89 protein-coding genes, 1 tRNA gene, 4 pseudogenes and 1 riboswitch (1 of these 95 running past the window's edge) are annotated in these 91,324 nt (G+C 70.3%); of the genes and pseudogenes, 51 read left to right on the forward strand and 43 right to left on the reverse strand.

Features of this window, described 5'->3' with window-relative positions:
• On the forward strand, nucleotides 1-305 hold the 3' portion of the coding sequence (locus B1L11_RS05250) for a GNAT family N-acetyltransferase (RefSeq protein ID WP_079313425.1). The gene continues 205 nt to the left of window position 1, outside the view; the window shows 305 of its 510 coding nt (coding positions 206-510); its start codon lies off the left edge, out of view; the stop codon is at nucleotides 303-305.
• Between the two features lie 93 nt (nucleotides 306-398).
• Here B1L11_RS05250 and B1L11_RS05255 read toward each other — a convergent pair whose 3' ends face one another.
• Both B1L11_RS05255 and B1L11_RS05260 read right to left on the reverse strand, forming a co-directional pair.
• Nucleotides 399-851, reverse strand: coding sequence for an ATP-binding protein (locus B1L11_RS05255; RefSeq protein WP_256862243.1), 453 nt, complete (start codon nucleotides 849-851; stop codon nucleotides 399-401).
• A 150-nt stretch (nucleotides 852-1,001) separates the two neighbouring features.
• On the reverse strand, nucleotides 1,002-2,813 hold the full coding sequence (locus B1L11_RS05260; RefSeq protein WP_239108810.1) for a PAS domain S-box protein: 1,812 nt from the start codon (nucleotides 2,811-2,813) through the stop codon (nucleotides 1,002-1,004).
• 281 nt (nucleotides 2,814-3,094) lie between these two features.
• On the opposite strand from B1L11_RS05260, the gene B1L11_RS05265 reads away from it, so the two are divergent.
• Nucleotides 3,095-3,655, forward strand: coding sequence for a methylated-DNA--[protein]-cysteine S-methyltransferase (locus B1L11_RS05265; protein ID WP_079313427.1), 561 nt, complete (start codon nucleotides 3,095-3,097; stop codon nucleotides 3,653-3,655).
• A gap of 34 nt (nucleotides 3,656-3,689) precedes the next feature.
• On the opposite strand, the gene B1L11_RS05270 is transcribed toward B1L11_RS05265, so the two are convergent.
• The 4 genes from B1L11_RS05270 to B1L11_RS05285 form a co-directional block, all read right to left on the reverse strand.
• Nucleotides 3,690-5,030 carry a cytosine permease gene (locus tag B1L11_RS05270; protein ID WP_079313428.1) on the reverse strand — a complete coding sequence of 447 codons (1,341 nt, stop codon included), beginning with the start codon at nucleotides 5,028-5,030 and terminating at the stop codon, nucleotides 3,690-3,692.
• A riboswitch (TPP riboswitch) is annotated at nucleotides 5,021-5,137 on the reverse strand. It overlaps the preceding gene by 10 nt.
• 54 nt (nucleotides 5,138-5,191) lie before the next feature.
• On the reverse strand, nucleotides 5,192-5,515 hold the full coding sequence (locus B1L11_RS05275) for a rhodanese-like domain-containing protein (protein ID WP_079313429.1): 324 nt from the start codon (nucleotides 5,513-5,515) through the stop codon (nucleotides 5,192-5,194).
• Nucleotides 5,516-5,650: 135 nt separating this feature from the next.
• Nucleotides 5,651-6,529: an Fpg/Nei family DNA glycosylase gene (locus tag B1L11_RS05280; protein WP_079313430.1), complete on the reverse strand. Its 879-nt coding sequence runs from the start codon at nucleotides 6,527-6,529 to the stop codon at nucleotides 5,651-5,653.
• Nucleotides 6,530-6,551: 22 nt separating this feature from the next.
• Nucleotides 6,552-7,157 carry a TenA family protein gene (locus B1L11_RS05285; protein WP_079313431.1) on the reverse strand — a complete coding sequence of 202 codons (606 nt, stop codon included), beginning with the start codon at nucleotides 7,155-7,157 and terminating at the stop codon, nucleotides 6,552-6,554.
• A gap of 43 nt (nucleotides 7,158-7,200) precedes the next feature.
• Here B1L11_RS05285 and B1L11_RS05290 point away from each other — a divergent pair, with 43 nt between their 5' ends.
• Nucleotides 7,201-7,854: a GPP34 family phosphoprotein gene (locus B1L11_RS05290; protein WP_079313432.1), complete on the forward strand. Its 654-nt coding sequence runs from the start codon at nucleotides 7,201-7,203 to the stop codon at nucleotides 7,852-7,854.
• 122 nt (nucleotides 7,855-7,976) lie between these two features.
• Here the strand turns inward: B1L11_RS05290 and B1L11_RS05295 are convergent, their stop codons facing one another.
• Nucleotides 7,977-8,756: an LCP family protein gene (locus B1L11_RS05295; RefSeq protein ID WP_256862244.1), complete on the reverse strand. Its 780-nt coding sequence runs from the start codon at nucleotides 8,754-8,756 to the stop codon at nucleotides 7,977-7,979.
• The gene (locus B1L11_RS49805; RefSeq protein WP_256862245.1) at nucleotides 8,729-8,890 is read right to left on the reverse strand and encodes a hypothetical protein; all 162 of its coding nucleotides are present in this window, start codon (nucleotides 8,888-8,890) and stop codon (nucleotides 8,729-8,731) included. Before B1L11_RS49805 ends, B1L11_RS05295 begins: the two co-directional genes overlap by 28 nt.
• A gap of 577 nt (nucleotides 8,891-9,467) precedes the next feature.
• Here B1L11_RS49805 and B1L11_RS05300 point away from each other — a divergent pair.
• Both B1L11_RS05300 and B1L11_RS05305 read left to right on the forward strand, forming a co-directional pair.
• Nucleotides 9,468-10,946, forward strand: coding sequence for a hemolysin family protein (locus B1L11_RS05300; protein WP_079313433.1), 1,479 nt, complete (start codon nucleotides 9,468-9,470; stop codon nucleotides 10,944-10,946).
• On the forward strand, nucleotides 10,943-11,959 hold the full coding sequence (locus B1L11_RS05305) for a hemolysin family protein (protein ID WP_079313434.1): 1,017 nt from the start codon (nucleotides 10,943-10,945) through the stop codon (nucleotides 11,957-11,959). The genes B1L11_RS05300 and B1L11_RS05305 overlap by 4 nt, the downstream gene beginning before the upstream one ends.
• 435 nt (nucleotides 11,960-12,394) lie before the next feature.
• Here B1L11_RS05305 and B1L11_RS05310 read toward each other — a convergent pair.
• Nucleotides 12,395-12,480, reverse strand: a tRNA-Leu gene (locus tag B1L11_RS05310).
• A 157-nt stretch (nucleotides 12,481-12,637) separates the two neighbouring features.
• On the opposite strand from B1L11_RS05310, the gene B1L11_RS05315 reads away from it, so the two are divergent.
• From B1L11_RS05315 to pknB, 8 genes are all read left to right on the forward strand, one after another.
• Nucleotides 12,638-13,378 carry a DUF3662 and FHA domain-containing protein gene (locus B1L11_RS05315; RefSeq protein ID WP_079313435.1) on the forward strand — a complete coding sequence of 247 codons (741 nt, stop codon included), beginning with the start codon at nucleotides 12,638-12,640 and terminating at the stop codon, nucleotides 13,376-13,378.
• 17 nt (nucleotides 13,379-13,395) lie between these two features.
• Nucleotides 13,396-13,860, forward strand: coding sequence for an FHA domain-containing protein (locus B1L11_RS05320; RefSeq protein WP_079313436.1), 465 nt, complete (start codon nucleotides 13,396-13,398; stop codon nucleotides 13,858-13,860).
• The gene (locus B1L11_RS05325) at nucleotides 13,857-14,879 is read left to right on the forward strand and encodes a Stp1/IreP family PP2C-type Ser/Thr phosphatase (RefSeq protein ID WP_143736976.1); all 1,023 of its coding nucleotides are present in this window, start codon (nucleotides 13,857-13,859) and stop codon (nucleotides 14,877-14,879) included. The genes B1L11_RS05320 and B1L11_RS05325 overlap by 4 nt, the downstream gene beginning before the upstream one ends.
• Nucleotides 14,804-15,133: a hypothetical protein gene (locus B1L11_RS44835; protein WP_143736977.1), complete on the forward strand. Its 330-nt coding sequence runs from the start codon at nucleotides 14,804-14,806 to the stop codon at nucleotides 15,131-15,133. Before B1L11_RS05325 ends, B1L11_RS44835 begins: the two co-directional genes overlap by 76 nt.
• Before the next feature lie 26 nt (nucleotides 15,134-15,159).
• A complete protein-coding gene (locus B1L11_RS05330; RefSeq protein WP_079313437.1) occupies nucleotides 15,160-16,509 on the forward strand; it encodes an FtsW/RodA/SpoVE family cell cycle protein in 1,350 nt (449 codons plus the stop codon).
• The gene (locus B1L11_RS05335; RefSeq protein WP_079313438.1) at nucleotides 16,506-17,963 is read left to right on the forward strand and encodes a penicillin-binding protein 2; all 1,458 of its coding nucleotides are present in this window, start codon (nucleotides 16,506-16,508) and stop codon (nucleotides 17,961-17,963) included. The genes B1L11_RS05330 and B1L11_RS05335 overlap by 4 nt, the downstream gene beginning before the upstream one ends.
• The gene (locus tag B1L11_RS05340) at nucleotides 17,960-19,441 is read left to right on the forward strand and encodes a serine/threonine-protein kinase (RefSeq protein ID WP_256862246.1); all 1,482 of its coding nucleotides are present in this window, start codon (nucleotides 17,960-17,962) and stop codon (nucleotides 19,439-19,441) included. Before B1L11_RS05335 ends, B1L11_RS05340 begins: the two co-directional genes overlap by 4 nt.
• Before the next feature lie 67 nt (nucleotides 19,442-19,508).
• A complete protein-coding gene (pknB, locus tag B1L11_RS05345; protein ID WP_079313439.1) occupies nucleotides 19,509-21,404 on the forward strand; it encodes a Stk1 family PASTA domain-containing Ser/Thr kinase in 1,896 nt (631 codons plus the stop codon).
• 214 nt (nucleotides 21,405-21,618) lie between these two features.
• Here the strand turns inward: pknB and B1L11_RS05350 are convergent, their stop codons facing one another.
• A complete protein-coding gene (locus tag B1L11_RS05350) occupies nucleotides 21,619-22,197 on the reverse strand; it encodes an aminodeoxychorismate/anthranilate synthase component II (RefSeq protein WP_079313440.1) in 579 nt (192 codons plus the stop codon).
• A gap of 194 nt (nucleotides 22,198-22,391) precedes the next feature.
• On the opposite strand from B1L11_RS05350, the gene B1L11_RS05355 reads away from it, so the two are divergent.
• Nucleotides 22,392-22,637 (forward strand): cell division protein CrgA, encoded by a 246-nt coding sequence (locus B1L11_RS05355; RefSeq protein WP_079313441.1) that lies wholly within the window; start codon nucleotides 22,392-22,394, stop codon nucleotides 22,635-22,637.
• Between the two features lie 123 nt (nucleotides 22,638-22,760).
• On the opposite strand, the gene B1L11_RS05360 is transcribed toward B1L11_RS05355, so the two are convergent.
• Both B1L11_RS05360 and B1L11_RS05365 read right to left on the reverse strand, forming a co-directional pair.
• Nucleotides 22,761-22,967, reverse strand: a complete 207-nt coding sequence (locus tag B1L11_RS05360) for a 4-oxalocrotonate tautomerase family protein (RefSeq protein WP_079313442.1) — start codon at nucleotides 22,965-22,967, stop codon at nucleotides 22,761-22,763.
• 53 nt (nucleotides 22,968-23,020) lie between these two features.
• Nucleotides 23,021-23,755, reverse strand: coding sequence for an SDR family oxidoreductase (locus B1L11_RS05365; RefSeq protein ID WP_079313443.1), 735 nt, complete (start codon nucleotides 23,753-23,755; stop codon nucleotides 23,021-23,023).
• A gap of 109 nt (nucleotides 23,756-23,864) precedes the next feature.
• Between B1L11_RS05365 and B1L11_RS05370 the strand changes: the two genes are divergently transcribed.
• Nucleotides 23,865-24,578, forward strand: a complete 714-nt coding sequence (locus B1L11_RS05370) for a TetR/AcrR family transcriptional regulator (protein WP_218670915.1) — start codon at nucleotides 23,865-23,867, stop codon at nucleotides 24,576-24,578.
• On the opposite strand, the gene B1L11_RS05375 is transcribed toward B1L11_RS05370, so the two are convergent.
• Together B1L11_RS05375 and B1L11_RS05380 are read right to left on the reverse strand one after the other, a co-directional pair.
• Complete coding sequence (locus B1L11_RS05375; RefSeq protein ID WP_079313445.1) at nucleotides 24,571-25,434, reverse strand: rhomboid family intramembrane serine protease; 864 nt, start codon at nucleotides 25,432-25,434, stop codon at nucleotides 24,571-24,573. The genes B1L11_RS05370 and B1L11_RS05375 overlap by 8 nt on opposite strands.
• A gap of 121 nt (nucleotides 25,435-25,555) precedes the next feature.
• Complete coding sequence (locus B1L11_RS05380; RefSeq protein ID WP_079313446.1) at nucleotides 25,556-26,089, reverse strand: peptidylprolyl isomerase; 534 nt, start codon at nucleotides 26,087-26,089, stop codon at nucleotides 25,556-25,558.
• Between the two features lie 221 nt (nucleotides 26,090-26,310).
• Here B1L11_RS05380 and B1L11_RS05385 point away from each other — a divergent pair, with 221 nt between their 5' ends.
• Nucleotides 26,311-26,730, forward strand: coding sequence for a hypothetical protein (locus B1L11_RS05385; RefSeq protein ID WP_079313447.1), 420 nt, complete (start codon nucleotides 26,311-26,313; stop codon nucleotides 26,728-26,730).
• A 349-nt stretch (nucleotides 26,731-27,079) separates the two neighbouring features.
• Here B1L11_RS05385 and B1L11_RS05390 read toward each other — a convergent pair whose 3' ends face one another.
• The 6 genes and pseudogenes from B1L11_RS05390 to B1L11_RS05410 all read right to left on the reverse strand — a co-directional run bounded on the left by B1L11_RS05390 (nucleotide 27,080) and on the right by B1L11_RS05410 (nucleotide 33,475).
• On the reverse strand, nucleotides 27,080-29,350 hold the full coding sequence (locus B1L11_RS05390) for an ATP-binding domain-containing protein (protein ID WP_079313448.1): 2,271 nt from the start codon (nucleotides 29,348-29,350) through the stop codon (nucleotides 27,080-27,082).
• 466 nt (nucleotides 29,351-29,816) lie between these two features.
• Nucleotides 29,817-30,599 carry a zinc-binding dehydrogenase gene (locus tag B1L11_RS05395; RefSeq protein WP_372974648.1) on the reverse strand — a complete coding sequence of 261 codons (783 nt, stop codon included), beginning with the start codon at nucleotides 30,597-30,599 and terminating at the stop codon, nucleotides 29,817-29,819.
• Between the two features lie 12 nt (nucleotides 30,600-30,611).
• Nucleotides 30,612-30,991: pseudogene (locus tag B1L11_RS49810) on the reverse strand (alcohol dehydrogenase catalytic domain-containing protein); the annotation flags it as partial.
• Nucleotides 30,988-31,464, reverse strand: a complete 477-nt coding sequence (locus B1L11_RS05400; protein ID WP_143736979.1) for a hypothetical protein — start codon at nucleotides 31,462-31,464, stop codon at nucleotides 30,988-30,990. The gene B1L11_RS05400 and the pseudogene B1L11_RS49810, both read right to left, overlap by 4 nt.
• A 128-nt stretch (nucleotides 31,465-31,592) precedes the next feature.
• Nucleotides 31,593-31,976 carry an STAS domain-containing protein gene (locus tag B1L11_RS05405; protein ID WP_079313450.1) on the reverse strand — a complete coding sequence of 128 codons (384 nt, stop codon included), beginning with the start codon at nucleotides 31,974-31,976 and terminating at the stop codon, nucleotides 31,593-31,595.
• Nucleotides 31,976-33,475 (reverse strand): PP2C family protein-serine/threonine phosphatase, encoded by a 1,500-nt coding sequence (locus B1L11_RS05410; RefSeq protein WP_179154984.1) that lies wholly within the window; start codon nucleotides 33,473-33,475, stop codon nucleotides 31,976-31,978. The genes B1L11_RS05405 and B1L11_RS05410 overlap by 1 nt, the downstream gene beginning before the upstream one ends.
• A gap of 307 nt (nucleotides 33,476-33,782) precedes the next feature.
• Between B1L11_RS05410 and B1L11_RS05415 the strand changes: the two genes are divergently transcribed.
• The 7 genes from B1L11_RS05415 to B1L11_RS05440 all read left to right on the forward strand — a co-directional run bounded on the left by B1L11_RS05415 (nucleotide 33,783) and on the right by B1L11_RS05440 (nucleotide 40,525).
• Nucleotides 33,783-35,546, forward strand: coding sequence for an ABC transporter ATP-binding protein (locus B1L11_RS05415; protein WP_079313452.1), 1,764 nt, complete (start codon nucleotides 33,783-33,785; stop codon nucleotides 35,544-35,546).
• Between the two features lie 132 nt (nucleotides 35,547-35,678).
• Nucleotides 35,679-36,536 carry a glycerophosphodiester phosphodiesterase family protein gene (locus B1L11_RS05420; protein WP_079313453.1) on the forward strand — a complete coding sequence of 286 codons (858 nt, stop codon included), beginning with the start codon at nucleotides 35,679-35,681 and terminating at the stop codon, nucleotides 36,534-36,536.
• Nucleotides 36,537-36,676: 140 nt separating this feature from the next.
• Complete coding sequence (locus tag B1L11_RS05425; protein WP_079313454.1) at nucleotides 36,677-37,933, forward strand: MFS transporter; 1,257 nt, start codon at nucleotides 36,677-36,679, stop codon at nucleotides 37,931-37,933.
• Between the two features lie 90 nt (nucleotides 37,934-38,023).
• Nucleotides 38,024-38,536 carry an SRPBCC family protein gene (locus tag B1L11_RS05430; protein ID WP_079313455.1) on the forward strand — a complete coding sequence of 171 codons (513 nt, stop codon included), beginning with the start codon at nucleotides 38,024-38,026 and terminating at the stop codon, nucleotides 38,534-38,536.
• 89 nt (nucleotides 38,537-38,625) lie between these two features.
• Complete coding sequence (locus B1L11_RS49815) at nucleotides 38,626-38,757, forward strand: hypothetical protein (RefSeq protein ID WP_256862249.1); 132 nt, start codon at nucleotides 38,626-38,628, stop codon at nucleotides 38,755-38,757.
• 128 nt (nucleotides 38,758-38,885) lie between these two features.
• The gene (locus tag B1L11_RS05435) at nucleotides 38,886-39,464 is read left to right on the forward strand and encodes an RNA polymerase sigma factor (RefSeq protein ID WP_256862250.1); all 579 of its coding nucleotides are present in this window, start codon (nucleotides 38,886-38,888) and stop codon (nucleotides 39,462-39,464) included.
• A gap of 2 nt (nucleotides 39,465-39,466) precedes the next feature.
• Nucleotides 39,467-40,525: an LCP family protein gene (locus B1L11_RS05440; RefSeq protein ID WP_079313457.1), complete on the forward strand. Its 1,059-nt coding sequence runs from the start codon at nucleotides 39,467-39,469 to the stop codon at nucleotides 40,523-40,525.
• 1 nt (nucleotide 40,526) lies between these two features.
• Here B1L11_RS05440 and B1L11_RS49820 read toward each other — a convergent pair whose 3' ends face one another.
• Entirely contained in the window at nucleotides 40,527-40,766 is a 240-nt protein-coding gene (locus B1L11_RS49820) for a His/Gly/Thr/Pro-type tRNA ligase C-terminal domain-containing protein (RefSeq protein ID WP_306291603.1), read from the reverse strand.
• Nucleotides 40,676-41,752 carry an aminoacyl--tRNA ligase-related protein gene (locus B1L11_RS05445; RefSeq protein ID WP_256862251.1) on the reverse strand — a complete coding sequence of 359 codons (1,077 nt, stop codon included), beginning with the start codon at nucleotides 41,750-41,752 and terminating at the stop codon, nucleotides 40,676-40,678. The genes B1L11_RS49820 and B1L11_RS05445 overlap by 91 nt, the downstream gene beginning before the upstream one ends.
• Before the next feature lie 284 nt (nucleotides 41,753-42,036).
• On the opposite strand from B1L11_RS05445, the gene B1L11_RS05450 reads away from it, so the two are divergent.
• The 4 genes from B1L11_RS05450 to B1L11_RS05465 are packed head-to-tail and all read left to right on the forward strand — an operon-like array spanning nucleotide 42,037 to nucleotide 45,034.
• Nucleotides 42,037-42,771: a CPBP family intramembrane glutamic endopeptidase gene (locus tag B1L11_RS05450; RefSeq protein WP_079313458.1), complete on the forward strand. Its 735-nt coding sequence runs from the start codon at nucleotides 42,037-42,039 to the stop codon at nucleotides 42,769-42,771.
• 31 nt (nucleotides 42,772-42,802) lie between these two features.
• Nucleotides 42,803-43,141, forward strand: coding sequence for a PadR family transcriptional regulator (locus B1L11_RS05455; RefSeq protein ID WP_079313459.1), 339 nt, complete (start codon nucleotides 42,803-42,805; stop codon nucleotides 43,139-43,141).
• The gene (locus B1L11_RS05460; RefSeq protein WP_079313460.1) at nucleotides 43,138-43,842 is read left to right on the forward strand and encodes a hypothetical protein; all 705 of its coding nucleotides are present in this window, start codon (nucleotides 43,138-43,140) and stop codon (nucleotides 43,840-43,842) included. Before B1L11_RS05455 ends, B1L11_RS05460 begins: the two co-directional genes overlap by 4 nt.
• Nucleotides 43,843-43,867: 25 nt before the next feature.
• Nucleotides 43,868-45,034 carry a methyltransferase gene (locus tag B1L11_RS05465; protein WP_079313461.1) on the forward strand — a complete coding sequence of 389 codons (1,167 nt, stop codon included), beginning with the start codon at nucleotides 43,868-43,870 and terminating at the stop codon, nucleotides 45,032-45,034.
• 1 nt (nucleotide 45,035) lies between these two features.
• Here B1L11_RS05465 and B1L11_RS05470 read toward each other — a convergent pair.
• The 7 genes and pseudogenes from B1L11_RS05470 to B1L11_RS05495 form a co-directional block, all read right to left on the reverse strand.
• Nucleotides 45,036-45,886: pseudogene (locus B1L11_RS05470) on the reverse strand (DUF72 domain-containing protein).
• Nucleotides 45,887-45,922: 36 nt separating this feature from the next.
• Complete coding sequence (locus B1L11_RS05475) at nucleotides 45,923-46,876, reverse strand: DUF4380 domain-containing protein (RefSeq protein ID WP_079313462.1); 954 nt, start codon at nucleotides 46,874-46,876, stop codon at nucleotides 45,923-45,925.
• Nucleotides 46,869-47,366, reverse strand: a complete 498-nt coding sequence (locus tag B1L11_RS49825) for a zinc-binding dehydrogenase (RefSeq protein ID WP_256862252.1) — start codon at nucleotides 47,364-47,366, stop codon at nucleotides 46,869-46,871. The genes B1L11_RS05475 and B1L11_RS49825 overlap by 8 nt, the downstream gene beginning before the upstream one ends.
• Nucleotides 47,363-47,938, reverse strand: a complete 576-nt coding sequence (locus B1L11_RS49830; RefSeq protein WP_256862253.1) for an alcohol dehydrogenase catalytic domain-containing protein — start codon at nucleotides 47,936-47,938, stop codon at nucleotides 47,363-47,365. The genes B1L11_RS49825 and B1L11_RS49830 overlap by 4 nt, the downstream gene beginning before the upstream one ends.
• Complete coding sequence (locus tag B1L11_RS05485; RefSeq protein WP_079313463.1) at nucleotides 47,935-48,948, reverse strand: ABC transporter permease; 1,014 nt, start codon at nucleotides 48,946-48,948, stop codon at nucleotides 47,935-47,937. Before B1L11_RS05485 ends, B1L11_RS49830 begins: the two co-directional genes overlap by 4 nt.
• Nucleotides 48,949-48,956: 8 nt before the next feature.
• Nucleotides 48,957-50,450 (reverse strand): sugar ABC transporter ATP-binding protein, encoded by a 1,494-nt coding sequence (locus B1L11_RS05490; protein ID WP_079313464.1) that lies wholly within the window; start codon nucleotides 50,448-50,450, stop codon nucleotides 48,957-48,959.
• 47 nt (nucleotides 50,451-50,497) lie between these two features.
• Nucleotides 50,498-51,511, reverse strand: coding sequence for a substrate-binding domain-containing protein (locus B1L11_RS05495; RefSeq protein ID WP_218670916.1), 1,014 nt, complete (start codon nucleotides 51,509-51,511; stop codon nucleotides 50,498-50,500).
• Nucleotides 51,512-51,694: 183 nt separating this feature from the next.
• Between B1L11_RS05495 and B1L11_RS49835 the strand changes: the two are divergent.
• The 7 genes and pseudogenes from B1L11_RS49835 to B1L11_RS05525 all read left to right on the forward strand — a co-directional run.
• Nucleotides 51,695-52,048, forward strand: a pseudogene (locus tag B1L11_RS49835) (SDR family NAD(P)-dependent oxidoreductase); the annotation flags it as partial.
• A gap of 97 nt (nucleotides 52,049-52,145) precedes the next feature.
• Nucleotides 52,146-52,415, forward strand: a complete 270-nt coding sequence (locus B1L11_RS49840) for an SDR family oxidoreductase (protein ID WP_256862254.1) — start codon at nucleotides 52,146-52,148, stop codon at nucleotides 52,413-52,415.
• Nucleotides 52,416-52,433: 18 nt separating this feature from the next.
• Entirely contained in the window at nucleotides 52,434-53,138 is a 705-nt protein-coding gene (locus tag B1L11_RS05505) for a FadR/GntR family transcriptional regulator (RefSeq protein WP_079313466.1), read from the forward strand.
• Nucleotides 53,135-54,280, forward strand: a complete 1,146-nt coding sequence (dgoD, locus tag B1L11_RS05510) for a galactonate dehydratase (protein ID WP_079313467.1) — start codon at nucleotides 53,135-53,137, stop codon at nucleotides 54,278-54,280. Before B1L11_RS05505 ends, dgoD begins: the two co-directional genes overlap by 4 nt.
• A 5-nt stretch (nucleotides 54,281-54,285) precedes the next feature.
• Complete coding sequence (locus B1L11_RS05515; protein ID WP_218670917.1) at nucleotides 54,286-54,918, forward strand: bifunctional 4-hydroxy-2-oxoglutarate aldolase/2-dehydro-3-deoxy-phosphogluconate aldolase; 633 nt, start codon at nucleotides 54,286-54,288, stop codon at nucleotides 54,916-54,918.
• Nucleotides 54,915-55,859 carry a sugar kinase gene (locus B1L11_RS05520; protein WP_079313469.1) on the forward strand — a complete coding sequence of 315 codons (945 nt, stop codon included), beginning with the start codon at nucleotides 54,915-54,917 and terminating at the stop codon, nucleotides 55,857-55,859. The genes B1L11_RS05515 and B1L11_RS05520 overlap by 4 nt, the downstream gene beginning before the upstream one ends.
• Nucleotides 55,856-56,686 (forward strand): SMP-30/gluconolactonase/LRE family protein, encoded by an 831-nt coding sequence (locus B1L11_RS05525; protein WP_256862255.1) that lies wholly within the window; start codon nucleotides 55,856-55,858, stop codon nucleotides 56,684-56,686. The genes B1L11_RS05520 and B1L11_RS05525 overlap by 4 nt, the downstream gene beginning before the upstream one ends.
• Nucleotides 56,687-56,720: 34 nt before the next feature.
• On the opposite strand, the gene B1L11_RS05530 is transcribed toward B1L11_RS05525, so the two are convergent.
• The 3 genes from B1L11_RS05530 to B1L11_RS05540 form a co-directional block, all read right to left on the reverse strand.
• Entirely contained in the window at nucleotides 56,721-59,111 is a 2,391-nt protein-coding gene (locus B1L11_RS05530; protein WP_079313504.1) for a discoidin domain-containing protein, read from the reverse strand.
• Nucleotides 59,112-59,742: 631 nt separating this feature from the next.
• Nucleotides 59,743-60,408, reverse strand: coding sequence for a hypothetical protein (locus tag B1L11_RS05535; RefSeq protein ID WP_079313470.1), 666 nt, complete (start codon nucleotides 60,406-60,408; stop codon nucleotides 59,743-59,745).
• 52 nt (nucleotides 60,409-60,460) lie between these two features.
• Nucleotides 60,461-64,738: a BTAD domain-containing putative transcriptional regulator gene (locus B1L11_RS05540; protein WP_179154985.1), complete on the reverse strand. Its 4,278-nt coding sequence runs from the start codon at nucleotides 64,736-64,738 to the stop codon at nucleotides 60,461-60,463.
• A 219-nt stretch (nucleotides 64,739-64,957) separates the two neighbouring features.
• On the opposite strand from B1L11_RS05540, the gene B1L11_RS05545 reads away from it, so the two are divergent.
• On the forward strand, nucleotides 64,958-65,467 hold the full coding sequence (locus B1L11_RS05545; RefSeq protein WP_256862256.1) for an NUDIX hydrolase: 510 nt from the start codon (nucleotides 64,958-64,960) through the stop codon (nucleotides 65,465-65,467).
• A 110-nt stretch (nucleotides 65,468-65,577) separates the two neighbouring features.
• A complete protein-coding gene (locus tag B1L11_RS05550; protein WP_079313472.1) occupies nucleotides 65,578-66,126 on the forward strand; it encodes a dihydrofolate reductase family protein in 549 nt (182 codons plus the stop codon).
• 9 nt (nucleotides 66,127-66,135) lie between these two features.
• Here B1L11_RS05550 and B1L11_RS05555 read toward each other — a convergent pair whose 3' ends face one another.
• Entirely contained in the window at nucleotides 66,136-66,561 is a 426-nt protein-coding gene (locus tag B1L11_RS05555) for a nucleoside deaminase (protein WP_079313473.1), read from the reverse strand.
• Nucleotides 66,558-67,406, reverse strand: coding sequence for a TIGR03619 family F420-dependent LLM class oxidoreductase (locus B1L11_RS05560; RefSeq protein WP_079313474.1), 849 nt, complete (start codon nucleotides 67,404-67,406; stop codon nucleotides 66,558-66,560). Before B1L11_RS05560 ends, B1L11_RS05555 begins: the two co-directional genes overlap by 4 nt.
• 93 nt (nucleotides 67,407-67,499) lie before the next feature.
• Between B1L11_RS05560 and B1L11_RS05565 the strand changes: the two genes are divergently transcribed.
• Nucleotides 67,500-67,946, forward strand: coding sequence for an Lrp/AsnC family transcriptional regulator (locus B1L11_RS05565; RefSeq protein ID WP_079313475.1), 447 nt, complete (start codon nucleotides 67,500-67,502; stop codon nucleotides 67,944-67,946).
• Between the two features lie 115 nt (nucleotides 67,947-68,061).
• On the opposite strand, the pseudogene B1L11_RS05570 reads toward B1L11_RS05565, so the two are convergent.
• Together B1L11_RS05570 and B1L11_RS05575 are read right to left on the reverse strand one after the other, a co-directional pair.
• Nucleotides 68,062-68,655: pseudogene (locus B1L11_RS05570) on the reverse strand (NAD(P)-dependent oxidoreductase); the annotation flags it as partial.
• Between the two features lie 60 nt (nucleotides 68,656-68,715).
• Nucleotides 68,716-69,174 (reverse strand): SgcJ/EcaC family oxidoreductase, encoded by a 459-nt coding sequence (locus B1L11_RS05575; RefSeq protein ID WP_079313477.1) that lies wholly within the window; start codon nucleotides 69,172-69,174, stop codon nucleotides 68,716-68,718.
• A gap of 92 nt (nucleotides 69,175-69,266) precedes the next feature.
• Between B1L11_RS05575 and B1L11_RS05580 the strand changes: the two genes are divergently transcribed.
• The gene (locus B1L11_RS05580) at nucleotides 69,267-69,719 is read left to right on the forward strand and encodes a MarR family winged helix-turn-helix transcriptional regulator (protein ID WP_239108806.1); all 453 of its coding nucleotides are present in this window, start codon (nucleotides 69,267-69,269) and stop codon (nucleotides 69,717-69,719) included.
• A 34-nt stretch (nucleotides 69,720-69,753) separates the two neighbouring features.
• Here the strand turns inward: B1L11_RS05580 and B1L11_RS05585 are convergent, their stop codons facing one another.
• Nucleotides 69,754-70,278, reverse strand: a complete 525-nt coding sequence (locus tag B1L11_RS05585; RefSeq protein WP_179154986.1) for a MarR family winged helix-turn-helix transcriptional regulator — start codon at nucleotides 70,276-70,278, stop codon at nucleotides 69,754-69,756.
• A gap of 92 nt (nucleotides 70,279-70,370) precedes the next feature.
• On the opposite strand from B1L11_RS05585, the gene B1L11_RS05590 reads away from it, so the two are divergent.
• Nucleotides 70,371-72,641 carry an LLM class flavin-dependent oxidoreductase gene (locus B1L11_RS05590; protein WP_079313479.1) on the forward strand — a complete coding sequence of 757 codons (2,271 nt, stop codon included), beginning with the start codon at nucleotides 70,371-70,373 and terminating at the stop codon, nucleotides 72,639-72,641.
• 3 nt (nucleotides 72,642-72,644) lie between these two features.
• Here the strand turns inward: B1L11_RS05590 and B1L11_RS05595 are convergent, their stop codons facing one another.
• Complete coding sequence (locus tag B1L11_RS05595) at nucleotides 72,645-73,598, reverse strand: YafY family protein (protein ID WP_079313480.1); 954 nt, start codon at nucleotides 73,596-73,598, stop codon at nucleotides 72,645-72,647.
• A 96-nt stretch (nucleotides 73,599-73,694) separates the two neighbouring features.
• On the opposite strand from B1L11_RS05595, the gene B1L11_RS05600 reads away from it, so the two are divergent.
• Both B1L11_RS05600 and B1L11_RS49845 read left to right on the forward strand, forming a co-directional pair.
• Nucleotides 73,695-74,246, forward strand: coding sequence for a DinB family protein (locus B1L11_RS05600; protein WP_256862258.1), 552 nt, complete (start codon nucleotides 73,695-73,697; stop codon nucleotides 74,244-74,246).
• A 231-nt stretch (nucleotides 74,247-74,477) separates the two neighbouring features.
• A complete protein-coding gene (locus B1L11_RS49845) occupies nucleotides 74,478-75,065 on the forward strand; it encodes a response regulator transcription factor (protein ID WP_079313482.1) in 588 nt (195 codons plus the stop codon).
• A 69-nt stretch (nucleotides 75,066-75,134) separates the two neighbouring features.
• Here B1L11_RS49845 and B1L11_RS05610 read toward each other — a convergent pair whose 3' ends face one another.
• Nucleotides 75,135-75,938, reverse strand: a complete 804-nt coding sequence (locus B1L11_RS05610; RefSeq protein WP_079313483.1) for an aminotransferase class IV family protein — start codon at nucleotides 75,936-75,938, stop codon at nucleotides 75,135-75,137.
• 117 nt (nucleotides 75,939-76,055) lie between these two features.
• Here B1L11_RS05610 and B1L11_RS05615 point away from each other — a divergent pair, with 117 nt between their 5' ends.
• Complete coding sequence (locus B1L11_RS05615) at nucleotides 76,056-77,369, forward strand: phosphotransferase (protein WP_143736981.1); 1,314 nt, start codon at nucleotides 76,056-76,058, stop codon at nucleotides 77,367-77,369.
• Nucleotides 77,370-77,547: 178 nt separating this feature from the next.
• Here B1L11_RS05615 and B1L11_RS05620 read toward each other — a convergent pair whose 3' ends face one another.
• Nucleotides 77,548-77,955 (reverse strand): DUF6461 domain-containing protein, encoded by a 408-nt coding sequence (locus tag B1L11_RS05620; protein ID WP_256862259.1) that lies wholly within the window; start codon nucleotides 77,953-77,955, stop codon nucleotides 77,548-77,550.
• Between the two features lie 761 nt (nucleotides 77,956-78,716).
• Entirely contained in the window at nucleotides 78,717-79,619 is a 903-nt protein-coding gene (locus B1L11_RS05635; protein ID WP_079313487.1) for a DUF3626 domain-containing protein, read from the reverse strand.
• A 366-nt stretch (nucleotides 79,620-79,985) separates the two neighbouring features.
• Between B1L11_RS05635 and B1L11_RS05640 the strand changes: the two genes are divergently transcribed.
• From B1L11_RS05640 to B1L11_RS05650, 4 genes are all read left to right on the forward strand, one after another.
• Nucleotides 79,986-80,306 (forward strand): type II toxin-antitoxin system Phd/YefM family antitoxin, encoded by a 321-nt coding sequence (locus B1L11_RS05640; RefSeq protein ID WP_256862260.1) that lies wholly within the window; start codon nucleotides 79,986-79,988, stop codon nucleotides 80,304-80,306.
• Entirely contained in the window at nucleotides 80,303-80,464 is a 162-nt protein-coding gene (locus tag B1L11_RS49850; protein ID WP_256862261.1) for a hypothetical protein, read from the forward strand. Before B1L11_RS05640 ends, B1L11_RS49850 begins: the two co-directional genes overlap by 4 nt.
• Entirely contained in the window at nucleotides 80,465-80,815 is a 351-nt protein-coding gene (locus B1L11_RS49855) for a hypothetical protein (RefSeq protein WP_256862262.1), read from the forward strand.
• Between the two features lie 319 nt (nucleotides 80,816-81,134).
• Nucleotides 81,135-81,569 carry a hypothetical protein gene (locus B1L11_RS05650; protein ID WP_079313489.1) on the forward strand — a complete coding sequence of 145 codons (435 nt, stop codon included), beginning with the start codon at nucleotides 81,135-81,137 and terminating at the stop codon, nucleotides 81,567-81,569.
• 493 nt (nucleotides 81,570-82,062) lie between these two features.
• On the opposite strand, the gene B1L11_RS05655 is transcribed toward B1L11_RS05650, so the two are convergent.
• Nucleotides 82,063-83,319 carry an MFS transporter gene (locus B1L11_RS05655; protein ID WP_179154987.1) on the reverse strand — a complete coding sequence of 419 codons (1,257 nt, stop codon included), beginning with the start codon at nucleotides 83,317-83,319 and terminating at the stop codon, nucleotides 82,063-82,065.
• An 84-nt stretch (nucleotides 83,320-83,403) separates the two neighbouring features.
• Between B1L11_RS05655 and B1L11_RS05660 the strand changes: the two genes are divergently transcribed.
• The 3 genes from B1L11_RS05660 (at nucleotide 83,404) to B1L11_RS44855 (ending at nucleotide 86,871) form a co-directional block, all read left to right on the forward strand.
• Nucleotides 83,404-84,042, forward strand: coding sequence for a FadR/GntR family transcriptional regulator (locus tag B1L11_RS05660; RefSeq protein ID WP_218670918.1), 639 nt, complete (start codon nucleotides 83,404-83,406; stop codon nucleotides 84,040-84,042).
• Between the two features lie 206 nt (nucleotides 84,043-84,248).
• Entirely contained in the window at nucleotides 84,249-84,809 is a 561-nt protein-coding gene (locus B1L11_RS44850) for a hypothetical protein (protein WP_143736983.1), read from the forward strand.
• Between the two features lie 1,378 nt (nucleotides 84,810-86,187).
• Nucleotides 86,188-86,871: a hypothetical protein gene (locus B1L11_RS44855; RefSeq protein ID WP_143736985.1), complete on the forward strand. Its 684-nt coding sequence runs from the start codon at nucleotides 86,188-86,190 to the stop codon at nucleotides 86,869-86,871.
• A gap of 98 nt (nucleotides 86,872-86,969) precedes the next feature.
• Here the strand turns inward: B1L11_RS44855 and B1L11_RS05670 are convergent, their stop codons facing one another.
• A complete protein-coding gene (locus B1L11_RS05670) occupies nucleotides 86,970-88,301 on the reverse strand; it encodes a restriction endonuclease (RefSeq protein ID WP_218670919.1) in 1,332 nt (443 codons plus the stop codon).
• Between the two features lie 1,565 nt (nucleotides 88,302-89,866).
• Between B1L11_RS05670 and B1L11_RS05675 the strand changes: the two genes are divergently transcribed.
• Both B1L11_RS05675 and B1L11_RS05680 read left to right on the forward strand, forming a co-directional pair.
• Nucleotides 89,867-90,709, forward strand: coding sequence for a helix-turn-helix transcriptional regulator (locus B1L11_RS05675; RefSeq protein WP_079313494.1), 843 nt, complete (start codon nucleotides 89,867-89,869; stop codon nucleotides 90,707-90,709).
• Nucleotides 90,710-90,804: 95 nt separating this feature from the next.
• Nucleotides 90,805-91,224, forward strand: a complete 420-nt coding sequence (locus B1L11_RS05680) for an ATP-binding protein (RefSeq protein WP_079313495.1) — start codon at nucleotides 90,805-90,807, stop codon at nucleotides 91,222-91,224.
• Nucleotides 91,225-91,324: the final 100 nt, after the last annotated feature.

A 91,324-nucleotide genomic window follows, 5' to 3' on the forward strand; every position in this document is an offset into this window, starting at 1 on the left:
GTCGCGGGGACATCGCGATCGGCTGCGTGGTGCTCGCGGCGCCCGTCGAGGGGCGGGCGGAGATCAAACGGCTGTGGGTCGACCCGGGCGAGCGGGGCAGGGGCGTGGCCGGCGCGCTCGTCCGCGCCGCGCTCACCCGGGCGCACGGGACCGGCCTGCGGTCGGTACGGCTGTCGGTGTGGCGCTGGCGGACGACGGCGATCGCCCTCTACGAGCGGCTCGGCTTCACCGTCACCGAGTCGTGGGACTCCCGCGACGACCTGGTCTGCATGGAGCACGCCTTCGGCGGCGGGGGCGCGGCGTAGCGACGAGGGGCGGAGCGTAGCGGCGGGGGCAGAGCGTAGCGGCGGGCACGCGGGCGGGTAGCGGCAGAGGCGCGGGGTAGCGGCCGGGGGCGCTCAGCCGACCTCGCGCAGCACCGGGGTTTCGGACAGCTCGTGATGCCCGTTTCGGGCGGGCCATGAGGCGGGGACGACGGCCCAGACGGTGGTCGCCTCCTCCTCGTGCCTGACCCCCCAGCGCTCGGCCAGGTATTCGACGATGCCGAGTCCACGGCCGCCGAGGGACGACAGCGTCGGGCGGCCCGCACGCGGTTCCGTACAGGCGCCGCCGTCGCTCACCGCCACCTCGACCTGGGTGTCCGAGCAGAGCCACGCCACTTTGAGCTGGCCGGACGGGAGAGGGTGGGCGTGGCGCAGCGCGTTGCTCAGCAGTTCGCTCATGATCAGCACGACGTCGTCGACGGCGGAGGCGATCAGCCCCGCGTTCGAAAGTTCGGCGCTGAGGCGCTGACGTGCGACGGCGACGCTCGACGGTGCGTACGGCAGCATCACGACGCTCGACGCACTCACCTCCCCGTTCCCCCCGTTTCTGCTGCACGAGCCAGTACGACCGAAATGCCCCGCTTACTCGGCCGGGAAACCGTGCCCCGGATCACAGCTTGTGCACATTGGACAATAGTTCAGTCCTTAAGTGGTGACGCCACGCTCCGATCTGTCTTATCAGGATGAAGATCCTGCCGAGGTCAGCACCAGCCGCATGCGGGTTCCCCCGCCGGATCGGGGCAGCGCGGCGACGTCCCCGCCCTGGGCGCGGGCGAGGTTGCGCACGATGTACAGCCCGAGCCCGACCCCGCCGAACCTGCGCCGGTTGCCGCTGTCGGCCTGGACGAACCGCTCGAAGATCCGCTCCCGGTCGCCCGCCGCGATGCCCACTCCCTCGTCGTCCACCACCAGCACGACCCGGTCGTCCTCCGGCCATGCCTCGACCCGGATCAGACCGCCGTCCGGGGAGTACTTGAACGCGTTCTCCAGCAGCTGGGCCAGCAGGATGTCGGTGGCCAGCGCGTCCCCGTACACGAAGGGGAGATCGGGCGGGATGTCCACCTCCAGCCGGTGCCGGTCGGACAGGACGGGCAGCCCGAGCGTCGCCGCGTGCACCCGGGCGGCCAGGTCGAAGGGCTCGACCTTGACCTTCAACTCCTCCGCGCCCGCCCGCGCGCCGAGCAGCAGGTGGTCCATGAGCTGCCCGAGCGACCGGGCGCGCTCGGCGATCGTGTGGACCGCCGACCGCCGCTCCTCGTCGGACAGGTGGTCCCAGCGGGAGTCGAGCGTGCTGGCGAAGCCGTGCACGATCGTGATCGGCGTACGCAGCTCGTGGCTGGTGGTGGCGAGGAACAGGTCCTTGGCCTCCTCCAGTTCCTTGGCCCTGGTGACGTCGCGGAAGTCGACGACGGTCTCCCCCGTCTCCCGGATCTCCGCGCACAGCACGTCGAGCCATCGGCCGGACGGAAGCTGGAAGGTGAGCTTCTCCCCCGGCGCCGGCAGCGGGAAGGGCGGCGGCCCTCCGATCACCCGGTCCGCCGGGTGGCCGGTCAGCTCGGCCGCCGCCGGGTTCCACCGCACAACCGCGCCCGCGCCGTCCAGCACCGCGATGCCGTCGGCGCTGGCGTCGAAGACGGCCCGCTCGTGCGCGCGCTGCCGCACCGCGTCCTGGTACGCCATGGCGTTGGCGACCGCGATGCCGGCGTGCCCGGCGAGCAGTTCGAGCAGTTCGAGCTCCAGATGGCTCGCCTTGCGCCGGGCGAACAACGCGTAGAGCGCTCCATAGGGGCGCCCGCCCACGGCGGCGATGCCGACGGCGATCGTGTGCAGGCCGGGCAGGCGCGCCCAGATCAGGTCCTGGAAGCCCTCCGGGCCGGTCTCGAGCAGCACGGTCTTGCCGGTGCGCAGCAGCTTGGCGACCAGGCTGGTGTGCAGCCCGGCGGTGGCCCCGCGCAGCGTCTCGGGCAACTGGTGGACGCCGACCAGGCGCAGCCGCTCCCCCTCGATCGACACGAAACCGCCGGCGTCGGCGCCGGTCAGCTCGGTCAGGCTCGCGGCGATGCGGTCGAGCACGACGGGCAGGTCGAGCTCGGCGTTGATGTCGCCGACCACGTCGGTCAGCCGCCGCACCAGGCGGGCGCGGCGCACCATCCTGCCGTGCGCGGCGTCGTCGTCCTCGGCGGCGTGGTAGACGCTCACGTATCCGAGCAGGACGCCGCCCGGCGAGCACAACGCGCTCGTGTCCACCCGCAGGTCGAGCAGCCGCCCGTCGCGGTGGAGGCGCTTGGTGGTCAGCGACACCCGGCCGCCCGCGCGTACGCGTTCGAGCACGGCGTTGTGCTCGGCCATCAGCTCGTCGGGCACGATCGGGGCCCGCCTGCCCAGCAGGTCGGACGCGGGCCAGCCGAACAGCCGCTCGGCCGCCGCGTTCCAGCTCAGCACGGCCAGGTCACGGTCGAGCGCGACGATCGCGTCGGGGGAGCCGGCCAGGACCGCACGCGCGAGGCCCTCCTCGACGTCCCCGAAGGCCGCGTCGCCGAAGACCGCGACGTCCGGACCCCCGGCGTCGGCAACCACGGCGTCCGCAACCACCGTGTCCGGGATCGCGGCGTCCGGAACCGCGGGGGCGAGGTCCGCCGCCCGGCCGTCCACGCTGCTGTCACCCACGTCCCCATCGTGCCTTCTTTCACCTTTTGATCTTGGGGTTTTCCGTCACCTCGCGACCGCTCCGATACGCTGCCTGCACGCAGAGAAGAGAAAGTGGGGCGCCCATGTCCACCGAGGACCTCGAAGCCCTGCTCCGCGTGACCTCGCCGGGTTACGTCGGCGAGACCCCGCCCGAGGTCGCCTTCGGCACCACCGACGCGCCGGTGGGCCGCCTGGTCCTCGCGGTGACCGCACGCGGCGTGCTGGCCTGCACCTACGAGGACGAGCACGGGGTCTTCGCCCGGGTCTCCCGCGCCGTCGGCTCGTTCATCGGGCCCGACCCACGCCGCCTCGATCCCCTGCGCAGGGAACTGGACGCGTACTTCACGGGCAGGCTGCGCACCTTCTCCCTTCCGGTGGACCTGCGCCTGGTCACCGGCTTCAGCCGTACGGTGATCCAGCTCATGACGGCCGTGCCGTATGGCAGCGTCACCACCTACCAGGAGATCGCCGAGCGGATCGGGCGGCCGCAGGCGCCCCGCGCGGTGGCCAACGCCCTGGCCGGCAACCCGGTCTGCCTGCTCCTGCCGTGCCACCGGGCGGTGGAGGGCCCCGGCTCTCTCGGCGGATACGCCGGCGGCCCGGCGGCCAAGGAGCACCTGCTCCGCCTGGAAGGCGCCCTCTGACCGCGAGGCCGGCCGGGGGAAGAACCGGCCGTCTCTAACGGCGTGACCGCAGGCGGCGGGCCGGGAGGGACAGCGCCACGGTCATCAGCGCGGCGACGAGGAACGCGGCGAGCGCGGCGTTCATCCAGGGCTGGTGGACGAACCCGAGGGCGAGCCGGACCTCGGTCCAGATCCCGTCCCACCAGCCGACGGTCGGGGTGGAGGTGACGATCCAGTACGCCGCGAACCCGAGGATCCACGGCACGACCATGAGCCAGCGGGAGGGGGCGTCCCCGGCCGTGTTCCACCGGGCGGCCCCGCCGAGCAGGAAGTAGTCCACCACGAGCACGGCGAACATCGGCACGAACACGGCCCCGATGACGCTCAGGAACGCGCCGTAGGAGTTCACGTCGGCGAACAGCGCGATCAGCGTGGTGAGCACGCCGATCACGACCGAGATCACCCGGCGGTCCCAGCGCGGCGCCAGGTTCTGGATCGACACCGTCGTCGAGTAGACGTTCGCGAACGACTGGTCGGCCTCGCGCAGCACCAGGATGCCGAAGAACACGACCCCGAGAGGGGCGGCCACGAACGGCTCCCACACCCTGTCCCCGTCGTTGCCGACGAGCGCGAGCGCGGCGATGCCGAGGGCCAGGCAGGCCACCTGGGCGATCGTGTATCCGGCGACCACTCCGGTGAACGCCGCGCCGCTCGACCGCGAGTGCCTGGCGTAGTCGGCGGCCATCGGCACCCACGACACCGACAGCGCGATGACGTAGTCGACGGCCGGGGCGAAGGCGTCCCAGGAGCCGCCCCCCACGGACGGTCCCTTGGCGAACAGGGCGACCGACAGCCAGATCATCGCGATCACCACGCCCGCCGTGACGTACCGCCGCAGCAGCCGCAGCGCGCCGAGCGGCCGGATCGTCAGCGCGATCGTCAGCACGCCCGCCGCGACGGCCCACACCGCGTACGGCACCGAGGTGCCGAACAGCGCCTGCGCGCCGTTGGCGATGACCCACAGCTCGAAGGCGCCCCAGCCGAGCATCTGCACGATGTTCAGCACGGTCGGGATGTACGAGAGCCGGGCCCCGAACAGGCCGCGCAGCAGCACCATCGCGGGGCGGCCGGTCCGCGTGCCGGGGATCGCGGCCAGGCCGACCATGGCCGTCCCCAGCAGGCTGCCGACGACGGCGGCGAGCACCGCCGCGGTGAAGGTCAGCGGCTTGCCGCCCAGTGGGTCGAGCAGGAACAGCGCCCCCGAGAAACCGAGGAGGCTGACCCCGAGATTGGCCCAGAACGCCCCCTGGTCGAGCAGGCCCAGGGTTCTCGGGGCCTCCTCGTCCAGGGTGAGCGGAACCTCCGCGTGCGCGTCGTCGACGACGGCAGAAGTCATCACACGCTCCCTACGCCGGCATTATCCGGACAGGTTCATGCGGTCGGCGGCACGAGTTCGATCCGCCCTCTCAGCCCGGTCACGCCCGAGCTCCCGCGGGTATTGATGATGTCTTTGTGATTATGACACTGGTTTGACCGTATTCCTACGCCGCCCTGTCCCTAGGCCACGTAGGGCGCCTCACCGGTCTCGCTCACCATCGGACGCCCCACGGCGGCCCAGGACCGCATGCCGCCGTCCACGTTCACAGCGTCGCGGCCGATGTGGTTGAGCCACATCGCGGCGTGCGCCGAGCGGCCGCCGACCCGGCAGACCACGTACACCGGCCGGTCGTGCGGCACCTCGTCCACCCGCGCCTGCAGCTCGCCGAGCGGGATGTGGACGGCGCCGGGGGCGTGGCCGGCCACCCACTCCTCGTTCTCGCGGACGTCCAGCAGGTACGCGTCCTCGGGCAGTGCGTCGGGGGCGATTTCCGGCAATGTCATGCGCCCATTCTGACGGCACACCGCCGATGCCCGGGCCCATGCCGGGAGCTGTGACCCACGGTGATCCGCGAGCCACGTCCACAAGGGCCCAAATCATTCCTCCGGGCGGCGCTCCACCGGGCGCTCCCGGCAGGCCTACTTCAGCAGGCGCGACAGCCGGCGGTCGGCCAGCGGCTTGCCGCCGGTCTGGCAGGTCGGGCAGTACTGCAGCGACGAGTCGGCGAACGACACCTCCCTGATCGTGTCGCCGCACACCTCGCACGCCTCGCCCGTACGGCCGTGCACCCGCAGGCCCGACTTCTTCTCCGACTTGAGGTCCTTGGCGGCCAGCCCCCTGGCCCGCCCGACCGCGTCCCGCAGCGTGCTCACGATCGCGTCGTGCAGGTCGGCGACCTGGCCGTCCGTCAGCGTTCCGGCGATCTTGAAGGGGGACATCTTCGCGACGTGCAGCACCTCGTCGGAGTAGGCGTTGCCGATGCCCGCGATCACCTTCTGGTCCCGCAGCAGGCCCTTGATCTGCGCACGGCTCCCGCCCACGATCGTCTTGAGCAGGTCCGGCGTGAAGTCCTCGGCGAGCGGGTCCGGCCCGAGGCCCGCGATGCCGGGGACGTCCTCCGGATCGCGCACCACGTAGACGGCCAGGCGCTTCTGCGTGCCCGCCTCGGTCAGCTCGAACCCGGGGGCGCGGCCGTCCTCGCCCGGCGACAGCCTCACCCGGACCGCGAGCGGGCCCTTGCCCGGCCGCACCGGTTTCGCGCCGGTGAGGTCGTCACGCCAGCGCAGCCAGCCGCCACGGGCCAGATGGGTGACGAAGTGCAGGCCGTCGCAGTCGACGTCGAGGAACTTGCCGTGCCGCGCCACACCGGTGACGAGCAGCCCCGAGAGCGCGGTGACGGGCGGGTCGACGGTCTTGAGCGCCTGGAAGGCGGTCACGTCGACCCCGATGACGGCATGGCCGACGGCGTGCTCGCGGAGGAACTCGGCGAGCGCCTCGACCTCGGGCAGCTCCGGCATGCCCTCACACTAACCCCGCCGGTCAGGGGACGTCCCAGAACGCGAGTTCGTGCTCCATCCCGCGGGCGAACAGCTCCCGGGCGCGCGCCGGGTCCGGAGCCGCCTCGTCGATCATGACGGCGATGCGCGCGGCGAGGGCGGCGAAGCCGGGATCGGCGTAGGTGTCCACCCAGGCCCGGTAGCGCGGCTCGGCGGGCGGGTCGGCGGCCAGGATCCGGCCGAGCGTCGAGTACCCCCACATGCAGGGGTAGAGGGCCGCCAGCCCCTCGCCGTAGTCCGCCGCCGACTCCAACAGGAACGAGGTGTACGCCGCGCAGGCCGGGCCCTTCACCGCGCCGTCGAGGTCGGCGCCGAAGCCGGCCGCCAGCGACCGGTGCAGGTCGAGCTCGTCGTGCCACGTCGCGTGCGCCAGGTCGACCAGGTCGCCGAGGTGGGCGTCCGGAGCCTGCCAGGCCAGCCGCGAGAACACCCGGACATAGTCGAGCAGGAACAGGTAGTCCTGCTCCAGCCACGACCGGAAGACCGGCTCGGGCAGGTCGCCCGCCGCGATGCCTCGTACGGTCGGGTGCGCGAGCTGGGCGTCCAGCATCGGCCGCCCGATGGCGTGCAGGTCCGCAGAGATTCCCATAAGGGCTCATTGTGGCCGTAATCCGCGAGTTAGGCTCGACTCCGTGACACTGACGATCGCCGAGGAAGTGCTGCTGCTGGCCTACCGGGAGGACACCGGCAAGCCGATCATCGGGTCGGTGGAGCTCGACTGCGCCCTGGCCGGGGCCCTGCTCGCGGACCTGGCCGTACGCCGCCGGGTGGACCTCGACGGCGCGAAGGTCGTGCCCGTCGATCCCACCCTGGTGGGCGACGAGGAGCTGGACGCAACGCTCGCCCGCATCGCCGAGGAGCGCGGGCCGCGCAAGGCCGACTGGTGGGTGGGCAAGCTCCGCGCGGGCAGGCTGCGCAAGCGGCTGCTGACCCGCCTCGCCGCCCGGGGCGTGCTGAGCGAGCAGGAGGGCAAGGTCCTGGGGATCTTCCCCACCACGCGCTATCCCGAGCTCGACCCGAGCCACGAGCAGGGCGTGCGGGAGCGCGTCCATAACGTGCTGGCCGGAGCCGATCCGGACGAGCGGACGGCGGTCCTGATCGCGGTCATGCACGCGGCCAGGCTCGACCGCAAGGCGTTCCCCGACGCGCCGAAGGGCCGGGTCAAGGAGATCGCCGAGGGCCAGTGGACCGCCGAGGCGGTCCGCAAGACGATCGCCTCGATCCACGCCGCCGTGCTCGCCGCCACGACCGCCGCGACGGTCGCCGCCACCACCGCCGGAAGCTGACCTCCTGCCAGCCGCCACCACCGCCGGAAGCCGACCCCCTGCCAGTCGCCGCCACCGCCGGGAGCCGGCCCCCTGCCGTCGCACGGCCGCGCGGGCCGTGCGAACCACGCGGGAGCTCCGGACTACTTGGTGATGACGTCCTTGGGCACCTGCTTGTCGGCGGCGAGCGCCTCGAACAGGCGCAGCGCCTTCTGGGTGTCCCACTTGACCACCGCCTGGCCGCCGATGGTCGGCAGCGAGCCGATCGGCACGGCGGTGGCGAGGGGCCCCTCGCGCATGGCCAGGCCGACCGACAGCAGGTCGAACAGGCCGGTGCCGGGGTCGACGGAGACCGAGTCGGCCGCGCTCAGCGCCAGCGGGACCGAGGTGAACGGATTGATCAGCGTGCCCGGGCTCGCGGCCTTCTGCACGACGGCCGAGAAGAACTGGCGCTGCCGCTGGGTGCGCTCGAAGTCCGGGATGGCGCCGGTGGCCCGGGTGCGCACGTAGCCGAGCGCCGTGCCGCCGTCCATGTCCTGGCAGCCCTTCTTCAGGTCGATCCCGGCCTTCGGGTCCTTGATGTCCTGCTTCACGCAGATGTTGACCCCGCCGATCGCGTCCACGATGCCGACGAAGCCGCCGAAGCCGATCTCCATGTAGTGGTCGATCCTGATGCCGGTCACCCGCTCGACCGTCTTGCTCAGCAGTTTCGGGCCGCCGAAGGCGTACGCCGCGTTCAGCTTGCCGCTGCCGTGCCCCTCGATCGGGACGTACGAGTCGCGGGGCAGGCTGACCAGGGTCGGCCGGCCGCTCTCGGGGATGTGCAGCAGCATCATCGTGTCGGTGCGCTTGCCGACCGCCTTTCCGGTGGCGAGCTTCCTGCGCTGCGCCGCCGTCAGGCCCGCCCGGCTGTCGGAGCCCACCAGCAACCAGTCCTGGCCCGGCGTCTCGGCGGGCGCCCGTCGTAGTCGGTCAGCGACTCGACCGGCCGGAGCCGGGAGCCGATCCAGAAATATCCGGCGACGGCGGCGACGAGCAGGAGCACGACCACCACCACGACGACCCGCAGGATGATCCTGCCGGTCCGGCGCGGCCCGCGGCCGCGCCGCGCACGGAGCCGTCGCGGCCCCTCGGCCCGCCGCCACCGCCGTGCGGGGCGCCTGCCTGGTCCCCGGCCTCGTGCCTGCTCCCGCCGAGCGGGCGGATCGGGGTGTCGCCGGAACGCGGCTTGCCGTACACCTTCGATCGGACGCGGGGGACCGTGTCCTCCCTGCCGGACCCCGCCGGAGCGGCCGCCTGGGGCCGGCCGGCCGGGGCCTGTGCCGCCGGGGGTTGGGCGCTACGCCGGTACGCCCGGGTCGCCTCGTCCTCATCGGCCACGTGAACCCCCAGCCCTCAGCGTCCTTGCGACTGCTTTGACCGCAGCGGCCGAAGTCTTTGCCGATGCGTCCCCTTCTTCACGGTACCCAGACGGCTTCTAAGCAGTCAGTAAAGGCTGCCGGGAAACACAGGAGAGATTCCAGCCGTTACGGTGGTATACCACCACGCGAAAGGATCGTCGTGTCCGTTCCGGACCCCTGGAGTACCTGCCCGTGCACAGGCACGGGATCTCATGATCGCACGGCGGGCGCCCGATGAGCGCCGCCCTCGGCCTCCTGGCCGTCCTCATCCTCACCCTGGCCACCGGATTCTTCGTGGCGCAGGAATTCGCCTTCGTGGCCGCCGACCGCGGCGCCCTCCGCGAGCAGGCGGCGGCCGGTGACGGCGCCGCGCACAGGGCCCTCGACATCACCGGACGCCTGTCGTTCATGCTCTCCGGCGCGCAGCTCGGGATCACCGTCACCACCCTGCTGGTGGGCTTCATCGCCCAGCCCGCGATCGCCGGCGTGCTGCGCGGCCCTCTCGAGGCCGCCGGGCTGCCCGGTGCGGCCGTCCCCGGCGTCGCGGTGGCCCTCGGCGTCGCGATCGCCACGATCGTGCAGATGATCATCGGCGAGCTGGCCCCCAAGAACCTCGGCATCGCGCGGCCCGAGGACGTCGCGAAGTTCCTCGCCCGCCCGACGCACGTCTATCTCGTGGTCGCCGGGCCGGTCATCCGCCTGTTCGACGCCGCGGCCACCCGGCTCGTGCGCCTGTTCGGCATCGAGCCCGTGGAGGAGCTCGAACACGGCGCCACCCCCGAGGAGCTGTCGCGCATCGTGACGGAGTCGGCCGCGGCCGGCGAACTGCCTCCCCGGCTGGCCGACATGCTGGAGCGGGCGCTGGAGTTCGGCGACCGCACCGCCGAGGACGTCATGGTCCCCCGCCCGCGCGTGGTCTCGCTGCGCGCCGAGTGGCCGGTCGACGAGTTCCTCGACGCCCTGCGCACGCACGGCCACTCCCGCTATCCGGTCCTGGGCACCGACGCCGACGACGTCGTCGGCGTGGCGGGGCTGCCCGAGTATCTGAAGGCCGGCTCTCCCTCCGGCGGGCTCGTCGGCGGCATCACCCGCGCGCCGCTGCTCGTCCCCGCGACCCTGCCGCTGCCCGAGCTGCTGCGGCGGATGACCTCCGCCGGTGAGACGTTCACCTGCGTGATCGACGAGTACGGCGGGCTGGCCGGCGTGGTGACGCTGGAGGACCTGGCCGAGGAGCTCGTCGGCGAGCTGGTGGACGAGAACGACCCGGAACCGCTCGGCGTCGTACGGCACGGCGAGGGCGTCTGGGACGTGCCGGGCACCCTCCGTCTCGACGAGGTCGAGCGCGCGACCCACGTCCGGCTGCCCGAGAGCGAGGACTACGAGACCGTGGCCGGCCTCGTCCTCGCACTCCTCGGCCGGATGGCCGAGCCCGGCGACCGGGTCGTCTCCCCCCTCGTGCCCGAGCCCCATCTCTTCGACGACGAGGACGACGACGCCGAGCGGGCCGTGCTCACGGTCCTGAGCGTGCGCCGTCGCGTCCCCGAGTGGGTGCGGGTGTCGACGCAGGCGCCGGCGGATGCGCCGGACGAGGTGCCGGCCGACCGGGAGGAGCGGCCTGAGCGGGAGAAGGCCCGCGCGGCGGCCCGTGGCTCGGGCGGCGCCGACTACGCCCCCGAGCTGTTCTCCGCGCTGTTCCAGGGCAGGCCCGCATGAGCTCTCTCACCGGCGTTCTGCTCGGCGTGGTCCTGCTCGCCGTCAACGGGTTCTTCGTCGCGGCCGAGTTCGCCCTGGTCTCCGCCCGCCGCCACCGGCTGGAGGAGATCGCCGTCAGCGGCGGCCGGCTGGCCAAGGTCACGGCCCGCGCCGCGGTCAGGGGCGGGCGCGAGCTGTCGCTCATGCTCGCCGGGGCGCAGCTCGGCATCACACTGGCCTCCCTGGGCCTCGGCATGGTCGCCGAGCCCTCCATCGAGCACCTGATGGAGCCGGTGCTCACGCTGCTGCCGGAGTCGCTGCGCACGCCCGTGGCGTACGTCGTGGCGCTCGCCCTGGTGACGTTCCTCCACATGGTCGTCGGCGAGATGGCGCCCAAGTCGCTGGCGCTCACGCACCCCGAGCGCGCCGCGATGGGGCTGGCGCTGCCGTTCCGCGGCTTCGCCTGGGTCGTCCGCCCGATCCTGGCCCTGCTGAACGCGCTGACCAACGGCATCCTGCGGCTGGCCGGCGTGCGTCCCCGCGACGAGCTGGCCACCACCCGCACGCCCCGCCAGCTCGCCATGCTGGTCGCCGAGTCGGGCCGGATGGGGATGCTCGACCGCGACGAGCACGACCTGCTCACCCGCGCGCTGCGGGTCCACGCCCAGCCGGTGGAGCGGCTGATGGTGCCCGTCGGCGAGGCGTCCTCCGTGCCCGCGAGCGCCGACGACCTGCTCGTACGCCGGACGGCCGCGCGCGGCGGGAGCCTGCGCATGCTGGTCGTCGCGGACAAGACGACCCCCGACGACGTGGTCGGCGTGCTCCACGTGCGCGACGCGGTCCTCCAGCCGGGACGCAGGGCCGGCGAGCTGGCGACCCCCGTCCCCCGCATGGCGAAGGACACCACGATCTCCGACGCCGTGACCCTGCTGCAGGAGGCCCGCGCGCAGCTCGGGCTCGTCACGGACGCCGGCGGCACGCCCGTCGGTGTGATCGATCTCACCACTTTGGTCGGCGAACTGCTCGTCGCCTGACGACTGTGTCTCCCGCTTCGCTCATCGCTCGCTCGGGAGCGGCGCGCCCGTCATCCGAGCGGGCGCGCCGACCTGGGGCGTCGCGGCCGGGCCCATGCCTGGGCCTTCCCCAAAAAATCTCCCATTTCGAGACAAGTGTGCTCACGAACTGGGACAGAAGGTAAAGGTCGCCGCCTGCAAGCGCGGGGAAAGTGGTTTGAAAGGCGGCCTCCTGAGAATGTGCAGTGCGCGACGAGGGGCCCCGATCTTCGGGGCCCCCGCCGCGACATCGCCATGAGGGCCCGCGCCGTACGGGCCGGGAGGGGAGGCCGGACGTGGAAGCTTCGCTTGCGACCAGGCGAGGCTGCCCATCTGCCCGGGGATCGCAGAAGGTCGTCCTCCCGGGCGGTGCAAAGAAAAAACCCCGCCCGGCGACTGCCGAGCGAGGCTCGTTCCTGGTGGGCAAGGGGGGAGTTGAACCCCCACGTCCTTTCGGACACACGGACCTGAACCGTGCGCGTCTGCCATTCCGCCACTTGCCCTTGCGGTTGGCCCCCATCTCTGGGTGCCTGGAAAGGTTAGCACGTATCCGCCCGTGCTTACGAACCCGGATACGATCCTTCTAAACGACGATGCGAAGGAGCTCAGTGCAGCACCGGAGCGGTCGCGACCGTAGTGGCAATGGAAGGGAGGTATCCGGTGGGAGTCCTTCAGCGCTTCGAGCGCAGGCTCGAAGGGTTGGTTGAAGGGGCCTTCGCGCGGGCGTTCAAGTCCGATCTCCAGCCGGTCGAGGTTGCCAGCGCCGTGCAGAGGGAGATGGACGAGCGCGCCGCGATCGTCGCTCAGGGTCGCACGCTCGTGCCGAACGACTTCGTGGTGGAGCTGTCGACGACCGACAGCGAGCGGCTGGAGGTGTACGCCGACAGCATCAGCCACGAGCTCGCCACTCTCGCACGGGAGTACGCCAAGGAGCAGGGCTATTCGTTCGTCGGGCCGGTGCGGGTGCGTTTCGAGACCGCCGACGATCTCGCGGTCGGGCTCTTCCGCATCCGGTCGGGTGTGATCCGGGGCGCCACGGTGGAGCAGGACGAGATCCGTCAGCCGCCGAGCGACCTACCGGCCAGCCGTCCCAGCGCGTTCCAGGGCCGACCCCGGCTGCTCGTCTCCACCCAGGACGACCCCCAGGGCCAGCGCTCGTACGAGCTGACCACACCGGTCACTTTGCTCGGCCGCGGAACCGATTGTGATCTTCGGCTGGTGGATCCCGGCGTATCACGGCATCATGCCGAGCTAAGAGTGGAAGGGCCGCAGGTCGTGCTCGTGGACCTGGGGTCGACCAACGGAACCTTCGTCAACGGCCAGCCGGTCCGCAGGATCGAGATGCAGGACGGGACGAGGGTGACGCTCGGCCGTACGACACTGGTGTTCAGGCGCGATTAGAGGTAGACAAACGGTCCATGTCCGAGCTAACGCTGCTGCTGATCCGGCTCGCCTTCCTGGCGGTGCTGTGGTTTTTCGTGATCGCCGCGGTCGGCGTCATCCGGACAGACCTGTTCGGTCCGCGTACGGCTCCCGCGCCCGCACGCAAACCGGTCAAGCAGCCCCGACCGGTTTCCAAGCCCAAGAAGGGCGAACCCCGCCAGCTGATCGTCACCGGTGGTCCCCTGCAAGGGACCATCATCAACCTCACGGAGACGCCAATCACCATCGGCCGGGCGAACGACGCCACGCTGGTTCTCAGCGACGACTACGCTTCGAGCCGGCACGCCCGGCTCTTTCCTCAGGACGGCCAGTGGATCGTGGAAGATCTCGGCTCCACGAACGGCACGTACCTCGAACGCTCGAAAGTGACCCGCCCGACCCCGGTGCCCCTCGGAGTTCCGATCCGCATCGGCAAGACCGTCATCGAATTGCGCAAATGACCATCGCACTCCGCTACGCCGCTCGCTCGGACGTCGGGCTCCTCCGTGAAGGCAACGAGGACTCGGCGTACGCCAGCGGCCGCCTGCTGGCCGTCGCAGACGGCATGGGCGGGCATGCCCACGGCGAGGTGGCCAGTTCGGTCGCCATCGCCGCACTGTCGTCCCTCGACCGGGACGCCTTCGGCGGTGACCTGCTCAGCGCCATCGAGGCGGCGGTCCGGGACGCCAACCACCAGCTGCACGCGATGGTGGCCCGGGACCCCAGCCTCAAGGGCATGGGCACCACCCTCACCGCGATGCTCTGGAGCGGCTCACGCTTCGCCCTGGTCCATGTGGGCGACTCCCGTGCGTACCTGCTCAGGAACGGCGAGCTGTACCAGATCACGCACGACCACACACTGGTGCAGTCACTGGTGGACGACGGGCGGATCACCCAGGAGGAGGCCGCCAACCACCCCCAGCGCTCGATCCTGCTGCGCGCGCTGGACGGGAGCGGCGAGGTCGATCCCGACCTGCAGGACCGGGAGGCCCAGGTGGGCGACCGTTACCTGCTGTGCTCGGACGGCCTGTCCACGGTGGTCAGCGCCGAGACCCTGCACCACACCCTGACCACGATCGACGATCCCGAGGACGTCGTCCGGCAGCTCATCGACCTCGCCAATCGCGGCGGCGGGCCGGACAACATCACCTGCGTGGTCGCCGACGTGATCGAGGTGGACGACCTGCAGCCGCCCCTGGGGGCGGCGGCGGTCGTCGGTGCGGCCGGCTCGGGCCGGGTCCGCTCGGCGCCGCCCGACACCCCCCGCGGGGCCGGGCCACCACCGTCACCGCGCCCCAACCCGTACTCACCGACGACGACCTGGACGACGAACCCGTGCGCGAGGCCCAGGCCTCCGCGCGGCGTTCGCGCAAAGGCCGATCGGGCCCGAAAGTGGCCGTCGGGGTGCTGGTCGTCGCCGCCGCGCTCGGAGTCGGCGGCTATTTCGGCTACCAGTGGACCCAGAGCCAGTTCTACATAGGCGCCAAGGGGGACGAGCTCGTCGTCTTCCAGGGCGTCGACGCGGAGGTCGGGCCGGTGTCCTTCAAGAAGGTCGCCTACACCGACCACGTACGCGTCTCGTCGCTGCCGGCGGTGCAGCAGGACCAGGTCCGCAGCGGCATCCCGGTCGACGACCTGCAGGCCGGGATAACCAGGATCAAGAGCTTCGGCGACTCGGCGACGCCCACGCCGGACGCCAAGTCGTCGCCGACCCCCACGAGGTCCAGTAAGTGACTGCTGTCGAAGCCACGCCCGTACCGATGACCGCGAAGAGGCGCGGCGCCCAACTGGGCATGCTCGCCTTCGCCGTGCTGATCGTGATGGGCGCCTACGCCAGCGTCGGGCTCGGGATCAACGGCAAGGTCCCGTCCGGCATGCTCGGCTACGGCCTCGGCCTCGGCGGTCTGATGCTCGCGGCCTACCTGGTGCTGGCCAAGTGGGCACCGTGGGCCGATCCCCTTCTGCTTCCCCTCGTGACGCTGGTCAACGGCCTCGGCCTCGTGATGATCTACCGGATTGAGCTGGCCGGGCAGGCCGGCGCGTCCGCCACGAATCAGCTCATGTGGACGGCGCTCGGCGTGGTGATGTTCTCCGCGACCCTGATCGTGTTGAAGGACCACCGTGCCTTGCAGCGCCTCACCTACACCGCCGGGTTCGTCGGCGTGGTGCTGCTGGCCATTCCCGCGCTGTTGCCCGGGTCGCTGAGCGAGGTCCAGGGCGCCAAGATCTGGATCCGCATCGGCGGGTTCTCGATCCAGCCCGGTGAGTTCGCCAAGCTGGCCCTCGTCGTGTTCTTCGCCGGCTACCTCGTGGCCAAGCGCGACGTGCTCGCGCTCGCCGGCCGCCGGCTGCTCTTCATCGACCTGCCCCGCGCCCGCGACCTCGGCCCCGTGCTCATCACCTGGGGCTTCGCGATCGCCACACTGGTCCTGGAGAAGGACCTCGGCACCTCGCTGCTGCTGTTCGGCGCGTTCATCGCGATGCTCTACATCGCCACCCAGCGCACGTCCTGGGTGCTCATCGGCATCCTGCTGTTCGTCGGCGGCGCCTTCCTCGCCGGGCAGGTCTTCAGTCACGTCGAGGCCCGCTTCAACGTCTGGCTGCACGCGGAGGACCCCGCGCTGTACGACGCGGGCGGCGGCAGCTACCAGCTCATGCAGGGCATGTTCGCCATGGGCTCGGGCGGCATCCTCGGCGTCGGGCTCGGGCAGGGCTACCCCAAGCTGATCCCGCTGTCGTTCTCCGACTTCATCTTCACGGCGACGGGCGAGGAGCTGGGTCTCACCGGTCTGATGGCCATCCTGATGGTCTACGCGCTCATCGTCGAGCGGGGGCTGCGCACGTCGCTGGCCGCCCGCGACCCCTTCACCAAGCTGCTCGCGGGCGGCCTGTCGTTCATCCTGGCCTGGCAGGTGTTCATCATCGTCGGCGGCGTCACTCGACTGATCCCGCTGACCGGTCTCGTGACGCCGTTCATGTCCGCCGGAGGCTCGGCGCTGCTGGCCAACTGGATGCTCATCGCCTTGCTCGTACGGATGTCCGACGCGGCCCGCCGGCCGCCGCCACAGGCGATCCAGGACGAGGGACTGACGCAGGTGTTTCAGCGATGAACAGCACACTCAAGCGCGTCTCCGTGGCCTGCCTGCTCATGTTCGGCCTGCTCATGGCCAACGTGACCTATATCGGCACGGTGAAAGCCGACGGGCTGCGGACCGACTCGCGCAACGTCAGGGGCTTCTACGCCCGCTACGCGGTCGACCGTGGCTGGATCACGGCCGACAACGGCAAGACGACGCTGGCCAAGACCGTGGACACCGGGGACAAGACGTACCGGTTCGAGCGGGAGTATCCGCTCGGCAAGCCGTTCACGCACGTGGTCGGCTGGTTCGCGCCGGAGAGCGCGTCGGGCATCGAGGCCGCGATGAACCGCTACCTCGACGGCAGCCACCCCGACCTGGTGGTCCGCCGGGCCATCGACATGGTCAGTGGCAAGCCCGCCAAGGGCGCGAGCGTCGACCTCACCCTGAACACCAAGGCCCAGGAGATCGCGTACAAGGACCTGGCCGGCACCGGCAAGCGCGGCGCGGTCGTCGCGCTCGAGCCGAAGACCGGCAAGATCCTCACGATGGTGTCCGTGCCGTCGTACGACCCGAACCCGCTGGCCCAGGTCAACAAGGCCAAGGTGAACGCGGCGTACAACAAGCTGGACAAGGACGACAACAAGCCGCTGCTCAACCGGGCCATCGACCTGACGTTCGCCCCGGGGTCCACGTTCAAGACGGTCACCTCGGCGGCCTACCTCAGCGACGACAGCTCCCGGGACGAGAACACGCAGGTCGACGCGCCCGACTCGCTGCCGCTGCCGGGCACGAGCATCTCGCTGCCCAACTACCACGGCGAGTCGTGCGGCGGCCGGGCGACGCTGGTGCAGGCCCTCACGATCTCCTGCAACACGCCGTTCGCCATCATGGGCATGGACGTCGGCTACGACAAGCTCAAGGAGCAGGCCGCGAAGTTCGGGGTCGGCCAGCCGCTGGAGATCCCTCTCGGCGTCGCGGCCAGCAACATCGGCCCGGACGAGGGCAAGGCGGCCCTCGCCAAGACCGCGATCGGCCAGCAGAGCAACCAGATGACCCCGCTGCAGATGGCGATGGTCGCGGCCGGCATCGCCAACCAGGGCACGGTCATGAAGCCGTTCCTGGTCAACAAGATCATGGGACCGGACGGCGCGGAGATCGACGGGACCGACCCCGAGGAGCTGGACGAGGCCGTCACCCCCGAGGTGGCCGGCGAGCTGACCAAGATGATGATCAGCGTGGTCGAGCACGGCACCGGCGGCGCGGCCAAGCTCCCCAACATCACCGTGGCGGGCAAGACGGGCACGGCGGAGACGCTGCCGGGCAAGCCGTCGCACGCGTGGTTCATCTCCTTCGCCCCGGTCGACGACCCGAAGGTCGCCGTGGCGGTCTTCGTGGAGTCCGGCAGCGCCGGCAACGACGCCACCGGCGGCGCGGTGGCCGCGCCGATCGCCCACGACGTCATGCAGGCGGTGCTCGGACAGTGACGGACACGGTGCTCGGCGGGCGGTACCGGCTGACCTCCCCCATCGCCGCGGGCGGCATGGGCGAGGTCTGGCGGGCCGACGACGAACTGCTCGGCCGGGAGGTGGCGATCAAGCTGCTCGGCCGCCATGTCGCGGGCGACGCCACCTTCCGCGACCGGTTCCGCTCCGAGGCCAGGATCACGGCCGCCCTGACCGACCCCGGCATCGCCCAGGTCTTCGACTACGGCGAGACCGACGGGCTGGCCTACCTCGTGATGGAACTGGTGAGGGGCGAGCCGCTGTCGGCCATCCTGGCCCGCAACGGCGTGCTCGGGCCGGACGTCACGCTCGACATCATCGAGCAGACCGCCCGGGGCCTGCACGCGGCCCACCGGGCCGGGGTGATCCACCGCGACGTCAAGCCCGGCAACCTGCTCGTCACCGAGGCAGGACAGGTCAAGATCACCGACTTCGGCATCGCCCGCGCGCTGGAGGCCGCGCCGCTGACCGCGACCGGCACCATCCTCGGCACCGCCCAGTACGTGAGCCCGGAGCAGGCGTCCGGCACCACCCTCACTCCGGCGAGCGACGTCTACTCGCTCGGGGTGGTGGCCTACGAATGCCTCGCGGGCCGCCCGCCGTTCACGGCGGAGACCCCGGTGGCGCTCGCGTTGCGGCATCTCAACGACACGCCCCCGCCGCTGCCCGGCAACGTGCCCGCGCCGGTGGCGGCCCTCGTGATGGCCATGCTGGCCAAGGACCCCGCCGCGCGGCCGGAGACCGGGCCGGTGCTCCTCGACAGGGTGCGGGTGTTGCGCGAGATCCTCGCGGGCACCGCGGCCTCGACGGCGGTGCTCGGTTCGCTGACCGATCCCCAGGGCTTCCCGGCGGCGGGCGGCGCGGGCCGGACCACCCCTCCGGCCGCGCCCGGCCTGACGGCGCCTCTGGGCGAGCCCGCGGGAGCCGGCACCCCGCGTCCCGGCGCCACCGCGCCCATCGGCCCTGTCCCCGCCTCCCCGCGCAGGCTCCCGCGGGCGTCCCCGCGCCCGTACGCGGCGCCCAGGCGGTCCGAGGGGCCCGTCGGCGGGCGGCGCCGCCGGGCGACCCTGCTCCTCGCGACGGCCGGCTGCGCCGCCGCGGTCGGCATCGGGGTCCTGGCCTTCACCACCCTCACCGACGAGCCGCCGCAGTATCCGGGTGAGACGGCCGCGCCCGTCTCACCGTCCTCCTCGCCGTCGCCATCGCCGTCGTCGGCGCGTACGAACAGGTCAGAGGTTCCGCGGACGCATCGGCCGACCGCTCCGGCGGCGTCGGACGAGCCGAGCGCCGTTCCGTCGGCTACCGTAAGCAGGTCGGCATCAACCACCCAGACGCCCACACCGGCTTCGTCCCCGACCTCGACCCCGACTCCGACGTCCACCCCGGCCACGGAACCCAGTGAGACTCCGCTCCCGACGGACGCCCCACCCGACACGAACCCTCCGGATGAGGGGGAGTGATGAGGAGAGGGGTCGATGATGGAGACCGGTGGCACCCCACGATGAACGGCAAGGGACAGTGCAGGAAATGACTCAGCCACGACTACTCGGCGGACGCTACGAGCTGGATGGCGTCGTGGGGCGTGGCGGCATGGCCGAGGTGTATCGCGCCCGGGACATCCGGCTGGACCGTGTCGTCGCCATCAAGACGCTCCGCTCCGACCTCGCCAGGGACCACACGTTCCAGGCGCGCTTCCGGCGTGAGGCGCAGTCCGCCGCCTCGCTCAACCACCCGTCGATCATCGCCGTGTACGACACCGGCGAGGACATGATGGACGGCACGCCCGTGCCGTACATCGTGATGGAGTTCGTCGACGGGCGGACGCTGCGCGACCTGCTGCGCGCCGACCGGCGGCTGCTGCCCGAGCGGGCCATGGAGCTGGTGGACGGCATCCTGCGGGCGCTCGACTACAGCCACCGGGGCGGCATCGTCCACCGGGACATCAAGCCGGCCAACATCATGTTGACGGTCAACGGCGAGGTCAAGGTGATGGACTTCGGCATCGCCCGGGCCATGGCCGACTCCGCCGCCACGATGACCCAGACGGCCCAGGTGATCGGCACCGCGCAGTACCTGTCGCCCGAGCAGGCCCGCGGCGAGCGCGTGGACGCCCGCAGCGACATCTACTCGACCGGCTGCGTGCTCTACGAGCTGCTCACCGGCCAGCCGCCCTTCACCGGCGACTCCCCTGTGGCGATCGCCTACCAGCACGTGCGGGAGGACCCGATCCCGCCGTCGCGGATCGACCCCGAGATCCCGCAGTGGGCCGACGCGATCGTGCTCAAGGCGATGGCCAAGGACCCGGTCCACCGCTACCAGAGCGCCGCGGAGATGCGCGGCGACATCCAGCGGGTGCTGTCGGGCATGCCGGTCGACCCGCAGACGATGGCGATGGCCACCCAGCAGTACAACGGGTACGGCGCGCCGGACCGCACGCGGACGATGACCACCGCCGGCGGCGCCCCCATGACGCAGAGCACGCGCGCCATCCCCGACTACCAGTACGCCCAGGAGGAGCGCGGCGGCGGCCGGTACGACGGGCGGCGGCGCAGCGGCGGCGGCGGCAACACCGCGCTGAAGACCGCCCTGTGGATCCTGATCCCGCTGGTGGTCATCGGCGCCATGATCGGTGTCGGCTACGCCTTCCTCGGGTCCGGTGGCTCCTCGACCGCCGACAAGGTCCAGGTGCCGTCGGTGACGAACCAGACGAAGGCGGCGGCCGAGCAGGCCCTGAAGGCGGCCGGGTTCAAGGTCACCTTCGGGCCGGAGGAGTACAACAGCGACGTCCCCAAGGGCGCCGTCGTGAGCACCGACCCCCCCGGGGGCGAGCAGGCCGACCGCGGGGCCACGGTCACCGTCATCGTGTCCAAGGGCGAGGAGAAGGTCACCGTCCCCGATGACCTGATCGGCAAGACCCCGGAGGAGGCCAGGGCCGAACTGGAGGCGCTGGAGCTGAAGGTCAGCATCGTGCCGAAGGCCTCCACCAAGGAGCAGGGCAAGGTCTTCGACAGCAACCCCAAGCCGGGCGAGAAGGTCGAGAAGGGCGCCCTGGTCCGGCTGTACGTGCCCCAGGAGATGACGGAGGTCCCGAGCGTGCTCGGCCTCACGCTGGAGGACGCGACGCAGACGCTGAAGGGCGCCGGCTTCAAGGTCAAGTCGCAGGAGCGGCCGAGCGACACGGTGCCGCAGGGCAGCGTGATCGACCAGTCGCCGCAGCCGGGGACCAAGCTCAACCCCAACACCACGATCACACTGACGGTCTCCAGCGGTCCCTCTCAGCAGCAGGAGACGCCGACCCAGCCGCCGACCCAGGAGGAGCCGACGGACACGCCGACCGACGGCGACACCGGCGACGGCGGTGACGGCGGCGGCGTGCAGATCGGGCCGCCCGGAGAGGGCGACGACAACCCGTTCGGCAACTAGCCGGAAGAGCGGACGGCGGTCACCGCGAGGCGGTGGCCGCCGTCGGCGTTTCGCCGGGGTTTCGCCGGGGTTTCGAGGGCCCTGCCGCGACACGGCCGGCCGGGCGAACGGCACAGAGCAGGACGGACGACTCCGGACATGAGGAAGGGCTTCCGCCACTCGGGGGCAATGGCGGAAGCCCTCACTCTTCTAGTCGTAACGAGAGCGGAAAGCGTTACACGATCTGCGCGAGCCAATTTCCGAGCAGCCGATGGCCGTGCTCGGACACGACCGACTCGGGGTGGAACTGCACGCCCTCGATGGGGGCGTCGCGGTGGCGCAGGCCCATGATGACGCCGTCGGGCGTGGTGGCCGTCACCTCCAGCGCGTCCGGCACGGTGCCGGGGACCACGGCGAGCGAGTGGTAGCGCGTCATCGTGACCGGCGAAGGAAGCTCCCGGAACACGCCTCGCCCGTCGTGGGAGATCAGGCTGGTTCGGCCGTGCATGAGCTCGGGCGCGCGGTCCACCACGGCCCCGTACGCCACGGCGATGGCCTGGTGGCCGAGACAGACCCCGAGCAGCGGCAGGCCGCGCTCGGCGCAGTGCCGTACGAGGGACACCGACACCCCGGCGGCCTCCGGCGTGCCGGGTCCCGGCGAGACGAGCACGGCGTCGAAGGCGTCGGCGTCGCCCACGGCGACGTGGTCGCGCGGCCGTACGTCGCAGTCCGCGCCCAGACCACGCAGATACTGCACGATCGTGTGCACGAAGCTGTCGTGATTGTCGACCACGAGCACCCGGATCGAGCCCATAGGTGTCTCCCGCTTCACCGGGGTGGTGGGTGTGCAGAGCGGAAATCGGACTTTCAGCGTACGGCAATCCCGCATGGGGGATCGCCCGGCGGGGCCCGCGCCGACTATCCTTGCTCGGGACTTCACCGCCACAGCGATTACGCTATTGACACCAGCCCGCACGACCGCGCGGGTACCCACCAGGAGAAGCTCCCGTGCCCAAGTCGAAGACCCGCAAGAAGGCCGTTTACACGCCGCCGCAGAAGTCGCAGACGGTGAAGGTCAGCCCGCGTTGGCTCGCCCCCGTCATGGTGGCCTGCTGGATCATCGGTATCGCCTGGATCGCGATCTACTACATCGCGCCGACCGTTCCCGGCATCTCCGCCCTGGCGAACTGGAACCTGCTGATCGGTTTCGGGCTCATCATCGTCGGCGTCGTGCTGTCGACGAAGTGGCGTTAGGCTGCTTTCTTAAGATTCTTTCCACAGCTTTTATCCACAGCCTGTGGACAGGTGATCAGGCTGCCCCAGGCCGGGTTCGGACCGGGCGGCGCACTGCCCGGCCCGGCCCTGGCGTGAGGACGGTCAGCTTCGGCCGAGCATCTCGGCGGTGAGGATGTTCCCTCCGAGGCCCCACCCACCGTCGGGCACCTCCTCCACGAGGACCAGGGTGGTCGCCCGGGCCCGTTCGCCGTACACGTCGGCGTAGGCGTCGGTGACGGCGTCGATGAGCTTCTTCTTGGACTCGGGGGTCAGGGTGTCGGCGGGCACCTTGAGGTTGGCGAACGGCATGGTCGTTCCTTTCGGGTTGTTTCGGGTGTTCCCTGGGTGGAGTGCGGCGGGCGTCAGACGATGCCGCCGTTGGCGCGCACGACCTGCCCGTTGACCCAGTGCCCCGCGGGGCTCGCCAGGAAGGCGACGACCTCCGCGATGTCCTCGGGGGTGCCGAGCCGTTCGAGCGGGGGCTGCTTGGCCATCCGCTCGATCGTGGCCTCGTCCTTGCCTTCGAAGAAAAGCTCTGTGGCGGTCGGGCCGGGCGCGACCGCGTTGACCGTGATGTCCCGCCCCCGCAGTTCGCGGGCGAGCACGAGCGTCATCGCCTCGACGGCGCCCTTGCTGGCGGCGTACGCCCCATAGGTGGGCAGTTGCAGGCCCACGATGGACGTGGACAGGGTGATGATCGCGCCACCGCCGCGCACGCGGCGCGCGGCCTCCCGCGCCATGACGAATGTGCCGCGGATGTTGGTGCGGTGCAGGGCGTCCAGCTCGGCGAGGTCGAGGTCCGCGATCGGGGACAGCGACAGGCGACCCGCCGAGTTGACGACGACGTCGACCCCGCCGAACTCCTTCTCCGCCGCGTCGAACATCGCCGCGACCTCGTGCTCGTCCGCGACGTCGGCCTGCGCCGCGATCGCCCGGCCGCCGGCCGACGTGACCGCGTCGACCACCTCGGCCGCGGCCGAGGCAGAGCCCTGATATCCCACGACGACGGCGAAGCCGCGTGCGGCCAGCGTCGTCGCGATCGCCCGGCCGATCCCGCGGGAGCCGCCGCTGACGACGGCCACGCGCTGATCACTCATTGGAAACCCTCTCCTATCGCTGATACGAGCTGTTCGTATCGGCGTTACGAGACCAGACGTTAGCACGATCCCCATAACGACGCTAGCGGGATTCCGTATCATTGGTTACGTGACAGGTGCGGACACCCTACGCGCGGCGATGATCGAGGCCGCCGAGAAGCAACTGGCGACGTCCTCGGACAACGACATCGCCACGCGGGCGGTCTGTGAGGCGGTCGGCGTGACCCAGCCCGTGCTCTACCGGCTGTTCGGCGACAAGCGGGGACTCCTCGACGCCGTCGCCGACCACGGGTACGAGCGCTACGCCGCGCTCAAGGCCGCGCAGGAGCAGACGGCCGACCCGGTGGCCGACCTCCGGGCCGGCTGGGACGGCCACATGGCGTTCGCGCGGGAGAACCGGGCCCTCTACCAGCTCATGTTCACGCCTCGGCCGTGGTCCCGGTCAACGGCTCGCGACCGGGTGTTCACCCTCCTGGAGGCCACGCTCGTACGGTGCGCGGCGATCGGCGCGCTGAGGGTGGAGCCGCCGATCGCGGCCCGGTTGATCCTGTCCGCGAGCGTCGGGACAGCGCTCGACCACATCGCCAGTCCGGAGCTCTTCGACGACCCCGCGCTGTCCCACCGCATGCGCGACGCCGTGTTCGCGCACGTGCTGACCGAGGCGACCGTGCAGGAGGACGCCGACCCCCTCCGCGAGGCCGCGCTGCGCCTGCGCGCGCAACTCGACCTCGCCGGCACCGAGGCCCTCGAGCCGGTCGAGACCGCCCTGCTCCGGCGCTGGCTCGACCGCATCACGCAGCCCGGCGCGGGGAGCGTCAGGTGAAGGCGCCCTCCAGCAGGCCGTACGGCGGGAGCATGGTGACGAGCAGGACCAGCGCCACCAGCACCGCGGCGGCGACGCCGGCCTGGACGAGGGTGCGGTTGCGGGGCGGAGCGTAGGCGAAACCGGCGGCGATGATCGTGCCGGTCACGAGCCCGCCGAGATGGCCCTGCCAGCTGATGCCCGGGACGACGAACGTGAGCACCACGTTGATGCCGATCAGCCACAGGACGCCGCGGGCGTCGTAGCCGAGCCTGCGGGCGACGACGAACAACGCACCGAACAGGCCGTAGATGGCGGTCGAGGCGCCGACGGCCGACGTGCCGAACAGGTAGACGGCGACCGAGCCGCCCAGCGCCGACAGCAGGTAGAGCGCGGCGAACCGGCCAGAGCCGAGCCTGCGCTCCAGTTCGGGGCCGAGGGCGTAGAGCGCCCACATGTTGAACAGGATGTGCCAGAACGACGGCGGCGGGGAGTGCAGGAAGGCGCTGGTGATCAGGCGCCACCACTCGCCCATATGGACCCCGAGGGACCACATCGCGAACCGCTGGACGACCTCGTCCGGGCGCAGGACCTCCGCCCCGTACGCGAGCACGTTGAGGATCAGCAGGGTCCACGTGACGCGGGGCGTGGCGACGGCGGCGCCGCCGAAGGTCGCCTGGGCCTGCCGCACCTCGCGGCTGCCGTCGCGGACGCACTCGGGGCACTGGTGGCCGACCGCCGCCTCGCGCATGCAGTCGGGGCAGATCGGTCGCTCACAGCGCTGGCAGCGGACGTAGGTCTCGCGGTCGGGGTGCCGATAGCAGGTGGGCACGGCTTGCGCCCCCGGCTGCGGGGGCGGCGGAGGCTGGGAGGTCATGGGGTCCTTTCCTGGGCGAGTCCCTGTGCGGGGGCGCATCCATCAGCCAGCCTATAAGCCGGAAACGCCCCGGCCGCGTGTTCACGCGGCCGGGGCGTCCCGAGCGTCGGAGGAGACGGCGTCAGGACCGCTCGATGGTGACCTCTTCGAGGACCACGTCGTTCACCGGCCGGTCGTTGCGGCCGGTCGGGGTCTTGGCGATCGCGTCGACCACCTCGGTGCCCTCGATCACTTCACCGAAGATCGTGTGCCCCTGGTTGAGGTGCGGCTGCGGGCTCACGGTGATGAAGAACTGGGAGCCGTTGGTGCCCTTGCCGAACCGCTTGCCCGCGTTCGCCATGGCGAGCAGGTAGGGCCGGTTGAACTGGTTCTCGGGGTGGATCTCGTCGTCGAAGCTGTAGCCGGGCCCGCCGACGCCCTGGCCGAGCGGATCGCCGCCCTGGATCATGAACCCGTTGATGACCCGGTGGAAGATCGTGCCGTCGTAGAGCTTGACGTTCGTCTGCTTCTCACCGGTCTCCGGGTGGGTCCACTCCCGGGTGCCCTCGGCGAGTTCGACGAAGTTGCGCACGGTCTTCGGCGCCTTGTTGGGGAAAAGCTGGACGCGGATCGTGCCGTGGTTCGTGCGCAGATTCGCGATGAGGTTGTCAGCCACGAGGGCCGCCCCCTTTGGTAGCTCGTGTTAGTTGTCCGGTGAACAGGGTATCGAGCATGCCTTCAAGCACTGCTCGTGATTGAGCCACGACCATCCGGGAAGGGGTCGTTCCGGGGCCCCGTCGATTGGGGAGGTTGATCGTGTCCCTGACAATGAACAGAAGGCGTCGCGCCGAGGTTGTCATCCCGCAAACGTGGCTGAGCAGGATGAGGGACCAGGCGATGAAGGCCAGCGGCCGGATGAGCCCGGTGGCGGAGACCGCACGGGATCTCGCCACGCACCGGATCGAGGACGCGAGGGTCTGGGCGGCGCCGAAGCTCGACCAGGCGGCGCAGTCGGTCGAGGAGCAGATCGCTCCGATCGTGAGTGCGTTCCTGACCGAGTTGGCCCGTCGCATCGACGTGACCAGCACCAGGAAGACCCGCCGGCGCTGGCCGGTCGTGGCGTTGCTGGGCGGAGTCGCGATCGGCGCGGTGGGTGTGGCGATGTACCGCAACAACGCTCAGCGCTGGGCCGAGACCATGCGGGAGAGCATGCGGCACACCGGCTCCGACGCCAGCAAGTGGGTCGGAGACAAGGCCGGGGAAGCCGGCGAGAAGGCCGACAAGGCCGCCGACGAGATCTCGGGAAAAATGTCCTAGCACATCCCTCACAGCCACCCAGTACGCGCGTTCCCCACCGCCGGCCGTACTGTGTTCCCGCCTTCGCGCATCGGGGCGCTCTTATCCGCTGTCTTCCTTCGTCACGTGCTCGCTCGTCCCTCGCTGCGCGCGTTCCTCAGTCCAGACCAGCGGCGCGCCCCTCAGGCTCGCTCGGTGTTTCCCGCTTCGCGCATCGGGGCGCTCGGTGTTTCCCGCTGAACGTCGTCCGGAGGGAGCGAAGCGGAAGGGAGCGAGGACCGGAGCGAAGGCCCAGCGAAGCGGGCTTCGCGAGGACCGGAGGTTCCTTCCGGCGCAGCGACCGACTTGGCCAACATTCGTGACAATCCAACTAGGTCATCGAAGGCTCCAGGCGATGCAGTACGGCGGGGAGGCGGTCCTCGTAGACCACGGTGAGCCGCCGGGTCGCCCGGGTGATGGCGACGTACAGGTCCTGGCCGCCCTTCGGCGACTGACGCAGGATGCCCTCGGGATCCACCACGACCACGGCGTCGAACTCCAGGCCCTTCGAGCCGCGCACGGTGAGGACGGCCACCGGGCTGTCCAGGGGATCGACGGCCTCGGGGAACAGCGCGGCGACCTCCGGGTGCCGGGCGTCCGGCGTGACGACGCCGACCCGTCCCTCCCCGATCTCGCGCAGCTCCGACTCCACGAGCAGCCGCAGGTCGGTGCCGTCGGCGGGCACGGCGCGGGGGCGGGCTCCGCCGAACCGGACCGACTCGGGCGGCTCCTCCCCGGGCGCCACGGCGCGCAGCACGTCGGCGGCGACCTCCATGATCTCGGCCGGGGTCCGGTAGTTGACCAGCAGGCGCTCCTCCCGCCAGCGTCCCTTCACGTACGGGTCGAGCATCTCGCCCCACGATCGCGCGCCCGCCGCCGAGCCGGTCTGGGCGATGTCGCCGACGACTGTCAGGGAGCGGGCCGGGACCCGCCGCATCACCGTCCGCCAGGCCATCGCCGACAGCTCCTGCGCCTCGTCCACGATCACGTGCCCGTACGCCCAGGTGCGGTCGCGGGCGGCCCGATCGGCCGTCGTCGTGTACGGCCCGTCGTCGCGGTTGCGACCCGCCAGCAGGGTCGCGTCGAGCACCGGATCGACGTCGGTGATCGTCAGGACCTCCCGCGCGTACAGTTCCTCCTCGCGGCGTTCCTCCTCGGCGCGGCGCCGCCTGGCCCCCGCCCCGTAGTCGTACTCGCCGAGCAGTTCTGCGGCCTCGTCCAGCAGGGGGACGTCGCCGACCGTCCACGGCGCCTCACGGGGCCGCAGCAGGAGCGCGCGCTCCTCCTCCGTCAGGTGGGGCCCGGCCGCCGTACGCAGCCGTTCCTCGTCCGAGAGGAGTTCGCGGACGAGCCGCTCGGGGGTGATCTCCGGCCAGAGGGCGTCGAGCGCGTCGCGCACCGACCGGTGCTCCCACAGGGCCGTGGCGGCATAGCGCAGGTCGCCGTCCTCGAGCGGCCGGTCGAGCTTGGCCGCCTCGTCCCGCGCCAGCGCCCGCAGCACCTGGTCCACGAACGTCCACCGGGCGATGTTGTGCTGCCGCCGCAGGCCGCGTGCGCGGTCGCGGGCCCGCAGGCAGGTGGCGTGGTCCACCCGCAGCGCCATCTCCTCGACCACGACCTCCACGCCGCCGCGCACGGACGTGCGGACGGGGATCTTCACCTCCAGGTCGCCCTCCGGCACGCGCTCGCGGTCGCGGACCGCCGCCTCGACCACAGCGGCCATGCGCGGGTCGCCCTTGACGACGGCGACGGCCGGCTCGTCCTCGGCGGTGGCCCGCACCCCGGGGTGGAGCCCGCCCATGCTCGTCAGCACCACCTGCGTCTCGCCCAGCGCGGGCAGCACCTGACTGATGTAGCGGGAGAACGTGGCGTTGGGACCGACGACGAGCACGCCGCGCCGCTCCAGTGTGTCGCGGTGCGTGTAGAGCAGGTATGCCGCCCGATGCAGGGCGGCGACGGTCTTGCCCGTGCCCGGCCCGCCCTGCACGACGAGCGCCCCCGCCAGGCCGGACCGGATCACCCGGTCCTGCTCGCGCTGGATGGTGGCGACGACCTCGCCCATGCGTCCGGTGCGCCCGCGGCGCAGCGTCGCGAGCAGCGCGGCCTCGCCGACGAGCGTACGGCGGTCTCCGTCGGCCATCCGGTCGAGGTCGAAGACCTCGTCGTCGATGCCCACGACGTCGCGGTGCCGCGTGTGCAGGTGCCGCCGACGGACGAGGGAGCCCGGGTCGCTGGGGGTGGCGACGTAGAAGGGGCGGGCGGCAGGGGCCCGCCAGTCGACGAGCACGGACGTGTGGTCGTCGTCGCGCAGCCCGATGCGGCCGATGTAGAGGGTCTCACCCTCGGCGTCGTCGATGCGGCCGAAGCACAGGCCGTGTTCGACGGCCGACAGTTGCGCGAGGCGGCGGGCGTGCTCGGCCGCCGCCACCTCCCGCTCCACGACTGCCTGCCGGGTTCCCGTGCCGCCGCGGGCCAGGATTTCCCGGATGCCGCGCTCGGCCCGTTCGCGGGCGATGTCGAGGCGGCCGTACAGCATGGAGACGTAGGACTGCTCGCTCCGCAGGGCCTCGGCGCGAGCGGAGTCGGATTGACGGTCACCCATTCCTGTGATAAACTCCTACTGAGAGCGTCTATCTTTCAGATAACTGGGAATCTCTCACTATACGGCATCGCGCCTCTGTGGCGTGTCACGCCTCCGTCCACTCCGCTCGCGGGGTGGATTTTTTGTTTTCGAGACTTCTGTGACTGATGTGAGTGATGTCGCGTCCCTCCTGGGTAACGGGCGTACGGCGCGATCGGCGGGACGCATCGCCACATTCCGTCCGGATTCGCATCGCGCCATGGTCAACCGCCGCGCGCCGCGGGACGTCTTTGGAAACAAGGAGGCCCGGATGGACGTCCTCGAGAGCCTCGTGGACGACGAGCTCCGCCTGGAGCTCGTCCTCATCGAGGCACTGCACCACGAGGCGGAACGGCTGGCCGCCCCGGCCGTCCGCTGAGATCACCGGCCCGCCGCCTCACAGTGGGGCGGCGGGCGCTCTCTCACTGGTCAGGCTCAGGCTCACAGGTCAGGCCCAAGGGCGGAAGACGGCGCGGACGCAGCCGTCCTTCTTGTGCTTGAACATGTCGTAGCCCTTGGGCCCCTCGTCGAGCGTCATCGTGTGCGTCGCGAGGTAGGAGGGCTTCAGATCGCCCTTCGCAATGAGGTCGAGGAGCTTCGGGATGTACCGCTGGCCGTGCTGCTGCGCGCCGCGCAGCGTGAGGCCCTTGTTCATCAGCGCGCCGAGCGGGAACTTGTCCACGAAGCCGGCGAAGACCCCCAGCACGAACACCGAGCCGCCCTTGCGGCAGGCGTGAATCGCCTCCCGCACCGCGATCGGCCGGTCCTGCTCCAGGCGCAGCTGCTGTTTGATCCCGTCGTACACGCGCTGGATCCCGGTGCTGTCGGCTTCCATGCCGACGGCCTCGACGCACACGTCCGGGCCACGGCCGCCGGTGCGCTCGCGCAACTCGGCGGTGACGTCGGTGCTCGTGTAGTCGATCACCTCGCAGCCGACGTGGCGGGCGGCCATGGCCAGCCGTTCGGGATAGCGGTCGATCGCGATGACCCGCTCGGCGCCGAGGAGCAGGGCGGCCCGGGCGGCCATCTGGCCGACGCCGCCGCATCCCCACACCGCGACCACGTCTCCCGGCCGTACGCCGCCGAGCTCGGCGCCCATCCAGCCCGTCGGGGCCGCGTCGGAGGCGAACAGGGCGTCGAGGTCCGAGACGCCCTCGGGGACGGTGAACGCGTTGTAGTCCACGAAGGGCACGCGGATGTACTCGGCGTGGCTGCCCCGGAAGCCGCCCATCGCGTGGGAGTAGCCGAAGATGCCGGCGGTCGTGCCGCCCCACATCAGGTCCGTGACGCCCGGCTTGGGGTTGCTGTTCTCGCACAGCGACCACTCGTCGTGCCGGCAGGCCCAGCAGCGGCCGCAGCCGATGATCGAGCAGACCACGACCCGGTCGCCCGGCCGGTGCCGGTCACCTCGGGGCCGACGTCGACGATCTCGCCGATGAACTCGTGCCCGATGACGTCACCGGCCCGCATGGCCGGGATGTAGCCGCCGAGCAGGTGGAGGTCGGAACCGCAGGTGGTGCTCGCCGTCACCTTCACGATCGCGTCCTGGGCGTTGAGGATCGCGGGGTCGGGCACCTGCTCGACCGACAGTTCGTTCACGCCCTGCCAGCACAGCGCCTTCACAGCCGGCCCCCTTCCGCCGCGCGTCCCAGTGCCATGTCGAGCACCTTGCCCGGCAGGGTCGGCCGGGTCGTCGCGATCTCCTCGTCCGACCGCAGCACGTCGCCGGTCTCCAGCAGGGACTTCGTCTCGCGCAGCGCCGTACGGACCGTGGTGCGGGGGTCCTCACCCCGCAGCCGGGCGAGGACGGCGTCGGCGCCGGCCCGGTGTTCCCTCGGCCGAGCGTAGATCTCCGTGCCCCGGTCGCCGGGCGCCCGGTTCATCCGAACCTCGGCGTCCACCCGGGCCAGCGGTTCGGGCAGGTGCCCGGCCGGCGCGACCTCGTCCGGCGGACGGTTGATCGTGACGCCCAGCCAGCGGCTGGACTCCAGCGGGTCCTTCGCCGCGGACGGCACCCGGCGATGCGAGGCCGCCCATCGCGCCACCCCCAGGCCGGCAGCCGCGAGCGCCGCCGCTCCGGCAACGAGACGTTTCATGGCCTTCGCCCCCTCCACGGCCGACTTCCTCGGGTGCTACCCCCGCTCATGGGCTCTATCCCGCCCGCGGCGGGCATGTGAGGAGGAGTTGGACGCCGGGTGACGGTCTCGGGGCGACGGCCTGCGGGCTATCCGGCTTCGCGGGCCGGCGCGGCGGCGAGGGCGTCCGCGACGGTGGGGAAGATCGGGACGTGGGACGCCAGCCCGGTGATCCACAGCGCGCGGGCCGCGCCCTGCTCCACCGCGACGAGGCCCAGCCAGCCCCCGTCGTCGAGCGCCCGCTTCCAGCAGTTGACCAGCAGCCCCGTCGCTCTGGAATCGAGGAAGTCCAGTTCGAGCAGGTTCACCACGAGGTACGGCCCGAACTGGGCGAATGCCTTGTCGAAGAATTCGGTGGCCGGTTCGTGCGTGGTGAAGTCGAGCGTCCCCCGCACCGTCAGCACTCCGATGCTTCCGCTGCTCTCGGCGGCGAACAAGGTCTCGGCTGTCGAGATGTTGTGAAGGTCAGACATCAGGACACTTCCAAGGAGTTCGGCAGAATGCGCGCGACCAGGATGCAGGTGTCGTCGCCGGTGTTGCTCGGTGCCAGGGCTTCCATGACCGCGGCCACCCGATCCTGCGGTGGCACCTTCGGCACCGTCTCGGCGATCGCCGCGCTGAGGATGTCCAGGCCCTCGAACAGGTCCCGGCCGGGCCGTTCGATGAGACCGTCGGTGAACATGAGGAGCAGGTCGTCCGGCTCCAGCCGCATCTCGGCACAGCTGTAGCTCACGTCCTCGAAGACGCCGAGCAGCACGCCGGGGTGCAGCAGCCGGTGCACCTTGTTCCCCCGGACCAGCAGCATCGGCGGGTGGCCCGCATGGGTCCACCTCAGCGTGCGGTCCTTGGTGCGGTAGCGGGCCACGACCGACGTCGCCAGCACGTCGGGCCGCATCCGCCGGAGCAGCCGGTTCAGCGCCACGAGGATCTGGGCCGGATCGTGGTCGGCGAAGGCCAGCCCGGTGATCGCGTGCCGCAGCTTGGCCATCGCGGAGGCTGCGGCCAGGCCGTGCCCGGCGACGTCGCCCACGGCCAGCAGCGCCTCCCCGTGGTCGATGTGGATGGCCTGGTACCAGTCGCCGCCCAGCGGCGCCGTCTCGGCCGGGAAGTAGCGCACGCCGATCTGCAGACCGGGCACCGAGTCCTGCATCGGCAGGATGATGCTCTGCAGCCGCGCGGTGAGCTGCGACTCCTCCTCCAGCCGCTGGGTGACCTCGGCGAGCTCGACGGCGGTCCTGCGCCAGTCGGTCACGTCCTGAACGACGCCGTGGATCTCGACGGGCCGCCCGCTCGCGTCCCGGCTGACCTCGGCCGTGGCCCTGATGTGCCGGTATTCGCCGTTGACGCGGATGCGGATCTCGAACTCGTGCGGCCCGCCGCTGCTGCTCAGCGTCGTGAGCGCGTGCTCGACGAGCGGGACGTCGTCGGGGTGGGCGATCTCGCGGTAGTGCTCCAGCGCGAACGGCCCCTCGGCCGGGTCGCGCCCGTGGATGACGTAGAGCTGGTCGGACCACTCGGCCTCGCCGGTGATCAGGCTCCAGTGTCCCCATCCGAGGTGGCCCAGGCGTTCGGTGTGGAGCAGCCGGGCCGACAGGCGCTCCTCCCTGTCGTGGCGGACCCAGAAGACGAGAAGGCCGTCGTGCAGCCGGGCGAGGCGGACACCGTAGGTGGACAGGTGAGGCGCACCACCCCCGTCCTCCCGGTGCACGTAGGGATCGACGTCCTCGGGTTCCCCGGTCTCCATGACGCGGAGGTAGGCGTCCCACAGGGGGGAGCCGTCGACGCCCGGATACGCCTCGAGAATGCGCAGGCCGACGAGTTCCTTGCCGGTCCTGTCGTGGACGTCCCTGGCCTCGGGACTGGCCGCGCACACCTCGAAGTCGAGGATCGCACCGGCCTGATCGCGGATGGGTACCAGCCAGACGCCCTGGACCGGGACCGCATCGAGCACGGCCTGCACCAGCCCTGCCATCGCTTCGGGGGACGCTTCGCCCGTGCCCAGAGAGGGGCCGCTCACAGGAGTAAGCCGCAGGATGCGATCACCTCCACTCATTGAATCCGCCGGCCACCTTTCGCAAGGCATCCACAAGAGCGGACTTTCCGGAGGATCGCTCTTGCCTTCCCGATGAGGTTACCCTTCGCTCTTGGGAGTAGGCACTGGATGCCCCTTGGTCTCCCCGCGAGGTTCCCGTCCCGTCCCTGGGCACGCCCCCCTGCCGGCTCTTAGGATCTTTCAGGAACTTTTTACCCTTCTCGGTTCCGGTAGGGGGATTGTCGGGATGGTGCTTCCGCACAACGCTCTGGACCATCGGTACCGGGGCGAGCACCCGCTCCGCACACTGGCCTATCTCTTCCGGGAGCACCGGCCCCGCCTCGTCCTCGCCGTCGTGGCCTTCACGGTCAAGCACAGCCCGACCTGGCTCCTCCCGCTGGTCACCGCGAACGTCATCGACGCGCTCGTCCGGCACGCGCCCGTCACCGATCTGCTGACGTCGATGGCCGTGCTGCTCGTCCTGCTCCTGCTGAACCTTCCCGGCCACCTGCTGTACGTACGGTGCCTGCACGGCGCGATCCGGCAGGTGGGCACCGGGCTGCGGTCGGCGCTGTGCCGCAGGATGCAGCACCTGTCGATCGGCTACCACTCGCGCGTGAGCGCCGGGGTGCTGCAGACCAAGGTCGTCAGGGACGTCGAGAGCGTCGAGCAGATGGTGCAGCAGACGGCCGACAGCGGCCTGTCGGCCGTGACCATGCTCATGGGCGGTCTCGCGGTGATCGCCTTCCGGGTGCCGGCCGCGCTGCCGGTCTTCCTGCTGGTCGTCCCGGCCGCCGCCGTCCTGGTGATGCGGATGCGCAACCGCCTGCGGGCCGACAACGAGAGCTTCCGGCAGGAAGTCGAGCGGCTGTCGGCGCGCGTGACCGAGATGACGCACCTGATCCCCATCACCCGCGCCCACGGCCTGGAACAGGACGCGCTGCACCGCATGGACGGCACGCTCTCCCGCGTCCTGCGCACCGGCCTGCGGCTCGACCTGCTCAACGGCCGGTTCGGCGCGATGGCCTGGATCACGCTGAACGTGCTCGCCGCGGGCTTCCTCGCCGGCTCCGCGCTGGTCTCCTACTACCAGGTGCTGCCGATCACGGCCGGCGACGTGGTCATGCTCAGCACGTTCTTCACCACGCTCACCACCTCGGTCACCACGCTGATGAGCCTGACGCCCGTGATCAGCAAGGGCCTGGAGTCCGTACGCTCAATCGGCGAGGTGCTCCAGGCGCCCGACCTGGAGAACAACGACGGCAAGGCCGAGGTGACGGCGGTCCGCGGCGAGTTCGAGTTCCGGTCGGTGTCGCTCGCCTACGAGGCGGACCGGCCCGCGGTGGACGAGTTCAGCCTCACCGTGTCCCCCGGCGAGACCATCGCCCTGGTCGGGGCCTCGGGGGCGGGCAAGTCGACCGTGCTCAACCTCGTGATCGGCTTCCTGCGCCCCACCTCGGGGCGCATCCTGCTGGACGGCAGGGACATGGAGGAGCTCGACCTGCGGACCTACCGGCGGTTCCTGTCCGTGGTGCCCCAGGAGTCGATCCTGTTCGAGGGGAGCATCCGCGACAACGTCACGTACGGCATGCGGGACGTGCCGGAGGAGACCCTGCGGGCCGCCCTGCGCGACGCGAACGCCCTGGAGTTCATCGACCGGCTGCCGCACGGGCTCGACACGATCGTGGGCGAGCGCGGCGCGCGGCTGTCGGGCGGCCAGAGGCAGCGGCTCGCCATCGCCCGCGCGCTCGTCCGCGACCCGCGGGTGCTGGTCCTGGACGAGGCGACCTCGGCGCTCGACACCGCGTCGGAGGCGCTGATCCGGCAGGCGCTCGCCCGCCTGGTCGCGGGCCGCACGGTCTTCGTCGTCGCCCACCGCCTGTCCACCATCCGTACGGCCGACCGGATCGTCGTGATGCGGGACGGCCGGATCGCCGAGGTGGGCACCCACGACGAGCTGAGCCGCAGGCCGGGCGTCTACTCCGGGCTCCAGGCCGCCCAGCTCGCCTGAGCCGCTCCCCGGCGTCGTAAGGATTCCCGTTGTCGTCAAGAAAGGGTCCGCCCGCGCGGCGCCGGCCGCACGGTCCGTCCGCGTCCGCACACAATGCGCTGGTCAGCCGTGGTCGAGTGGGGAGGACGAGCGATGACCCTCCGCCTACGCTCAAGGGCGCCGGCGGGAGTCGCGCCGACCCTCGTGATCGCCGTGGTCGCCGTGGTCGCCGTGCTCGCCGCGCCCGCTCCCGCGCCCGCGGCGGAGCTGCCGCCATGTCCGCTGGTGATCGGCCACGGCGGCTACCCGAAGAGCGCCGGCGCCAAGGCCAAGGACGTGATCCGCCAGCCCAACGTGCTGCGGGCGGTCGACGACCAGGCTTCGTGGGGCGCCGACGGCGTCGAGGCCGACGTCCAGCTCACGCGGCAGGGCACGAAGGCCGTCATGTGGCACAACAGGACGACGAACGGGCTGACCGGTCCCCGGCAGGAGATCCGCGAGATCGGGTGGGCCGACGGGCCCGGCAACCTGCGCGACCGCCGCGTCGCCCGCGGGCCGTACGCGGGTGAGCGCGTGCCGACGCTGCGGGAGTGGCTCGACCACGTCCGCGCCCGGGGGCTGATCGCGCTGCTGGAGATCAAGAAGTCCGCCGAGCCCGTCCTGGCCGATCCGGAGTACGGCGCCGCCGCATGGCGGGAGATCATCGATCCCGTCGTCGAACGGCAGGACGAGCAGCCGATCCTCGTCTACTCACGCGACGAGTGGATCGAGGCGCAGCTCGCCGACCGGCTGCCCGAGCACCTGCGAGGTTCGGCGGCGAAGTGGACCGACGGCGTCAAGTGGGACGAGCCGCCGCCCCCTTGGCAGCTCAACGTGCCGCGGTGGCAGGCCGTGTTCGACCAGGCTCCCACCAGCGTGATGACCAGCCACACCGCAGACTACCGCGCCTGGCTGGACGGCAGGTGCCGCCGCGAGTCGTTTGCCGATCGACAGCCGTCGTATGAGACGTAACCGCGCCGGTCGGCAGGTCCGGTCCGCTGCTTTCCGCAGGATCCCGTACGGCCGTAAATCAGGTGACGGGCGCGGGCGGGGACGGCACGATGGAACGTCGCCCCCCTTCCTCATGTCCCACGTCCTCCGGAGTTGTTCTCATGCCTGGCCTCCGCCGTGATCTCGGCCTGCTCAGGGACCGGCGGTTCGCCCTGCTGCTGGCGGCCCGGACGATCTCCGTACTCGGCACCGCCTTCGCGCCGGTGGCCCTCGCCTTCGGCGTGCTCGGCCTCCCCGGCGCGACCGCCACGACGCTGTCCGCCGTGCTCACCGCCGAGGCGCTGCCGATGGTGCTGTTCATGCTCGTCGGCGGCGTGATCGCCGACCGGCTGCCGCGCCACCGGGTCATGATGGCGGGGGAGGCGCTCAACGCGGCGGCGTACTTCTCCCTGGCCGCGATGATGCTCACCGGCTGGACGCCGCTGCCCGCCCTCGTGACCGCGAGCGCGGTGAGCGGCATCGCCGCCGCGGTCCTGTTCCCCGCCCTGACCGGGATCATCCCGGACGTGGTGCCCGCCGACCGGCTGCAGACCGCGAACGCGCTGCTGGGACTGGGACAGAACATCTCTCGCGTCACCGGCCTCGTGCTGAGCGGCGCGGCCGTGGTCCTGCTGGGGGGCGGATGGGCGTTGACGGCGAGCGGGGCGATGTTCGCCGTGGCCGCCGTGCTGATCGCGCTGCTGCGCCTCACCCCCGCCGAGCGGGCGGCCGGCGGCGGGCACTCGGTGCTGGCCGAACTGCGGGACGGCTGGCGCGAGTTCGTCTCCCGGCAGTGGCTGTGGGTGGTCGTCGCCCAGTTCTCCGTCCTGGTCATGGCGCTGCAGGCCGCCCACGGCGTGCTCGGGCCGCTGGTGGCCAAGCAGTCGCTGGGCGGGGCGCCCGCCTGGTCGGCCGTCCTCGCGGGCGAGGCCGTCGGCATGATCGTGGGGGTGGTCGTCACGCTGCGCCTGCGGCCCCGGCGGCCCATCCTGCTCGCCACGCTCCTCACGCTGCCCACCGCCGCGCCGTACGTGCTGCTCGGCCTGAGCGCACCGCTGTGGACGGTCGTGGGCGGGGCGTTCGTGATGGGGGTGTGCTTCGACATCTTCGGGGTGCTGTGGCAGACCACCATGCAGCGCGAGATCCCGGCCGAGTCGCTGTCCCGGGTGAGCTCCTACGATGCGCTCGGGTCCCTGATGTTCGGGCCGCTCGGCCTGCTGCTGGCCGGGCCGGTGGCCATCGCGGTGGGACCGCGGCCGGCGCTGGTCGCCTGCGGGGCGGTCATCGTCCTGGTCACGCTGGCCGCGCTGCTGGCCCCCGGCGTACGCGGGCTGCGGGTCGCCGACGAGAAGCCCGCGGGCGTACCGGCCGCGTCCTGAAAGTGCGCATTCTCCAACAAAGACGGTCTGTTCACCGGCGCGGCTTTCGTCCAAGGTGAGGGGGACGGGACGCCGCACACGGAGGTCACCATGGAGGACTACGGCATCACCGGCGCGCGGGTGGATCTGGAGGTCGTCGTCGACATGCCGCCCGAGCGGCTGTGGGACCTCGTCACCGCCGTCCACCGGGTGAGCGAGTGGAGCCCGGAGTGCGAGCACACCGCCCTGCTCGACGGCGGCGAGGGAACGGTCTCGGTGGGTACCCGCTTCGAGGGGCGCAACCGCCGCGAGGGCCGGGTTTGGACGGTGAACTGCCTCGTCACCGAGGTCGAGCGGCCGCGCTCGTTCGCATGGGTGGTGCTCGACCGCGCCGGCGACCCCGAACGCCCCTCGTCGTTCTGGCGCTACGACCTCGAACCCGGCGACCTGCCCGGCCAGACCAGGGTGCGGCACAGCTTCGTGCACGGCCCGGGAAACAGCGGCCTGCGCGAGATGATCGTCAACAACCCGGAGATCGCGCCGATCATCCTCGACGTACGCCTTGAGGAGCTGCGCAAGCACATGACCGAGACGCTCGACGCGATGACGGCCGCGTACGTGTGACCGGGCCCGGAGCGGGGATCGCCCCCGCTCCGGGATCGCGGGACCTACCGGACCGGCTTGGTCGGCCGGGCCTCGGCGATGATCCGTCCGTGCGGATCTCACAGGTCCCGAACACGGCCTGGCAGACGACCAGGTCGAACGCGGCCGTCGGGGAAGGGGAGGTCGGCGCCTGCGTCCGGCCGGTCACCTTCCGCCGTCCGGCCGTCGTCAGCTCATCCTGATACTCGTAGGCGAGTGACGTGCGGGAGTGTCGCTCGTCCCTACCGTGAACCCGAAGCGCGACAAGTGGCGAGACACGGCTGTCCAGATTCCCGAAGGGTTAGGCCGGCTCGATGCCATGGTGTCGTTGATGATCCCCCTTGCCACCCCACGCCTGGACTCGGACCTGATCGCCGAGTCCAGGGCGCGGCCCGAGGCGTTCGCGGCGCTGTTCGACCGCTACGCGGCCATGCTCTACCGCTACGTGTCCCGCCGCCTCGGACCTGAGGTCGCCGAGGACCTGGTGGGAGAGACGTTCCTGGTCGCCTTCCGGCGCCGGGACCGCTACGACCTCACCCGCCCCGACGCCCGTCCCTGGCTGTTCGGCATCGTCAGCAAGCTCGTCTCCCGGCACCACCGCGACGAGGCCGCCCGCTACCGGGCGCTCACGCGCAGCCCGCTGGACGACGTCGCGCAGTCCCCCGCTGAACGCGTCGAGGACGGCGTGAGCGCCAGGGCCGTCCGGCCGCTGCTGGCCGCCGCGCTCGCGCGCCTGTCCAAGGGCGACCGCGATGTCCTGCTGCTCATCGCCTGGGCCGACCTGTCGTACGACGAGGCGGCGCAGGCGCTCGGCATTCCCGTGGGCACCGTCCGCTCACGTCTGAACCGGGCACGCCGCAAGGTGCGCGAGGCGCTCGGCCACACCAACCCGCTGCGCGACGAGGAGTAAGCATGGACGACCTCACGATGCTCCGCGATCTCGGCCGCGGTCTCGAGCACGAGCCCCCGGCCGGTCTCGCGCGCCAGCGGCGGCGCCTGCTGGACGAGGCGGCGGGCGGGCGCCGCCGACGCCTTACGCCATGGAGCGGCGGCCGCCGGGCGGGGTGGATCACCCTGGTGGCGGTCGCCGTGGTCACCGCCGCGCTGGTCGTGGTGCCGACCGTGCTGCTGCGCGGGACCACCGGCGCGCACACCGTGGCGCCGCTTACCGGGGACCGTCCGGCCAAGAAGGGCGAGGCCCTGACCGTGCTGCTCCTCGGCTCCGACCGGCGCCCGACGTCCGCAAACGCCGGCGACCTGGGCGAGCGCAGCGACCTCATGGTCCTCCTTCGGCTGTCCGCCGATCGGAAGCGGGTGACGGCCGTCAGCCTGCCCCGCGACTCCATGGTCCGGATCCCGCAGTGCCGGTCCGCCGACGGCCGGACCGTCGCCGCACATCAGGACATGATCAACCAGGCGTACGCGATCGGCGGCCTGACCTGCGCGTGGAAGACGGTGGAGATCACCACGGGCGTGCGCGTCGACCACGCCGTCGCCATCCGCTACGACGGATTGGAGAAGCTGGTCGACGCGCTCGGCGGCGTCGAGGTCACCCTCCCCCGCGCCGTGGACGACCCCAAGGCGAAGCTGAAGCTGCCCGCCGGCCGGTCCGTCCTCGACGGCAGGACCGCGGTGGCCTACGCACGTCTGCGGTTCGCGTTGGGCGACGGCTCCGACATCGCGCGCATCAAGCGCAACCAGGCCCTCGTCCAGGCGTTGCTGAAGAAGTTCTCCCGAATCGACCGTCCCGCGGACCTGGCCGCCCTCGTCCGCGTGGCCGCGACGTCGGTCACCGCGGACGCGGGGCTGGACCTGGACACCATGCTCGCCCTGGCCCTGGACGTGCGGCGGGCCGGCACCCGGGTCACGTTCGTGACCGTGCCCTGGCAGCCCTCCAGGAAGGACCCGAACCGGATCGAATGGAAGCAACCGGACGCCGCCCGCCTGTTCGAACGACTCGCCGCGACCTGAGTCACGACGCGGGCTCCCACAGGGCGGCGGCGCGGGCCTCGACGAGACCGCCGATGCGGGCCAGCGCCTCGGCGGCGGGCATCGCGTCCAGGGCGCGGCCGTCGCGCAGGCGCAGCGCGACCTCGTCGCCCGCGGCCTCCTTCGCGCCGATCACCGCCTGGTAGGGCGCAAGCCGGGCGGCCCGAACGCGGGCCCCCAGGCTGCCGTGCTCGGGCCCGGAGACCTCCGCCCGCAGGCCCAGCTCGGCGCAGCGCCGTACGAGCGCCTCGGCGGGGGGGCAACTCGGCCTCGGTCACCGGCAGGACCACCACCTGGGTGGGGGGCGAGCCAGGCGGGGAAGGCGCCGCCGTACACCTCGATGAGGTGCGCCACGGCCCGCTCCACGCTGCCGATGATGCTGCGGTGGACCATGACGGGCCGGTGCCTGGCGCCGTCCGGGCCGATGTAGTGCAGGTCGAACTGCTCGGGCTGGTGGAAGTCGACCTGCACGGTGGACAGGGTGGCCTCGCGTCCGGCGCCGTCGGCGATCTGCACGTCGATCTTCGGGCCGTAGAACGCCGCCTCGCCCTCGGCGGCCTCGTACGCCAGGCCGGAGCGGTCGAGGACGTCGGTCAGCATGGCGGTCGCCCGCCGCCACATGTCGGGGGCGGCCACGTACTTCCCACCGGCCCCCGGCAGGGACAGCCGGTAACGGACCGGGCGGATGCCGAGCACGGCGTACGCGCGCCTGATCATCTCCAGGGCCCCGGCCGCCTCGGCGGCGACCTGGTCGAGGGTGCAGAAGATGTGCGCGTCGTTGAGCTGGATCGCCCGCACCCGGGTGAGCCCGCCGAGCACGCCCGACAGCTCGGAGCGGTACATGCCGCCCAGCTCGGCGACGCGCAGCGGCAGCTCGCGGTAGCTGTGCGAGCGGGAGCGGTAGATCAACGCGTGGTGGGGGCACAGGCTCGGCCGCAGCACGACCTGCTCTCCCCCGAGGTCCATCGGCGGGAACATGTCGTCGCTGTAGTGGGACCAGTGCCCGGAGATCTCGTACAGCTCCCGTTTGCCGAGCACGGGGGAGTACACGTGCCGGTATCCCGCCCGCCGTTCGGCGTCGCGGATGTACTCCTCCAGGGTGTGCCGGATGACGGCGCCGTCGGGCAGCCAGTAGGGCAGCCCGGAGCCGATCAGCGGGTCGGTGTCGAACAGGCCGAGCTCGCGGCCCAGCTTGCGGTGGTCGTGCATCGCGGTCTCCTCGCGTTTCGGTTTTCGGCTGCGGCGAGGCGAGTGACCGGACGGCGAAGCCCCGGGGCAACTCGCCCCGGGGCTTCGATGAAAGTACGTGTCAGCGCGCCGGGACGGTCTCCGGCGTCGTCGTCAGGCAGGCGCGCATCATGCCGCGAACGCTAACACAGCCGCTGATCGTCTCCCAACCGGTTTCGCAGGCGGCGTTTGCCACATAGATTGTAATCCTAACTAGGTCGCTTTATCGTCTAAGTCGCCAACACAGGTAAGAAGGACGGCAATCCATGAGCATCTCTGCGAGCTTCTCGACCCCGGGCCTGCTCCTGACCGTCACGCTGACGGCCTATCTGGCCTTCGCCGCTCCCTGGCTGGGCAAGCGCCAGTACGACCGGCTGGCACGACGCCGCGCCCACGACCCCCGGGCGCTGGTGCACGCGTACCGGCTGTGGATCGCCGAGGAGTGGATCTGGCTGGCGGTGACGGCGCTGATCCTGGTCCTGTCGCCGGGGCTCGGCCCGGCGGATCTGGGATTCGCGATGCCGGGCAACCTGGACCAGATCGCCCCGGCGGTCGTCGGCATGACCGGCGCCATCGTGATCGGCACGCTGCTGCTCCGCCGCCTCGCCCGCTCGGGCCGTGCCGTGCCGGGCCAGGCGGCCTTCGCGGAACTGATGCCGCGCACCCCCGCCGAGCGGTGGCACGGCCTCGCCATGGCGGTGACCGCGGGCGTCTGCGAGGAGATCGTCTACCGCGGCCTGCTCATCGCGTTCGGCGTCGGCGTGCTGGGCCTCGGCACCGCCGCGGCCGCCGCCCTGGCTCTGGCGGTCTTCGTCGCGGGCCACCTCTACCAGGGCTGGAAGGGCATGGTCGCGGTGACCCTCCTCGGTTTCTGGCTCACCATCGTGTACCTGTCCACCGGCAGCCTGCTGCTGCCGATTTTGATGCACGTCCTGATCGACGTACGGGGCCTCGTGTGCCTGCCGGCACCCACCGGGAAGACGGTCGGTCAAGCGGTCTAGGTAGTACTCCTACCGTGCGAGGATGAGGCACATGGCGACCGACCGCCGCGCGAGCTGGCTCAAGGGCGTCCTCGACCTGCTGGTGCTGGCCAGCCTGACCGAGGGCGAGAACTACGGCTACGAGATCGCCAAGATGCTCGCCGGCTCCGGGCTCGGGCAGATCCGCGGCGGCACGCTCTATCCCGTGCTCAACCGCCTGGAGGAGGCGGGCCTGGTGTCGGCCGAGTTCCGGGTGACCGAGCGGGGCCCCGGCCGGCGCTACTACCGGCTCACCGAGCAGGGCAGGCGGACGCTGGCCGAGCAGGGCCGCCTGTGGCTGGCGTTCGACGAGTCCGTACGCACGGTGCTGGCCTCGGGAGGACTGAAGTGAGCGGCTACCTCGACGAGCTGGGTACCCTGTTGCGCGCGGGCGGCGTGCCCGCGGCGCAGGTCGAGGCCACCGTCGCCGACCTCGCCGCGTACGTCGCCGAGACCGGCGCCGACCCGGAGGAGGAGTTCGGGCCGGTCGGCGACTTCGCCGGGCAGTTGCTGGCGGCGCGGGCGCCCGAGACCGACGCGACGGACGCCACCGAGTGGCGGTGGACCGCCGACATCTTCACCGACCGCCAGATGCTGGCCCGGCTCGGTGACCAGGGCTGGGAGATCGACCGGGTCGACCACCTCGGCAGGTTCGTCAGCCACCGCGACCCGGAACGGCCGCAGCGGTGGGAGTACCGCAGGGAACTGTCGATCGGCGGTTCCACGCCTGCCGCGCGCCTGGCGCCCGAGGGCTGGGAGCCCTGCGGCACCTGGATGTACTGGCGGTACTTCAAGCGGCCCAGGGCCGCCAGCGTGGGACCGGCCGCGCAGCTCGACTCCCCGCCCCCGGCCCCCGGCCGCAATGTCTTCTTCAGCCGGCGGTTCTACCTCGTGCTGGCCGTGGCCCTGCTCGCCATGGTCATCCCCGGGATCCTGTGGGGGCCGTCGGACAGCGGCGGGCCGGGCTTCTTCGCCGGCATGGCCGTCGGAGGCTGCGTCGCGATCGCCGCCCTTGCGGTGATGTGGCTGTGGACGGCCCGCCGCCGCCAGTAGAGCGGGGGCACTAGCCTGAGCGGCGATGGACCGTATGACGACGGCGCGGGGTGATCTCGACCTCGCCCGCTTCCCCGAGGACCCCCGCGACCCGCTCCGCGCGTGGGACGCGGCCGACGCGTACCTGCTGCGGCACCTCGACGAGCGCGAGGGCGGGCCGGTGGACCTGTCGGGGAGCCTGGTCGTGCTGGGCGACCGGTGGGGCGCCCTGGCCACCGCGCTCGCCGCGCAGCGCCCCGTCCACCGTCCCGTGCAGATCAGCGACTCCTTCCTCGGCCAGCAGGCCACCCGCGCCAACCTGGAGCGCAACGGCCTCGGCGCGGACGCCGTACGGCTGCGCACGACCAGGGACGCGCCGCCGGACCGGATCGACGTGCTGCTGGTGCGGGTGCCCAAGAGCCTCGCCCTCCTGGAGGACCAGTTGCACCGCCTCGCCCCTCACGTGCACGAGGGCACGGTGGTCGTCGGCGCGGGGATGGTCACCGAGATCCACACCTCGACGCTGAAGCTGTTCGAACGCGTCCTCGGGCCGACCAGGACCTCGCTGGCGGTCAGAAAGGCGCGGCTGATCTTCTGCTCGCCCGCCTCCGGCGCGCCGCGTGGGGAGAATCCGTGGCCGCGGAGCTACGCCTTGCCCGCCGACGTCGGGGTCGTCTCCGGCCTGACCGTCGTCAACCACGCCGGCGTCTTCTCTTCCGAGCGTCTCGACGCCGGCACCCGGCTCCTGCTGCGCAGCCTGCCCACGCGTACGGGGGCCGAGCACGTGGTCGACCTCGGCTGCGGCAACGGGGTGATCGGGCTCGCCGCGGCGCTGTCCAACCGCGAGGCCGAGGTGACGTTCATCGACGAGTCCTACCAGGCGCTGGCCTCGGCCGAGGCCACCTTCCGGGCGAACGCCGGGGCGGGCACCGCCGCCCGGTTCGTGGCGGCAGACGGTCTGTCGGGCTTCCCGCCGGGCACGGCGGACCTGGTGCTGAACAACCCGCCGTTCCACACCCACCGGGGCAGGACCGACGCGACCGCCTGGCGCATGTTCAACGGCTCGCGTGCCGCGCTGCGACGGGGCGGCGAGCTGTGGGTGGTGGGCAACCGCCACCTCGGCTACCACGTGAAGCTGCGCCGGCTCTTCGGCAACTGCGAGGTCGTCGCGAGCGATCCGAAGTTCGTCGTGCTGCGGGCCGTGAAGCGCTGACTCAGAACAGGGTCAACGGCTCGTTCGGCATGGGCTCGGGCAGCGGTTCCACGCCGGGCACCTCGGCGCGTACGTCGTCGTGGAACCGGCGGGCGAGCGTCAGCGCGTCGGCGTTGTCGGGGGTGTGCACGAACACCGTGGGCGAGCGGCCCTCGCGCAGCCACCCGGCGACCGCCTCCACCCAGTGCCGCCAGCCCTCGGCCGTACGCTCCGGGTCGTCGCGGCCGATGTAGCGGACGATCGGGCGGTCGGTGAGTGCGGCGGTCCGCAGCGGCACGCGCGGCTTCTTCGACCAGGCGTCCCGTTCGGCGTCGCTGGTCGGCGGGCTGCGGAACAGCACCGTCGTGTCGAACGGCACCCACTCGGCGCCGGCCCCGGCCAGCACCCGCTCCAGGAGCCGCGCGGCCCGGGGGTCGTCGAAGAACGCGCGGTGACGGACCTCGACGGCGTAGCGGTGGTCGCGGGGAAGCCGGCCGAGGAAGGCCGCCAGCGTGCCGACGTCCGCCGGGCGAACGAACCCGGAAGCTGGATCCACAGCGCGTGGGCGCGCGGGCCGAGCGGCTCGATCGCGTCGAGGAAGGCCCGCAGGTCGTCGTCGGCCCCGGTCAGGCGGCGCTCGTGGGTGATCGGCTTGGGCAGCTTGACCACGAATCGGAAGCCGGGGTCCGTCTGCCGCGCCCAGGACTCGACCGTGCTCCGTGAGGGCGTCGCGTAGAAGGTCGTGTTGCCCTCGACCGCGTTGCACCAGGTCGCGTAGGCCCGCAGCCGCTCCCCCGGAGGAAGCGGGTGTGGCAGGAGACGCCCCTGCCACGGCGCGTGCGTCCACATCGCGCACCCCACATGAAGCCGCATGGCCCCGACGTTATCCGGTTCGGATCACTCCCCGGCTCACTGCCCGGCGACGGGCGGCGGCACGTCCGTCACCGACCAGGTCACGCGGTGGCGCAGCACCTCGCCGGGCGCTAGCGAGGTCAGGGGCGACATGGTCTCGGCCTCGACCAGCCGGGCGGTGGGACGCAGGCCCTCCAGCCCCTCAAGCTCCTCCTCCTTGGGGTACTGCATCCAGATGGCGATCTCGGAGCCTTCGTCGGGGTAGGGCGCGCCCGGCCGCACGTCGAACCGCTGCGTCAGCGTCGCCCCGCCGGGGGCCACCACCGCCAGCCATCCGGCCGTGCCGCCGATACCGATCTTGCCGACCACGTCGCCTACCGGCACCCGGCCCGCCGAAGGGGAGACCCGCTCAAGGACCGGCGCGCCGTCGGGGGCGAACAGCGTCACCGGCGCCCGGTGCCGCTCGGTCAGCCCGACCCACACCCCGCACCGGGGATCGTCGTGGTCGCGGAACGACTCGGTCTCGAACTGGGTCACCGTCCAGGCCGCCCACCGCACCGGGTGGCCGGTGACGTTCTCCAGCTCGCTGTCGACCACGAGGACGGGCTCACCGGCCGACATCGTGACCGTACGGGTGACGGCCAGCCCGGTGCGCGGGTCGTCGCCGCTGCGCATCCGTACGCGCAGGTCGTCGCGCTCCAGCACGGTGTAGGCGCCGGCGTCCAGCACCGGGTCGGGCGGCCCCGCCCACTCCTGCGCCGACGACCATCCCTGCGGGGCGGGCCAGGTCTTGTCTCCGCCCCAGTTCGCCCAGGTCGCGAATCCGGTGGGGGCGGGCAGCCGCCGCGCGGCGGGGGTGAGCGCCAGCGACTCGTCGAGCAGATCCGGGTTGCGCCACAGCCACTCCCGGCCCGCGGCGCGCAGCGAGATGATCCGCCCGCCGCGGCCCGGCAGGACGACCGCCTCCCCCCAGGGCGCGGCGAGCCGGACCAGCGGCTCCCGGCTATTCATCGCTCTGCGTGGGGACCAGGCAGACCTTGCCGGTCCGCCCCGAGTCGGCCAGACGATACGCCTCGTCGGCCTTCTCCAGCGGCAGCACGTCGGTCACCAGCCGCTGCGGGCTGGCGCCCCACCGCACCAGGCGGAAGGCTAGCTCCTCCATCGCCTGCAGTGAGGTGACCCAGGAGGCGTACAGGGTGAGCTGGCGGTGCAGCAGCAGGTCGGAGACCTCGGTCTCCAGACGGCCGCCCTCGCCCACGAGGGAGACGCGGCCCCACTCGGCCGCGCCCCGGATCGCGACGCTCCGGCCCGCGGCCGAGCCCGAGCAGTCCATCGTCACCGAACAGCCGCGTCCTCCGGTGGCCTCGTCCACGGCCTCGGCGACCCCGTCGTCGGCGATCAGGACGTCGTCGAACAGGCTGAGGGACCGGGCGTGCGCGGCGCGCTCGGGCGAGCGCTCCACGCCGAGCACCCGGGTCGCGCCGAGACCGCGGGCGATCATGGCGGCGGCCAGCCCGACCGGCCCGAGGCGACCACGAGCAGGTCGTCGCGCCCGCCGACCCCGGTGCGCAGCAGGCCCTCGTACGCCGTGCCGAACCCGCACGCGATCAGGGCGCCGTCCACGTAGGACAGCTCGTCCGGCAGCGGCACGGCCGTGCTCTCCTCGACCAGGATGTACTCGGCGTGCCCGCCGTCGCGCTGCCAGCCGTACGCCGACCTGCGCTCGGGGTCGGAGCAGCTGATCATGTGGCCGCGGCGGCAGTTGGAGCAGCGCCCGCAGCCGGAGATGTGGTAGACGATCACCCGGTCGCCCACCCCGAAACGCCGGCAGCCCGGACCGGTCTCCACGACCTGGCCGCTGGGCTCGTGCCCGGCCACGACCCCCTTGTACGCCGCGCCCTCCTGGCCGACGTGGGTCTTGTGCCCCCGGTAGATGTAGGACAGGTCGCTGCCGCAGATGCCGGACGCGCCCACCCGTACGAGCAACTGGCCGGGGCCGGGCGTGGGCACCTCGACGTCGCGGAGCACGGCGGTGAAGTCGCCGGGCAGGAAGACGCCTTTCATGGTGGTCATGAGCTACGGGCTCCGTTCCGCTGGGAGAGCAACACGTTGATCAGCACGGCGCCGACGATGATGACGCCGCGGACCACGTCCTGGAAGAAGGCGTTGACCCCGAGCAGCACGAGGCCGTTGCCGATGACGGTGATGAAGGCGACGCCCAGCAGGGTGCCGAGCAGGGAACCCTTGCCGCCGGCGAGGGAGGTGCCGCCGATCACCACCGCGGCGATCACGTCGAACTCGAGGCCGACCGACGCGCCGCCGTTCCCCGACCCCAGGCGCGCGGCCAGCAGCAGGCCGCTGACCGCGGCGAGCAGGCCGGTCGTCGCGAACAGGATCACCCGGATCCGGGAGACGTTGATTCCCGCGAGGCGGGCGGCCTCGGCGTTGCCGCCGACGGCGAAGACCGAGCGGCCGTACGCCGTGCGGTTGGCCACGAAGAGGAACACGACGAACAGGACCGCCATGATGATGGCCGGGGTCGGGATGCCGAGGATGCTCCCGGACAGGACATCGAGGAACCCGTTGGCCTCCAGCGGGACCGGCAGTCCGTCCGTCATGTACTGCGCCAGCCCGCGCAGGGCGCTCCACAGGCCCAGCGTGGCCACGAACGACGGGATGCCCCAGCGGGCGCGCAGGAAGCCGGCCCCGGCTCCGAGCAGCAGGCCCACCGCGAGGCAGACCAGTACGGCGAGGGCGAACGGGATGTGCCACTCCCCGGTGGCCTTGGCCAGCAGCACCGAGGAGAACGCCACGGCCGGGCCGATGCTGATGTCGATCTCACCGGCCACGATGACGAGGGTCATCGCCCACGCCACGACGCCGATCGTCGCCGCGTCGCGCAGGATGGCCAGCTGGTTCGTCACGGTCAGGAACCCCGGCGCCGTGGCGGCGAGCACCACGAACAGCACCACGATGGCCCCGATGAGCCCGATCTCGTTCAGCCGTTGCGTGTTGCGTCCCAGCCGCCCGCCCCGGGCAGCCGCCTTGGCCACGGGCGGGCCCGTGGGCGTGGTCGTGCTCATGTTCTCCCTCACTCCTCGGCAATCGCTAGGGCCATGACCCGGTTGAGCTCGATCTCGTCGCCACTCAGCTCGGCCACGGCACGCCCGCCGCGCAGGACGACGATCCGATCGCAGACGTCGGCCAGCTCCTCCACCTCGCTGGACACGAAGACCACCGCGCGCCCGTCGTCGGCCAGCAGTCGCATCTGGTCGTAGATCTGGCGTTTGGCCTCCACATCCACGCCGCGGGTGGGCTCGTCGAGCAGCAGCACGTCGCTTCCCGCGTGCAGCCACCGGGCGAGCACGGCCTTCTGCTGGTTGCCGCCGCTGAGCGTGCCGATCGGCGTGCCCGGGCGGGCCGTCTTGATCGCCAGGCGGTCGATGAGCGCCCGGGCGGCCTGCCGTATCGCCCGGCGGTCCAGCACTCCCGACCTGCTCACCCTGCGCAGGTCGCTGATGACGATGTTCTCGTCGACGCCCATCAGCGGCACGATCCCCTCGCGCCGCCGGTTCTCCGGCGTCATGCCGAGGCCCCTGCGGAGCATCGCGGCGAACGCGCCGGGCCGTACGGCCTCGCCGCGCAGGCGGATCTCACCGGAGGCCGGGCGGTCGAGCCCCACCAGGGCGCGCAGCGTCTCGGTGCGGCCCGAGCCGAGCACCCCGGCGATGCCCAGGATCTCGCCGGGCCGCACGTCGATGTCGAGGCCGTTCAGCCGGTCGCTGACCAGGCCGCGCGCCGACAGCACCGGCGGCTCCTCGCTCGGGCGGCGGTCCCGGGCCGCCACGGTCTCGGGCGCCGTGCCGAGCATCATCGCGACGATCTCGTGGGTGGAAGCCGTGCGCACCGGCAGCGTCTCCACGATCCTGCCGTCACGGACGACCGTGGCCGTGTCGGCCACCTGCCGGATCTCGTCCATGCGGTGGCTCACGTAGATGACCGCCACGCCCTGCTCCGCGACGGTCCGTACGACGTCGATCACCTGCCGGACCTCGGCGGCGGCCAGGGAACTGGTCGGCTCGTCGAGGATGAGCAGGGTGGGCCGCTGGCTGACGGCGCGGGCGATCTCCACGAGCTGCTGCCCGGCGGAGCCCAGCGAGCCGACCGGGCTGTCGACGTCGATGTCCACGCCGATGCGCGCCATCGCCTCCTTCGCGTCGGCGCGCATCCTGCGCAGGTCCAGCGCGCCGCGGGAGCGCGGCCAGGCCCCCAGGAACAGGTTCTCCGCGACCGTCATCTCCGGCACCAGGCTCAGCTCCTGGTAGACGGTCGCGACCCCCAGGGCGGCGACGTCCCGCGTGCCGAGGCCCGCCAGTGGCTTGCCGCGTACGAGCGCCTCACCGGAGTCGAGGTGCTCGGCGCCGGACAGCACCTTGATCAGGGTGGACTTGCCGGCGCCGTTCTTGCCCAGCAGCGCGCGGACCTCGCCGCGCCGCACCGCGAAGTCGACGTCGCTGAGAGCGGTGACGCCGGGGTAGCGCTTGGTGCCCGCACGCACCTCCGCGACGACGTCGGTGTTCGACATGGGAGCCTTCCTGGGAGCCTTCGGTGGGGACGAGTGACCTGGACGGTTTACGGAATCCCGTCTGCGTGCTCGGTCAGCCACTTCTCGTTCGTCGCCTTGTCGTCGGCGGTGTAGAGGATCGGGTCCACCGGGATGACGAACGAGTCGTTCTTGGCGCCGCTCGACGCCTTGCGGGCGGCCTCGTACGCGAGCTTGCCCACGGTCTGCGCGGGCACGTCGATCTCCGCCTTGAGGATGCTGCCGTCCACCAGAGCCTTGGCGATGTCGACGGTCATGTCGCTGCCGAAGACGACGGTCTTGCCGACGCGGGAGCGCGTGGTGACGGCCTTGATGCCGGCCAGGGTGCCGCCGCCCGCCACGGCGTAGAACGCGTCGAGCTCGGGGTTCGCGGTGATGATGTTCTCCGCGACCGGGGTGGCCTTGTCGACGACCGCGCCCTCCTGGTCGGCGACGTACTGGGCGCCCGGCACCGACTCGGCCAGGCCGTCCTTGAAGCCGCGCTTGCGCTCCTTGCAGACCTCCACGAAGTCGCAGTTCAGAATCGCGATCTTCGGCTTGTCGATCTTCTGGGAGGTGAAGTACTTGCCGGCCTGCTGACCCAGCTTCTTGCCGAAGACGTACGGGTCGGACAGGACGTAGCCCCAGACGTACTTCTTGGCGTCCGCGTCGTTGATGCAGGTGTTGTAGCAGACGACCGGGATGCCGGCCTTGCTCGCCGCCGCGATCGCCGGGGTGGACGCCGTGGCGGAGACGGCCGAGGTGATGATCGCGTCCACGTTGGAGGCGACCAGGGTCGACATGAACGAGGACTCCTTGGCCGCGTCGCCCTGCGCGTTGTTGCCCAGCAGCTTGAGCTGCGAGTCCTGAGCGGCGGCGGTCTCGATGCCCTTCTTCACGCCGGCGTAGAAGCCCTGCGAGTCCAGGTAGATCACGCCGACGCGCAGCTGTTCCTTCGTGCCCGAGGCGCCGCCGGACCCGGCGGACTGACCGCAGGCGGCGAGCACGGCGCCGACGGCCAGCAGGGCGATGCAGCGCATCGCCGTGAGTCGAACTGATGCCACGAATGGCCTCCCATGAGTCTGTCTTCGGTTGGCGACGCCACCGGGTAGGGCGCGCTGCGCCACGTCCAGATGATGAGGCGGGCGTAACGTGCCTGTCAATAAATTGTCATAAAAAAACACTTATCGTAGAGTGGCGGCGTGAACCTCCCCGGACCTTCCACGGAGGCCGGATGCTGCGCGGTCGTGACCGGCGCCGCCTCCGGCATCGGCGCGGCTACCGCCAGGCGCCTCGGCGCGACGGGCATGCCCGTCCTGCTGTGCGACATCTCCCCGGCCGGGGAGGACGTCGCCGCGGCTGTCGTCGAGGCGGGCGGCACGGCAAGATTCGTGCGCATGGACGTCAGCGACGAGAGCGCGTGGGGGGAACTCCGCCGCGTCGCCCACCGGGAGTACGGCCCGGTGCGGCACCTCGTCAGCAACGCCTACGTCGTGGACGTGAGACCCGTGCACGACCTGGGCGCAACATCGTGGAACCGGCAGCTCGAAGTGAACCTCACCGCCTCCTACCTGGCCTTTCGCACGCTACACGAGGATTTGAAGGCGACGTCGGGGGCGGTCGTCCTCGTCTCGTCGGTGCACGCCCTCGTCGGCCTCCCCCGGCCACCCGGCGTACGCGGCGACGAAGGCGGCGCTGGTGGGCCTCGGCCGCCAGCTCGCGGTGGACTACGGCCCCGAGGTACGCGTCAACACCGTGCTGCCCGGGCCGATCATGTCCCCCGCTTGGGACCGCGTGGCGGAGGAGGACCGGCGCCTGAGCGTGGAGGCCACGATCGCCAAGCGGTTCGGCGACCCGGCCGAGGTCGCCGCGGCGATCGCCTTCCTGCTGTCGGACGAGGCGTCCTACATCACCGCCACCACCCTCGTCGTCGACGGCGGCTGGAGCGCGACGAAGAACTCCTCCTGAGAGGGATGACCGCAGAGCATGAGCACCTACAAAGGGCGTGGCATCCACGGCCAGGTCGTCGAGACCATCGGCCGCCGCCTCGTCACCGGGCAGTTCGCCGAGAACGGGCGCATCGACCTGGTCGAGCTGGAGGCCGAGCTGCAGGTGTCCCGCACCGTGGTGCGCGAAGCGCTGAAGGTGCTGGCCGGCAAGGGCCTGGTCGACTCGCGGCAGAAGCGAGGAACGGTGGTACGCCCCCGCAGCGAGTGGAACCTGCTCGATCCCGACGTGATCAGCTGGGAGTTCGAGAACCGGGGCAGCGAGATGCTCGGGCAGCTCGCCGAGGTGCGGCAGATGTTCGAACCGGCCGCCGCCGCGCTGGCCGCCGGTCGGCGCACCGACGCCGACCTCGCCGAACTCGAGGCGGCCCTGGAGGACATGACCGCGGCCAGGACCCCGGCCGAGGCAGCCTCCGCCGACCTGCGTTTCCACCGCGCCGTCCTGGCCGCGACCGGCAACGAGCTCCTGGTCCGCATGGAGGTCGTCATCGAGTCCGTGCTCGCGGAACGGGACCGCATCGTCCACGACGTCGTCACCGCCGACGACCCGGTGCCGAGCCACCGTGCTCTGCTCGACGCCATCCGGGCGGGGGACGGCGAAGCCGCCAGAAGCCGCGCGCTCGCGCTCCTCGACAAGTCCATGGCCGACGTCGACCGCGCGGCCCGCCTCCAGGGAGACCGGTGAAGATCACCCGCATCGAAACGTTCCTGGTCCCGCCCCGGTGGCTGTTCTGCCGGGTCGAGACCGACGAGGGACACGTCGGCTGGGGCGAGCCGGTCGTCGAGGGACGGGCCCACTCGGTCAGGGCGGCGGTCGGCGAGATCGCCGAACTGCTCGTCGGCGCCGACCCGCTGCGCATCGAGGACCACTGGCAGGTCATGACCAAGGGCGGCTTCTACCGCGGCGGGCCGGTGCTCGCCAGCGCCGTCGCCGGCCTCGACCAGGCCCTGTGGGACATCGCCGGCAAGGCGCGCGGCATCCCCGTCCACGAACTGCTCGGCGGTCCCGTACGCGAACACGTCCGGGCGTACGCCTGGATCGGCGGCGACGAGCCCGGCGAGATCAAGGAGGAGGCCCGGCGCCAGGTGGAGGCGGGCTTCTCCGCGGTGAAGATGAACGCCAGCGGCCGCATGTCCCCCATCGCGGGCCCGGGCGAGATCGACGAGGTCATCGGCCGCGTCGCGGCGGCCCGCGAGGTGCTCGGCCCTGGCCGGGACGTCGCGGTCGACTTCCACGGCCGGGTGTCCTACCCGAACGCCCGGCGGCTGCTGCCGCTGCTCGAACCGCTCACGCCCCTGTTCGTCGAGGAACCGGTCGTGCCGGAGTCCATGTCCCAGGTGCGCAGCCTCGTGGAGGCGTCCAACGTCCCCATCGCGATGGGCGAGCGGCTCTACTCCCGCTGGGACTTCCTGCCGGCCTTCCAGGCGGGCGTCGCCGTGGCACAGCCGGACCTGTCCCACGCCGGCGGCATCTCGGAGGTCCGCCGCATCGCCGCCCAGGCCGAGGTGTTCGGCGCCCTGCTCGCTCCGCACTGCCCGCTGGGACCGATCTCCCTGGCCTCCAGCCTCCAGGTGGCGTTCGCGACCCCCAACTTCCTCATCCAGGAACAGAGCATCGGCATCCACTACAACGACGGCAACGAACTGCTGGACTACCTGGTCGATCCGTCCGTCTTCGCCTTCACCGACGGCCGGCTCTCCCGGCCGACCGGGCCCGGGCTGGGCATCGAGGTCGACGAGGCCGCGGTGCGCCAGGCCGACAAGCAGGGCCATACCTGGCGCTCTCCGATCTGGCGCTACCCCGACCGCTCCTTCGCAGAATGGTGACCGGCGTGCAACCACACGATCTGCTCGACCTCCTCAGGACCAGGCGCCTGCTGGCCATCGTCCGCGGCGACGACCCGGCGGCGGCGCTGCGCAGTATCGACGTCCTCGCCGAAGAGGGCGTGACCCTGATGGAGGTCTCTCTCAGCGGCGCCGACGCGCTGTCGGTCATCCGGAAGGCGGCCTCCACTCTGGGCGCGGGCGTGCATCTCGGCGCCGGTACGGTGCTGACCGCGCGGGACGCCGTCGCGGCCCGGGACGCTGGCGCGACGTTCGCCGTCACCCCCGGTCTGGGCGAGGGAGTGGACGAGGCCCTGCGCCTCGGGCTGCCCGTGCTCGCCGGGGCGATGACCCCCACCGAGGTCATCGCCGCGACCGCGCGGGGGGCCGCCGCCGTCAAGCTCTTCCCCGCCTCCTCCGGAGGGGTTTCCTACCTGCGCGCGCTGCGCGACCCGTTCCCTGCCGTGCCGTTCGTGCCGGTCGGCGGCGTCGGCCTCGACAGTGTCCACGACTATCTGGAGGCCGGGGCCGTCGCGGTCGGCCTCGGCTCTCCACTGCTCGGCGACGCCCCGCGCGGCGGCGACCTGGACGACCTGCGCCGCCGGGTCAGGACGGCGCTCGACCTGGTGGACGCTTCATGAGGGCGGACGTCCTGACGATCGGCGAGGCGATGGTGACGGTCCGCTGCGCCGGACCGCTGCGCCTCGGCGGCGACTCGCAGGTGTCCACCGCCGGTGCGGAGGCCAACGTCGCCATCGCCCTGTCCCGCCTCGGGCACACCGCCCGCTGGACCGGCGCCCTCGGGGACGACGAGCCCGGCGAGCTGGTCCTGCGCACGCTGCGAGCCGAGGGCGTCCTGACCGACCACGTCGTGCGGCGTACGGAGGCCCCGACCGGCCTGCTGCTGCGGGACGTGGCCGCCGGGGGCCGGGCCCGGGTGCACTACTACCGCAGGGACTCGGCCGCCTCGACGCTGTCGTGGGACGAAGTGCGTCCCGCCGTCGAGGCGGGTCAGACGGGCCTGCATCTCACGGGCATCACGCCGGCGTTGGGGCCCGCGCCGCTGGAGGCCGTCGCCGCCGCCGCCGAACACGCCCGCGAGGCCGGCGCCTGGGTGAGCCTCGACGTCAACCACCGCTCCCTGCTCTGGTCACGGGAGGCGGCCGTGCGGGCGCTGCGCCCGCTGCTGCCGTACGTCACGGTGTTGATCGCGTCCGACGACGAGCTGGATCTGGTGGCGGACGGCGGCGGCGAACGCGACCGCGTTGCGGCCCTGCTGGACGCCGGTGTCGAGGAGGTCGTCGTCAAGCGCGGCGCGGCGGGCGCGAGCTACCACGACGCGCGGACCTCGTTCGACGTCCCCGCTCGCCGGGTGCCCGTGGTGGACGTCGTCGGCGCGGGCGACGCGTTCACGGCCGGATATCTGTCCGGGCGGCTCGACGGGCTCGACGCGTACGGACGGCTCGAACGGGCGACCCTGCTGGGCGCCGCCAGCGTGGCCTGCGCCGGGGACTGGGAGGGGCTGCCCACCCGGGCCGAGCTGCCCGCGCTGGCCCTGCCGGACGGGGAGACGCTGCGATGACATCGCCGGAGATGCTGGTCGACGCCGGTCTCGAGCTCGGCGAGGGCGCCCGCTGGCTCGGGGACCGGTGGGTCGTCGTGGACATCCTCGACGGCGCGTTGTACGAGGTCTCAGAAGGACCCGGCGCGGCGCTGACGCCGCTGCTGCGTACGGGCGGTGAACCGCTGGGCGCGGTCGCCCCGCTCCGGGACCGCCCCGGGCACTGGCTCGCGGCCGTCGGCGAGGGCGTCGCCGTCCTCGGCCCGGACGGCACGGCCCACTGGCTGGCCCGTCCCGAGGCGGGCAAGAGCGTGCGCTGCCGCATGAACGACGGGGTGGTCGATCCCACCGGCCGGTTCTGGGCCGGCAGCATGGCCTACGACGGCACGCCGGGCGCGGGCAGCCTCTATCGGGTCGATCCCGACGGGACCGTGGTCACCGCCCTGACCGGAGTGACCGTCGCCAACGGGCCCGCGTTCTCCCCGGACGGCACGCGGCTCTATCTGGCCGACAGCGCACGCGGCGTCGTCAGCGCCTATCCCCTGGACCCGCGCACCGGAGCGCTCGGCGCCCCGGAACCGCTCATCCGCCTGGACAGCGGAAGCCCGGACGGCATGACGGTGGACGACGATGGCTTCCTCTGGATGGCGGTCTGGGGCGAGTCGCGCGTCCTGCGCGTCAGCCCGTACGGCGAGGTGGACCGGGTGGTGCACCTGCCGTGCCGGCAGCCGTCGTCCGTGGCGATCGGCGGCGAGGACGGGACACGGCTGCTGGTGACCTCCGCGCGGTACGGCCTCACCGACCGGCCCCGGCCGACGGAGCGCTGTGGACGTGCGACGCGGGGGTGACCGCTCCACCGGCCCGCGCCGCCGTCCTGTCCCGCTACCCGGAGTAGACCTCCAGCTCGCCGATCTGGGCGGCGGGCCAGCCGGTGTTGCCGGTCACGGTGATCCGCACATACCGGGCCGAGGTCGACGGCACCGTGATCGTCACCGTGTTGCCGGACGCCGGGTCGAACGTGTAACCGCCCGGCCCGGCCAGCGTGGTGAACGACGACCCGTTCGTGCTCGACTGCACCGACAACGTCTGCGTACGCCTCTCCCAGGCCGTGGCGGGCGGCAGCTTCAGCACCACCCGCCCGACCGTGGCGGCGGCACCCAGGTCGACCTGCACCCACTGCGGGAACGCGTTGTTCGGACTCTCCCAATAGCTGTTCGCGTCGCCGTCCACCGCGTTGCCGGAGGCGTAGTTCTGCGTGTGCCCGCTCTCCGACGTCGCCTTCCCCCGCGCGAGATTCGTGTTCCGGTCCGCGTCGGTCGTCACGGACACGCTGTTCGAGGCGGGTGAGACGTTGCCCGCCGCGTCCCGCGCCGCGACCGTGAACGTGTACGCGGTCGCCGGGCTGAGCCCGGTCACCGTGTGCGTGGTGCCCTGCACGGTGGCCACGGCCGTGCTCCCCCGGCGCACCTCGTAGCCGGTCACTCCGGTGTCGTCGCTCGCGGCCGACCACGACAGCGAGACGCTGGTGGCGGTCTTCGCGGTCACGGTCAGGTTGCCCGGCGCGGTGGGGGCCTTCGTGTCACCGTCCCCGGCCGTGCCGTACACCTCCAGCTCGCCGATCTGGGCGGCGGGCCAACCGGTGTTGCCGGTCACGGTGATCCGCACATACCGGGCCGAGGTGGCCGGCACGGTGATCGTCACCGTGTTGCCGGACGCCGGGTCGAACGTGTAACCGCCGGGCCCGGCCAGCGTGCTGAACGACGACCCGTTCGTGCTCGCCTGCACCGACAACGTCTGCGTACGCCTCTCCCAGGCCGCGGACGGCGGCAGCTTCAGCACCACCCGCCCGACCGTCGCGGCGGTTCCCAGGTCGACCTGCACCCACTGCGGGAACGCGTTGTTCGGGCTCTCCCAATAGCTGTTCGCGTCGCCGTCCACCGCGTTGCCGGAGGCGAAGTTCTGCGTGTGCCCGCTCTCCGACGTCGCCTTCCCCCGCGCCAGGTTGGTGTCGCCGCCACCGCCGACGACGGGCGGCGTCGGGCGTACGGACGTGAGCGCGATCCGGCCCTTGAGCATCCGGCCGCCGTCGCCGGTGAGCCGCAGGTAGTAGTCCGACGAGCAGACCGTGCCGTCCTCGTCCAGCCCGAGGAGACCGGAGCCGACCGGGATCATCGAGGCGTTCTCCGCGGTCTTGGCGATCTGGTTGCCCTCGTTGAACTCGTCGAACATCGAGATGTAGATGCCCTGGGCGCCGACGCGGACCATGTTGTAGAACTGCCGCCACATGAAGTCGCCGTGCGCCCGCTGCCGCGACTTCACGTCTCCCGGAAGCACGCACGGCTGGTAGTCGATGCCGTGGGCGTCGCAGTACGCCTGGTCGGGGACGTTGAGATTGGCGTAGAACCGGTCGGAGTCGGCCGCGTTGCCGATACGGCCGACCATCCACGGCGAGAGCATGTTCAGGGCGTTGAAGACGTCGATGAACCCCGGCCGGCAGTCCTCCACACCCGTACGCCAGTAGGTGGGCACTCCGCCCATCACGTAACAGCCCTGGGCCTTGAACCAGTTGACCACGTCGAGGCAGGCCGCCGGGTCGGACGGGTGCTTGTCCTCGTTGAACCCGAAGCCCCAGATGCCCACGACCGGCTTGCCGTTCTGGCGCGCGTACGCCGAGGAGGCCGTCAGGGCCGACATCTTGGTCGTCCAGTCGGTCTTTATTTCTGGGTGGAAGTTCGTCCAGCCGGACACGTCGTACATGACGTAGAACTTGCGTCCGTACGTCTCGGCGGCACTGCGCACCTTGGCGGCCATCGCGTCGCGCGTGGCGCCCTCGCCGCCGTTCGGGTTGAAGCGCTGCAGGGCGGCCGTGTCGATCTCGTTGTCCCGCATCCAGCGGAAGTGGGTGTCCACCGTCTGCTGGTCGTAGGAGGAGAACAGCGTGGCGGGCTGCCCGTTGCCGAGGTTGCCGTACGCGGTCGGGTAGGCGTGGGTGAACTCCCGCATGTCGGGCCAGGCCACGATGGCGGTGTTGCCGGGGGAGGGCGCCTGGGACCAGTTCTGGCTCCAGTGCCACCAGCCGTTGATCGGGGCTCCGTCGCCGGGGCAGGCGAACCAGCCCTGGTAGCCGACAGTGATCTTGCCCACCACGTCGCCCGGGCCGCTCGCCGCGCTCGCGGCGGCGGTCAGCGCGGACACCAGCTGACTGGACGACACCGCGGCCAACGCGGATCCGGAGACGACGGACGTGATGAACGTACGGCGTGAGAACGGCACGTGCACTCCTCATGCTGGGCTCATGCTGGGCAGCGTTCGCTGACCGCGCCGTCCTTCCGGAGAGCTCCGGGGACGCCAGGAGGCACGGAGCGGCCCGGGCCGTTTCCGCCCGGCGGACCGCTTGCCGTAATGGTTACCGCGTCCGACTTCTTCGTGCAATAGGCCAAAATCTTGCGGCGGTTTGCGCTGTAACTCGCAGGCGTCTTGCGTACGGATGCGCTCGCCCCCAGCCCTGCAGCTCAGCGGCCGACGGGGACGAGCTTGTGCCGGCGGATCCGGCGCTGCCCCTCGGCCTTCACCCGAGCCTGCCGGGCGGCCGTCTGCGTCCCGTGAACTCGTCTCCCGACTCGTGTGAAAGACGGGCGACACTACTTCGCGCGGGCGCTCGCCTCGCTCAAGGCCCGCGACCGCGCGACAGCCGCACCACGTTCACCCCGAGCAGCTCCGGCACAAGCTGGCCGAACGCGGTAACTCTGGTCCGTGACCCGTCCGCGGATCACCGACGTACTCCCGGCCTGGTCCAGGTCCGTGAAGCGGAGAGGCTGCGTCTGAGCTGCGCTCACCGGACGACGGGCACCGTCCTGCCGGCCGCCCACTGCGGCGGAACTCGTCACCGTCATCCGGACCTGTGTCATCTCACGAGCCGGAACATCGCGGCCAGTTCCGCGGCCAGTTCCGCGACGCTTCGGCAGCCGTCGACGGGCACGACCGGCAGCCCGAGTTCGCGGGCCTGGCGTCGCACCTCCTCGTCCCAGAGCCGGTCACGGGCCAGTCGCTTGGCCAGGGCGACGGCGTGGTCACCGTTTCCCCAGTTGGCACGCGCTCGCGCGGGATCGGCGAACCGGGCGCCCAGCGCACGGGCCCGGAACTCGGGCGCCGGCAGGAGGAAGACGGCATGTTCCGGCCGCGTGACCAGCGGCGCGACCTCCCTCGGCAGCGTACGGAAGTCGTCGACGAGGACGGGGCGGTCAGCGGGCAGGGCGAGCAGGTCGTCGAGGACGAAGCCGAAAGTCTCGCCGTGCAGGCTGGGCATGGCGTGGAAGATCTCCTCGGCGGTGCGGCTCGCCCATCTGTCCTCAGGGGGCGTTCGCAGCAACGCCCACAGGTAGGGCTGTCGCCGCGAATCACACCTGTGGACGTAGCCGAGTTCGGCTCGGTCGCCGTCGTAGACGAGCACGTCGTACCGTTCGGCCAGGGCCCGGGTGACGGTGCTCTTGCCGGCCCCGGCGCCGCCGGCTATCCAGCGGACATGCGCGAGCCTGCGGCGGAGATCTGCGGTGGAAGGCCGGCTTGTCATGCCCGGCAGTGTCACAAACGCGAGCGGAGCCGGTCCAGGGCCACCGTGGCCTTCAGCAGGTGTGCCGGTAGTCCACCGTGGGGAAGTGGGCGGCCCACTCCGCGCGGGTGAGGTCGCGGCCGATCTCCGCGCAGAGCTTCCCCACGAGCGGGCCGGGCCGCAGCTCCCAGCGGACGATCCTGCCGTCCTCACCGCCCGAGATCAGGTCTCCGTCCGCGGTGAAGGCCAGGCCCCTGATCGGAGCGGTGTGCCCGGTCAGCGTGGCCGCCGGCCGCCTGGTCGCCAGGTCCCAGACCATGATCGTGCGGTCGTCCCCCGCGGACGCGAGCGAACGGCCGTCCCGGCTGAAGGCGAGGGCCTGGACGGGGGCGGTGTGGCCGGTCAGCGTGGCGTACGACGCCCCGGTCCTGGTGTCCCAGAGCTTCACGGTGCGGTCGGCGCCCGCCGTGGCGATCGACCCGCCGTCCGGGCTGAAGGCGACGTCGAGCACCGAGCCCTGCCCGGTCCTGAGGGCGCGCACCTCCCGGTCCCGGGCGAGATCCCGGACGACCAGGTCGCCGGCGGGTCCTGTGGTGGCGAGCAGCGGCTCGCGGGGGCTGAACGCCAGCGCCGAGACGAGATATCCACCCGGGATCGGCACCTCGACCGGCTTGCCCGGATCGCGGACGTCCCAGCGGAACCGGCCGAGCGCGGTGGCGACGAGGAAGCGTCCGCGCGGGTCGAAACCGACGTCGGTGGACGCGCCGAGCCCCCGGTACGCGGCCGTGCCGAGCCTCCGTCCGCTGCCGACGTCCCAGAGGGTGAGCGTGTGGCTGCGGGTGACGGTCGCGAGCAGGCGGCCGTCCGGGCTGAAGGCGACGGCCCGGACGTGATCGGGGTGGTCGCCCAACGTGGCGATCGGGTTTCCGCGCACGTCCCACAGCCGGACGGTCCTGTCGCTGCTCGCCGAGGCCACGAGCCGGCCGTCCGGGCTGATCTCGATGTCGTTCACGGCCTGGTTGTGTCCGCTGAACGGAGGAACGGCGTGCTCCCTGACCACGATGGTCCGGCCCAGCCCGGCCGAGGCGAGCATCGAGCCGTCGGCGCTCAGGGCGAGGGACAGCGTCTCGGTGCGGCTTCTGTCCTGGTAGGTCTCGACGGGCTGCCGTCGTGCCACGTCCCAGATCGTGATCAGGCCGTCCTCGTCGGCGACGGCGATCCGGCCGGCGACCGGAGCGGACATGTCCCAGGTGTACGGCGACCGCTTGGGCAGCCCCGGCAGGCGCGTCACGTGGTCGTGAGCGATCCGCCAGAACCGCACGCCGTAGTGCGACGATCCCGTGGCGAGGATTCCGCCGGCGGGGTCGAAGCCCAGCCTGTGGACGTTCACGGCGTCGAGCGCCGCGACCTTCGCCCCTGAGGCGGCGTCCCACACGAGGGGTTTCTCGGTTCCGCCCGTGGTCGACACCAGGAACGCATGGTCGGGGCTGAAGGCGAGGGCCACGACCTCCTCCCGGTGTCCCTTCAGGGTGCGCATGCTCCCGTCGCGCAGGTCCCACAGCTCGACCGCGCCCTTGCCCACCCCGACGGCGATCCGCGTCCCGTCGGGGCTCAGCGCCATCGCATCGGTGAGCCGCTCCCGCTGCCGCTGGAACACGGGCCTGCGGGAGGCCAGGTCCCACACGACGACCACGCCACTGCTCGATTCGAGCGCGGCGTCCCTGACCACGGAGGCGAGCAGCCTGCCGTCGCGGCTGAACGCCGCCGCCCTGGCGTGGATCTCCCCCGGTCCCGTCCGGGGCAGCGGCCCGGGGAAGGCGGCGACGCGGGTGCGGGTGCGCAGGTCCCAGAGGCCGACGGCTCCGTCGGTGCCGGCCGCGGCCAGCCGCGACCCGTCCGGGCTGAAGGCCAGCCCGAAGACGGCGGGCCCTTCCACGTTGAGCTCGGTCCGGCGGCGCGCGGCGGCCGACACGCTCAGCAGGGCGCCCCTCGTCTCGGCCTCCGGGTCGAGCCGGTACGCCGCGATCGCCAGCAGGCCGGCGAGGTCGGGATCGGTGGCGAGGAGCGACCGGGCCTGCAGCGACTGCTGCCGCGACAGGGCGACCACCTGCTGGTGGCCGGCCTCCCTGCCCTGCCGTACGGCGACGCCGCCGCCGAGCAGGGCGAGCAGGAAGAGCGCGGCCATCCCGGCCAGCAGGCGTTGCAGCAGCCGGGTGCGGCGCCGCGCCGCGGTGCGCTCGCCGTCCTCCAGCGCGCGGCTGGCCCGCAGGAAGGCGCTTTCGATGTCGTTGAGCTCCTGCGGGTGGTCCTCCGCCCAGCTTCCGGCCACGAGAAGCTGGGCGCCCCGATACAGGGCCCCCGGGTCGCGGTCCAGCTCCCGCCACGTCTGCGCGGCGTCGGTGAGCCGCCGGTGGACGAGCAGGTTCTCCCGGTCGTCGGTGAGCCAGCGGTGGAGCCGCGGCCAGGCCCTGATCAGCGCCTCGTGCGCGACGTCGACCGTCTCCTCCGCGAGGACGACGAGCCGCGCGGCGGCGAGCCGGTCGAGCACGCGGGCGGTGACGCCGGGGTCGGCCACGCCGACGAGTTCCGTACGGGAGATGGGACGCCTGGTGTCCTCCGTGCCGTCTCCCAGCGCGGTCAGCCGCAGGAAGATCCTGCGGGCGGCCTGCCGTTCGGCCGGGGCGAACTCGCCGAAGACCCGTTCCGCGCTCTGTGCGATGGCCCCGCGTACGCCGCCGGCCGCCTGGTAGGCCGCCAGCGTGAGCCTCGGGCCGGTGGCGTTCCGCCAGGTTTCCAGCAGCGCGTGCGAGACCAGCGGCAGGCTGCCCGGCTCCTCGGCGGCGTCGGCCAGCACCGTGGCCAGCATGTCGGGTTCCACGGTGAGCCCCGCCCGGGCGGCGGGCCGTACGACGATCTCCTGGAGGTCCGGCGACGACACCGGCCCGACGAGCATCTGCGCCTCGCCGCCGAGCGCCTCGACCAGGGCGGGGTGCTGGGTCAGGTGGGCGAGGAAGTCGGCGCGGACGCCGAGCACGAGGACGACGCGGCGGCCGGCGTCGGGTTCGGTGCCGAGGGCGACGCCGAGGACGGCCTCGACGAACCGGCGGCGCTCCCCGTCGTCGGCGCACAGGGTGAAGATCTCCTCGAACTGGTCCACCACCAGCAGCAGGCGGGTCTCCGGTACGCCGCGGAGCGCGACGGCGAGCGCATCCGAATCGCGGGCGAGATCGTCGCGCAGCGCCACCGGGTCGCCGTCTGACGCCTTCGCCACCACGTCGGCCAGCGCGTCCAGCGGGTGTTCCCCCGGCGTCATGAGGAGTCCCCGCCACGGCGCCGCCTCGCCGTACTCCCCGGAGACACCCCGCTCGCCGGAGACACCGTCCCCGCCGGAGGCGGACCCCAGCAGGCCGGCGCGCAGCAGGGACGACTTGCCGCTCCCCGACGCGCCGAACACGCCGACCACGGGAAGCCGGTCGACCAGTTCGCGGAGCCGGTCGACCAGGCGGGAACGGCCGAAGAACCAGTCCGCGTCCTCCGGCTGGAACGCCGTCAGGCCCCGGTAGGGGCAGTCGTCCGTCTTGCGCCGCTCCACCTGCGGGGGCGGGGCCAGGGCGGGGAGGAGGTCCTCGTCGCCCCGGAGCATCGCCTCGTGCAGACGCTGGAGCACGGGGCCGGGTTCGATGCCGAGCTGGGCGTTCAGGACGTCGCGCGTTGCGCGGAAGACCTCGAGCGCCTCGACCTGACGCCCGGACCGATACAGCGCGAGCATGAGATGCCCGTGCAGGCTCTCCCGATAGGGATGCTCCCTGGTGAGGTCGGCGAGTTCGGCGGCCACCTCGACGTGCCGGCCCAGAGCGAGCTCGGCCTCCGCCAGCCGCTCGTGCACCACGAGCCGCGACTCCTCCAGCCGCCGGGCCTCGTCGGCGACGAGCGCGCAGTCGGCGAACTCCGCGAACGCCGGCCCCCGCCACAGGTCCAACGCCGCACGAAGCCCGTCCCGAGCGGATTCGAGCTCTCCCCGGTCCAGGGCCGCGCCTGCCTGCGCGGCGAGGCCGCGAAACCGCGCCGCGTCGAGCGCGTCGGGGATGATCGCGTAGCCGCCCGGCCGTCCGGGCAGGACGTGAGCGCCGTACGCCCGCCGCAACTGGTGGACGTAGAGGTGGATGTTGCGACGCGCGGACGCGGGCGGCCGGTCACCCCAGACCGCGGCGATCAGCCAGTCGACGGACACCGGCTGGCCCGCCTTCGACAGCAGCGCGGCCAGGGTGAGCCGGAGTTTCGGCGCTCCGCCGACAGGGACCAGGTGCCCATCGCGGGAAACGCTGAGCGGCCCCAGGACGTGAAATTCCACTCGGATTCCGCCTCTGTCGGACACCGGAGTGAAGAATCCAGGATCATCGCCCGATCTGTCAATCATCAAGTCAGGGCGGCGGCTCCGGGCCGATCGAGGGCCGTCCGCCGGGCGGCGAATGCACCCCTACCAGGGGCTATAGGCAAGAAGCCCTCCCGTACGGCCGGAGCGTGGGTAGGATCCGGCCACGTGACCGAAGCGCAGCCCGTAATTCGGCAGGTGTCCTCCCGAATCGTCTACAGCAACCCGTGGATGACGGTCCGAGAGGACGCGATCGAGCACCCTGACGGCTCTCCCGGCCTGTACGGATACGTGGTCAGGCCCGACTTCGTCCTGGTCGTTCCGGAAGAGGACGACGGCTTCCACATCGTGGAGGAGTACCGATACCCGATCGGCCGCCGCTCGTGGAGTTTCCCCCAGGGGACGGCCGAGGCGGACACCCGTGAGGACGAGGCCCGGCGCGAGCTGGTGGAGGAGGCCGGGCTCCAGGCCGGCACGCTGCGTTATCTCGGGCGCATGGACAACGCCCACGGGATGACCGACCAGGGGCTGCACGTGTACGTGGCCACCGGCCTCACCAAGGGCGAGCCCCGCCGCGAGCACACCGAGCAGGACATGCGTCAGCGGTGGGTGCACCGCACCGAGTTCGAGCAGATGATCCTCGACGGCGCCGTCAGCGACTCGTCGTCCATTGCCGCCTACATGCTCTGGCGGCTGCGCCGGCCGTAGCCGTAGGGCCGTGTCGTCTCTCGTGTCGTTTCCGTACAAGACCCGCGCGGGCGTTCCCGCCTAGGCTCCCATTCGCAGCCACCGTCATACGGCACAAGGAGCGGAGCAACATGGCCAGGATCGTCGCCAACTTCTTCATCTCGCTGGACGGCGTCGTCGAGTCGCCCGACCAGTGGCACTTCCCGTACTGGAGCGACGAGATGGGCGCCGTGGTCCAGGCGGGCATGCAGAACTCGGCCGGGATGCTGATGGGCCGCAGGCTGTACGAGGAGTGGTCCGCCTACTGGACGACGACGGACCAGGACCCGGAGATCGCCGACGCCTTCAACAACGCCCCCAAGTACGTCCTGTCGACCACCCTGGAGAAGGCGGACTGGAACAACACCACCGTCGTCAACGGCGACGTCGCGGCCAGGCTGCGCGAGCTCAAGGAGCGGATCGAGGGCGGCGACCTCCAGATGTCCGGCAGCGCGACGACCGTGCGGTGGCTGCTCGCCAACGGGCTGCTCGACGAGCTGAACCTGCTCGTCCACCCGATCGTCGTCGGCCACGGGCAGCGGCTGTTCGAGGACACTCCTACGCACAAGCTGAAGCTGGTGAAGTCCGAGACGTTCAAGACCGGCGTGCTCAACCTGAGCTACGTCCCGGACGCCGGCTGACGGCGCGCGTCAGACGTAGTAGCCCTCCACGGGCACGCGCGCCTCGTCGAAGAGCGCCGGCCCCTCCTGCCGGAAGGACGACGGAGCGGCCGGCGGCTTGAGCCCGCCCAGTTGGTCGCCAGAGAGCGCGAAGACGACCCGGCCGAGTCCGGAGCGTTCGATGGCGCCCGCGCACATGCCGCACGGCTGGCAGCTCGTGTACATGGTGACACCGGCCGCGGCGGCAGGGTCGAGCTCGCGGGCGGCCCAGCGCGCGAGCTTCAGCTCGGGATGGGCGGTGATGTCGGACTCCGTCAGCGTGGTGTTGCGCTCCTCGGCGAGCACGTCGCCGTCCGGGCCCACCAGCAGCGAGCCGAACGGCGGGTTGCCGCCCGCTCGTGCCTCGGCGGCCAGCTCGATCGCCCTGCGCAGGAACTTCTCGTCGTCGGGTGTCATGAATGCTCCTTCGTGTACGCGGCGGCCACCGTTTCGAGCATGTGCCACGCCGCCTCCGGATGGTTCGTCTCATCGGGGTCCCCGCTGAAGGGGTCGAGCAGGACGGTCTCGGCGCCCAGGAGGCGCAGCCGTTCCAGGTCGTCCATGACCTGGTCGAGGGTGCCCTCGCCGGCCCGGCGTCCCGCACCGGTCACCGGGGTGCCGGTGAGCCGCAGCAGGATGCGCGGGGCGAACGCCGGGACGGGGCGCCCCAGATCCTCCGCGATGGCGGCCAACCGGCCCACCCGCTCGTCCACCCAGGGGAGGGTGAAGCGCAGCGGGTGCCACGCGTCGCCGAGGAGCACCGCCCTGCGGAGGGCGGCGTCGCTGCCGCCGCCGACCCAGATCGGGATGTGCCCGGCCCGGTAGTCCTCCTCGTCCTGCCAGGCCAGACGCATCGCCCGCAGGTGCTCGTCGGTCAGCGCCCCGCGCCGCCCGTACGGCACGCCGAGCGCCTCGAACTCCTGCCGGGCCCAGCCCACGCCGACTCCGAGGACCAGCCGTCCCCCGCTGAGCTGCTGGAGGTTGGCCGCCATCCGGGCGGTCAGCAGCGGGTGCCGGTAGGGCAGGATCAGCACGGTGGTGCCCAGCCTGATCCTGGTGGTGATCCCGGCGAGCCAGGACAGCGTGGTGAAGGGCTCGTAGAACGGCGCTGGATACTGCTCGGCCACATCGGGGGTCACCACGACGTGATCGGAGACCATGAGCAGGTCGAACCCGAGCCCCTCCACCGTCTCGGCCCAGCCCCGCAGCACGCCGGGGCGGGTGCCCGGCCCGAAGTTCGGGACGTTGACGCCAAATTTCACCGGACCAGCCTATTCAGGCGATCAGGCCGTCCGGAAGAAGGAACCCCCTGGCTAGAGGCGGTTTCGCCGTGGATTCCACGGTATATTCGGCCGATGGCCGAGAGTCTTGACGCGACGGACTGGTCGATCCTGGCCGAGCTGCAGCGCGACGGCCGCGTACCGCTCACCGAACTGGCCCGGCGGGTGAGCCTCAGCGCCTCCGCGACCACCGAGCGGGTGCGGCGCATGGAGGCGGCCGGCGTCATCAGCGGCTACCGCGCGGTCGTCGACCTGGGAAAGGCCGGATACGCCGTGCTCGCCGTGGTGCGGCTGAAATATCCGGGCAGCCGGCACGAGCCGCTGCACCGCCTGCTCGGCGAGCGTACGGAGATCCTCGAGTGCCTGCGCACCACCGGCGACGACTGCTACACGCTCAAGGTCGCCGCGACCTCCATGGCCCACCTGGAGAAGGTGGTGGACGAGCTCGCGCAGTTCGGCAGCACCACCACCAACATCGTCTACAGCGAGACCCTGCCGTACCGGGGACCGCACGCCCCGTGACATCGAGCAAGCCTGAGGGGCGCGCCTCCGGCACGACCCGGCGGATAAGAGCGCGATGAGCGCAGCGGGAGACACGCACGGGCAGGCGAGGGTCCCGAGCCACGGCCGGCGGCGCTCAGGACGAGACCGCGACGGGACGGCCGAAGGTCGACGGGTCGTCGAGGCGGTCCACCACGAAGGCGGCCAGATCGGCGCGGGAGGTCCGGTTGCCGACGCGCCCGGTCGCGCCGATCGAGACGCGCGGACGGCCCGTGCCCGGCCGGTCGGTCAGGCCGGTCGGCCGCACCGCCGTCCACCTGAGGCCGCTCCCGGCGAGCAGCTCTTCCATCCGGGCCATGTCGGCGTACGTGTCCCGCATCAGGCGATGCAGGACACGTCCGAGCAGCCGGGTTCCCGGTCCGGCGTCCGCCGGGACCGATAGACCGGCGGACGAGATCACCATGAGACGGGCGTCCGGCGGCAGCGCCGCGACGATCGCGGCCGTCCCCGCCGAGTAGACGGTGGTGGGTCCGCGCCCGGCCGAGCCGAGCGCGGAGACCACGATGTGCAGTCCGGCCAGGGCGTCGCGGAGCGCGCCGGGGTCGAGCACGTCGGCGGCGCGGCGGGTGAGGCGCGGATGGTCGAGGCCGAGGTTCTCGGGGCGGCGGGCGACGGCGGTCACGTGGTGCCCGGCCGCCAGGGCGCGTTCGACGACGAGACGGCCGGTGCGGCCGGTGGCGCCGGACGACGGCGAGACGGGCCATGGGGGTCCTCCTCCGGTCGGTCGTGATCAGGCGGCGGGCTTGGTGGCGGGCTGGACCCTGAACGAGATGGCCTCCATGAGGGCCTTGTGCTTGGTGTTCTGGAAGGCGGCCACCTTCCAGTCGCCGTCCGCCTGGCGGACCAGCGTGTAGGTCTGGATCTTGCCGAGCTTGCCGGGCCTGCCCTTGTGGACGTCGCCGCGGGTGACGACCAGAGCGGTGTCCGGGCCGGTGAAGCGGATGCCGACGATCTCGCAGGCGAGCCGGGTGCCCTTGAGGAAGCTCTCGAACAGGGCCTGGTGGGCGCTGCCGATCTCGGCGCCGCCGACGTAGAGGGTGCCGACGTAGGTGATGTAGGTGGCGTCCGCGGTGAACTCGGCGCCGTAGGCGGCGCCGTCCCCGGCGTTCCAGGCGGCGGTGAGACGGTCCAGAACGGCGGTGACGGCGGCGGTGACGGCGGCCGTGTCGGCGGCGATGGAGGCGTTCATGACCCATACCCTCTCGTGATAGCTTCTTTGAAGCATTTGCTTCTCGGAAGATTTCTCTTCTCTGAGGAAGAGATTAGTGAAGGGGTGAGGACGTGTCAACAGCCGAGGACGCGGGAGCGGTGTACCGGCGCTACCTCAGCGCCGTGATGCTGCACGGTCACGCCGGCGCCAAGGCCGTCGGCCTGGGCGCGACCGACCTGTACGCGCTGAACATCCTGGGGCTCGGCGGCGCGATGACCCCCGGCGAGCTCGGCCGGCGCACCGGCCTGACCACCGGGCCCACGACCCGGCTGATCGACCGCCTTGAGCAGGCGGGCTACGTGCGCCGCGCGCCCGACCCGGACGACCGCCGCAAGGTCATCGTCGAACTCGTCGCCCAGCCCGGCGGCCTCGACGAGGCCCTGGCCCCGGCCCGCCAGAAGATCGGCGCCATCGTCCAGGGCTACTCGCCCGAGCAGCGGGCCGTCCTGTTCGACTACTTCGCCCGTGCCGCCGACGCATACCTGGAGGCCACCGCGGAGCTCCACGGCAGACGGACCGATTGACGGACGTCGACGGGCCGGGACGAGCCGGACCGGGTCATGCCTCCTGTGTCAGTCCGGCCGATCTCGCGACGGCGGCGCAGCGGTCCTCGCCGGGGGCCGCCCCGGTCGCGGCGTGCTCCAGCAGCGCCCGGAGGACACGCCGGTCCTCGGGCGGGAGGGTGGCGAGCAGCTCCTCTTCGGCCTGCGCGACCCGCGCGTCCACTTCGGCGAGGACCCGCCGGCCGTGGCCGGTCGGCACGATGCGCCGCGCCCTGCGGTCGGACGGGTCCTGCCGGCGCTCCAGGAGATCGCACCCCTCGAACTTGTCGAGCAGATAGGTCATGACCGTGCGGTCGATGCCGAGGCGGGCGGCGAGCGCGGCCTGCGTGGGCGGGGCGTCGTGCACGACCGCGGAGAGCACCTGGTAGCCGCGCACCCCGTGCGGCAGGTCGCGTGAAGCCTCCTCGACCCGCGCGCTCCACTCCCGCAGCAGCACGGTGAGGGACCACCCGAGCACGGAACCGTGTGATGACGAACCCTGCGACGACGTCGTGGATTCGGCTGGTTCGAGGGTGGTCACATCGTCCACTCTAACCCCGGAATACGATGATGCCTCGATAAGTTGTGCCGCATATCGTCTGTTCGACAGATTACTTCTCGGAGAGGCCCGGCATGACGGACTACGGCCACGAACTGGCCTTCGGCACGTTCCTCACCCCGCAGAACCACGACCCGCAGGGGCCCGTCCGGCTCGCCCAGATCTCCGAGGCCGCCGGGCTGGATCTCGTGACGTTCCAGGACCATCCGTACCAGCCGGGGTTCCTGGACACCTGGACGTTGCTGTCCTGGGTTGCCGCGCGGACCGAGCGGATCACGGTCTCGGGCAACGTGCTGAACCTGCCGCTGCGCCCGCCGGCCGTGCTGGCCCGGGCCGCGGCGTCGCTCGACCTGCTCTCCGGCGGCCGGTTCGCGCTCGGCATCGGCGCGGGCGGCTTCTGGGACGCGATCGAGTCGATGGGCGGCACTCGCCTGACGCCGGCCGAGTCCGTGACCGCGCTCGGGGAGGCCATCGAGATCATCCGCGGCATCTGGGACGTGCGTGAGCGCCGCATCCTGCGCGTCGACGGCGAACACCACCGCGTGGCCGGGGCCAAGCGCGGCCCGGCCCCCGCGCACGACATCCCGATCTGGATCGGCGCCTACAAGCCGCGGATGCTGCGCCTGGTGGCGCGCGAGGCCGACGGCTGGCTGCCCTCGCTCGCCTACCTCAAGGACGGCGACCTGCGGCGCGGCAACGGAATCATCGACGAGGCCGCCGAGGAGGCCGGGCGCGATCCGGCGCAGGTGCGCCGCCTGCTGAACATCGGTGGCGCGGTCACCGAGGCCCGTCAAGGTTTCCTGCAGGGGCCGGTCGAGCAGTGGGTGGAGGAGCTGACCGCTCTGGCGCTGGAGGACGGCATCGGCACGTTCGTCCTGGGCTCGGACGACCCGCGCCTCATCCAGGTGTACGGCGAGGAGATCGCCCCCGCCGTACGGGAGGCGGTGGCGCGCGAACGGGCCGGCACCGGCACCGTCCCCGCGACCGCCCGCCGCGGCGCCGCCGCGATCGCACTGCGCCGTGACGGGATCGACTACGACAAGGTCCCGGCGAGCCTCGCGGCGGACGCCGTCGAGCCCGGCGACCGCGCCTACGAGTCGGTGCGGCACAACTACCTGCGTGCCGGGTCCCCCGGCCTGGTGCTGCGTCCCCGGACCGTCGGCCAGGTCGTCGAGGGGCTCGCGTACGCCCGGTCCCAGGACGTGCCGCTCGGCGTACGCTCCGGCGGGCACGGGATCAGCGGCCGTTCCACGAACGACGGCGGCATCGTGCTCGACCTCGGCGCGCTCAACGCCGTCGAGGTCGTGGATCCGGCCACGCGCCGGGTGCGGCTGGGCGCGGGCGCGACCTGGGGCGAGGTCGCCGAGGCCCTGGTGCCGCACGGATGGGCAATCAGCTCGGGCGACTTCGGCGGCGTGGGCGTGGGCGGCCTCGCGACGACGGGCGGCATCGGCCTGCTCGGGCGCAAATTCGGCCTGACGATCGACCACGTCGTCGCCGCGGAGGTCGTGACCGCCGACGGACGGGTGCTGCACGCCTCGCGGGAGGAGAACCCCGACCTGTTCTGGGGCCTGCGCGGCGCCGGGGGCAACCTCGGCGTGGTCACCTGGGTCGAGATCGAGGCGATGGAGCTCGGCGACGTCGTCTTCTCCCAGATGACCCTGGACGCCCGTGACACGGCCGGGCTCCTCCAGCGCTGGGGTGCCGCGGTGGAGAAGGCGCCGCGTGAGCTGACGAGCTTCCTCATCCTCTCCCCGCCGCGCCGCGGCCAGGACGCGGTCGCCCAGCTCATGACCGTGTACGCCGGCGCGGACACCGAGGCCGCGGTGAGCGAGCTCGAACGGCTCGCCGAGGCCGGCCCACTGCTGGGGCACCAGGGATACGTGCTGCCCTATTCGGGCGTGGTGCAGCCGGCCGAAAGACATCACACCGGAGGCGGGAACCCCGCCGTACGCTCCGGCCTGGTCACCCACCTCGACGGGGACGTGAGCCGCGCCTTCGAGCGGATGGCGCACACCGGACTGTCCTACTTCCTGCAGATACGCGCCACCGGTGGGGCATCGCACGACCTGGCTCCCGACGCGACCGCCTATCCGCACCGGCACCAGAACTTCGTGCTCACCGCCATGGGCGCCGCGCAGTCGGCCCTGGACACCGCGTGGGACGCCGAGGTCGCGCCGTACACCGACGGCCTCTACCTGTCCTTCGACACCGACACCCGGCCGGAACGGCTGCTCGACGCGTTCGGCGAGGCCAACCTCGCCCGGCTGCGGCAGGTCAAGCGCGCCTACGACCCGGACAACGTGTTCCGCGCGAACTTCCCCATCCAACCGGCGCGTGAGTGAGCCTCAGGCCCGCTGGAACCGAGCCCCCCAGTCGTGGATCCGGTCGAGCAGTTCGGGCGGCTCGATGACGCGGAAGTCGGCGCCGAGCACGCCCAGTGACATGATCGGCCAATCCAGGGAGTGCGTGGTCATCCGGATCCGGCATTGCCCGGCGTCGACCTCCTCGACGGTGCACCACCGGCCGATCCGTTCGCGTGCGACGGAGGCCGGAGCGTCGACGAGCGCCTCCACCCGGTACGGACGAGGCAGGTTGTCCAGACCGGCGCGGACGAAGTCGGCGGCGTCGGCGGCGGGCAGTTCCCGGGGACGAAAACGGGTGCCGGTGCTCTCGGGCTCGATGAGCCGGTCGACCCGGAAGCTGCGCCAGTCGTGCCGGGTGAGGTCGTACGCGACCAGATACCAGCGGCGGCCGAGACGGACCAGCCGGTGCGGTTCGACGTGCCGCTCGGTTCTCCTGCCGTCCGCGGAGGTGTAGGTGATGCGGAGCCGTTCACTGTCCCGGCAGGCCAGCGCGACCGCGGTGAGCACGCCCGGGTCGACGCCCGTCCCGGTCTGGCCGTCCCATCCGGCGGGCACGGTCATCGTGCGCAGCGCCTCGACCCGGTGCCTCAACCGGGCGGGCATCACCTGCGCCACCTTGGCCAGCACCCGCACCGATGACTCGGCGATGCCCTCCACCGCCCCCTGAGCGGCGGTCTGCAGTCCCACGGCCAGTGCGACCGCTTCCTCGTCGTCGATGACCAGCGGCGGCAGTGCGGCACCCGCGGCGAGCTGGTAGCCGCCGTCGACGCCACGCTGCGCCTCGACCGGATAACCCAGCTCACGCAGCCGGTCGATGTCCCGCCGCAGGGTGCGGACGGAGACTCCCAACCGCTCGGCCAGTTCGGTGCCCTGCCAGTAGCGGTGCGTCTGGAGCAAGGAGAGCAGCCGCAGCGTCCGCGTGCCGGTGTTCGCCATGTTCCGGATTCTCTCGTCGATTCAGGCCAGAAAGTGACCGCTATGACTCCTAGCGTGGTTCCTGACCGACGAACGGACCAACGGAAGGCGGAGACCGTGAACGAGCCGACCACTCGCGACCTCGCTGACGCGCCGGCCATCACCGGCGAGCGCGCCGACCTGCTGGCGGCGCTGGCCAAGAACCGCCACTTCTTGCGCTTCACCACCCGCGACCTCACCGACGAGCAGGCCGGGCAGCGGACCACGGCCAGTGAGCTGTGCCTGGGCGGCCTGATCAAGCACGTCACCCTGGTCGAGCGCAACTGGGCGCGCTTCATCCTGGACGGCCCGTCGGCCATGGGCGACGCCACGACCATGACCGAAGCCGACTGGGCCCAGTGGGCCGACCAGTTCCGCATGCTGCCCGGCGAGACACTCTCCGGTGTGCTGGCCGCCTACGCCGAAGTTGCCCGCCGTACGGACGAACTGGTGGCCGCCCTGCCCGACCTCGACGTGACCCAGCCGCTGCCGAAGGCCCCGTGGTTCGAGGCCGGCGCGCGATGGTCGGCCCGCCGGGTGCTGCTGCACATCATCGCCGAGACCGCCCAGCACGCCGGTCACGCCGACATCATCCGCGAGTCCCTTGACGGCGCCAAGAGCATGGGCTGACCCGCACGTCTCACCGGAATCCTCGCGGGGAGGATCGCCCGCATTCCAGTTGCCGAGAATGACGACGGGCGCCTCTTCCACATCCAGCCACTCGCTCTCGATGCCCACGCCGGTGGACGCCTCGATGAAGGCGAATGCCGCGCTGCGCTTGCCCCGGTAATCCTCCGGGTCGAGCCTGTCGAGCATGGCGCGGAAAGTTGCCAGGACGCTCGGATCGCCCTCCTGTGACGCGTGCTCGCGGAAGAGGAAATCACGCATTCGCGCCCTGATCCTGCCGTCGGCCGCGTAGAGGAAGGTGTACCCGCCGTTGAAGTGCCACGTCGTCATCCACACGCGTGCCCCCTTGCTGAGCTCGGTGAGGATGTGATCGGGCGTGGCGAAACCGTGAGAGAACTCGAGGAAACCCCAGGCTCCTTCGCCCTCGTACACGAAGATCACGGGCAGATCCTCCATGACGGCGTCTTCCCTGGGACACGCCATGGTTCGCTCCTCGGGATCACGGCCTCCGTTCAGCCGCCAGAGGAGATCGTCCACCGTGATCTCTTCGTCGAGAGCGGCCCCGAAGTCGCCGGCGCCGTGCTCCAGCAGCTCACGACACCACCGCCCCAGGCCACGCCGTACCCGTTCCCGGATCTCACCGATCGAGAACGCGACATACTCCGGTTGCTCGCCGCCGGCTACACCAACACGTCGATCGCCGAACGCGTGCATCTGTCGCACAAGACCGTCCGCAACTACGTGTCCGTCATCTTCCGCAAGCTTCAGGTGACGGGACGCGTGGACGCGGTGATCAAGGCACGTCAAGCCGGGCTCGGATGACTGTCCCACGGGCCCCCGAGTGACGACGCCCAGGCCCCCTTGCCATACCTGTCAGGGCGGTGCCGGACTCTACGGCGAGGTGAGCGGTTCGGCCTGGTAGGCCCGGTGCAGCACCTGCACGAAGGATGACGCTTCGGGCAAGGACACAGAGCCGATGCGGTGCACCGCCACTCCCGGGGTCCATGAGTTCATGACCACAGCCCCCGCCAACGCCGGCAGGTCCGCGACCGTGACCTCCTGGACGCGTTGGGGCACACCGAGGCGATCCAATTGCCGGCGGACGATACCCATCGTGACGCCGCTCAGCATCTCGGCCTCAGGCCACACCACGGCGGTGCCATCCCAGAAGGCCAGATTCCAGATCGACCCCTCGCTGAGCCGGCCCCTGCGGTCGACGAAGGCGGCGTCGTCGAAGCCCTGTCGAACGGCCTGGCGGAGAAAATAGGTCTTGGCCACCTCGCCGACATGCTTCACGGCCGGGAGGACCCGTTCGTACTCGACCACTGCCAGTGCGAGCGGACCCTGCGGACCGGACGCGGCGGGTCCGGTCCGCACCAGCAAATCGGGCTCCGAATGCGCCCCCGCCACCGTGAACTCGCCCGGTGGGAGATGCATCGTGGCTGTCAGCGAAAGGTCGGCCGGACCGGCCTGTAGTGCCGCCCGCAGACAGGCCCGCACTCGATCGTCGGGCAACGCCCGGCCGAACAGTTCCAGGGAGGCGGATCGCAGCCGCTCAAGGTGGAGGTCGAGGCCCCGGACCTGGCCTCCACGTACCTGCATGGCGGTGAAGTGGGCATAGCCCGCGAAGGCGAGTGGCGCCAACTCCTCGGCGCTCGCCGCGTGGCCATTACGTTGAGCAACATAAGAGGACATACATCGCTCCAGCAGTGCGAGATGGATGGAATTCGGACAACCACACAGAATGTCCGCCCATGGGGCGACGTTAGGGCCTCACACCAATGAAAGGTCAACTTCGGGTGGGCGGGTCGCATGCTGATCGGAGAGTTGGCCCGGCATACCGGGGTCAGCCCGCGGTTGCTGCGCTACTACGAGGCGCAGGGATTGCGGAAAAACGGCAGCATGTCCGCCTTCTGGCCCGCAAACCTGGAACGTCACGGCGCGCAAGCGAGCCCATCGACGATCGGCGGCCGGGAGCGGCCCCAGGCCGCACGCTCGGACGGGCGGGGGGCGGAGGTACGGCGGCGCGCCGCCGCATCGACGTCACAAGGCCTCAAGCGCCCTCTCCGAAATGATCTGCGGCGCGCGGTGAGTGAGACAGAATTCCGGCGTATGAGGGATAAACCGGCAGGTCTGGCGGAAGCCGAACTGATGGCGGCGTTGACCGAAGGCTGGGGCATAGAGCCTCACTCGGTCGAGTACCTTCCGGTGGGCGCAGGCAGCTACCACTGGTCGGTGGTGGATCAACGTCGGACGGCGTGGTTCGTCAAGGTGGACGACCTCGGCGTGGAGGACGTTGGTCGTGATGATGCGTTCGACCGGCTCGGCCGATCCTTCGGTGCCGCCCTGGCACTGCGCCGGGACGCGGGGCTCGACTTCGTCCTTGCGCCGATCCCGACCGCGGCCGACGCCGCGGTCTGGCGGCTGACCTCGCGGTATGCCCTGTCGGTGTTTCCAATGGTGGCGGGTGCCGCTGGACACTTCGGCGCGCACCGGCCCGAGGACCGTGTCGAGGTAATCGACCTGCTGGCCGAGCTGCACGAGGCAACCCCGGTCGTGGCGGACACGGCAGCGCGGGCTGACCTGGTGCTGCCCGGCCGGGACAGGCTGGAGGAGGCGCTGCAGGACCTCGATCGTGAGTGGACCGGCGGGCCTTATGCCGAGCCGGCCCGCAAGCTGCTGTCCGTCCATGCCGGGCAAGTCCAGCGACTGCTCGCCGACTTCGATCGGCGGGTCGACCAGGTACGAAACACCGCGGCGGGGTGGGTGGTCACGCACGGCGAACCGCACCCCGGAAACGTCATGCGTACCCCGGCCGGACTGCGGCTCATCGACTGGGGCACCGTGCAGATCGCTCCGCCAGAGCGGGATCTGTGGATGCTCACCCCCGCCCTCGCCCGCATGCTCGGCGAGAACCCTGTTGGCGATGATGACGTACTCGTCCGTTACACCCGGGCCACCGGCCGGACCGTCTCACCGGCCGGCCTCGCTCTCTATCCGCTTTGGTGGCGGCTCGCCGACATCGCCGTCTTCGTGGACGAGCTGCGCCGGCCGCACGGCACCGGTGAGGACATCGCCGCATCCTTGACCTATCTCACCGGCTATCTCGAATCCAGCCGAGACTGACCTGCGGTCCGACGTCCCATACCGCGGGACGCGTTGGTGCGGGCGGTGGCGTGTCGGCGGGCGGCCCGAGATGCCGGCGGCCGGGACCGCCCCCAGGTCGCATGCCCGACCACCGAGCGGCGCTAGGCCGCGCAGCGCCGCCCTTGGTTGCTGTACTGGTGTTGCACCGCAGGCGCCTCTATTTCACAAGTGCACCCGGAAGTGGTCCATCGAAGACCTCCCGGGTGAGGACGACACCAGTGAGCAGGGCGGTCAGTGCGAATAACGAACCCTCGTCGTCCGGGAGATCGGAATCTCCGTCGGGCACGGTGTCCGGATCGAACCCGGCCGCACGCATCTCCTCGACAAAGCGATCGGGTTGATCTCCCTCTCGGAGGTACGCGCTGACAGGGTCGAACGAGGTCATCACCTGTCCGTCGATCACGTGCTCGAACCTGCTCCACCCGTTGACGTTCTCGAAGATCACAATCATCTCGGTCTGCTCCGACAGGGCATCGGTGACCTCCGGGTTGACCAGACTGCAGTCGGCCACCTCGGTGATCACGGTCCAATCGCCTGACCGCCAGGCCCGAACCGCCTCGGGCAAGGGGCAATCTTCGTTCGTGAAGAGGTGGATGTCAGCCTGCTCTGCACCAACCGGCGCAACGCCTCAGCCTCGTCGACACCTCGGACGAAGGTCAGGCTCCACGCATGCCCGAGAACGTCATCCTCGTCCAGCCACTCGAAGTCGGCGCGCCTCAGCTCGACCATTGTCCATTTCCCCTGCATTCAAGGACAACCGGCCTGTAGGCCGGGTTCGAATTTCGCGTGATCTCGACCTGCGCGCATAATCTCGCCATCTCCGGCGACGCGCGAATACGCTCCATCCGTTGCCATCGCTCGCCGGCGTTCCCTCAGGCCGTGTACCCCCAAACCGCCCCGGGCCTGAGCAGATGCGATCAGCCGTCCTCGGAGGGCGTGGGACGTGGCAGAACCACGATAAGGAACGTTGCAATCGGCCCGAGAAAGAGGGAGAGCAGCCACCAAGCGAACCCCGAACGGCCCTTTCCCTGCGCTAAGCCGGCGTTGACTAATGTGAGGGTGAGGTAGCACCAGCCCGCGACCTCGTTGGCATTCATCGACTCCATGGCGATGATATTGGCATACAGCCATTTTTTGGCGCGGTCCGCACGCTTTCTTCCTGCAAGCCTTGCCGTACGGGAAGGGCGGCCACGCCCTGCTTGCAACGGAAGCCGGTTACGAGGCGAAAGTCCCCCGCCCTGCTCAAGCGGCAGACACGGGCCGGTTGGGTGTGATTGCCCGAGGCGGCGTTGCTGTATCTGCTGCTGTGCAGCAACCTCGCCGAGGTCACCGGCCTCCCAGCAGAGAAGGACAGCAGGCGGTGGTAAGGCCTGGAATCTCGCCAGCCGGGGGCAGAGGGGAGCCGAAGCGCGCCACGCAGTGCCAGACCTTCTTCAGCGCCTGCAAGTCGTAGCGCCCGGTGCGGGTGGCGTCTCCGATGATCCGCGGATCGAGCAGGCCGTCGACCGCGATCTCGGCGCCGAGCGCTACGTACTCCTGTCCTCGGTAGTTCGGGTGGCGCCGCAGATGCTCGACCGTGAGGCGGAATCCGGGATGCCATTCCACCGGGCACGGAAACCGGCGGGCCGCGGCCTCCACGGCCGTTCCGCGATAGCTGGGATCGAGGAGCAGGGCCTCCACGTCCCGGTCGAGCCTGACCGGACCGTGCACCTGAGCCTCGATGTAGTCGTCCAGGGGGTCCGGGTCGTCAGCCTCGGCCAGCTCGATCAGCGCCATGCGGGACGCGACACCGAACGCCGAAGGTTCGAAGAAGCTATCTGGATAGCAGAACGTGGTCCGGCGAAGAGTCTCGGCCGTCAGCCTGAAGTGGGCGGATCCAAACCGTGGTGCGGCGCCGACGGACTTGCGTCGGAAGTTCAGCGCACCGTAGACGGGGCGCGCCTCTGCAGGTGCATGGTCGTACGCTCCACCGAAGATCCTGCTTTCCCAGCGCCACCGGTCGCCGCCCGGGTGAGCTGTGAGTCCCCCGTTGCTCGTTCCGGTGACGAACTGCGACAGGTAGACGCCGTCGTCAGCTAGCTTGAGCAGGATCTGCCGGCCGCCGACCAAGCGGTCGGGGTGGAAGTTGAGGGTCACACGCAACCGGGGGTCGAGCGGGTCCCCTGACGACAGGGCCTCGACATGGCGGAGGGCTTGTTCCTGCGGCGATGTGGACGCGTCCGCGCTCATCCGCGCAGTCTGCCTGAGCGCGATCTGTCGTCGCATCTCGAATAGACATCGGGCCCCGGCCTGGTGGTCTTCCCCTCATCCTGATCTCTGTTCGCCTTGGACCCCGGGCGAAGCGGCTGCAGGCCAGCCAACAGAGTGGACGCCAGCCTGGAATGGCGGCTTGCGAGCTCCAGTGCGTTACCAGGACAACGAAGACGGGCCCGTCGAAGTGGTCCTACACGTTGGTTCGAACCCCTGACTTCCTGCTTGCAAATCGGCCCGATCATCAGGGGCAACGGCCTCGACCTGGGCGATAAGCCGTTCGCGGGTGCACCTCGTGGTGCTACTCGGTAGCACCAGATGGCACGCCATCGTCACACTCGTACGGTGAGCATCTCTGAGCCTGAACGTTCCCATCAGATCTCGCAGCGCGATCTCCGCAACCGGTCTGCAGAGATCATGGATGGGCTCGAACGCGGGGAACGGTACGCCGTCACCCGTAATGGCCATCACATCGGCGACCTGGTGCCGATTCGTCGCCGGCGCCGAGCCGTCTCGCGAGCGGAGTTCGCCGCCATGTCCCGAGGTATGCCCCGTCTCGATGACCGAAAGTACCGCGAGGACATGGACCAGCACGTCAACGACAACCTCTACGACCCCTACGGTCGCGCGTACGGCAGAGGCGAGTTCACCGAGGGCGAGCAATGACCTACAAGCAAGGGCTGCTCGACACCAACATCCTCATACTGCGCGCCGGCATCGATCCGGACGAGCTACCCGACGAAATGATGATCAGCGCCATCACGACGGCAGAGTTGTCGGTCGGCGTGCTCGTGGCGTCCGGGCCGCAGGAACCCGCCCAGTGAATGAAGATCCTGCAGGCCGCCAAGGCCGAGTTCGACCCACTTCCCTTCGACGAGACCGCCGCCCGTGAGTACGGCCAACTCTGGACAGCTGTCATCGCCTCAGGCCGCAACCCGCGCCCCCGCACAGCCGATCTGGTGATCGCCTGCGTGGCGATCGCCAACCAACTGCCGCTCTACACCTGTAACCCCAAAGGACTTCAAAGGCTTGGATCACCTGCTCTCAGTGGTGCCGGTCACTCGACCACGGTGGGACGACACGTAGCGACACATACTCCGAATCTGCTTCAGCCTTTAGGCATCAGCACAAAGCCCAGACAAGGAAGAACGGTCCCTGCCTGGGCTTCTGAGTAGGTGGGGCCTAGAGGATTCGAACTCCTGACTTCCTGCTTGGAAACGGGAGCCAGTCACGACGTAGAGACTCGTTGCCCTGCTCCATAGGTAGTTGAGGCGCGGCTACATGTCCCTGTGTGAGGTGATGTTGCGCCCTCGTGAACCGCGCTCTCACCGAGAACAAGTAGGCCAGGTTCATCGACGAAGGGCTGAATAGGACTCGCTTGACTCGAATGCGCACGGATTCTTGCCCGGACTTGTCCAGATACGGCAGCCGAGTCAGAATCAGTTCAGCCTTCAACTACTTGGTTGGAGGGTCACTGCACGGATGAGGAGAGGCATGAAGCGCACCATCTCCGTTCTCGCCGTCACCACCGGCGTCCTCGGCGCCACGCTCACCGGCATCAGTCCCGCATCGGCAGCCGCCCCTACAGTCGACTGCTCCACGGGCGGGTACACCCGGGTTCTGCATAGCTACGTCCCGACCAATGTCCAGCGGTTGGGGGTGGACGGTCGTAGTTACAACATCGCCGGCCCATCGGCGTACACGTACGAGGTCTGCCTCGACATCCCGGACACTTCGACATTCACGATCGAGGCACGGATCCGGTCCGCCGACGGATCCACGAGTGTGTTCGTGGACGACCGGCCCGGGGACAAGGTCTTCCGTTACTCGCCCGGCGCCAACAGCTTCTGGCAGGTCTACGGCACGATGACCGGGCCCGACAGCACCTATATCTACTACACGTGGAACGAGAAGCAGATCCCGGCCTGACTCGGAACGGGCCGGCCGCCTCGCTCGGCGAGGTGGCTGGCCATACCGCTCTCAAGCGGCCCAAAATTCTGGTTTGTCTCGGGTTCAAATTCGACATGCTTCCGACGTATCAAGCGGCTCGGTGAGCAACTGAATTCGTAGCCGTTGCCGTACCTTTGCTGCTGCACGAGATCGCAAAGTCCATTTCCTTAGCCTGGCCTGGGCCTTTGACGTGGGGTGGAGCCTAGGGGATTCGAACCCCTGACTTCCTGCTTGCAAATCGGCCTGATCACCAGGGACAACGGCCCCCACCCGGGCGAGAGGCAGCCCGCGAGTGACCGTGAGTACCCCTGTTGACCGCCCTTGATGGCCCGCTAATGGCCCGGCCGTCGTGTCTTATCTCTGCCGAGTATCTTCAGGCGATGACTGACGATGAAACGTGCAACTTGGACCAATTGCTACTCGGTGGCGTGTGGCCGCTGACACGAATTCGGATCTGTTCGACGCATGACTCTTATCGTCGCGGCTGCTGGTCAGCGTCGCGCTTCGTCGGCTGTGGCGCAGCGTCCTCCACGAAGCGAGGACGGCAGGCGAACCAGCCGGCGATCACCCCTGGGATGGCGGTCGCAGCGAGCACCAGGAGCGGGATCGACCATGATCCGGTCGCCTCGCGCAGAAGGCCCAAACCGATCGGGCCGAAGCACGCCAGCCCATAGCCGATGCCCTGAACGAAGCCCGACACGGCAGAGGCTGTCTGGGGGCTCTTGGTTCGACGGTTGATGAGGGTCATGCAGAGCGGGAAGGTGCTCACCCCGATTCCCAGCGCGCACACCCACATCAGCGTGCCGTCGAGCGGGGACAGGAGCAGGCCCAGGTATCCCGCTACCAGGAAGATCGCGCACCCGACGACCACGATGAACGGGTTCATCATGCGCGTGGCCAGGTGTGGAACCACCAAGGCCGCGAGCATGCCCCATGCCGAGTAGAGCGCGACCATGGAGCCGCCCAGGGCCGCGCTGCCTCCTGCGTCGGTGAGCACTGCCGGGACCCAGGTGATGATCCCGTAGTTGGATAGCGACAACATCGCGAAGAGGATCACCAGGCCCCAGACGGTTGATGATCGGCTGATCCTCGGTCCCGCATCGGTCGCCGTCACGGCCGCGGGCGCGTGGTGATCGGCGGGCAGCCTGACTGCCAGGACGAGCCAGACCACACCAGCCACAGCAGCTGGTCCCGCCCAGATACCTACCGAGAGCCGCCACGTCGCCGCTTCTGCTAGCGGGACCGCGAGGAGCGGGGCGATGAACTGGCCCGCCTGCATGAGGATCAGGTAAAGCGAGGTCCCCAGGGCCAGTCGATCGGCGAACCAGGCCTTCACCAACGGAACGATCACGACGTTCGCGGCTCCGATTCCGGCCAGTGCCAGCACGGTCGAGAGCACCAGCAACGAGGGCATTGGAGAGAAGGCGCGCATCAGGAGCGACAGAGCCGTCAGGCCCAGCGCCACAGTGGCCGTGCGCTCGAGTCCGAACTTCCTCGTCACCGCTGGGGCGAGAAACCCGAAGATGCCGAAGGACGCCGCCGGCACAGTGCCGAGCAGGCCGGACAGCGTCACCCCGAAGCCGAGATCGGATCCGATGATCTCCAGGAGCGGAGTGAACCCGGTCACGGCCGTTCGCAGGTTGACCGCTGTCAGGGCGATGGCGAACCCGGCCCACAAGGTCAGACGCCCTCGGTGCAACGGAACGAGCGATGAGGAGAGCGCTGTCACGTTATACTCCAGTGTAAGGTCAGCAGATGATGGGATTATGGGATGAGTTACGGAGAGTCTGGCACGCCACAGCCGGTGCGTCGAGTGGGACTCATCGACCAGGCTGCCGAGCGCTTCCGCGAGGAGGTGGCCTCTGGACGCTGGCCGGTCGGTGAGCGGATACCGACCGAGGCCGCACTGGTGTCGGAGTTCGGGATCGGTCGGAACACGGTGCGCGAGGCGGTGCAGTCGCTGGTACAGGCAGGCCTACTGCGCCGTGAGCAGGGCCGCGGCACCTTCGTCATCTCCAAATCCGAGCTGACAGGCACTCTTGAACGTCAGCTCGCCGGTGGCACCCGTCGCCACTACCTGGAACTACGCCTTGCCCTTGACAGCGCGGCAGCGTCACTGGCCGCATTGAACCGCTCAGATGCCGACGTCGAACTGCTGCGCGAGCTGCGCGACCGCCGAGAAGCGAGCTGGTCGGCTGATGATCCCGACCTGCGAGCGAGCGCGGACCTCGCCCTGCACCGCGCGATCGTGGCAGCGACGCACAACCCTCTCTACGTCAAGCTGTACTCCAGCATGCTCGACGTCTTCGCTGCCCACATGCGCGACGAGAAGAGCGAGGACGAGGACGCGGCACACCGCCACCACCACGAGCTGGTCGAGGCGATCGCGAACGGGGACGCCGACCGCGCTGCCACGAAGGTGGCTTCCATCTTCAAACCCTTCATGCGCTGAACCACGCAATCGCCTCCCCGCTCGGGCGAGGCGTCTCTGACGATGCCCCGCAACGCGAAGCAGAGTGGACGGACCCCGACCGTGGAAAGGTCCTGCTCGGCGACTACGCGCGGACCTGGATCAAAGAGCGGCCGGGCCTGCGGCCCCAGACGGTCGAGCTCTACACCTGGCTCCTTGAGCGACACATCGTTCCCGGCCTCGGCGAGGTGCCGGGCGGCAAGCTCACCACAGCGCTCATCCGCTCGTGGCGTGCCGCCCTCATAGACAAAGGCGTTTCGGTGCCCACAGCCGCCAAGGCGTTTCGCCTGCTGCGGGCGGTGCTGATGACGGCCGTCGAAGAAGACAAGCTACTCAGCCGGAACCCGTGCCGGATCAAGGACGCGGACAACGAACAGACGCCGGAGCGGCCCATCCTCACCGTGGCCCAGGTCTTCGAGCTGGCCGACCAGCGCTTCCGTGCGCTGATCCTGCTGGCCACCTTCGCGAGCCTGCGATGGGGCGAGGTGATCGCCCTGCGGCGGTCGGACATCGATCTCAACGCGCGTACGGTCCGCGTGCGGGAACAGCTCATCGAGCTGGACGGGGGAGACAGACATGGTGCTCGCTCCGCCCAAGTCGCGGGCCGGCAAGCGGACGGTCAGCATCCCCTCGGCCATCGTTCCGGCCCTCGTCGACCACCTCGACCAGTTCACCGGCACGGGCGAGGATGCGTTCGTCTTTCTCGGCAAGCGCGGTGCGTTCCTCCGCGGCGGCAACTTCCGGCGTGAGGCCAAGTGGGCGGAAGCGCTCAAGGAAATGGGGGTCAAGGGGCTGCACTTGCACGACCTGCGGCACACGGGCAACACGCTCGCCGCGCAGTCGGGCGCGAGCTCGCCGACCTCAAGGCGCGGATGGGCCACGACAGCGACCGGGCCGCGCTCATCTACCAGCACGCCACGCGTGATGCTGATCGGAAGACGCCGATGCACTGAGCGCGCGAGTCGAGGCAGAGCGCGATGCCGGCAAGAGCTAATGGCATGTTAATAGCACGAACGCCGCTTCCCATGATCGGAGAAGCGGCGTTTTGGCTGGTGGAGCCTAGGGGATTCGAACCCCTGACTTCCTGCTTGCAAATCGGGCTGATCACCAGGGGAAACGGCCCCCACCTCGGCGAGAAGCCGTCCGGGAGTGACCGTGAGTACCCCCTGTTGACCGCCCTTAATGGCCCGCTAATGGCCCGGCGATCACGCCCGCGGCCTGCCTGAACCAGTGCCGACGCGGCCCGTCTCCTGGTCCGCCCCCGTCCTCCTCGTAGCTGCCGACCCCAGGACGGGACCGCCGTGTCAAGGGTCAGCGAAGCTGATCGCGAAGCGACGCCGAAGGCGCCCTTGACTCGGCGGGCACGGCCGGGAAACTCAGGTAGCGAGGAGGGACGGGGGAAGCGACAACAGCACCTAGCAACTCAGGGGTACCAATTGCAATAGTGATCTTATACGGCAGCGGGCGTCCGAGAGATTTCGCGTGAGTCATAAATGCGAATTCCGGAATGGGCCAAATAGTTGCCGCCCCTCCCTCCACCTGAGGAGATGAGTCAAAGTAGGCACATGGTGGTGCTTATGACGCGTCTGTCTGATACTAGGTTGTTATGCCTTTCAAGCGTGGCCCTGTCATGGTTACTTCAGCTGCAGTAGCTGCGGGCGCTCTGCTCGCCGCGATCGCACTGCACAAGAATGGCCTGGAGCAAGCGAGCTGGGTCGCCACCGTCATCACGGTTCCACTTGCAGTCGTATCGACACTTGCCGCATTTCGGCATGAGGCAACTAGGAAGCCGCCTAATTCCACTTCAGAGGGAACAACGCGTGGACCATCGGACAACCAGACAGACTCGGCCCGGATTAGCTCGAATGTCGCTGATGGCGGCAGTGGAAATACCTTCATATTCAACGTTAGCCCACAAGTAAATCCCCCTTCTACCGAACAAGACACGTCACCAGCTTCCACTGAGAACGAGGATCATTCAGGAGAGAAGCCCCAGGGTCCTGGCCGCGGCCGGCCGCAGTGATAGCGGTCGTTGCGATCGTCATCATAGGCGGAATTCTTCTCAACCTAGGAAATGACGAGGAGCCCCAGCCAAGTAAACCGTGGCCTCCATCAATAGGTCGCGACATGATCCTTCAACCGGTCGCGGAAAAGATTTTGAACTGCGCGAAAGAAACCGTGCTGGCCCCACGCACCTGTCCGCAGCGCACGAGTTCAATAGCACGGGCTTCCCATGTACGTTGGTCCGTGCATGGGCAGCCAGCTGATGGCTCTAGTATCAGCTACGACGGTCGCTCCTTCAGAGTCGAAGGCGCGGCCATTATGACCGTCAGATTTCGAGAATCATCGGATGAAAAGTATGAGGTGCATGTCATTCCCTATCAGGCAGCAGTTTATCAGGATAAGGGACAACTCCGCCTTGGGAGTCTGACTGAGACCGGAGACATCTCAGAAAAGGTCAATAAGCGTAAGCCTGTCGCGGCATGGGCCGATGTTCAGACCCAAGTGCGGGCCGCCTTCGATCGATGTATCTCTAGCGACCATTCACCCATGCCTCCGGGCTGCCCAAACGATCCAAACGTTACCAGCACGGATGAGTCTATATGGACGCTGGAGTCAGATCCGCTACTAAACGCTGTCGCAGAATTTGATGATGATACCGGAATCACCCATGTTCGCGGCAGCTACTCTGCCCATTTGGATGGAATCGGATTTTTCGGCAGAGTAGAGGAAACCCAGTCGGGTGACTACGATGCCCGGGTAGTAATCGGCGACACCGGGGCTGAAGTCCTAGACATTCGTCATACCTGAGAAAGCAGGGCTAGCTGCCACACAAGCACCAGCAGCTTAGCCATTTGTCCTTCCGCCTCCTGACGACCGACTTCCTTGCCGGGGCGACCCCGGAATATTTAGCGCTTTTTTAGTCCACGGTTGAGAATGCGTGCAGGAATGTTGTGCTGATGGCAGAGGGCAAGGAGGCCGGCACCGTCGATGAGATTGAGCGGCTTCCCATTCGCGAACTTATAGCTGTCCGGCCCGTAACCAGACGTCGTGATCATTATTCCTTTAGTAGCCCCTTCGTGCTGGACAGTGCCATACAGATCACGCACGTGTGTGGGTGCCACGGTCTTCGTGTATAGCTTGGCCTGAACGATGAACTTGCCACCCTTAATCGGGTGCGGATCGTAGGCCACGCAGTCTACGCCACCATCGCCGCTGGCTTGATAAAGCTTGGTATCGAAGCCCATCCTAGAGAATAGATTCTGGATGAATGCTTCGAACTCCTTGGGATGTAGATCGAGTAGGTTCGGGCGCTTGTCTATGTCGGAGATGATGTCGATGGGGTCGACGATCCTAGGGTCAGCCATGCTGAAGGGCATAACTGGCTCAACGGGGACCAACTCGTCAGGGTGTGGAGACACAACCGCATGGAAATGCCGACGCACACATTCCACGGGATTGAACTTCGGCTCGTTGAGCACTAGTGCGGAGAACTGCTCTCTTGTCGCGCGCAACGTGATCAGGTGCGGCTCGATCTGCTGGCCCGTCACAGGGTCAACGGCGCGGACGAGGCCGTTGAACACTACTGTGCTAATCAGATCATTCGGGTCAGCCTGGAACACCTCTCGCAGAGTGCGAAGGGAGATCTGCGCGATCACGCGCTGGTAGAGCTGTCGAGCCTCGGATGCGGGTCGGATCGTAGGCTCAACGGCTTTGCGTGTCTTGACGTGCTTATAGAGCTTGTGCGCAGGAACGACCTCCGGAGGCGGTAAGTACCACTCCACGGCAAGCAGTGACGATTCCGGCACATAACCAGCCCTACGCTGGTTAGGAAAGCCTTCCGGGTACGGCGACGCACGCAGAACCAGGTCCATGTACTCGCTAACCGCGTGGCGGTCCCCAGACCTCAGCCCCGCCTCCATGGCCTTCAGATGGCTGTTGTACTTCGCCGTCTCACGCTCAGCTTCTGCGACTTTGCGCTGGTGAGCCTGACGGGCCTCGATTACGCGCATCTGGCGTTGGGTCTCTCGGTGCTGGTGATCGGCCTGCGCACGAGCGAAGTCGGACTCGGCTTGCCGCAGGGCTGCTTCGTATCGTTGCGCGCCCCCGAATTTCCGCTGCAGCCATCCGGGAGGCACCGGTGCAAAAGCTTCCCAGGATGGAGAGGGCTCCGGCTTAGCCCATCCACCAAGATCGAGTGCTGGAATGTTTGGACGGCGACGCAGCGAGGCGATTCGCACTTGGGGGTCCCTGCGTAGAGAGGAACGGAGGAGGCTCTCCAACTCCTCCACGCGAGCTTCAAGACGTCGGGTGCGATCAGCGGCGTCAGCGTCTCGCGCCATAGCCTCAGCCTGAAGACGCTCCCGTTCCTGCGCCTTGCGTTCTCGTTCCCGCTTCTGCCGGGCCTGCTCAGCAGCACGCTCCTGTCTGCGCCGCTCAGCCTCCCAGTCCCGATAGGACCCGGAACCTCGTGCCACTCCGCCACCTCGCCGATCACGCGGAACTTACAGGCCGCACCGATCGAACGTAACCCGGCAGGTGAGCGTCGACAACGCGCGTAGGCCGCAGTCTTACCTTGGGGGATCAGACCAGCGTTGTCCGAGAGCCCACCGGCGGCCGGGACCGGCCTCCAGGCCGCACGCCCGGCCGCCGAGTGGGAGCGACGGCGCGGCGCGCCGGCGCCTTGATCCCTATAAGACCAACTCGGCAGATTCTGCTCTGGCGCAGCTGTCGTAGCGTATTCACTCGAATAGCAATCTTCAGGGGGATGCTCGCCTTACTTGAGTGGATGAGCTACCGAAACGCGCGGGAGGTAGTGGCGGGTATCGATCAAAGCTAACTTTGAAAGGACCAGTGTTGAGGGATGGGAGCCATCCTTTAAGAACTTGCGGCGGCATGACTATCCGATACCCTAAGACCCACGGCGTATAGGCGGAGTGCTGGTCATCCTTTTCTGGGTCCGGGAGAAATCGAACGCGGACTTCTTGGTCGCGATGGATAAGTAGCGACATACAAGACCTGCCGACTGTAGGCTCGATGTCGGCCAAGCTCCGCACAGCATCGACAAGTATCGATTCGCATACGTCTGCGGTTAGATCAGTCGGAAGCCCGAGCTTTCCGATAGTCCGCTCTCTTTGGCCGCGCTCGTCGCCTCCAATAGCACTTAATTGAATTAGCCCTCGATCCCACCTCCAATGGCGAGGCAAAATGTCAGATCGGATTTTCCGAGAAGCCCCATCGCAAATGATACGGAACGCTAGTGGCCGCGGGAGTCTTGACGAGGAGACTCGTCTTTTCCAAGTCCAACCGGTTGCAAGGACCTGCAACTGATGCCTTCTGTACGAGTACGGCAGCGTGAAGAAGTCTCTCTGTATGGCAGCGACTAGCGATTGTATTGCCGGACCTAGTCTTGGGATGAAGTTCCCGGCCTGCATGCACAGGCGTCCGTCAGGGGCCGCAAACTTCTCACCGTGAAGAGCCTCGGCTATCCATTGGTCAGTCGGCACTCCTCTGATATAAGCCAGCCCACTGTATGATATGGAGAGGGTGCCGTTGGGCGTGAGTAGGAGAATGCTTTTGTTTGCGACGGCATCCCATTCTCTTGGCCCTTGGGAGGATGGCATCGTTAGAAGCCTGTCTCCAACCTGTAGCGCGTATGGCATAGTGGATGCGCCGAGTATTGAGGTCATAAGAGCTTCCTTTTGCAGGCTTCTGCCATCCTAGCTTGAATAGGCATATTTAGCGTTGAGGCAGTAAGCTGCCCTTCTCCTGAGCAAGGGATAGCCAGCCGTGATACAACGCTCAGGTGGAGGAGCGGCGGGACCGACTGCGGGAACTGGGTGAGCTGCTGCGGCGGCTGCGCAAGGATGCGGGGTTGACCGGTAAGGAGTTGGCGCAGCGAGCTGGGATAGCTCAGCCGACGATCTCACGGATGGAGACGGGACGGCTCTTGCCGACGCCGGAGACGGTTGAGCGGGTGTCGGCTGCTCTCCAACTCGATGAAGACAATCGCTCTGAGTTGGACACGCTGCTCGTGCGGCTGCGTGACGAGGTATCGCGGCTAAAAGGTGGGCTTGCTGGCAGGGAGGCGGCGAACGCGGCACGGGTGCGCTCGTCGAAGTGGATGGCGGTCTTCTCCTCAGCAATGATTCCGGCGCTGTTGCAGACGGCGGAGTATGCGCGGCTGGCGGTGGCGATCGGCCGGGATGTGGACGAGGACGATGCGGCCAAGGCGGCGGCTATACGGGTCGATGCGCAAGCCGTGCTGTTCGAGGAGGGCCGGCGGTTCGCCTTCGTACTGACCGAGGGCGCCGTGCGTACCTGGCCGGGGTCGCCCTCGCTGATGCTGGCCCAGCTCGACCGGTTAGTCCAGGTGTCGACACTGCCGCATGTCCGGCTCGGCGTCGTGCCGTGGAAGACAGAGACTCCGGCCTTCCCGCTGCACGGGTTCACCATTTACGACGGGTCGGTGAGCGTGGTGGAGAGCCTGACCGGTGATCTCACGCTGACCGAGGCGGCCGAGATCGGCGCTCATGAAGAGGCATTCGAGGCGTTCGCAGGGGCGGCCGTATACGGGGACGAGCTGCGGGCGCTGCTTGGCGAGATCGCGGCGGACTTCCGGGAGCTGGCGAAGCAGCTCGATGGTTGACGTATTTATGCGTCGTATTCCTTGAGATAGCTCTAGCGTTGGTCATACGCTCCAGTCAAGGCATGTCTAGCCCCCTATACGACGGAGCGTGTCCCATGCCCCCATGGCGTCTGTCCCGGCACTTCCTCGGCCGTCCCGCCTCGGTCATCGAAGCCAGACGCTTCATCACCGCAACCCTCGGACCTTGGCCGGTCGTCGAGTCAGCGGAACTCATCGTGAGCGAACTGGCGACCAACGCCGTCCGGCATACCGCCTCGGCCCGGTTCGGTGGCAAGTTCATCGTCAGTATCCAGGCCGAGCCCGATCAGGTTTGGCTTGGCGTCGCCGACGAGGGCGGTCCCGGAGTTCCCCGGCTCGTCCGGCCCACTGAGGATGAGGGTGGCCGCGGCCTGTTTTTGGTCGCGTCCCTGGCGGACAACTGGGGCGTGTACGGCACTCAGGCCGGCCGTACCGTCTGGGCGCTGCTCAAGGTCGACCCCATCGCAGCCGCCGCACAGGCGACGTGCCGGTCATGAGCTGCGTGAGCCCGCACGTCCCTGATCGCCGGCAGTCAGGATGCACGAAGCTGGAATGGTTCGAGCCCTCGGACGGAGCGCGGGTGCGCGTGCTCGCCTG

Source organism: Microbispora sp. GKU 823, assembly GCF_002027145.1.
Lineage (GTDB): Bacteria > Actinomycetota > Actinomycetes > Streptosporangiales > Streptosporangiaceae > Microbispora > Microbispora siamensis.

Coding starts and splice junctions, on each gene's coding strand:
- B1L11_RS05455 (WP_079313459.1), top strand. CDS start 42,803: ATGGCGACCGACCGCCGCGCGAGCTGGCTCAAGGGCGTCCTCGACCTG.
- B1L11_RS05350 (WP_079313440.1), bottom strand. CDS start 22,197: ATGGGCTCGATCCGGGTGCTCGTGGTCGACAATCACGACAGCTTCGTG.
- B1L11_RS05525 (WP_256862255.1), top strand. CDS start 55,856: ATGACATCGCCGGAGATGCTGGTCGACGCCGGTCTCGAGCTCGGCGAG.
- B1L11_RS05610 (WP_079313483.1), bottom strand. CDS start 75,938: ATGTCCTCTTATGTTGCTCAACGTAATGGCCACGCGGCGAGCGCCGAG.
- B1L11_RS49830 (WP_256862253.1), bottom strand. CDS start 47,938: ATGACCACCATGAAAGGCGTCTTCCTGCCCGGCGACTTCACCGCCGTG.
- B1L11_RS05535 (WP_079313470.1), bottom strand. CDS start 60,408: ATGACAAGCCGGCCTTCCACCGCAGATCTCCGCCGCAGGCTCGCGCAT.
- B1L11_RS05420 (WP_079313453.1), top strand. CDS start 35,679: ATGACCCTCCGCCTACGCTCAAGGGCGCCGGCGGGAGTCGCGCCGACC.
- B1L11_RS05590 (WP_079313479.1), top strand. CDS start 70,371: ATGACGGACTACGGCCACGAACTGGCCTTCGGCACGTTCCTCACCCCG.
- B1L11_RS05360 (WP_079313442.1), bottom strand. CDS start 22,967: ATGCCGTTCGCCAACCTCAAGGTGCCCGCCGACACCCTGACCCCCGAG.
- B1L11_RS05375 (WP_079313445.1), bottom strand. CDS start 25,434: ATGACCTCCCAGCCTCCGCCGCCCCCGCAGCCGGGGGCGCAAGCCGTG.
- B1L11_RS05390 (WP_079313448.1), bottom strand. CDS start 29,350: ATGGGTGACCGTCAATCCGACTCCGCTCGCGCCGAGGCCCTGCGGAGC.
- B1L11_RS49850 (WP_256862261.1), top strand. CDS start 80,303: ATGACCTACAAGCAAGGGCTGCTCGACACCAACATCCTCATACTGCGC.
- B1L11_RS05335 (WP_079313438.1), top strand. CDS start 16,506: ATGAACAGCACACTCAAGCGCGTCTCCGTGGCCTGCCTGCTCATGTTC.
- B1L11_RS05575 (WP_079313477.1), bottom strand. CDS start 69,174: ATGAACGCCTCCATCGCCGCCGACACGGCCGCCGTCACCGCCGCCGTC.
- B1L11_RS05680 (WP_079313495.1), top strand. CDS start 90,805: ATGCCCCCATGGCGTCTGTCCCGGCACTTCCTCGGCCGTCCCGCCTCG.
- B1L11_RS05270 (WP_079313428.1), bottom strand. CDS start 5,030: ATGACTTCTGCCGTCGTCGACGACGCGCACGCGGAGGTTCCGCTCACC.
- B1L11_RS05325 (WP_143736976.1), top strand. CDS start 13,857: ATGACCATCGCACTCCGCTACGCCGCTCGCTCGGACGTCGGGCTCCTC.
- B1L11_RS05405 (WP_079313450.1), bottom strand. CDS start 31,976: ATGTCTGACCTTCACAACATCTCGACAGCCGAGACCTTGTTCGCCGCC.
- B1L11_RS05435 (WP_256862250.1), top strand. CDS start 38,886: ATGATCCCCCTTGCCACCCCACGCCTGGACTCGGACCTGATCGCCGAG.
- B1L11_RS05305 (WP_079313434.1), top strand. CDS start 10,943: ATGAGCTCTCTCACCGGCGTTCTGCTCGGCGTGGTCCTGCTCGCCGTC.
- B1L11_RS05275 (WP_079313429.1), bottom strand. CDS start 5,515: ATGACATTGCCGGAAATCGCCCCCGACGCACTGCCCGAGGACGCGTAC.
- B1L11_RS05265 (WP_079313427.1), top strand. CDS start 3,095: ATGTCCACCGAGGACCTCGAAGCCCTGCTCCGCGTGACCTCGCCGGGT.
- B1L11_RS05505 (WP_079313466.1), top strand. CDS start 52,434: ATGAGCACCTACAAAGGGCGTGGCATCCACGGCCAGGTCGTCGAGACC.
- B1L11_RS05300 (WP_079313433.1), top strand. CDS start 9,468: ATGAGCGCCGCCCTCGGCCTCCTGGCCGTCCTCATCCTCACCCTGGCC.
- B1L11_RS05320 (WP_079313436.1), top strand. CDS start 13,396: ATGTCCGAGCTAACGCTGCTGCTGATCCGGCTCGCCTTCCTGGCGGTG.
- B1L11_RS05425 (WP_079313454.1), top strand. CDS start 36,677: ATGCCTGGCCTCCGCCGTGATCTCGGCCTGCTCAGGGACCGGCGGTTC.
- B1L11_RS05475 (WP_079313462.1), bottom strand. CDS start 46,876: ATGAATAGCCGGGAGCCGCTGGTCCGGCTCGCCGCGCCCTGGGGGGAG.
- B1L11_RS05400 (WP_143736979.1), bottom strand. CDS start 31,464: ATGAAACGTCTCGTTGCCGGAGCGGCGGCGCTCGCGGCTGCCGGCCTG.
- B1L11_RS05395 (WP_372974648.1), bottom strand. CDS start 30,599: ATGGGCGGCTTCCGGGGCAGCCACGCCGAGTACATCCGCGTGCCCTTC.
- B1L11_RS05415 (WP_079313452.1), top strand. CDS start 33,783: ATGGTGCTTCCGCACAACGCTCTGGACCATCGGTACCGGGGCGAGCAC.
- B1L11_RS05565 (WP_079313475.1), top strand. CDS start 67,500: ATGGCCGAGAGTCTTGACGCGACGGACTGGTCGATCCTGGCCGAGCTG.
- B1L11_RS05485 (WP_079313463.1), bottom strand. CDS start 48,948: ATGAGCACGACCACGCCCACGGGCCCGCCCGTGGCCAAGGCGGCTGCC.
- B1L11_RS05385 (WP_079313447.1), top strand. CDS start 26,311: ATGAAGGCCAGCGGCCGGATGAGCCCGGTGGCGGAGACCGCACGGGAT.
- B1L11_RS49825 (WP_256862252.1), bottom strand. CDS start 47,366: ATGATCGCCCGCGGTCTCGGCGCGACCCGGGTGCTCGGCGTGGAGCGC.
- B1L11_RS05410 (WP_179154984.1), bottom strand. CDS start 33,475: ATGGCAGGGCTGGTGCAGGCCGTGCTCGATGCGGTCCCGGTCCAGGGC.
- B1L11_RS05595 (WP_079313480.1), bottom strand. CDS start 73,598: ATGGCGAACACCGGCACGCGGACGCTGCGGCTGCTCTCCTTGCTCCAG.
- B1L11_RS05430 (WP_079313455.1), top strand. CDS start 38,024: ATGGAGGACTACGGCATCACCGGCGCGCGGGTGGATCTGGAGGTCGTC.
- B1L11_RS05465 (WP_079313461.1), top strand. CDS start 43,868: ATGGACCGTATGACGACGGCGCGGGGTGATCTCGACCTCGCCCGCTTC.
- B1L11_RS49855 (WP_256862262.1), top strand. CDS start 80,465: ATGAAGATCCTGCAGGCCGCCAAGGCCGAGTTCGACCCACTTCCCTTC.
- B1L11_RS05555 (WP_079313473.1), bottom strand. CDS start 66,561: ATGACACCCGACGACGAGAAGTTCCTGCGCAGGGCGATCGAGCTGGCC.
- B1L11_RS05285 (WP_079313431.1), bottom strand. CDS start 7,157: ATGGGAATCTCTGCGGACCTGCACGCCATCGGGCGGCCGATGCTGGAC.
- B1L11_RS05550 (WP_079313472.1), top strand. CDS start 65,578: ATGGCCAGGATCGTCGCCAACTTCTTCATCTCGCTGGACGGCGTCGTC.
- B1L11_RS05365 (WP_079313443.1), bottom strand. CDS start 23,755: ATGAGTGATCAGCGCGTGGCCGTCGTCAGCGGCGGCTCCCGCGGGATC.
- B1L11_RS05330 (WP_079313437.1), top strand. CDS start 15,160: ATGACCGCGAAGAGGCGCGGCGCCCAACTGGGCATGCTCGCCTTCGCC.
- B1L11_RS05520 (WP_079313469.1), top strand. CDS start 54,915: ATGAGGGCGGACGTCCTGACGATCGGCGAGGCGATGGTGACGGTCCGC.
- B1L11_RS05450 (WP_079313458.1), top strand. CDS start 42,037: ATGAGCATCTCTGCGAGCTTCTCGACCCCGGGCCTGCTCCTGACCGTC.
- B1L11_RS05635 (WP_079313487.1), bottom strand. CDS start 79,619: ATGAGCGCGGACGCGTCCACATCGCCGCAGGAACAAGCCCTCCGCCAT.
- B1L11_RS05445 (WP_256862251.1), bottom strand. CDS start 41,752: ATGCACGACCACCGCAAGCTGGGCCGCGAGCTCGGCCTGTTCGACACC.
- B1L11_RS05490 (WP_079313464.1), bottom strand. CDS start 50,450: ATGTCGAACACCGACGTCGTCGCGGAGGTGCGTGCGGGCACCAAGCGC.
- B1L11_RS05440 (WP_079313457.1), top strand. CDS start 39,467: ATGGACGACCTCACGATGCTCCGCGATCTCGGCCGCGGTCTCGAGCAC.
- B1L11_RS44855 (WP_143736985.1), top strand. CDS start 86,188: ATGATCCTTCAACCGGTCGCGGAAAAGATTTTGAACTGCGCGAAAGAA.
- B1L11_RS05280 (WP_079313430.1), bottom strand. CDS start 6,529: ATGCCGGAGCTGCCCGAGGTCGAGGCGCTCGCCGAGTTCCTCCGCGAG.
- B1L11_RS05615 (WP_143736981.1), top strand. CDS start 76,056: ATGCTGATCGGAGAGTTGGCCCGGCATACCGGGGTCAGCCCGCGGTTG.
- pknB (WP_079313439.1), top strand. CDS start 19,509: ATGACTCAGCCACGACTACTCGGCGGACGCTACGAGCTGGATGGCGTC.
- B1L11_RS05650 (WP_079313489.1), top strand. CDS start 81,135: ATGAAGCGCACCATCTCCGTTCTCGCCGTCACCACCGGCGTCCTCGGC.